Here is a 115015-nt window from a genome sequence, read left to right on the forward strand (position 1 = left end):
ATTTTGCAGGTTTGCACCCCTTCCTTCACGTCCTCGCTTCAAAACGTCAACAGCCCCTAGCTCGATATTCTGCAAGAAGCGCCCGTCACGCTGCAGCGCGGCAAGGATGCGTCGATCTGTTGCGTCCAGTTTCATTGGTATCCGGTTCCATTGATTGTTTTGTTTTCTAATTCTGCTGCCAATTTCAAGACGAATAATAGCAACTACGCAACCCAATTTCAGCGGGATTGGCAGAAAATAATAAAAAAAGGAGATCACATGAACACCCTGTCAACAACCGAGGCCACCGATGTGGCATCCGCTACCAAATCCGAAGCCATTCGTGGCGTGCGTGCCGCGATTCCGGTCATGCTGGGCTTCGTCTCGTTTGCGCTGGTACTGGGGGGCGCAAGCCACGCAGAAGGGGCTGGGCGTGTTTGAGGTCCCGCTGATGACCGGACTGAATTTTGGCGGCGGTTCCGAGTTTGCCGCCATCCGGCTGTGGACCTCGCCGCCGCACGTGCTGCTGATCGTGGCGATGTCGTTCCTGGTGAACTGCCGCCATATCCTGATGGGGGCGGCACTGGCACCCTATCTGCAGCACTTGCCGGCCCGGAAGGCATTGCCGGCGCTGTTCTTCATGTGCAACGAGAGCTGGGCGATGGCGTTGGCCGACGCGCGCAAGCGTGCGGCATCCCGTATCAGCCTGGCTTACTATCTCGGCGTTTCCTCCGCCTTGTACCTTACCTGGGTGCTGTTTACCGCACTCGGAGCGGCCCTTGGTCCGGCGATTGGCGATGTCGAACAGTACGGCTTCGACATGGCGTTTACCGCCGTGTTTCTGGTGCTGCTGCGCGGCATGTGGCGTGGGGCGCGCGCCTGCCGTCCCCGGCTGGTGAGCCTGGTCGTTGCCGCACTGACCTGCCTGCTGCTGCCGGGAGCCTGGTACGTCGCCGCCGGCGCGTCGGCAGGACTGTTGGTCGCCATCTTGTGGGAGGGCCAGCCATGAGCGATACGCTGACCCTGCTGACCATCGTGCTGACCATCGTGCTGACCATCGTGCTGATGGCCGGCACCACCTACCTGACCTAGGTGCTGGGCTATGTGGTGCTGAGAAAGCGGACACTGAGCCCGCGCATGATGGCCGTGATGGATAGTGTGCCCGGTTGCGTGCTGATTTCCGTCATCGCCCCGGCCTTCGTCTCGGACCGGCCTGCCGATCTGCTGGCGCTGGGCATAATGTTGGCCGCAGCCAGTCGCTGCTCCGTGCTGCCGACCGTGATGACAGGCATCGCCTCAGCGGGCCTGCTTCGCCATTTTCTGGGGACGTGAACACCATGCACACCGCACTTTAAATCACCGAGCACTGGGTCGATACGGAACCGGGCCGCCTGTACGCACGCTGCTGACACCCGCACGGCACATGCCGCACCGGGAGCAGGAGGCGTGGGTCGTCGAGCGGATTGGCTGCTTCCTTTCTGCCGGCATTTGGCCTGCTCCGTCCGAAGGTGAGCCGCTTTGGGCCTGATCGGCATTGGTGCGGCGGCCGGCAGGCTGCCGGCGCTTATCACGTGGGCGGACTGGAACGTTGGCCGCAGTCACCGCAAGCAGCATTCCGGCCTGAATATCTGGATGCACGAGATTGCCGGGCCAGCCCTTCGGGGCCATACGCTGCCGGCGCATTGCGGCGTCGCGCGTTCCTTGCACTGCATCCAGCAGTGCGTGGCCGCAGCTGCAAAAAGACCTTGAGCAGGTTCTTACGGCGACCCGCAGGAAAGACCGCGAGTCCTGTTTACCGGTATGCCGTCGAACAACCCATGTGACCCCGTTGTAATTCGCCTCATCCCGGATACCCTCAGTACTTCGGCCCGAACACGGATTTCGGTACGCAGCCAAAAAACCGAGAGAAGGCTGCGCTAAAGTTGCTGGGATGCTCATAGCCGACCAGATACGCCGCCTCGGCCACCTGGCAGCCGGTTTCCAGTAGTTGCCAAGCCTTCTTCATCCTCATTTCCAGGAGCAGACGATGGGGGCTTTTGTTGAAGCGGTGACGGAAGCCTTCGCGCAGTTTGCTTTCATTGAGGCCGACGGCAGCGGCAAGTTCGGGAACCGTCAGACTCTGGTTCATTCGTGTTTCCAGAATCGCCCTGGCTTCATCAAGCTTATCGATATCCCGTTGGCAATGACGAGGCATGCGTTTGGGCAGTTGCAGGTCCAGGTGGCGCAGCTGCTCGGCCAGCAGGCTGAGGACATGAATGTGGGTCTGCAACTTGTCCTGTGATTCGTCCTCCATTTCCCTTGGCAGGGCATTGATGTGGGCCAGGCTGGCGCCAGTCGTCGGACGATGGGCCAACTGCTGTACGCCTCCTTTTCCACCCAACAGCAGTCTGCAGGCCATTTCGCTCCCCAGGTAGTAGGCCAGCATCTCCGCCCCGATCAGCAGCCGCAACTGCCTCACCCCGCAATCGTACCGGTAATGGCGTTCGCCCTGGATGCAACGGAAGGTCGATACGGTTGTGTGGCCTCTTCGGAAGTGCAGTTCCTTACCGCAGCGCCCCCGGAACAGCGATTCACCGGCCAACCCCAGCGTGATGGCGAGAACCGGCTGTTCCAGTTGTTTGAGGCTTTCCTCCGCAAGGTCCTGCTGCGGCCGGTAGCGTGTCTGGAGAAGGCTGATATCCGGGCCGATGCAAAGGCTGTCAGTCAGGCATTCACCTAGTTCATCCGGCAACTGTTGCCGCACCCAGCCTTGTTGTCGTGTTTCCTGGCGCCTCGGGATTTCGAGTGATATCCGGTATGGCATATGACCTCCTCGTGCGCGTGCCTCCAGTCGGATTGAATGGATTGCATACGGAATACATTGGTTTGGATATGAATAGCAATGAGAGTCATTACTGTTGTGAAATATCATTATTCATCAGACATCTGTCGTCAACCCAGGGGTGACATGGCTGTCAAGCGGTGAGGGCTTCTTTGTCGGACGAGAAGCGAATTGAGCAACAGCTATCTATCTGGAATCAAGAAAATGGAGTCAAGCCGTACAAACTTTCATGGCAAGCGACTTTGGCTGCCGGTTCTGCTGGCAAGCCTCGGCGCAGCGGCACATGCAGAGATTGAACTCCCGGCGGTGACCGTGACGGCCAATAAGCAGGCGCAGTCACTCGAGGCGGTGGCGGCCGGCGTTTCCGTGTTTGCCGGTGACGATCTGGAAGCTGCCGGAATCGACAGCCTTGAAGGCGTAGCCCGGATGACACCCGGCTTCACCTTTCAGGCGTCGGGGCAGTCGGGCCTGCAGCCGCCGGTGATGCGTGGTTTGACGGCCAACATCATGGGGTTTTCGTCTTCGGTTGCGCTGGTGGTCGACGGTGTGCCGACTCTGAGAGGACAGGGCTTCGACGACAACCTACTGGGCATCGAGCGGGTGGAGGTGCTGCGCGGGCCGCAGTCCACGCTGTACGGGCGCAACGCCGAGGCTGGTGTGGTCGGCATCGTCACTCGCAAGCCGGGGAACGATTCCTATGCCGTTGTTTCCGCCGAAGCCGGCAGTCGCGACAAGCGTGTGCTGCGCTTCGATGCGAGCCACGCGCTGGTGAAAGACTCGCTTTACCTGGGTGTGGCCGGCGAGTACTTCGAGCAGGACGGCTTCATCGACAACACCTTCAAGGGGCGCAAGGAGGATGGCCGCGAACGTCACAATGGCCGCCTGGCACTGCGCTGGACGCCTGATGAGCGAACCGATGCCACGCTCCGCTATGCCCGGCGGGATTATCGTGATGCCGGCTCGCTGTGGGGGGCGGTAATGGCGCCGCGCGGCACGGTTCGCTCCGGCACCGACAGTTGGAATGACTCGACCGCGCACACCGTGTCGCTTGACGTATCGCACGACTTGGCACCCGGCCTGCGCCTGCGTTCGATCACGGCCAGCAATGAATTCATCGACCGCATCCTGCAGGACATCGATTTCATGCCTGCGGACGTGCTGCATGTGAGTCGCGATCACCACTTTCGTACGCTGTCGCAGGAGTTCCGCCTGGATGGCAGGTTTGGCCAGACGCAATGGCTGGCGGGCTTCTACGCAGACCGTGATGATCACGATCTGAGCTTCGGGCAGAAGATTCCGCTGGGTTCGACAACGACCTCCGCCACGCAGAAAGGCAGCTCGACGGCATTTTTCACCCACTGGAACATCCCGCTGGCGGATCGCTGGACGGTCACGGCCGGTGGTCGCATCGAGCGGGACGAGGTGCGCTTCGCCCTGGCTGGAGGCCGCGAACAGTCGCGCGAGTGGACCCGCTTCTCGCCCAAGCTGGCCCTGCAATACCAATGGCAGCAGGATGCGCAAGTCTATGCCAGCGTTGCCGACGGCTTTCGTGCCGGCGGTTTCAATGCGTTTGCGCCCGAGGCCTACCGGCGCTACCAGCCGGAGCGGGTGCGCTCCTTTGAACTCGGCGCCAAGGGGCGGCTTCTGGACCGGCGGCTTCGCTACGGCGCTTCGGTCTACCTGATGGACGTGCAGGACATGCAGGTTCAGCAGATCGGCTTGCCCGGTCAAATGTTCCTCACCAATGCGGCATCGGCGCGTCCGGTGGGCGTCGAGGCGGAATTGCAGTACCTGCTTGGTTCGGGCTGGCAAATTCAGGCTGCCCTTGGACTGAATCGCACCCGCTTTCGCGAGTTCAGGGACGGCGCCAACGACTGGAAGGGCAACCACAACCCGCTTGCATCGGACGCCACCGGGCACCTCGGCGTGCGTTACGACGCACCGCAAGGCTGGTATGCCCAGGCTCACCTCAATGGCGCCAGCAAGATTTATCTTGATGCCGCAAACAAATACGGCCGTGCCGGGTACGGTGTTATCGACCTGATGGCAGGCCGCACCTTCGGACACACCGAGTTGTCCGCCTATGTTCATAACGCCGGGAACAGGAAGTACGACACCATCGGCTTTCTGAACGGTACAACCACAATCTACAGCCCGCCGCGCGAAGTAGGCCTTCGATTGACCCATCGCCTGTGAGAACCATCATGCAATTTCAACATCCCCATCCTCTGCAACCCTGCTGGGATCTCGCCCTTGCCTCTGTGCAGGCCGATGCGCTGGCTACCGCACTGAATGTCGGCCTGTTCGATGTACTGACCGAGCAATCCGGCGCCCCGGAAATCGCAGCGCGGCTCGGTCTCGACCCGGACAAGCTGGAACATATTCTGGAGCTGCTGTGGAGCATGGATCTGCTTGAGCTGATCCAGATCCATGCTGGCACAGCGTCGACGCCACGCTACTGCGCCAGCAGCGGTGCAAAGCGGTATTTCGCCAAGCACTCTCCCGACTACTGCGGTGATGCCTGGGCCTTTCGCCTTCGGTCGCTACGCGAGTTTGGCGCGCAGTTGTCGGACCATTTGCAATTACGGGCCAACAAGGAGGAACCGCCACCATCGGTGCCGACCGATCAATGCTGGGCCACGCTCGCCCGGACGAAAATCGTGCAGGAACAAGCGGCGGTTACGGCCGGGGCCGCGCTGGCGATAGTCGATCGCCTGCCGGAACTAAAGCGCGTCCGACATTTCCTGGATCTCGGTTGTGGTCCCGGTATGGTCGCCATTGCACTGGCGCACGCCCTTCCCGAGAGTCATGGCACCGTGTTTGACCTGCCCCCGACCGCCGCAGTGGCAAGGCAGAACATCGAAGCGGCGCAACTTGGTGCACGCCTGTCGGTGCTGGGAGGTGACCTGACCCGCGATGATATCGGCCACGGTTACGACCTCATCTGGTGCGCTTCGGTTCTGCACTTCGTGCCGGATCTGGCGCAGACGCTGCGCAAGATTCGTGCCGCGCTTGCGCCGGGCGGGCTGCTCATCAGCATCCATGCCGAGATTCCGCCCCTGGCACCGCAGGCCGCCACGGTACTGGCGTACTACCTGCCATTGCTGATGCGTGGCCATCATGTCGGACGCCAGGGCGAACTTGCCGGGGCGCTGCTTGCCGCAGGGTTCGACCATGTCGGTACCTTCGAGAGCGACCTGTTCCCGTTGGCGCCAGTGCAGGTGCAGGTGTGCCGATGAGCGCCGGGGATCGGAGTCCGGCGCTGGCCGTAATGAATGATGGTACCCAACACGGCGCGCGGCAGACCATGTTTGGTTTTCTGCATCTGGCCCTGATTGCACCCAGTACCTATCTGGTGCTGGGCCTGCCACTCGTGCTGCGCCAGCACGGCTGGTCGGGTACCGAAATCGGCCTGTTCCAGTTGGCGGGGCTGCCGGCAGTATTCAAGTTCATGCTGGCGGTACCCGTGGAGCGCATGCGTTGGGCGGCCGGTCACTACAAGATCTGGGCGATAGGGGTGTGCCTGGCCTATGCGGCGCTTCTGCTCACCATCGGGCAGCAAGACCTGGCAGCCGGTGGCGGGCGCCTGTTTCTCATAGCGTTGGGGGCGGGGCTGATGGCTACCTGGGCCGATATTCCAGTGAACGCACTTGCCATAAAGGTCCTGCCGCCTTCGGAACGGATGCGTGCTGGTGGTTTCCGCTCGGCGGCGATCTTCCTGGGGGCCATCATCGGCGGTGGCCTGATGCTTCTGGTGCACGAGCGCTGGGGGTGGCAAGCGCCTTTTGTTGCGATGACGATACCTGTCCTGATCGGGATCGGCCTGCTTGTCGTGTTCAAGGAACCTGCGACCGAGCCCTCTGCGGCAAGCACGCAAGGCATTACCGGTCAAACAGCCCTGCTGGCGGGATACTTCAGGCAACCGGGTGCCAATGCCTGGACCCTACTGCTGCTGTCCTACTTCCCGCTGGTGGGGGCGGCATGGATTTATCTCAAACCCTTGTTGCTGGACCACGGATTTGCGGCCAACCAGGTGGCATGGGTGGCCGGGGTGCTCGGCAGTACAGCCGGTGCGCTTGCCAGTATCGGGGCGGCAAGGTTGATCAAAGCCATCGGCGTGGCTCATGCCCTTGCTCTGTTCGCGGGTCTGAACATTCTGGCCCTGGGAGGGCTGACGCTGCTGGCATGTATCGAGGCGGGGCAGATCGCCTTCGCCGCCGGGGTGATGGTGCTGGCTTGCACCATGGGGGCGACATCGGCGCTCGCGTTCGGGCTGATGATGGGTTTCACCCGGCCGCAATACCAGGCAGCCGACTATGGGACGCAAGCCAGCCTGTTCACCCTCAGTCGCCTGCTCATGCTGCCACTGGCCGGAGTGATACTCGACCGCTTCGGGTATGCAGGCATGCTGTCGAGCCTGACTCTGGCCATGCTGGGCGTGTTTGTCTTGGCAATGCGACAGCGGCATCGGATTGACCGGGTGGTGCGCGGTTGCCAGGCGAGCCATGCCAATGCGTTCGCCGAGTGCAAGAACAATGGCTGCTGATATTCAGAGGCAGACCTGGTGCGCCTTGCCCTGCCGCGCCGCCTGCAGCCGCTCGCGCTCCTCGCGCGGGGTACAACCGTAGCGCTGCTTGAATACCCGTGAAAAATGCGACTGGTCGGTAAAGCCCCACTGGTAGGCCAGCTGCGCCAGCGTTTGCGGCTGCGGGCTGCCCAGCGCCTGGCGTGCGCCCGCCAGCCGCTGTTCGCGCAGCCACAGGCCGAAGGTCTGGCCGGTGTCGCGGAACAGGTCGTGCAGGTAACGCACCGAGATGCGGCAGGCGGCGGCGATCTGCTCCGGGGCCAGGCGGGTGTCGGCCAGATTGGCGCGCACATAGCGCTCGATGCGGCTCAGGTGCGCGGCGCGCACGCAGGAGGACTGCGAATCGAGCACCGCCGGATTGCCTTCGGTGGCGGCGACGAACAGCTCCAGCAGTTGCTGGCCGACGAGCGGGTGCAGGCAGTCGTCGCCCTGTTCCAGCCGCCGCCCGACCGCGCCTAGGTAGTCGGCAAACAGCGCGCCGATGCTGTGGCTGCCGTCAAAGGTCACCGCGCAGTAGCGTTCCGGATTGCGCAGCCGTGCGCGCAGCAGGTGGCCGGGGATCTTCAGCACCCACAGGTTGTTGGCGCGGGTGTGGTGGAATTCGTAGGGATCGTTGCTGCGTTCGAGGATGAAATGGCCGGCGCCGCAGTGCGCCTCGCGCCCCATCTGGCTGAAAAAGATGGCGCTCTGCCGCGGCAGCGACACCAGAAACTGCTCCTCGGCGGTGTCGTGCATCTCGCCGCGCACGCGGCGGTAGCTGAGCGGGCCGCTGCTGAGCCGCGACAGCGACTGCTGCCCCAGCTGCCAGCAGCTGAGGTCGCCCTCGAAGCGCGCCGGATCGAGAAAATCCAGCTGCAGGTTGAAATAGGTCTGGCCGATGATTTCCTGCCAGCGGCGATGGCGCTCCGCCGGCGCGGCGGCGGAAGTCGAGTAGTGCTGCATCATGTGTCGTCTCCTCTGGTGCCACCCCGGGATCGAGTCCGCCCGTCGTCGTTGCGACAGGATGCGCGGGTGTGGCGGCCGGCAGGCTGCCGGCGCTCATCACATGGGCCGACTGCAACGTTGGCCGCAGTCGACATTGCATCATTGCCTATTCCGTCCAGCGTGTCAGGCGATAGCTGCCGGAGGCGTGCAATTCCGCCTGCCAGCCGGGGCGAATCACCACAGTGGTGGTGGGTTCCTCGATGGCGGCGGGGCCGACGATGCGGCTGCCGGCCAGCAGCTTGTCGCCGCGGTACACCGGGGTTTCTACCCAGCGGCCGCTGTCGTCGAACAGCATCGGGCGGAAGCCGTCGTGCGCCTCGCGGATGCTGTCGGCGTCCTGCGCCAGGCTGGGCAAGGCCGGCTTGTCCACCAGACCGGTGATGGTGCATTCCAGATTGACCAGTTCCACCGGATTGTGGGGCTCACTGTAGGTGAACAGCGCCTCGTGGCGGGCATGGAAGGCGGCCAGGATGGCGTCCACGCTGGTGGCGGTCAGCTCGCCGCCGGCAATGTCCACCGTGCATTCGTGGATCTGCCCCATGTAGCGCATTTCCACGCTGCGGTGCACGCGGATGTCGGCGGCGTCGAAGCCGTCGTCCAGCAGCAGCTGGCGGCCGCGCTGTTCCATGTCCGCGAACAGCCGGTTCAGCTCGGCCAGGTCCGCTTCGCGGTGCAGGCGCATCGGTGCGCTGGCCAGGAAGTTGTACTTCACGTCCGAGATCACCTGGCCGAAGGCGCACAGGCAGGAGGCGGACTTGGGCACCAGCACGGTTTCCACGCCCAGCTCCTCGGCCAGCGCGGTGATGTGCATGCCGGTGGCGCCGCCGGCGCAGATCAGCGCGAAGTCGCGCGGGTCGTAGCCCTGCTCGATGGAGATGCGGCGGATGCCGTTGGCCATGTTCATGTTCACCAGCGTGTTGATGCCGAATGCGGCTTTTTCCACGCTGATGCCCAGCGGCTCGGCCACGTTGGCCGCAATCGCGCCGCGCGCCTTGTCCTGGTCCAGGCGGATGGTGCCGCCCAGCACCGCGTTCGGCCGCAGATAGCCCAGCGCCAGGTTGCCGTCGGTCACGGTGGCCTGCTCGCCGCCCTTGCCGTAGCAGGCCGGGCCAGGGGTGGCGCCGGCACTGTGCGGGCCCACTTCCAGCATGCCGAAGGTGTTGATATGGGCGATGGAGCCGCCGCCGGCGCCCAGCGTTTCCACGTGGATCATCGGCACGCCGATGCGGTGGCGCAGGAAGTCGAAATTGCGGTTCAGCTGCGTCTGCCCGCCCTTGGCCAGGGTGATGTCGAACGAGGTGCCGCCCATGTCCACGGTGATCACGTTGTCGATGCCGAACGGTTTGGCGATGTACAGCCCGGCCTGCGGCGCCGAGGCCGGGCCGGAGTTGATGGCGTTCACCGCGCGTTCGCGCATTACCGTGCCCAGCGCCAGGCCGCCGTTGCTCTGGTAGTAGCGCACCGGGGCGCGGGCGCCGTGCTCGGCAAAGAACTGGTCGATGCGCTGCACATAGCGGCCCATCACCGGGCTGAGGTAGGCGTTCACCACCGTGGTGGAGGTGCGGGTGTACTCGCGTACCTGCGGGTAGACCTCGCTGCCGCAGCACACGAACACGCCGGGCAGGTGCTGCTCCACCAGCTCGCGGGCGCGGCGTTCGTGCGCCTGGTTGCGCACCGACCACACGAAGCTGATCGCCACGCTCTGCACCTGCTCGGCGCGGAACACCTCGATGGCGGCCAGGATGTCGTCTTCGTTCAGCGGCTCATGCACGCTGCCATCGGACAGCACGCGGCCACGCACCGCGCGGCGCAGCTGGCGCGGCACCAGCTGCGGTGCCGGCGGGTAGCTGGCGTCGTAGCGGTAGCCTTCTTCCTTGTGGCCGAGGCGGATCTCGATGCTGTCTTCGTGGCCGGCGGTGCACAGCAGGCCCACTTTCACGCCCTTGAGCTCGATCAGCGCGTTCAGCGCCACAGTGGTGCCGTTGATGCACAGGTCGCAGTTCTGCACGATCTGGCTGGCGGACATGTCCAGTGCCTCGGCCATCTGCTGCAGGCCGGCGGCAATGGCGCGGGTGCCGTCGTCCGGGGTGGACGGGCTCTTGAACAGGCGCAGCGGGCCGTCTTTTTCTGCCAGTACGAAGTCGGTGAAGGTGCCGCCGGCGTCTACGCCCAGTCGGAATCGCTGTTTCATGCCTGTACTCCTTGTTGGTTCATGCGCTGGCGGGCAGCGGCGGTGGCTGCGGCATCCACATGTTGGCCGCAGCTATCGAGAATCACGCCGTATTCGGTGGCGGCGGCGTCGATGGACACCAGACCGCCCCGCACGTCGCGCAGCACTTCCTCGGCCGGGCGCTGCCACGGCAGGCCGTAGCCGCCGCCGCCCGGGTTGACGTTGCGGGCGCGCTCGCCCGGCTGGATGGTGGTGATCACGTTGTGGCGGTGCACGATGTGCTCGCCCGGCTTGTCGATTTCCAGCCGGCCCAGCTTGCGTTCCGGCAGCGCGTCCACCGCGCCGGCGGCACCCATGGTGCCGATCTGGCGGCCTTCGCCGAAGGCGATGATGGTCATCTCGTGGCCGATCGGTTCCACCTCCCACACCGTGCCGCTGCCGCCGCGGTAGCGCCCGGCGCCGCCGCTGTCCTGCAGCAGGCCGTAGCGGTGGATGATGATGGGGTAGGCGTATTCCAGCAGCTCGATGTCACCGGAGCTGAGCGCGCCGAAGCAGCACAGCGGGCCGCAGGCGTGCCAGCCGTCCATGTAGCGGGTGGCGCCGGCGCCGGAGATGATGGAGGCCAGCACCATGGTCACGTATTGCTCGCCGGTGGCCGGGTTGATGCCGGCGATGTTGATGCCGCTGGCGTGGCCCCAGGAGGCGGTGACACGCTCCGGCGCGGCGGCCTCGAACGCCATGCGCACCGCGTCGGTCAGCGTTTCCATCGGCGTGGTGGTGCAGTTCACGTGCGGCGCCGGTTCTACCGCATTGCACAGTGTGCCCTTGGCGCCCAGGTCCACGCTTACGCAGCGGTACAGGCCCTCGTTATACGGCGGCGGCACCTGCGCGAACATCATCAGCCCGAGGTAGATGCCGGACATCGAGTTGCCGGCGTAGGAGTTGATGAAGTAGGGCACTTGCGGCGGGCTGTCCACGCGGATGTGCACGCTGTCGTCCTTCACCGTGGCGGTGGCGCGGATGGTCAGCGCGCCCAGGCCGTGGCCGGCGTCTTCCAGCACCGCCTCGCCGTGGTAAGTGCCATCGGGAATGGAGCGGATCAGCGAACGCATGTGGCGGTCGGCCATGTCCTTCAGCTCGGCGATGGCGGCGCGCACGGTGGCAAGGCCGTACTTGTCCAGCAGTGCCAGCAGGTTGCGCTCGCCGACGCGGCAGGCGCCGAACTGGGCGTTGAGGTCGCCTTCCTGATCGCGGCGGGCGCGCATATTGCACAGCAGCAGGTTGACCACGTCGTCGCGGCGGCGGCCCTTGTCCCACAGCTTCACCGGCGGGATGCGCAGGCCCTCGGCGTAGATCTCTTTCGCGTCCGGGTTGTAGCCGGCCGGCACCGGGCCGCCGATGTCGGTGAGGTGGCCCTTGCACACCGCCCAGAACACCAGTTCACCCCGGTAAAACACCGGCTTGTACATGCAGCAGTCGAGGATGTGGCTGCCCTGGTAGGCCGGGTCGTTGTGGTAGATCACGTCGCCTTCGTGGATGTCGTCGCCAAAATAGCCGGCCACGGCTTTCATTGCCGGAATCAGCGAACCCAGGTGGATGGGGATGTCCTGGCCCTGCAGGATCATCTCCGGCAGGTGGTCGAACAGCGCATTGCTGTAGTCGTGCGCCAGGTTGAACACGCTGGAGCGGCCGGTTTTTTCCAGCGTCAGCGTCATTTCCCGCTGCGTGGTTTCCAGCGCGCCGCGTATCACGGCCAGCGTGATCGGGTCTACCCGGCCGGCGTGGTGAGGGGCTTGCGTCATGGTGTGTCTCCGTTTATCCGTCGGCCTGCAAGGTTGGCCGCAAGGGGCTGGTCCGGCGCTGCTGCACCGGCCTGTGTCTGTACCTTATGCCCTTGCCGCGCACGGCTCTTGCACCACAGTGCAGGATGCTTGGCCTGTGGGTGCACAGCCATGGCAGACAAAAAAATGCCCCGCACGAGACGGGGCCAATGAGGAGTGAGCGAAACGTTATGGTGCCCGGTTGAACGCTGTCTCACCGGCAGGGGCACCGCGCTGCAGGTAGCGGTACAGCAGCAATGACACGATGAAGGTCGCCGGAGCGGAGAAGCCGGCCAGCGTGCCGCTGACTTCCATCAGTGCAATGCCGGCACCGGTGGCCACGAACCAGCTGGTAATGCCCTCGCGGCGGATGGCCGGTGTGTTGTCGTCCACGCTGGCGCCCAGCCCCAGCAGGATGTGCGCCAGCGCGATGCCCACCCAGGCCACCACGAAAATGCCCTGGTAGGCCAGCGCCTGCAGGATCACGCTGAACACATTGCCCAGCATCAGCAGGTAGACGATGGCGCCCACCACCACGCCCCAGGCTGCCTTGGGCAGGCGGATGCCGAAGGCGCGGTCGAAGAAGCTCTGCATGTTTACCGTGGCCAGGTAGAAGTTGGCGGTGTTGATGCGCGTCTGGCTGACCCACACGAAAGCCAGGCCGGCAAAGCCCATCAGCTTGAGTAGCGCCAGCACCACCGACACCTCGCTCACGCCGCCGGTGGTGGGGATGCTGCTGGCCAGGAAGATGCCGGCCATGCCGTTGATCAGGAAGGTGAACAGATAGAACGGCAGGCCGAAGTTGAGCCGGGCATGGTAGTCGCTGTCTTCCGGCTTGCCGAAGCGGGCGTAGTCCCAGGTGTACATCATCAGGATCCACACCCCCATGAAGTAGCTGAAGCAGCTCCACCAGCCGTCGGCCGGTGCGCCGCCGGCCGGTGCCAGCTGCAGCCAGGCGTTGCTGTAGCCGAATTCGCTGATGGTGAGGATCACCGCTGCGGCCAACCCCAGCAGGTAGAACGGCAGCAGCACGCCGTTGAGCTTGTCCAGCCAGCGCTGCACCGAGCCGAATACCAGCGGCACGCTGTATACCACCACCAGCAGGTAGGCCTGTTCGATGCTGAGCGAGGGGAAATAGTCCTGGATCGCCACCGCGATCACCGAGCCTTCGAACACCGCGTAGTAGATGGCGGTGGCGAAGAAGATCAGCGTGGCTAGCGCCGAGCCGGACTGGCCGAACAGCGTGCGCGAGAACAGCGCTACCGACAGCCCGCTGTGAATCGCGTAGCGGCTGATCACCGCATTGATCACGCTGTAGCACACTGCCGACAGCGCCAGGCCGATCAGCGTGTTCACCGTGCCGTAGTTCAGCGCCAGGGTGGCGGAAACCACCAGCCAGAACATGGCGCTGCACACCGACCACCACGCCATGCTCAGGCCCAGCCGCCCCATGCGGGCCTCGGCCGGAACCGGCCCGCGGGTAAAGTCCGGGTCGCCGTGCGCCCCGCTTTCATTGATGATGCTTGCCACGATGTCTCTCCCTTATGGTTGTAAGCCTTCTGGCTGTCACCATCGTAGGAAGCGGCAGGGTGGCCAGATAGCACGCCAGCGCAGGATTTATCGCACGGCAGTGCAGGTGTGCCACGGTCATGCTCAATGCCGGCTCTGGCGCGGCGGCCGGCCTTGCCCGGAGGCAGGCCTGCCATCCGGGCCGGAGCCAAAAAAATCCCGGCCGGGGCCGGGTGAAGGGGAAGCGGGGCAAGGTTGGCCGCAGCGTTGCGGCCAAGCTTGTGTCTTACTCGATGGCGGCGATGGCGTTGGTCTGCTGTCGCAGCAGGAATTTCTGGATCTTGCCGGTGGAGGTGCGCGCGATCGGGCCGAAGATGATGCGCTTGGGTACCTTGAAGCGGGCGAGGTGGGCGCGGCAGTGTTCGATCACCGCCGTCTCGTCGCCGCTGACGCCCTCGCGCAGCTCGATGAAGGCGCACGGCACCTCGCCCCATTTCGGGTCCGGCAGCGCCACCACCGCTGCCGCGATCACGTCCGGGAAGCGGCACAGCACGTCTTCCACTTCCAGCGACGAAATGTTTTCGCCGCCGGAGATGATCACGTCCTTGGAGCGGTCCTTGATCTTGACGTAGCCGTCGGGCTGGATCACCGCCAGGTCGCCGCTGTGGAACCAGTCGCCGGCCAGCGCCTCGGCGGTGGCGGCCTCGTTCTTCAGGTAGCCCTTCATCACCAGGTTGCCGCGGAACATGATCTCGCCCATGGTCTCGCCGTCGTGCGGCACTTCCTGCATCGTCTCCGGATCCAGCACCGTCATGCCGTGCTGCATGGTGTAGCGCACGCCCTGGCGGCCGTTGCGCTCGGTGCGGCTGGACAGGTCCAGCTCTTGCCACGCCGGCTGCTTGGCGCAGACTGCGGCCGGGCCGTAGGTTTCGGTGAGGCCGTAGACGTGGGTGATGTTGAAGCCGAGCTTCTCCATGCCCTCGATCACCGCTGACGGCGGCGCAGCGCCGGCCACCAGGCAGTTGACGGTATGCGCTATGCCCTGTTTGCACTCCGCCGGCGCGTTGATCAGCATGGTGTGCACGATGGGTGCGCCGCAGTAGTGGCTGACCTTGTGCTGCTTGATCAGCTCGAAAATCAGGCGCGGGTCGACGCGGCGCAGGCAGACGTTGGTGCCGACGTTGGCCGCAACAGTCCACGGGAAGCACCAGCCGTTGCAGTGGAACATCGGCAGCGTCCACAGGTAGATGGCGTGGTGCGGCATGCCCCAGTCGACGATGTTGCTGATGGCGTTGAGGTAGGCGCCGCGATGGTGGTAGACCACGCCTTTCGGGTTGCCGGTGGTGCCGGAGGTGTAGTTCAGCGCGATGGCGTCCCACTCGTCGGCCGGCAGCTGCCAGGCGAATTCCGGGTCGCCGCCGGCGAGGAAGTCCTCGTATTCCATCTGCCCCAGGCGTTCGCCGGGGCCGTCGTATTCCGCGTCGTCGACATCGATCACCAGCGGCGGCGCCGCCAGCAGCGCCAGCGCCGGCGCGATGGTGAAGCTGAACTCGCGGTCGGTGATCAGCACCCGCGCCTCGCCGTGCTGCAGCATGAAGGCGATCGCCTCCGGGTCCAGCCGGGTGTTGAGGGTGTTCAGCACCGCGCCCGACATCGGCACGCCGAAGTGGCACTCCACCATCGCCGGGATGTTGGGCAGCATCACCGCCACGGTGTCGCCGGCGGTGACGCCGTGGCGTTGCAGCGCCGAGGCCAGGCGCCGGCTGCGGCTGTAGGTGTCGCGCCAGTTGCGCTGCAGGCTGCCGTGGATGACGGCGATGTGCTCCGGGTAGACGCTGGCGGTGCGCTCGATGAAACCCAGCGGCGACAGCGCGGTAAAGTTGGCGGCGGTCTTGCAAAGACCGCTCTGGTAGGGCTTGCTTGCTTGTGACATCCGGCTCTCCTGTGTTGCTGCTTTATATCGTGCCTCCCGGCCCGGGGCAGGAAGGCGTCAACTGTTATCCGGGTGATGGTTACGGCAAAACCTTGCGCAACTTTGTGTCAAATGTAACGAATCGTTGCCACAGGGCATTTTGTGGTGGTGCTGCTCTAAAATGGGGCTTTTACCCGCTATGCCAGTGTTTTCTGGCCAAGGAGCGTCGTGATGATGCAACACCCGTCGCCAGACACCGCACTCGGCGCCACGCTGCTGTCCGGGCTGGAGCTGCTGGAGCAGGGCATCACCGTGTTCGATGCCGGGCTGAGGCTGGTGGCCTGCAACCAGCGCTTTCTGACGCTGCTGGATTTTCCGCCGCAGCTGGCGGCGGTGGGCACGCCGTTCGAGGCCTTTATCCGTTATAACGCCTGCCGCGGCGAGTACGGCCCCGGCGACGCGGAACTGCAGGTGGCGGAGCGGGTGGTGCGCGCGCAGCGCTTCGAGCGCCACGAGTTCGAACGCAGGCGCCCGGATGGCTCGCTGCTGCGCGTGCGCGGCGCGCCCTTGCCGCAGGGTGGTTTCATCACGCTGTATAGCGCACTGGACGCAGGGCAGGCCGCCGCGCGCCATCGGCAGGCACCGGCGCCCGATCCGGCGGGGCATGCCGCCGGGCTGCAACAGGCGCGCCAGCAACTGTATGCCGTGCAGCTGGCCAACGAGCAGCTTGCCGCCGCCTTGCAGCGCAGCGAACAGCGGCTGCGGCTGATCACCGACACCATCCCGGCGCTGATCGCCTATTTCGACCACGGCCAGATCTACCGCTACGCCAACAAGGGCTACGCCGACTGGTTCGGCCGCGACAGTGCGCAGATGAGCGGACGCCACATCTCGCAGGCGCTGGGCAGCAAGTTCTACGCCGCGGTGCAGCGCTACGTCGAGGAGGCTCTGACCGGCAAGCAGCTCAGCTACGAGTACTCGATGGAAAAGGACGACGGCAGCACCATCTTCGCGCGCAGCACGCTGGTGCCGGAGATCGCTGCCGGCGGCGAGGTGCTGGGCTGCTTCGTGTTGTCCTTCGACATCACCGAGCAGAAACAGACCCGGGCGGCGCTGGTGCAGGCGCAGAAGATGGAAGCCATCGGCCAGCTGTCCGGCGGCATGGCACACGACTTCAACAATATGCTGACCGTGGTGCTGGGCAATCTCGGCGAATTGCGCCGCCGCCTGCCGCCGCAGCCGGCGCTGCTGGATTATCTCGACCCGGCGCTGCACGCCGCCGGACGCGGCGTGGAGCTGGTGCGGCGCCTGCTGGGCTTTGCCCGCCAGCAGCCGCTATTGGCGCAGCCGGTGCAGATCGGCGGGCTGATCCGCGGCATGATGCAGCTGTTGCAGCGCTCGCTGCCGGAAAACATCGTGCCGGATTGCCAGCTGGCGGCGGAGCACGACTACGTGATGGCCGACGCCAACCAGCTGGAAAGCGCCATCCTCAACCTGGTGCTGAACGCGCGCGACGCGATGCCGGACGGCGGCAGGCTGCAGATTGCGGCCAACGTCGAGACGCTGGATGCACGCACCGCCGCCGAGTGGCAGCTGGCCGCCGGCGACTATATCCGCATCGACGTGACGGACAATGGCTGCGGCATGACGCCGGAGGTGCAGCTGCGCGTGTTCGAGCCCTTCTTCACCACCAAGCAGTTCGGCAGCGGCAGCGGCCTGGGGCTTGCGATGGTGTACGGCTTTGCGCGCCAGTCCGGCGGCCAGGTCAGCGTCAGCAGCCAGCCGGGGTGCGGCAGCGTATTCAGCCTGCGCCTGCCGCGTACCACGCCGACGGCGCAGCCGCACGGCCGGCTCGATTTCAGCGGCCGGGCCGGCGGCCGCGAGCGGCCGCTGGTGCTGCTGGTGGAGGACGATCCGGAGGTGCGGCGCGTGGTGCAGCGGCAGCTGAGCGCGCTCAGCTATCCGGTGGTGGAGGCGGAAAACGGTGACGAGGCGGCGACGCTGCTGGCCAGCATCGCCGACATCGGCCTGCTGCTGAGCGACATCGTGATGCCGGGCCGGCTCGGCGGCCGCTGTCTGGCGGCGCTGGCGCGGCAGCAGCGGCCGGAGATCCGCATCCTGCTGATGAGTGGCTACGCCGCGCCGGCGGAGGCGGAGGATGACCGCACCCGCGACATTCCGCTGCTGGCCAAACCCTTTACCGAGGCCCAACTGGGCCGGATGCTCGACGAGGTGATGCTGTGTCCCAGAACGAACTGACGGCGGCGGTGCCGCCCGAAAAACTGATCTACGTGGTGGAAGACGACCTGGCGGTGGCGCGGCTAATCAGCGGCGTGCTGGCGGAGTACCAGTTCCGTCACGAGTCGTTCCGCACCGGGCAGGCCTTCCTGCAACGGCTGCGGCAGCAGGCGCCAGACCTGTGCATCGTCGACCTCGGCCTGCCGGACATGGACGGCATGGCGCTGCTGCGGCAGATCCGCGAACGCCATCGCTGCGGCGTGATCATCCTCACCGGCCGCGGCCATGTCGGCGACCGCGTGATGGGGCTGGAAAGCGGCGCCGACGACTACATCATGAAGCCGTTCGAGCCGCGCGAGCTGGTGGCGCGGGTGCGCAGCATCCTGCGCCGCTGCGAGGCGCCGGGTGAGACCGGCGATGCGGCGCGGCAGCGGGTGGCGCATTTTTCCGGCTGGCGTTTCGACGTGGCGCGGCTGTCGCTGTACGCGCCGGACGGCGGCGAGCGCCCGCTCAGCGCCGGCGAGGGGCTGATGCTGCTGCGCTTCCTGGAGCGGCCCAACCGCGTGCTGCCGCGCGAACAGCTGCTGGGACAGCACGACATCTCGCCGTTCGACCGCAGCATCGACGTGCGCATCTCGCGGCTGCGGCGCAAGCTGGAGGACGATTCCTGCAACCCGCGTCTGATCAAGACCGTGTACGGTGCCGGCTACCTGTTCGTCAGCAGCGTGGTGTGGGAATAGCGCGTTCGCGCCAGGGGAAAACGCTTGCGGCCAACCTTGATGCCAAGGTTGGCCGCAGTATTTTGACATTGGCCGTTATACCGGCAGCTCACAGCCGCTGCGGGCGCTGTCCAGCCCCAGCTCGATCAGCTGCATCACCGCGATCGCGTCGTCCGCCGGCACCGGGTTGGCGCCTTCGCCGCGGATCGCCGCCGCCACCGCGGCGTAGTAGTGGCGGTAGTCGCCGCTCAGGGTCGGCACCACGTCGCCGTGTTCCTCGCCATCCTGCTGCCAGTAGTGCAGGCCGTGCAGCGGGTCCTCGCCCCAGCCGGGACCGCCTGGCGCCTCGCCGCGTTTCAGCGCCGCTTCCTGGGTGTCCAGCCCGTATTTCACGTAGCTGCCCAGCGTGCCGTGCACCGCGAAGCGCGGCACGCCGCCGCTGATCAGGCTGCTGGCCGACAGCCGCACCCGCAGCCGGCCGTAGTGCAGCTGCACGTGGAAGTAGTCGGTGGCAACGGCGCCGCAGCGCTGCGCGGCGAAGTCGGCGTGGATGGTGCGCGGCCGGCCGAACAGCTGCAGTGTCTGGTCCAGCAGGTGCGGGCCGAGGTCGAACCACAGCCCGCCGCCGGCGCCGGCGGATTCGCGCCAGCGCGCCTGTACCTGCGGCCGGTAGCGCTCGAAGCGCGACTCGAACAGTACGATGTCGCCCAGCGTGCCATCCTGCAGCAGCTGGCGCACGGTGAGGAAGTCGGCATCCCAGCGCCGGTTGTGGAAGGCCGACAACAGACGTTGGTAAATGCCGGCCAGTACCTGCAGCTCCTGCGCCTCGGCCGTGCTCAGCGTGAACGGCTTGTCCACCACCACGTGCTTGCCGGCGGCCAGCGCCGCGGCGGCCAGCGGGAAGTGGCTGTCGTTGGGGCTGGCGATCACCATCAGGTCGATGTCCGGATCGGCCAGCGCCAGCGCCACGTCGCTGAGTACGCGGCTGTCCGGGTGCTCGTGCAGCAGCTGTTCGCCCTTGCTGCTGACGATGGTGTGCAGGCGCAGATCCGGGCAGGCATGCAGCAGCGGGGCGTGGATGGTACGACCGGCGTAGCCGTAGCCGATCAGGGCGACATTCAGGGGCATGCTCATGGTGGGTCTTCCGGTGGGTCTCTGCTTTCAGCCTAGTCCAAGGGTGGCAGGCGGCTGGATTCATTGCGTGCTCGCTACCGCTTTAATGGCCTGGCATGGCGGGGCAGGGGACAAGAAAAAGGCCCCGTGTCGTGATACGGGGCCGCTGGCCTTAGAACCTGTTCAATGTCTGCTGCGCTTCGGCGATACCGCGTTAAAAGCGCCTTCGGAATGCTCATTTACGACTTGTAAACTCCGCTTCCTCAGGCGCTTTCGCCTTGTCTCGCTCTAGCTCGCGAGACTTTGAACAGGCTCTTACTGGGCGGCCGAGGCGGCCGGCGGCGCCGGATCTTCCTCTTCTTCCCACGGCAAGGCGACGCGGGTGCTGTTGACCAGCAGCGTGCCGTTCTTGAAGTCGATCCTGGTGGCCAGCTGGCCGTTCTGCTGCGTGATCAGCTTCTGGCTTTCCCATTCGCTGAGCTGGGCGTCGAGCAGGCTCTTGGCCAGGTTGTCGATTTCGCCGAGATCCGGCTGCTCTTCGGCGCTGGCGTCGACGGTGAACAGGTTGCGCGCCTGCGCCACCACCAGGTTTTCCAGCGTCTGGCGCGGCAGCTCGATATTGAGCAGCGCGATGAAGCGCTTGATGAATTCCAGCGGCGTCTTCAGCTCGCTTTCCTGCAGCCCCTGCAGCGCGATCTGGCCGTCAAGCTTGGCCTCGCCGGTCGGCATGCGCAGCGAGAAGGTGTTGATCATGATCTTCGGATCGTTGATCAGCAGTGGCAGGCCCTGCTTGGTGATCGCCTCGATGTAGCGCTTGCGCAGCTGCGTCGGGTCCTTCTCCTCGAACGGGATGCGGGTGAAGGCCTGGTCCAGCTTCACCAGCGTCGGGCCGTGCAGGTGGTTGGCGGAGATGTCCAGCTTCAGCGGGCCGTACACGCTGTCGTTGTAGCTGAAGGTGTCGAAATCCAGCTTGCCGCGGGTGTTGATGAATTCTTCCTGCTCGCTGGTGACGATCTGGTACTTCAGGTTTTTCAGCTCGACATTCGACGGCCGGAATTCGCCGCTCGGGTTGATGAACTCGCCGACGCGCACGCGGCTGACCAGGTGGATCAGCTCGTTGAGCTTGATGCTGTACGGAATGCTCTCGTTCCACTTCAGGCTGACATTGGCCACCGACAGCTCGCCGGTGCCGAGCTTGACGCCGGTGTTGCCGGGGCGCACGTCGGACAGGTAGCGGATATTGTCGAAGCTGAAGCGGCCCTTGGGGCCGGCTTCCAGCACGAAGCCGGGCGATACCGACTCCGCTTGGTATTCCTTGTAGCCGGCGGCGTAGTTCAGGTGCAGGTTGAAGCCGCGCCACTTCATTTTTACGCCGGCAAGGGTTTCCTCGTAGTCGAATTGCGGTACCGCCACGCTCAGTTCGCCGCCACCGGCGAGGCCGAGGCGGTTGACGATGGTGATCGGCTCGGCGTCGCCAAAGAAGCGTTGCAGCGTCTTGCGCGTGCCCTCGCTCATGTCGAAGGTGGTCTCGACGCGGGCGCGTCCGGGGCTGAAGTGGCCGCTGAGCAGGCCTGGCAGCGGGCCGTGCGCCACGTCGTGGTGGTAGCGGATGCTGCCCTGGAACAGCGGGCGCACGTTTTCCGGCAGCAGGCCGATGTAGGGGCCGAGCAGTTCCTGGTTGAATTCCAGCTCGGTGCTTTCCTGCGACGAGAACCAGCCGCGCTGGTACTGGTGCGACTTGACCTTGAATACCGACATCGCCGCAATCATCTGGTGTTGCTCCGCCAGTGTTTCCTCGGCTTTGATGCCGGCCCAGTAGGAAAAGGCACCATAGAAGGCAAAAGTGCCGGCGACAGCGGCGGCAGTGAGTTTGATAGCGTGCTTGTTGGCGTTCACGATCCGGCCTGGGTGACGAAATGACTGCATATCTTACAATAGCCGCGCCGGTGTGACGAATCGGCACGCTGGCGATTGTCGATTCTTTTGCGGGCTACGGCGGTCAATTGTGTAAAATAGAGTGTTATTTCTGCTGAAACCAAGAGGCTTGAACTGCGAATGGAATGGCTTAACGGTCTGATCGACCTGCCCTGGTGGGGGTATATCGTGGTGGCATTGGCCCTGACCCACATCACCATCGTGTCGGTAACCATCTTCCTGCATCGGCACCAGGCGCACCGCGCCCTGGACCTGCATCCGATTCCGAGCCACTTCTTCCGTTTCTGGCTGTGGCTGACCACCGGCCAGATTACCAAGGAATGGGCGGCGATCCACCGCAAGCACCACGCGCGCTGCGAAACGGCGGAAGACCCGCACAGCCCGCAAGTGCTGGGCATCAGGAAGGTCATGTGGGAAGGCGCCGAACTGTACCGCGCCGCCTGCAAGGACCGTGGCATCATGGAAAAATTCGGCCACGGCACGCCTGACGACTGGCTGGAGCACAATCTGTACACCAGGCACACCGGCAAGGGCATCCTGCTGATGCTGGCCATCGATGTGGTGCTGTTCGGTGCCGCCGGTCTGTCGATCTGGGCGGTGCAGATGGCGTGGATCCCGTTCTTCGCCGCCGGCGTAATCAACGGCATCGGCCACTTCTGGGGCTATCGCAACTTCGAGAACGAGGATGCCGCCACCAATGTGCTGCCGTGGGGCATCCTGATCGGCGGCGAAGAGCTGCACAACAACCATCACACCTTCGGTGCCTCGGCCAAGCTGTCGTACAAGTGGTTCGAGTTCGACATCGGCTGGATGTATATCCGCATGCTGGAAATCGCCGGCCTGGCCTCGGTGCGCAAGGTGGCGCCGCGGCTGGTGGAGGCGCCGCGCGCCCGGCAGCTGGATCCTGAGCACCTGCAGGCGATCATCGCCAACCGTTATGCGGTGGCGGCGCGCTATGCCCGTGAGCTGAAGGACGTGTACCGCACCGAGGTGGAAAAGCTGCACCTGCCGGAACTGAAGGCGCCGCAGCTGCTGCGCAAGATGAAGGTGTGGCTGAAGCAGGATGCCAAGGACACCCCGGCGCAGGAACGCGAGCAGCTGGCGGTGGTACTGGAAAAGAGCCAGGTGCTGCATACCGTGTACTCGATGCGTCAGGAGCTGTCGCGCCTGTGGGAGCGTTCGTCGCTGACCCGTGACGAACTGCTGAAGGAACTGCAGGACTGGTGCGCCCGCGCCGAGACCAGCGGTATCGAATCGCTGCAGCGTTTCTCGCAGAGTCTGCGTCGTGCCTCGGTGGCCTGAGAACCCTGTTGTCTGACCCAACGCCGGAGCGACCCTCCGGCGTTTTGTTTGGTGCTGCCGCGCAGTACCAGTACCCATCATCCATTTATTCGGGAGTCGCAATGAGTCTGTATCGTCACAAACCGGGCAAGCGCATGTCGGAAGCCGTGGTCGTCAACGGCCTGATCTACACCGTGCAGGTGCCGGAAAGCGGTCAGGGTGATGCCCGCGCGCAGACCGCGGAGACCCTGGGCCTGATCGACACCGTGCTGGCCGAGCTGGACAGCGACAAGAGCAAGATCGTGGAAGCCACCATCTTCCTGACCGACCTCGCCGATTTCGACGCCATGAACGAGGCGTGGGACGCCTGGGTGGCGGAAGGCAATGCGCCGGTGCGCTGCACGGTGCAGGCGAAACTGGCCCATCCGGACTGGAAGATCGAGATCCGCATCGTCGCCAGCCGCTAAGACAGGCACGGCGCCGGCAGTCCGATCGCCGCGCAAAAAGGCCGCCGCACCGATAGGTGCCGGCGGCCTTTTGCATGCTGTCAGCCGGCCTTGTCCGGTCTCCGCGCAGGGGCGCGAGGCCAGAACAAGGCAAGGTTGGCCGCAAGGCGTTGCGGCCAACCTTGGTGCGGCTTATTCGCTCAGCGACTCCAGCTTCCACTCGCCGCCGCTGCGCAGCGTCAGCGCGAACTGGTGGTGGATCAGCAGCGTGCTGCGGTGGCCGACGCTGACCAGCGTGGCGTGTGGCAGGCGGCTGCGCAGCAGGCGGTACAGCGCTTCTTCCAGCCCTTCGTCCATCGCCGAGGTCGCCTCGTCGAGGAAGACCACCTTCGGCGCCGCCAGCAGCAGGCGACCGAAGGCCAGGCGCTGCTGCTCGCCCAGCGACAGGATGCGGCCCCAGTCGGCCTCCTCGTCCAGCTTGTCGACCAGGTGGCCCAGCTGCACCGAGCGCAGCACTTCCGCCGCGTGCTCGTTCTTGGCCGTGGCCGGATGCGGGTAGTGCAGCGCCGCGCGCAGGCTGCCCAGCGGCAGGTAGGGGCGTTGCGACAGGAACAGCACCTCGCTCTGCGGCGGGCGCTGGATATGGCCGTCGCAGTGCGGCCACAGCCCGGCGATGGCGCGCAGCAGCGTGGTCTTGCCGCTGCCGGACGGGCCACGGATCAGCAGCGCCTGGCCGGCGCCGAGGCTGAAGCCGAGCTGCGCCAGCAGCGTCTGGCCGTCGGGAGTGCGGATCGTCAGCTGCCGCACGCTGAGGCCCTCGTTCTGCGGTGTCAGCTCCGGCGTCGGCAGCTGGTCGGCGCTGTGGATGGCGTCGATGAAGCCGGTCAGACGATCCAGCACCGCCTTGAAGCCGGCGAATTCGTCGTAGGCGCTGCGGAAGAAGGACAGGTTGCTTTGCAGCTGGCCGAAGGCCTGCGAGGTCTGCACCATGTCGCCGAGCGTGATCTGCTTGGAGAAGAAGCGCGGCGCCTGCAGGATGAACGGGAAGATCACCCCGGTCTGGCTGACGATCAGGTTGAAGCCGGACAGCTTCAGCGTCCGGTGCACGATGTCCCAGGCGTTGCCGATCACCTGGCGGAAGCGATGGCGCAGGGTGGTACCCTCGACCTTCTCGCCGCGGTAGAAGGCGATGTTCTCGCCGTACTCGCGCAGCCGTACCAGCGCGTAGCGGTAGTCGGCGCCGAATTTCTCGTTGAGGAAGTTGAGCCGGATCAGCGGCTTGCCGATGCGGAACGCGAGCACGGTGGCGACGATCACGTAGATGTAGACCATGAACACCAGCCCGCGCGGGATCTCGACGCCGAACAGCGCGAACATGCCGGACAGCCCCCACAGGATCAGCGTGAACTCGAAGGTGGACACCAGCGCGTCGATCACCCCCATCGCCAGCGACAGCGAGGAGCCGACGAAGCTGCTGATGTCCTGCTGGATACGCTGGTCCGGGTTATCCGCCGGCCTGGCCAGGTGCTGGCTGCGGTAGTAGCCCTGCTTGTCCAGCCACTTACCGAGGAAGTATTCGTTGAGCGACTCCCGCCAGTGAATGGTAAACACCTGGCGCAGGTAATACTCCAGCAGTGAGCGGCCGACGTGCACCGCCGCCAGCACCCCGAAAATCAGCATCGAGGCCCAGAATAGCTTCACGTTCAGCTGTTGCAGCGCGCTGTACATATCGTTGTACCAGCGCGAGAACAGCACGTTGACGCGCACCCCGGCCAGCGTGATCAGCAGGATGGCGCCCAGGCTCAGCAGCGGTCTCCAGCCGCTGAAGCGCGGGGTGAAAAACGGTGCCGCCAGCCGCCAGAACTGGCGTCCCCATACCGTGGTGCGTGCCAGCATGACCCCCAGCAGCAGTGATGCCACCAGCGTGATGGCGGTGGCTTCGCCCAGCCAGATCGCGCTCAACAGCAGTTCCTGACTCCAGTTCATCGGTTCTCCTTATGGTGCGGTAATGCAAATCCCGGTTAGATATGGCCGCCAGCATAGCGTCTTTTGTATGGGCGGGGCAGCGGCAAACTCCGCTGCGGGGGGATTGACAGCTTTGCTACAATGGCGGTTCACCGATAACCAACTGCACAGGCTCATCCAGTCATGCTTAGTCTTTACAACACACTGACCCGCCAGAAAGAAGCATTCCACCCGATCGAACCCGGCAAGGTAAAGATGTACGTGTGTGGCATGACCGTTTACGACCTGTGCCACATCGGCCACGCGCGGATGCTGACCGCGTTCGACGTGATTTACCGCTGGTTCGCCGCTTCCGGTTATGACGTCACCTATGTGCGCAACATCACCGACATCGACGACAAGATCATCAAGCGCGCCGCCGAGCGCGGCATCAGCGCCGAGGCGCTGGTGGAAGAAACCATTGCCGACATGCACGCCGATACCGGGGCGCTGGGCCTGTTGCGGCCAACCTTCGAGCCGCGCGCCACCGCCCACATCGGCGGCATGCAGGACATCATCAGCAAGCTGATCTCCCGCGGCAAGGCCTACCCGGCGGCCAACGGCGACGTGTACTACGCGGTGCGCGAGTTCGACGGCTACGGCAAGCTGTCCGGCAAGACGCTGGCCAGCCTGCGTGCCGGCGAGCGCATCGAGGTCGATCCCAACAAGCGCGACGCGCACGACTTCGTGCTGTGGAAAGCCGCCAAGCCGGGCGAGCCGCAGTGGCAAAGCCCGTGGGGCGCCGGCCGTCCGGGCTGGCACATCGAGTGCTCGGCGATGAGCTGCCACCACCTGGGCGAGCATTTCGACATCCACGGCGGCGGCGAGGACCTGCAGTTCCCGCACCACGAGAACGAAATCGCGCAGAGCGAAGGCGCGCACGGCCACCAGTACGTGAACTACTGGCTGCACAACGGCTTTATCAACGTTGACGGCGAAAAGATGTCCAAGAGCCTGGGCAACTTCTTCACCATCCGCGACGTGCTGGGCCATTTCGACGGCGAGGTGATCCGCTTCTTCATCGTGCGCAGCCACTACCGCAGCCCGGTCAACTTTACCGACGGCATCCTGAATGACGCCAAGCAGGGCCTGACCCGGCTGTACACCGCGCTGCGTGGCCTGGAGCTGCCGGCCTCCGCCGGCATCGACTGGAACAACCCTTACGCGGCGCGTTTCAAGGCGGCGATGGACGACGACTTCGGCACCTCCGAGGCGATCTCCGTGCTGTTCGAGCTGGCCGGCGAAGTCAACAAGAGCCGCGACGTGCAGCAGGCGCGCCTGCTGAAAGACCTGGCCGGCGTACTGGGCCTGTTGCAGCGCGATCCTGAAGCCTTCCTGCAGGGCGAGGCGGGCGACGGCCTGTCGGCAGCGCAGATCGAGGCGCTGATCCAGGCACGCAAGGATGCACGTGCCGCCAAGAACTGGGCCGAGTCCGATCGCATCCGCGACGAGCTGACCGCCGCCGGCATCGTACTGGAAGACAGCGCCGGCACCACCAGCTGGCGCCGAGCCTGATTGTCTCGGAACGGGGAAAGGTTGGCCGCAGCCAGCTTTCCCTTGCCAAACCATGACCAGATGCGGATAATGACGCGTTTTAGATGAAGCGCAGGCAAAACCCCTGCGCCCGATTGAAAAGGAAAAAACCATGCAAGCTGACATCCAGCCGAACTACAAAGAAGTTAACGTGACTTGCTCTTGCGGCAACACCTTTGCCACCAAGTCCACCATGGCCAAAGACGCCTTCCACATCGAAGTGTGCTCCGAGTGCCACCCGTTCTACACTGGCAAGCAGAAGATCGTTGACACCGCCGGCCGTGTTGACCGCTTCAACCAGAAGTTCGGCAGCTTCTTCAAGCGCTGATCACGCTTGCAGCAGTCCGGAAAAAGGCAGCCACGGCTGCCTTTTTTGTTGTTCCGGTTTATCCTGAGGCCCATTGTCCGAGTACGGCTGTCCCATGCTGACCTATAGCGACTCCTCCCCGTCCCGCCTGCCTGCCGCCACCGAAAAGCCGTGGCTGTTGTTATTGCTGACCTTTGCCTGGCTGTGGCCGGGCATCCTGGGGCACACGCCGTGGAAGCCGGACGAGCCCTACGTCACCGCCGTGGTGCAGCACATGCTGGCCGGCGGGCCGTGGTGGCTGCCGGCGATCGACGGCCAGGCGTATCTCGACAGCGCGCCGCTGTACTACTGGGTGGCTACACTGTTCGCGCGGCTGCTGTCGCCGTGGCTGCTGTCGCTGCACGACGCCGCGCGGCTGGCGACGCCGCTGTTCATGGCCATCGGCCTCGCCTTTGCCGGCGGCGTTGGTCGCGAGCTGATCGGGGGGCGGCATGGCCGCAGCGTGGTGCTGATCCTGATCGGCTGCCTGGGGCTGATCGTCACCGGCCACGAGATGAACCCGGTGGTGGCCGGCTTTGCCGGTTATGCCGCGGCGCTGTACGCACTGGTGCTGACACGGCGGGCGCCGGCGCTCTCCGGCGCCATCCTCGGCGCGGCGACGGTGGTGCTGTTTCTGGCTACCAGCCTGTTGCCGGTGCTGCTGGTGTGGAGCGTGGCGCTGATGCTGCCGGCCTTCGCCAGCTGGCGCAACAAGGGTTACGCCATCACGCTCATGATGGCGCTGCTGTTCGCCTTGCCGCTGGCGGCACTGTGGCCGCTGGCGCTGTATCGTGGCGCGCCCGAGGTGTTTTACGCGTGGTGGCAGTTCCACGCGCTGGGGCCGCTGGACGGCTTCGGCGGCCTGGGCCTGTTCCACGAGTTCGGCTACTACCCGAAGCTGGTGCTGTGGTACGGCTGGCCAGCGTGGCCGCTGGCGGCATGGACGCTGTGGAAAAACCGCCGCTACGAGTTGCCGCTGCTGCAGCTGCCGCTGCTGTTCTTCGCGGTGATCCTGCTGCTGCTGACCTTCTCCAATCGCAGCCATACCGAGGACGCGATGCCGCTGCTGCTGCCGCTGGCGGTGTTGGCGGCGGTGGAGCTGGACAGCCTGCGCCGTGGCGCTGCTGCCTTCCTCAACTGGTTCGGCCTGATGGCGTTCGGCCTGTTCTCGCTGCTGGTGTGGCTGGGCTGGGCGGCGATGAACTTCGGCTGGCCGGCCAAGCTGGCGCAGCGCGCCAGCTATTTCAGCCCCTACTATGAGCCGCAGGTATCGTGGCTGGCGCTGCTGCTGGCGCTGGTCGCCACCGCGCTGTGGGGCTGGGCGGTGACGCGGCGCCATCTGCGCGGCCGCCAGGCAGTGACCAACTGGGCCGCCGGCCTGGCGCTGCTGTGGGGGTTGCTGATGACGCTGTGGCTGCCGTTCCTCGATGCCGCCAAGAGTTACCAGCCGGTGGTGCAGAGCATGATGCGGGCGATGCCGGCCGGCGAGCACTGCGTGTCGGTATCGGCCAGCCAGCAGCTGGCGCGCATCAGCTGGGCGTATTACGCCGGCCTGCGCCTGCAGCCGGTGGCCGACGGTGCCGCACCGGCCTGCAAGCTGTTGCTGGTGGTGCGCGACCGCCGCGCCGAGGCACCGCTGCCGGGCTGGCAGGAGCGCTGGCGCGGCAACCGCGCCCGCGACAAGCGTGAACTGTTCGTGCTGTGGCAGAAGCCGGATTGACCCACGGCAGCGTAGCCGCCGAACAGTGGCGGTACGACCTCCGGCCTGCGTCACGACAAGGCAAGTGATGAACTCACCCCGAGCCCACCGCCGCCAGAGAAAAAAGTCGATGCCCAGCTACGGTATCGTTGACTCGCAAAGCGTCAAGACCGTGGTAGCCGGTGAGGGAATCGGCATCGATGGCGGGAAGAAGGTCAACGGGTGGAAACGCCACATCGTCATCGATACACTGGGCAATTTGCTCCATGTAATGGTGCATGCGGCCAATGTCCACGACACCAAGGCCGCACCGGAACTGCTGGCATGTACGACTGCCAAGAGGTGGACGATAAAGGCTTTTTCAGCGGATGCCGGCTATCGAGGCACGACCGTCCAGTTTGTCCGGCAAGTGCTGAAACGGCAGTGCCATATCTCCACATGGATCATGGATTTGCGGTTCTGCCCAAACGCTGGGTAGTCGAATGTGCTTTTGCCTGGCTGGGGGGCTTTCGCCGGTTGGCCAACGATGTCGAAATCTTGACGGCGACTGCGGAGAGTTTCATCCGCGTCGCCATGCTCAAGATAACGCTTGCCAAACTGCGATAGCCGACTGGACTGGATCCGCTTCAGGTAGACTGTAGCCTTGGTGCTGGTCCGGTTCCCGTCCAGGACTTACCTGGTAAAGCGACCGCCAACGAAAGGAGTGGTTGCGCAGGTGCCGCTTGATCAATGACTCCGGTATCGACCTCGGTCTGTCGGGGGCACAGGAAGGATATGAGAATGACCGATCACATGCCTGACGACCTGTCTGCCGCCGGCAGGGACATGAGGGCCTACACCGATGAGCTCCGTCCCCGCCACGGCGTGGTGCGCAACGTCGATGGCGAGTGGGTGCTGCTGAGGCATGAACTGGTCGTGCAGGCGGCGCTGAACGATGAGCTGTTTTCCAGCGCGGTGTCGAGCCATCTCCATATCCCGAACGGCCTTGACTCGGTCGAGCACACGGCATACCGGGAGGCCTTGGATCGCTTCCTCACCCCGGAGGCACTCGCTCCCTTCCACGACAAATTCCGTCGGGTGGCGGCCGATCTGGTCACATCGCTGCCCAAGGGTGTTGCCGTCGACGCGGTGTCCCAAATGGGCGTCCGGTTTGCCGTCCGGGCGCAAAGCGCGTGGCTGGGCTGGCCGGCCGATCTCGAAGATCGCCTCGTGGACTGGGTTGCCGAGAATCATGCTGCCACGCGCTCGGGCGACAAGTCCTGGACACGGCAGGTGGCGGAGTCATTCGACGACCTGATCCGGTCCGTGCTCGAGCCGCGCCGTGCGGCGCGCGATGGCGACTGCGACGATGTCACCGCCCGGCTCATGCGGACCGAAGTGAACGGCCGTCCCCTGAGCGATGCGGAGATCGTGTCGGTTCTGCGGAACTGGACGGGCGGCGACCTGGGTTCCATCGCACAGTGCGTCGGCGTGCTGGTCCACTATCTGGCGACGCACCCCGCCGTGCAGGAGCACCTGCGCTCCGGTGTACCCGACGCCGAAATCGATGCCATCATCGATGAAATCCTGCGGATCGACGACCCGTTCCTGTCCAACCGCCGCGTGACGACGTGTCCGGTCACGCTCGGGGGCGTGCAACTGCCGCAAGGCGCACGCGTGAAGCTGAGCTGGACGTCCGCAAACCGGGACGAGGCGGCCTTCGGTGATCCGGACGCCTTGGACCCCGAGCGCAACGGCGACCGAAACCTGGTGTACGGCATCGGAAAGCACGCCTGCCCCGGGCGCTGGCTGGCAACACTGGAAATGCGCATCGCGTTACAGGAACTTCTCGCTACGACATCGTCGATTGCACTTGAGCCGCGGCACCCGGCCGAACGTGCTGTCTCTCCGGTCGGAGGGTGGGCCAAGGTGGCGGTCGTGCTGATGTAGGTCGTTTGCCTTGCCGTATCGGTTGGCTGCCGTCAACAATCCGGAGATTCTTCCCCGTTGGAGTGCCCCTGCAATGACTCATCTGCGTACTCGTGCCGTTCATGCCGGCCAGAAACCTGACCCGGTAAGCGGTGCGATTGCCACACCAATCAACCAGACCTCCGCCTTTGCGTACGGCACGCTCGACAACGGTGCCGCAATCTTTGCCGGCGAGGCGGACGGCTATCGCTACAGCCGCTTCGCCAATCCGACGGTCAAATCGCTTGAAGACAAGGTCGCGGACCTGGAAGGTGCGGAGGCGGCGGTCGCCTTCAGCAGCGGCACGGCCGCGGTATCGTCGACCGTGCTTGCGCTGCTCGCTCCCGGCGACGAGATCGTGTTCCTCGGGCCGCTATACGGCGGGACGGAAAGCCTGCTCAACGCGTTCGGCACCCGCTTCGGCATCCGTGTCGTCGATGCTGCGGAGCGCGGGCTAGAAGCAAGCCTTTCCCCGGCCACGCGCCTGATCTGGGTCGAGACGCTGACGAACCCCACGCTCCACCTGCATGATCTGGCGACAGTGGCCGCACTCGCACGGTCCCGCGGCATCACGACCGTCGCCGACAACACCTTCTGCTCGCCCTGTCTGACCCGTCCGCTCGAACATGGTATCGATCTCGTGATGCATTCGATGACGAAATACCTCGGCGGCCACGGCGACAGCACCGGCGGCGTCCTGGCCGGGGCAAAACGCCTGATCGCACCGGTACGGGCGACCGGCCTCGGGCACGTCGGCGGCAATCTGGCACCGCACGAGGCTTTCCTGCTCCTGCGCGGCATGAAGACCCTGCCCCTGCGCATGGCAGCGCACTGCGAAGGCGCAGCCGAGGTCGCCGCCTTCCTGGCCACGCACCCTGCGGTCGTCGCAACGCACTATCCCGGGCTGCCAAGCCATCCTCAGTACACGCTGGCCCGCCGGCAGATGGAGGGTGGATACGGCGGCATCGTTTCCTTTGAGCTGGCACAGGGGACTCGCCGCGCGGCGGCCGCCCTGCTGGATAACCTGAAGCTTTTCACACAGGCCGTGTCGCTGGGCGATGTGGACAGCCTTGCCTGCCATCCCGCCAGTACCACGCACAGTTTCATCTCGCCCGAAGCAAGGGCGCGAAGCGGAATCGGCGAGGGGCTGATCCGGCTCAGTGTGGGGATCGAACACCCGCAGGATCTGATTGCCGACCTGCGCGAGGCCCTCGCTGCAAGTGTTGCGGCGGCTTGACGGAGCCGCGCGGAGCTACTCCTGGGCGCTCGGGTCTGCGGCCCACTCAGCCGCCCGGCAGGCATGCCATTGTTTTCGATGTCTCGAAATCTTTCTCCGGCCGGGCCTGGGCCCGTCTGGGCTATTTCCGCAATGAGTTCGTGACGCGGCAGCAGTGGCTGGTCGTGCCCGGTAGTGGAGTCGTGCCCGGCAGTGGAGTCGTGGGCGGGTTGGCGGGCATGCCCGGGTTTCTGCGGGCCGGCAAGTCTCGGTCCCGCCGTGCCCGGCATGCTTGCGGCCAACCTTTGTGTGCCGGCCAGGGCCAGCCGGCGCCGCGGTGAAAAACGGATGGTTCCGTCACCGGAAGCAGCCGGTTGCCCTTNCCGCTTATGCCAGATCGAAACGGTCCAGGTTCATCACCTTGCTCCACGCCGCCACAAAGTCGTTGACGAACTTCGGCTGCGCGTCGCTGCAGGCGTACACCTCCGCCAGTGCCCGCAGCTGCGAGTTGGAACCGAACACCAGGTCCACGGTGGTGGCGGTCCATTTCAGCGCGCCGCTGGCGCGGTCATGGCCTTCCAGTACGCCGTCGGTGGCGGATTTCTGCCATTTGGTGGCCATGTCGAGCAGGTTGACGAAGAAGTCGTTGCTCAGGGTTCCGGGGCGCTGGGTGAATACGCCGTGCTGCGCCTGGCCGGCGTTGGCGCCCAGTACGCGCAGGCCACCGATCAGGACTGTCATTTCCGGTGCGCTCAGCGTCAGCAGCTGCGCCTTGTCGATCAGCAGCTCGGCCGCCGCGCTTTCCAGCCCCGGCTGCACGTAGTTGCGGAAGCCGTCCGCGCGTGGCTCCAGCACCGCGAACGAGGCCACGTCGGTCTGCTCCTGCGTGGCGTCGGTGCGTCCCGGTGCAAACGGCACGGTCACCTGCTGGCCGGCTTGCTTGGCCGCGGCTTCGATGGCGGCACCACCTGCGAGCACGATCAGGTCGGCCAGCGAAATCTGCTTGCCGCCGGCGGCGCTGGCGTTGAAATCCTGCTGGATTGCGGCCAACGTTTGCAGCACCTGCGCCAGTTGCGCCGGCTGGTTGACGGCCCAGTCCTTCTGCGGGGCCAGGCGGATGCGGGCGCCGTTGGCGCCGCCGCGCTTGTCGCTGCCGCGGAAGGTGGCGGCGGAGGCCCAGGCGGTGCCGACCAGTTGCGCTGTGCTCAGGCCGGAGGCGAGCACCTTGGCCTTCAGTGCGACGATGTCCTGCGCGTCGACCAGCGGGTGGTCCACGGCGGGCACCGGGTCCTGCCAGATCAGTTCTTCTGCCGGCACCAGCTTGCCGAGGTAGCGGGCGCGCGGGCCCATGTCGCGGTGGGTGAGCTTGAACCAGGCGCGGGCGAAGGCGTCGGCAAACGCCTGCGGGTCCCGGTGGAATCGGCGGGCGATCGGTTCGTAGATCGGGTCGAAGCGCAGCGACAGGTCGGCGGTGGTCATCATCGGCGGGTGCTTCTTGCTCGGGTCGTGCGCGTCCGGAATCATGTCTTCCGGCTTCACGTCCTTGGCCACCCACTGGAACGCGCCGGCCGGGCTCTTGGTCAGCTCCCACTCGTAGCCGAACAGGGTGTCGAGGTAGCCGTGGTCCCAGGTGGTGGGGTGGGGTTTCCACGCGCCCTCGATGCCGCTGGTGATGGCGTGCTCGCCCTTGCCGCTGCCGAACTGGTTGACCCAGCCCAGGCCCATTTCCTCGATCGGCGCGCCTTCCGGTGCCGGGCCGACCAGGGCCGGGTCGCCGGCGCCGTGCGCCTTGCCGAAGGTGTGGCCGCCGGCGATCAGCGCCACGGTTTCCTCGTCGTTCATCGCCATGCGGGCGAAGGTCTCGCGCACGTCACGGCCGGAGGCGACCGGGTCCGGGTTACCGTTGGGTCCTTCCGGGTTCACGTAGATCAGGCCCATCTGCACCGCAGCCAGCGGGTTTTCCAGCTCGCGGTCGCCGCTGTAGCGCTTGTCGCCCAGCCAGGTGCTCTCCGGTCCCCAGTAGATGTCTTCTTCCGGCGCCCAGATGTCCTCGCGGCCGCCGCCGAAGCCGAAGGTCTTGAAGCCCATCGATTCCAGCGCCACGTTGCCGGCGAGGATGAACAGGTCGGCCCACGACAGCTTGCGGCCGTATTTCTGCTTGACCGGCCACAGCAGGCGGCGCGCCTTGTCGAGGTTGCCGTTGTCCGGCCAGCTGTTGAGCGGGGCGAAGCGCTGGTTGCCGGTGCCGGCGCCGCCGCGGCCGTCGGCGATGCGGTAGGTGCCGGCGGCGTGCCACGCCATGCGGATCATCAGGCCGCCGTAGTGGCCCCAGTCCGCCGGCCACCAGTCTTGCGAATCGGTCATCAGCGCGTGCAGGTCACGGATCACGACGTCCAGATCCAGGGTCTTGAATTCGGCGGCGTAGTCGAAGTCCGCGCCCATCGGGTCGGACTCGGCGCCGTGCTGGTGCAGGATGCCGAGCTTGAGCTGGTTCGGCCACCAGTCCGCGTTGGAGGGGCCGCCGGCTACGGTGTGCGGGGCGGCGCTGCCCGAGAACGGGCACTTGGCTTCTGTCGACATGGTTTTCTCCTGTTGCTTTTGATGGCCGGCGGATCACGCCAGGTGGCGTGTCCGTTGCGGCTTGTCCGGATTAATTTGAGTGTTCGGGATGAGCGGTGTGGCCGGCGGCGGCCCGGTACGGGCCATGCCGCGCGCTGCGGCCAACGTTGCGGTTTGCTGCATCCACACCAGATTGGCCCACATCTCGTCGAGGGTGATGCGCTGGCGGAAGAAACGTTTCATGGTGTGGCTCCTTGCAGATCGGTGGATGAGCGGATTATGGATGCCGGCTGTTGATTTGTTAAATTGATTGTTGTTTTTGACTTGTTAGAATTTTGCTATCGATTGTGGCGGCCATGCCACAGTGGCTGCCGTGTCGGTGCCATGGCAAGGGTGATTTTTGTTATAGCGGCAAAGCAGCCGCTTGGCAGTACCGACCGTGGGCGGTGATTTTTTTTGCGCTGCCCGTGCCGCGCAACGCGCTATACTCGCCGCTTCGACCACCGGGGGTGTCTGCCGAGGCAGACTGAGAGAGACCCCAGAACCTGATCTGGGTCATGCCAGCGGAGGGAGCGTGATGCGCGGCCAGTCCGCGTCCCGCTTCTTCTTTTGGTGCGCGCCACTACCAAAAGAGGATGTCTGCAATGTTCAAGAAGTCCGTACTGCTGCTGGCGCTGGCCGGCGTGTCCCTGACCACCCTGGCCGCCGAACTGCGGGTGATGACGCACAGCTCGTTCAGCCTGCCGAAAGAGCGCATCGCCGAGTTCGAGAAGCAGAGCGGCGCCAAGCTGGCCATCATCAAGGGCGGCGATGCCGGCGAGATGCTCAACAAGCTGATCCTGACCCGCGCCAATCCGGTGGCCGACGTGGTGTACGGCATCGACAACACCCTGATCGGCAAGGCCAACGCCGCCGGCGTGCTGGAGCCAACCAGCAGCAAGGTTGGCCGCAACGTGGCGGTGGCCAGCCTGCCGGGCGCGGTGGCCATCGACTACGGCTACGTCACCCTCAACATCGACAAGGCCTGGTTCGCGGGCAGCAAGCTGCCGCTGCCGGCGACGCTGGACGACCTGACCCGCCCCGCCTACAAGGACCTGCTGGTAGTGGAAAACCCGGCTACCTCCAGCCCCGGTCTCGCCTTCCTGCTGGCGACCATCGCCGGCAAGGGCGAGGAGGGCGCCTTCCAGTGGTGGGGCAAGCTGCGCGACAACGGCCTGAAAGTGGCCAAGGGCTGGAGCGAGGCCTACTACACCGACTTCACCCGCAACGGCGGCGCGCGGCCTATCGTGGTCAGCTACGCCACCAGCCCGGCGGCGGAAGTGTTCTACAGCAAGGAAAAACTGGCCGAATCGCCGACCGCCAACCTGTTGCTGAAAGGCGGCGTGTTCATGCAGGTGGAGGGCGTGGCCCGGGTCAAGGGCGGGCTGCAGCCTGCGCTCGCGCAGCAGTTCGTCGACTTCCTGCGCGGCGAGGCGGTACAGAAGGAGCTGCAGACCAGCATGTGGATGTATCCGGCGGTGGCCGGCGTGGCCTTGGCGCCGGTGTTCAAGCACGCCGCGCAGCCGGCCAGCTTCAGCAACCCGGACCTGAAGGCGATGCAGCACAAGACCGCCGCCTGGGTCAGCCGCTGGACGCGACTGGTGATCAAGAACGCACCGTGATACGGCGGGCTGCCGGCGCCGGCCGGCAGTGGCTATTACTAAATGACGGTAACGGCAGCAGCCGTTACCGTTTTCCATTGTCGTGATGCAGAAAGTGTTGCCGTTGTCTGATTACCGCTGGCTGGCCTTGCCGCCGCTGTCATTCCTGCTGCTGCTGGTCGGGCTGCCGCTGTCGCGCCTGCTGTACGAGGGTGGGCTGGCGTTCAGCCCGGCGCTGCTGGGCGACGCCTACCTGCAGTGGCGCCTCGGCTGGTCGCTGCTGCAGGCGGCGGCCACCTGCGCGCTGACGCTGCTGCTGGGGCTGCCGCTGGCGTGGGTGCTGGCGCACTTCGAATTTCGCGGCCGTACGCTGCTGTTGCGGGTGCTGATGCTGCCCTTCGTGATGCCGACGCTGGTCGCCGGCCTCGGCGTGCTGGCGCTGTTCGGCCCGCACGGCCTCAGCGGCTTGAACCTGCAGGACACGCCGTGGCTGCTCTTGTACGGCAACCTGTTCTACAACCTGCCGCTGTTGATCCGCGCCGCGGTGGACGGCTTCGACCACGTGCCGGCCAGCCGGCTGATGGTGGCGCGCACGCTGGGCGCCTCGCGCTGGCGCACGTTCTGGCGCGTGGAGTGGCCGGTGGTGCGGCCGTGGCTGGCGTCGGCGCTGTGCTTGATCTTCTTGTACTGCTTCTCCGGCTTCGGCCTCGCACTGCTGCTCGGCGGTCAGCGTTACGCCACGGTGGAAGTCGAGATTTACTCGCTGGTCGCCTACGAGCTGAACCTGGCCGACGCCGGCGCGCTGGCGCTGCTGATGCTGCTGCTCGGCGCCGTCATCGCGCTGCTGTACGCGCTGATCGAGCGTCGCCTGGCGCGGCCGGACAAGCGCAGCCCGCCGCTGCGCCAGCCGGTGCAAGGTTGGCCGCAACGGCTGCTGCTGCTGGCCAGCCTGCTGTTGTTGGCGCTGTTCGCCGCCGCGCCGCTGCTGGCGGTGCTCTTGCGCGCGCTGCTGGCCGATGCCGCCGCGTGGCGGGTGCTGCTGCAGGACGACACCCAGCTGGCGCTGGGCAACACGCTGCGCTTCTCGCTGCTGGCGCTGCTGCTGGCCACATTGCTGGGCCTGCTGCATGGGCTGGCGGCGCAGCGCAGCGCCGGCCTGCGCGCGCTGATGTTCCTGCCGTTCATGGTGTCGCCGGTGTGCGTCGCCTTCGGCCTGTTGCTGGCCTATCCCGCCTACAGCGCGACGCTGGCGCTGCTGGTGGCCGCCTATGCGCTGTTGGCCTATCCGTTTGTCGCCAAGGCGGTGGTCAGCGCCCGCGATGCCTTGCCGGCGGCGCTGCCCAATGCCGCGCGTACGCTGGGCGCGTCGCCGTGGCGCGTGTTCTGGCGTGTCAGCCTGCCGCTGATGCGCCCGGCGCTGCGGCGCGGCATGGCGTTTGCCGCCGCCACCGCCGTCGGTGAATTCGCGGTCAGCCTGTTCCTGTCGCGCCCGGAATGGCTGACGCTGACCACGCTGATCTACCAGCATCTGGGCCGCCCGGGTGCGGCCAACCTTGAGGCGGCGCTGGTGTTGTCCAGCGTGCTGCTGCTGCTGGCGCTGCTGGCATTCATGGCCATCGAGTGGCCGGAGAAGACCCATGCTCGAACTTCGTGACCTGGCGCTGGCCTTTGCCGGCCGCCGCGTGCTGGACGGCCTGTCGCTGCAGGTGGCCGCCGGCGAAACCGTGGCCCTGCTCGGCCCCTCCGGCGAGGGCAAATCCAGCCTGCTGGCGGTGATCGCCGGCCTGTTACGGCCGCAGCACGGCCAGGTGTGGCTGGGCGGGCGCGACATCAGCCGCCTGCCGCCGGAGCGGCGCCAGCTGGCGATGATGTTCCAGGACCACGCGCTGTTCCCGCACCTCGACGCCGCGGCCAACGTGGCCTTCGGCCTGCAGGAACGCGGCGTGCCGCGCGCGGCCGCACGGCTGCGTGCCGAGGCGGCGCTGGCGGCGGTGGGCCTGGCCGGCCGTGGCGCGGCGGCCTGCCACGAGCTGTCCGGCGGTCAGCAGCAGCGGGTGGCGCTGGCGCGGGCCTTGATCGGCGAGCCGGCGCTGTTCCTGCTCGACGAGCCGTTTTCCAGCCTCGACACCCACCTTAAGCAGCAGCTGATCGACGACCTGCGCCAGCGGCTGTCCGCGATGGCGGTGCCGACGCTGCTGGTGACGCACGACCGCCACGAGGCGTTCGCGCTGGCCGACCGCGTCGCTATCCTGCAGCACGGACGGCTGATCCAGGTCGGCACCCCGGGCGAGGTACTGGCGCGGCCGGCCAGCGCCTGGGTGGCGCGCTTCGTCGGTTTCGACAATGTCGCCGCCGATCACGCCATCCCGCCGGCGGCCTTCCTGCTCGGCGACGGCCAGCCGCTGCGCACGGTGAAGCTGGTCGAGCCGCGGGTGGAGGGCTGCCGCGTGGTGGTGGCCGGCGACGGCGGCGACTGGGTGCTGTCGCTGTCGGCGCGCGAGCTGGCCGCGCAGCCGTATCCGCAGCGCGGCGGCCGGCTGGCGGTGGGCGTCGATCGCGCGGCGCTGCTGCGCTGGTAGCGTTTTTGTGCGGCACGCGGCCGGTGCCGGGCTTGAGGCGGAACAGGTGCCGGGCGCGGCTTTTGGTGTAAACTGCCACGCCTGTTTCCGGATAATTGCAGAAAGAACGCACCATGAAGCCGCATATTCTCGACACCCTTCACCAAGCCCGCAACGCGCTGGACGCGCTGCTGGCCAATCCGGCGGCGCTGGCTGCCATCGGCGATGCCGGTGATGCGCTGGTGAACGCCTTCCGCCAGGGCAAACGGGTGTTCAGCTGCGGCAATGGTGGCTCGATGTGCGACGCGATGCACTTTGCCGAGGAGCTGTCCGGTCGCTACCGCCTGAACCGCAAGGCATTGCCGGCGGCGTCGATCAGCGACCCCAGCCACATCAGCTGCGTCGGCAACGACTACGGCTACGAGGCGATCTTCTCGCGTTATCTGGAGGCGCACGCCGGGCAGGGCGACGTGCTGCTGGCGATCAGCACCAGCGGCAGCAGCAAGAACATCCTCGCCGCGGTGAACGCGGCCAAGGCGCTGGGCGTCACCGTGGTGGCGCTGACCGGCCGCCCCGGCTCGGTGATCGGCGAGCTGGCCGACATCGACGTCTGCACCCCCGGCGGCCAGTACGCCGATCGCGTGCAGGAGCTGCACATCAAGGTGATCCACATCCTGATCGAGTCGGTGGAGCGCGCGCTGTTTCCGGAGAACTACGCCTGATTGTCATCGGCATGAAATATAAAGCCTGCCCGCGAGCAGGCTTTTTTTATTCAATTGCGACATGGTGTTACAGCTTTTTGCCATGGTTTTCTGCTTGGATCGCGGCTTTAATCGTTCCGGGTTGGCATGAAAGCCGGTTCGATGTGCTTTGGGCCGGGCAGGGCTTGTTGATTGTGCGCTGCAGCGATCGAATATCGTCATAAAATTGCTTATAGCCCATGTCTTTGGCAACTAGGTAGAAATACCGAGTGGGGCAGAATCACGTTGCGTTGCGGCCGGCTTGGCACTAGACATCAACAGTGATGTCATCAGGACCACCCCTGGTGCCGCGCTCAACCCACCGGAGCCACCCTCATGCTGCGCAATCCCACCATTGGTCAGCGTTTAAGTTTTCTGGTCGTCGTCCTGCTCGCCATCGCCGCCTTGCTCGGCGGCTACGGCATGTATACCCAATCCAAGATTCTTGCCGATTTTTCAACAACCTACCACGACCGCGTGGTGCCGCTGCAGCAGCTGAAGCTGGTGGCGGACGGCTACGCGGTGAGCATTGTCGACGCCGCGCACAAGGTCCGCGCCGGCGCGCTGAACCGCGACGCTTTCCTCGCCAGCCTGGACCAGGCCCGCACCCAGATCCGCCAGCAGTGGCAGGCTTACCACGCCACCGAGCTGACCGCGCAGGAGCTGCAGCTGGCGCAGGATGCCGAAACCAGCATGAAGCAGGCGGATCATACCGTCGACCGCCTGCGCGAACTGGTGGTGGCCGGCGATAACGCGGCATTGCAGATGTTTAATGACACACAGCTTTACCCTGGGCTGGACCCGGTGTCGGGGCGCATCTCCGCGCTGATCGACCTGCAGCTGAAGGTGGCGGCACAGGAATACGCCGCGGCCGAGGCCGACGCCGCCTTCTGCGCGCGGGTGTCGCTGGCGCTGATGCTGCTGGGCATGGTGCTGGGCGCGGCGCTGGGCTACACCATCATCCGCCGCCTGCTGTCGCAGCTGGGCGGCGAGCCGGACGACGTGGTGGCGCTGGCCGGACGCATTGCCAACGGCGACCTCAGCCAGCAGCTGCCGGTGCGCGCCGGTGACCGCCACAGCATCGTCGCCTCGATGGCGCAGATGCAGCAGGCACTGATCGCGCTGGTGCGCAACCTGGACGGCATCGTGGCGCGGCTGACGGTGAACGCGTCCGAACTGGCGGCCGCCTCGGAGCAGGTCGCGGTCAGCGCCGAGGAGCAGACCCGCTCCGCGGCGTCGATGTCCGCCGCAGTGGAGCAGCTGTCGGTGAGCATCGCGTCGGTCAGCGACAACGCCCGCGACGTCGCCGCCGACGCGCAGGCATCCGGCAGCCTGGCGCAGCAGGGCCAGGGCGTCATCGAGCGCACCGTGTACGCAATCCAGCAGGTGGCGCAGCAGGCGCGCGACGCCAGCCGCCAGGCGGACCTGCTCGGCAACAAGTCGCAGCAGATTGCCAACGTGGTGCAGGTGATCCGCGACGTGGCGGAGCAGACCAACCTGCTGGCGCTGAACGCGGCGATCGAGGCCGCCCGTGCCGGCGAGCAGGGCCGCGGCTTTGCCGTGGTCGCCGACGAGGTGCGCAAGCTGTCGGAGCGCACCGCGCACTCCACCGCCGAGATCAGCAGCATTATCGGTGAGATGCTGGACAACAGTCAGCGGGTGGTTGCCTGCGTACACGGCACGGTCGGGCAGATGGAGGACGGCCTGCAGCAGAGCCGGCAGGCGCAGGATGTGGTGGCCGGCATCGGTGACAACGTTGGCCGCATCAACCACGCCATTGCCGAAATCTCGGTGGCGCTTGTGCAGCAACAGGCGGCCGGCAGCGGCATCGCCGGCAACGTCGAGCAGGTGGCGCAGATGTCGGAGGAGACGTGCAGCGCCGCGGCGCAGACGGCGGCCTCGGCCGGCCAGCTGGAACAGATGGCGCACGAGCTGAAAGCCGCGATCGATTTCTTCTCGCTGCCCGCCGCCAGTGCGCCGGCGCGCGACACGGCGTTCGCGATGCCGCTGGCCAGCCGGCTGCAGCCGGCCTGAGATCGTGAACAGGTTCTGAGACCCATGACGTGGTAGCGCAACCGGCAAAGGTTGGCCGCAACGGGGGCTGCACAGGCAAACCGCCGCGAGGGCGGCGGTGTGTGCTGTCATCGGACGGTGTGCTTCAGTTGTGCCGGTCGCGGTCGCGTTGCCGTTGTCTTTCAAGTAGCAGCTCTTCGGATGGCGGCTTGCCCCGGGATGGTTGCCGTTGCTGCGGTGGCGGCCCGCCTTCCGGGTGCTGCCGTCGCGGTTCGGCGCGGGAGTAGTCGGCACCGTCCTGCGGTTGCCGCTGCGCGTCAGGGCGCTGTTGCTGCTCGATCCGTGGCGTTTTCGGGCCGCTGCGTTGCTGGAAATGCTGCCCTGTTACCGCTTCGCGTGGCTGGTAGCGGTAGAACTGCTCGCGGATGGTCTGCCGCTGTTCGGCGGCACGGGGATAGTCACGCTCCGGGAACTTTCGCTGGTAGTCGGGCAGGGGGGCGGGGGCCGGAGTGGTATGCCTGTCCCAGCGGTTCCAATCGCGATGCTGCCGGCTCCAGTCGTGTCCCCAGTGCTCGTCCCAGCGCGGCGCGCGGTCGGCACGCCAGTAGCGGAAGTGCATCGGCGGGCGGCGATAGTAGCGGATCGGCACGCGCAGCACGAACAGCGGCATGTAGGCCGGCTCCACCTCCCACCACGGGCCGTTGTACCAGTCGCTGGCATACCAGCGGTCGTCGGAGTAGACCCAGTACAGCCCGTCGTAGAAAAAGAAGTTCAGATTGAGGCGGGGCGCGTAGTAGACCGGATAACCCGGCACCCGCACCATCGCCGGGTGCGCCGGCAGGTTGATGCCCAGGCTGATGCCGGGCAGTTCGATGCCAATGCCGATACTGAGCTGGGCCTGGCTAGTGTAGTGCTGCGTTCTTGATGGAACTTGAAATCAGCTTGAAACCCGCATGGATATTGGTTTTCATATGTTTCAAATAGCGTGAAACACTACACTAGGGGCCGCCGGTAACAGCAGCAGGGATAAGGCAAGCAGGAGATAGCGCATGTCGGTTCTCCGGTCAGGATCAACAGGCCGCGTGGCCATGGACCCGGCGCGCCGTGCAAGCAGCGGACGCGTTCATCTCTCCATTCTAGGCCGGATGCGCAGCATTGCGAGGGCGGGCTGGCCGTGCCCGCCGTTTGCACGGATGTTGCTCCTGCCGAAACGGCCGGGGCGCCGGCCGGCACACTGTTGGCCGCATACCGGGCTACAGCCTGATCCGGTGCACGGTGGCCTTGTCCGCCAGCGCGGCGTCGTGGGTGACCAGCAGCAAGGCGCAGCCGATGCGTGCCAGTTCGTCCAGCAGGCAGTGCACGGTGTCGCGCTGGGTGACCGGATCCAGCCGCGAGGTGGGCTCGTCGGCAAATAGCAGCGCCGGGCGCAGCAGCAGGGTGCGGATCAGCGCCAGCCGTTGCAGCTCGCCGCCGGACACCTGCGAGGGCAGGCGTTGCAGCAGTGCCGGGCCGAGCTTCAGCCGGTGTAGCAGCGCCTCCAGGGCGGACCAAGGTTGGCCGCAACGCTTCAGCACGTCGTGCAGCGCGGTATGCAGCGGGACGTGTGGGGCGAAGGCCTGCACCGGGTCCTGATACAGCCTCTGCCAGGCGGTGCGCGACAGGCCGTCGCGGTAGCGCACGCTGCCGTGATCCGGCGCGGTCAGTCCCAGCAGCATATTGCCCAGCGTGCTCTTGCCGGCGCCGCTGGCTGCCAGCAGCGCCACGCGCTCGCCGGCGGCGAGGTCGATGTCCACGTCGCGGAACAGCTGCTGACTGCCGTAGGCCTTGGCCAGGCCACGGCCCTGCAGCAGCCAGTCGCCGGCGGCCGGATGGGCGATGGCTGGCCAGGCTTGCGGCTCGGCGGCCAACAGTGCCAGCGTATACGGATGATGCGGCTGGCTCAGGATGCGGCTGGCGGGGCCGTGCTCCACCACCTCGCCGCCCTGCATCACCAGCACCTGGCCGCCCAGCGCCCGTGCCAGCGCGATGTCGTGGGTGATGGTGAGCAGGCACTGACCGCTGTCCAGATGCTGTTGCAGCAAGCGGCGCAGCGTGTCGCAGGCGGCGCTGTCCAGCCCCTTGCTGGGCTCGTCGGCCAGCAGCAGGCGGGCGCCGCCTAGGGTGGCGGCGGCAAAGGCCACGCGCTGTGCCATGCCGCCGGATAGCTGGTGCGGGTAGTGGTGCTCCGCGGCCTGCAGCCCCAGGCGGTCCAGGCGCCGGCGGGCGGCGTCGCGGGCGAGGTGGCCGTCGCCGCGCCAGCCTTCGGCGACCTGCGGCAGCACGCGCATGGTCGGGTCCAGCGCGGTGACCGGCTCCTGCGGCAGGATGGCCAGCAGCTCGCCCCACAGGTGGCGGCGGTTGGCCGCATCGTGCAGCGGGTAGCGGCGGCCGTCGGTGCGCAGCTCGCCCTCGGCGCGCAGGCCGGCGGGCAGGGTGCCTATGATGGCGTGCGCCAGCAGCGATTTGCCGGAGCCGCTTTCGCCCAGCACGGTCAGCGCCTCGCCGGGGTGCAGGTCGAGGTCCAGCGGATTGAGCAGGCAGCGTTGCTGCTGGTACACGGCCAGGCCGTGCAGGTGGATCGTGCTCATGAGTTTACCTCCAGCGGGCGCAGCAGCACCAGTGCGGCCAAGGTCAGGGCCAGCACGGCGACCGGCGCCAGCAGCAGTTGCGGCGCCTCGCTGTAGTGCGGCAGCGCCTCGGTCATCATCAGGCCCAGCTCGGGCGTGGGCGGCTGGATGCCGACGCCGACAAAGCCCAGCGTCGACAGCGCCAGGATGGCGGTGGCGAGGCCGAAGCTCATCATGGTCAGCAGCATGGGCGCCAGCTCCGGCCACAGGTGGCGGCGCACGATATGGGCCGGACCAAAGCCCAGCAGGCGCGAGGCCTCCACGTGCGGGCTGGCCAGCAGCAGCCGGCTGCGCGCCCGCGTCATGCGGAAGTATTCCACCCACTGCGCCAGGGCCAGGCCGATATACAGGGTGAGGAAACCGCCCTGTGCCATGGCCGAGAAAATCAGCACGATCAAGAGGCCGGGCAGTGCCAGCACGCCGTCGGCGAGGCCGCGCAGCACGGTATCGGTCCAGCCGCCGCGCCACGCCGACAGCACGCCCAGCAGGCAGCCCAGCAGCGCGGCGCTGAGCACGCACAGGCCGGCCAGCCACAGCGACAGGCGGGCGGCGCTGGCCAGGCGGGCGATCACGCTGCGGCCCAGCTGGTCGCGGCCCAGCGGCTCGGCCAGGCTGGGGGTTTCCAGGAAGCGCATCAGCTGCTGGCCGGCGTAGTCCGGCCACAGCAGCGGGCCGGCCAGCGCAAACAGCAGCACGGCGGCCAGCAATAGATAACCCAGCCGTTGCGGCCAGGCGCGGGAAGTCAATGGTGTCATTCAGGACTCCGCCGGGCCACGCGGATCGATGGCCAGGCATAACAGGTCGGTTGCGGTATTCATCAGCACGAACAGCCAGGCCAGCAGCAGGGTGCAGCCCTGGATCATCGGCACGTCGCGCCAGAAGATGGCGTGCACCAGCGCGTGACCGACGCCGGGCCAGGCGAACAGGCTTTCCACCACCACCACGCCTTCGATCAGCAGGATCAGCTGCACCCCGGCGTAGGCCACCACGGTGACGCCGATATTGCGCAGGCCGTGGCGCAGGAAGACCCGCCACGGCGCCAGCCCCTTGCTGCGGGCAAAGCGGTAGTAGTCGGCCTGCACCACCGCCAGCACGCTGTCGCGCACGATGCGGGCGGTGAGGCCGGACAGGCCCAGCCCCAGCGTCAGCGCCGGCAGCAGCAGGTTGCCACCCTCGCCGTGGCCGGCGGCCGGTGCCCAGCCCAGCTGTACCGACAGCCCCAGCATCAGCATCAGGCCCAGCAGGAAGGGCGGCAGCGCGCGCAGCAGCACGCTGTAGCCCAGGGTCAGCCGGTCGGCCCAGCCGCCGGGAGCGAGGCCGCTGGCCAGGCCCAGCGGCAGGCCCACGCCCAGCGCCAGCGCCACGCTGGCGGCGGCCAGCTGGACGGTGGCGCCCAGGTGGTGGGCGATTTCGGCCAGCACCGCACCGCCGGTGACCAGCGACTGCCCCAGCTGCAGCTGCGCCAGCTGGCCCAGCCAGCCGGCAAACTGCTGCCACGACGGGCGCGCCAGTCCCAGCTCCTGCCGTACCGCGTCGGCGGCGGCGGCATCGACGTAGTCATAGCCGTAGCGGCCGGCAGCGATGCGGAAGGCCATGTCGCCCGGCAATTGCTGCACCAGCAGGAAGCAGAGCGCGGCGACCAGCAGCGAGACGATGGCGGCCTGCAGCAAACGTTGGCCGCAGATGCGCGCCAGCGCGCGTTGACGTGCGCTGTCCATTTAGCGCCCCCAGCTCATGCTGCTCAGGCGGTAGCTGCGCTCCTGCGGGTCCAGGCTGACACCGCGCAGCGCCTTGCTCACCGCCGCGCTCTGGCGATACCAGGCCACCGGCAGCACCGGCAACTGCTGCTGCAGGACGGCGGCCACCTTCAGCCGCGCCGCCGCGGCCTGTGGCGCGCTCAGCCCGCCCCGGCCCAGTGCGGCCAACTGCTGCGACAGCGCGGCGTTCTGCCACTTCATCACCCCCCAGTCGGCGCCGTCGTCGGTGAAATCGCCCAGCAGCGTCACCAGCGGGTCCGGCACCAGCGCGTAGTTGCGCGCGTACAGCGCCAGCTCCAGCGTGCCGTCCTTGTGTGCAGCCGGGATGTCGCTGGAGTTGCCGACCTTCACCTGCACCGCGATGCCGGCCTGGCGCAGCTGGTCTTGCAGCGCGGTGGCCAGCAGCGGCAGCTCCGGGCGGTCGGGGTAGGTGCGCAGCGTCAGCGCCAGACGCTCGCCGTTGCGCACCAGCTGGCCGTCGGCGCCGGGTTTCCAGCCCAGCGCGGCAAAGCTGCGGCGGGCCTGCTCGGGCTGGTAGGCCAGCGCCGGCAGCGTGGCCTGGTGCCAGGCCTGCATGGTCGGCGGGAACAGCTGGCTGGCCGCCATCTCCGGATCGCGCAGCAGCGCGGTGGCGATGGCCTGGCGGTTGATGCTCTGGCTGATGGCCAGACGCATGGCCGGGCTGTTCAGCCATTTGTGGCCGGCGTTGAACTTGATCTGGATCGCGCGCGGCAGCGTGGCGGACACGATGCTCACGCGCGGGCTGCTTTTCAGGCGCGCAATGCTGACCGGGTCCAGGCCGAAGGCGATGTCGGCCTGGCCGCTTTCGGCCATCAGGCTGCGGCTTTCGGCGCGGCCGATGGCCTGGTAGCTGGCATCCGTGATGGCCGGTTTCCTGCCCTGCCAGCCGGCAAAGGCCTGCACCGTCACCCGCTGCGGCAGCTGCAGCCGGGTAACGCGGTAGGGGCCGCTGCCGATGATGCCCGTCACGCTGCCGTCGGCGGCGTAGGACGCGGGCGCCAGCACCTGGGTATGGCTGTGGGCGAATACCGCCGGCAGCGGCGCGAACGGCTTGCCCAGCACCACCACCACGTCCTTGCCGTCGGCGAGGATGGCGCTGATGGGTGCGTTCTCCAGCATGCCGGGCTTCTTGCGCGCGCGTTCCAGCGCCACCACCACGTTGGCCGCGGTTACCGCGCTGCCGTCGTGGAAGCGCGCGCCGTCGCGCAGCGTGAAGCGCCAGCTCAGCTGGTCGCTGCTGGCTTGCCAGCGGCTGGCCAGACCAGGCTTGAGCGTGCCCAGGTTATCGGCATCGACCAGGGTTTCGGCAATCTGCAGGCGGCTGAACAGGATGCCGCTGCTGGAGGACGGGTCGAGGCTGTGGATTTCCCACGGCCCGATCAGGTTCAGCGGTTTGGCCTGGGCAGACAGGCCGATGGCCAGCAGCAGGCTGCCGGTAAGCAGAGGGGATCGCAGAGGGTGCATGGCTGATTTCTGGTCTTATCGAGAATTGTTTGTGATGGCAATGATATACAGTAACATTTTATTTGGCAAGAGTGGTTTGACGCACTGCAACAGGGACGCAAAGTCGCAGCAAAGACAGCCGCCCGGCGCACAAGCTGTGGCCGGGCAGGGCATCAAACGGGGGGTGGTGGCGATATCAGCCGGTGTGCGGGCATAGCACGCTGTGTCCGGTGGCGGTGTGTGCCTGATGGATGGTCACACCGAACACCGGTGCCAGCGTGGCGGGGGTGAGGATGTCGACGGTATTGCCGGTGGCCACCAGCCGGCCCTGTCGCAGCAACAGTACGCAGTCGGCATAGGCCAGCGCGGCATTGAGGTCGTGCAGCACCACCACGCTGGTAAGGCCGCGTTCGCGGGTCTGTTCGCGCACGGTGCACATCACCTGCACCTGATGTTGCAGGTCCAGTGCGCTGATCGGCTCGTCCAGCAGCAGCAGGCTGGGTTCGCGCAGCAGTACCTGCGCCAGGAACACCATCTGGCGCTGGCCGCCGCTCAGTTCGCACAGGCGACGCCCGGCCAGTGCTGCCAGGCCCAGTGTGGCCAACTGCTGCCGCACCGCCTCGCGTTGTTCGGTGCTGACGCGCCAGCCCAGCGTGCCCAGACGGCCCAGCAGCACCGCGTCTTCCACCGTCAGCCGGCTGCGCGTGCTGCAGTCCTGCGGCAGGTAGCCGCAGGACGGGTGCAGCTGGCCGCCGTGTTGCAGGTTTCGCGGCCGGCCCTGCCACTGCAGTTGGCCGCGCGCCGGCAGCAGGCCGGCCAGGGTTTTCAGCAGTGTGGTCTTGCCGCTGCCGTTGGGGCCGAGCAGGGCGGTGACTTCGCCCGGACGGGCCTCGAAGGAGATGTCTTGCAGCACCGTCTGACGGCCCAGACTGACATGCAGGTGTTGAGCGTGCAGCATTACCAGGCTCCCGGTTTGCTGCGCATCACCAGCAGCAGGAAGAAAGGCACTCCGACGGTGGCGGTAACGATGCCGATGGGGATCAGCTCACCCGGCGACAGCCACTTGCCCAGCAGCGACGATAACGACAGCAGCAGCGCGCCGCACAGCGCGGCACCGGGCAGCAGCAGGCGCTGGTCTTCGCCCAGCAGGAAGCGCGCGATGTGCGGGGCGATCAGCCCGACAAAACCGATGGTACCGACAAAGGCTACTGCCGCACCGGTAAGCAGTGACACGATGGCCAGCGCGCGCCAGCGCAGTACCGGCACGTTGACGCCCAGGCTCAGCGCGCGCTCGTCGGACAGGCCCAGCGCGGTAAAGCGCCAGGCATCGCGCAGCAGCAGCGGCAGGCACAGCGCCAGTACTGCCGCCACCAGTGCCAGCTTGGGCCAGCTGGCCTTGTACAGGCTGCCGAACAGCCAGAACACGATGGCCTGCAGCGCCTCGGGCGAGGCCAGGTACTGCAGCAGCGACAGCAGCGCCTGGAACAGGAACAGCAGCGCGATACCGCCCAGCACATAGCTGTCGGCCTGGCCGCCCTTGGCGTAGCCGATGCCCAGCACTGCGCTGCAGGCAATGCCGGCAAACAGGAAGGCCGCCAGCGGCACCGCCACTGTTTCCGGCAGCGGCAAGGTGCTGCCCAGCACGATCACCAGCGCAGCGCCGAAGCCGGCGCCGGCCGACACCCCCAGCGTGTAGCTGCTGGCCAGCGGGTTGTGCAGCACGGTCTGCATCACCAGGCCGGACAGGCCCAGCGCGGCGCCGACCAGCAGCGCCATCAGCGCCACCGGCAACCGGATGTCCCACACGATGACGGCAGTGCCGCGCTCGACCGTGCTGCCTGTCAGCGCCGCAACCACCTCGCGCAGCGGCAGCATGGACGGGCCGCTGGCCACGTCCAGCAGCAGCGACAGCAACAGCAGGCCGGTCATCAGCAGCAGGCCGGTCACCGCCGGGGCCAGGCGGCGCCCGGCGGCGGGCAGGGCGAGGCTCAGGGTACTCATGGTTTCAGCGTCACCATCCAGCTACCGCTGTACTTCACCGGCAGGTAGCGTTCGTGGAACTGGCGCAGTTCGGCCACCGGGTTGACGTCGGCAAACTGCGCCGGGTACAGCTGCTTGGCGATGAACTGCATGGCGGTGTAGTCGGTGAGGGTACGGGCCAGGCCGTGGTCCAGCGTGTACACATGCTGTTGCTGCACGGCTTTCAGCGTGTCCCAGCCGGCGCGCCTGGTGTACGGCAGCAGCGTGGCGCGGGCGGTGGCGTCGTCCGAGGCGTAGCCCAGCTTTACCGCCTTGGGGCGGTTCTGCCACGAGGAGCCGGCGATGATGACATGCTCCGGCTTGGCCGCCAGCACGGCTTCCGGGTTCAGCGGGCCCCAGTTGGCGGTGATGCGGCCGTTGGCGAGGTTGTCGGCACCCAGGTTGTCCAGCATCTGGCCCCACATGGTGTCGCGGTAGGTATTGCCGATGGCGTCGGCACCGTCACGGCCCAGCTCCACGTAGACCCTGGGTTTGACGCTGGCCTTGGCGCGGGCGATGCGGGCCATCACGTCCTGGTATTTCTGCTGGTACAGGCGGGCCAGCTCTTCGGCGCGCTGGTCGGCGCCCATCACCTTGCCCAGCACGCGAGTGCTGGCCAGATGGCGTTCCAGCGTCTGCGCGTTGTAATCCACCACCACCACCGGGATGCCGGCGGCGCTCAATTGCTGCGCAGCCGGGCCCAGTGTCTTGTAGCCCCATTCCGGCAGGATCAGCACGTCGGGCTTCAGCGCGATCACTTTTTCGGCGCTGAAGCTGTTGTCGTCGGTAAAGCCCACATCCGGCATGTTCTTCAACTGCGGAATCGCTTCCGCATAGCGCGTCCAGTTGCCGGTGCGCCAGCCGGCCCAGCCGGTCTTGCTGATGCCCACCACGTTCTGCCACGCCTTGGCGCCGGCGATGGCGGTGAACTCCTCGAAATGGAAGCCCAGCACCACGCGCTTGGCCGGGGCGTCGACGGTGACTTCGCGGCCGGTGACATCGGTGAACATGACCGGTTTGGCCAGCAGGGTGGTGGCAGGCAGCAGGCACAGGGTGGCCAGCAGGATGCGGGGGATGGGGCTAAGCATGGGGTGCTCCGGATGGCGGCAAAGCGCGCATTATCGGCAAAGGTTGGCCGCAATGCCTGCGACATGGTGTCGCACCCACCGGCGGTGCAGCTTTTTGTACGGCATGCCTGTCGTGTGCGTGCTCTGAGAATGCCGGCCATACCGGCCCGGCATTGAAGTCTGCAGATATCCGCTCAGGGCTTGTCGCTGCCGTTGATGCCCAGCATGAAGGTGCCCTGCGGGCGGATCGGCAGGTAGCGCTGGTAGAAGCCCAGGTAGGTGGCCGTCGGGTCCAGGTCCTTGAACAGGTCGGGGTAGAGCGTCTTGGCCAGGTACTGCAGCAGCGCCGCATCCATGATGCTGCGGGTGGCACCGTGGTACACGGCATGGACGCGGCCGTTTTTCACGGCCGGCAGTCCGGCCCAGCCCGCGCGCTGGGTGAAGCCTTTCAGGCGCTGCTGCACGTTGCCGGCCGGGATGGCCTGGCCGATCTGCATCGCGGTCGGGCTGCTCACGTTCTCATAACCGGCAATCAGGATCACCTCCGGCTTGCTGGCCATCAGCTGCTCGGGGTGGATGGCGCCCCACGACTCCACGAACGGCGCCGCGACATTGTTGCCGCCGGCCAGCTGCACCATGGCGCCCCACATGTTCTTGCCGTAGGTGTAGCTGTACTCCGCCGGGCCCTTGTCGCCCAGCTCGATGTACACGCGCGGTTGCGGCCGTTTGGCTTTGGCAACGCGCTGGGTGATGGTGTCCACCACCTGGCGGTAGTCGGCGGCGATGCGCTGCGCCCGCGCCGTCTCGCCGGTGACCTCGCCCAGCACGCGGGTGCTGGCCAGGTGCCGCTCCAGCGTCTGCGCGTTGTAGTCGATCACCACCACGGGGATGCCGGCGCTTTCCAGTCGCGCGAGGTCCGCCCCCAGTGCCTTGTACTGCCAGTCCGCCAGAATCGCCACGTCGGGCTTGGTGGCGAGGGCTTTTTCCACCGAGAAGGTCTGGTCCTGCACATTGCCTACATCGGGTACGCGTGCCAGTTGCGGCTTGCTGGCCACGTACATGGCCAGCAAGCCGGGCGTGATTTCACGAACCAGCCGCGGGACATGCCGGCTACGCGGTCGAATGATTTGTCGCCGCCGACCGCAAAGAAATCCTCAATGTAAAAGCCAAGCAGGATGCGCTTGGCGGGGGCGTCAATCTTTACTTTGCGACCGAGTACGTCTTCGACCACCACGGGTTTGGCCATGGCCAGGGTTGCGGTGGTGCACAAGGCGAGTGCCATCGACGTACGGCTTAGCGTCTTTAACCAGGACATGCGTATCCTTGATGATTAATAAAAACAAAAATCATTACTAATCATGTTGGCAAAGTCAAGGCTTGCGCCGCTGCCGATGGCAGGCCGGACAGTCCCGGTCTTGTACTTCCGGGCTGCCAATGCATCGACATGGATAAAGGAGCAGGGCTGGTGTTTGTCCGGTGGTCAGCTGTTCGGTGCTCCGGATCGTGCCGTGTATTCTGGAAATCGGGGCATGATTTTTTATGGATGGCACTGTGGCGTGGAAGAAAGCAGCTTTTTTTATGCTTTCTGATAATGATGATTGATTACCATTGAATAAACAAGAATAATTCGCATCTTTAGTTAATCGTACGTACAGGATGAAGCCATGAAATGCCTTCCCAAGCTCGGCCCTCTATTTTTTGCTCTGGCGCTGGTGCTGCCTGCCGCCGCCCACGCCGCACCGCAAACCGTAAAAGACGTGCTCGGACGCCAGGTGAAAGTGGATCTGCCGGCCAAGCGCGTGGTGCTGGCGTTCTACTTCGAGGACTACATGGCGATCGGCGGCGAGAAAGCCTTCGACAAGGTGGTGGGCATCTCGCGTGAAGCCTGGGAAGGCTGGCGCCCGGCGAACTGGTCGCTGTTTACCGCCAAACGTCCGTCACTGAAAACGGTGGCCGATGTGGGCGAGGTGGAGGTGCAGACCTTCTCGGTCGAAAAAGTGCTGGCACTGAAGCCGGATGTAGTGGTGCTGGCCGACTGGCAGTACAAGGGTCTGGGTCCGGATGTGAAACGCCTGGAAGACGCCGGTCTGCCGGTGGTTGTGGTGGATTACAACATGGAGCTGCCGGCCAACCATTACGCCAGCACCGTACTGCTGGGCAAGATTGCCGGCGAGGAAAAACGTGCGCGGCAGATCGCCGACGAATACAAGCACGCGGTCGAGCAGGTGCAAGGCCGCATCGCCAAGGCCAAGTTGCCCAAGCCGCGTTTCTATGTGGAGTTCGGCAACAAGGGCCCGGCCGAGTACAGCTTCAGCTATGGCAAAGGCATGTGGGGGCCGCTGGGCAGCCTGGCCGGTGGCGACAACATCGCCGCACCATTCGTGGAGTGGTACGGGCCGATGAACCCGGAAAAGGTACTGGCTGCGCAGCCGGAAGTAGTGTTCATCGCCGGTACCGAATCCACCAAGAACCCGACCTCCATGCTGCTGGGGCAGGGTGTGGATCGCACGGTGGCCAGCCAGCGCCTGCAAGGTTTTACACAGCGTAGCGGCTGGAGCAGCCTGCCTGCCGTCCGGAACAAGCGTGTGTACGGCGTGTACCAAGGCGCCTCGCGTACCGTGCTGGATTACACCATGGTGCAGTTCATGGCCAAGGCGCTATACCCCAGCCTGTTCAAGGATATGAATCCGGAGGCCAATTATCTGAACTTCTACAAGCGTTATCTGCCGGTTGCTGCCGGCGGTACTTTTACCGCTGGCATGTAAGCCCGGTTTTCCTGCCGGGCAGGTTGGCCGCAAGCCGCCTGCCCGTTTGCCATTGTTTCACGGACAGTTTTCATGACCGATACCACTGCGCTGCATACGGCGCTTACCCGCCAGCGGCAGCGTGAACACCGCCGCTGGCGTTTTTTATTGCTGTTCATTGTCCTGATCATGACCAGCCTGTTGCTGGATGTGGCCACCGGCCCGTCGCTGCTCTCGCTGCGCGAGGTCGCCGCCACGCTGCTGTCGCCCGGTGAGGCCGACGCGATGACCCGCGCCATTGTCATGGACATGCGCCTGCCGATTGCCCTGATGGCGCTGGTGGTCGGCGCGGCCCTGGGTCTTGGCGGCGCGCAGATGCAGACCCTGCTCGACAACCCGCTGGCCAGCCCGTTCACACTGGGCCTGGCCGCCGCTGCCGGTTTCGGCGCGGCACTGGCGCTGATCAGCGGCGGTTTCGGCCTGCCGCCGCTGATCGCCATCCCCGTTGGCGCCTTCGTATGCTGCATGTTGGCCGCCGGCCTGCTGTTCGGTCTGGCGCTGATGCAGCACGTGAGCAGCCAGACCATCATCCTGGCCGGGATCGCGCTGTTGTTCCTGTTCCAGTCGCTGCTGTCGCTGCTGCAGTTCCTGTCCTCGCCCGAACTCAACCAGCAGATCGTGTTCTGGTTGTTCGGCAGCCTGATGCGTAGTACCTGGGATTCACTACTGATTACCGCAGTGGTGACCGTGGTCTGTGCGCTGCTGCTGTACCGCGATGCGTGGAAGCTGACCTGCCTGCGGCTGGGCGAAGCCCGTGCCCGCAGCCTGGGCGTGGACGTTTCCCGGCTGCGGCTGAAGACGCTGGTACTGGTGGCGCTGATGACGGCAACCGCCATCAGCTTCGTCGGCATCATCGGCTTCATCGGGCTGGTGGCGCCGCATATCGCGCGCATGCTGATCGGCGAGGACCAGCGCTTCCTGATCCCGCTGTCGGCGCTGTGCGGCGCCTGCATGCTGTCGGTGTCGTCGGTGATGTCCAAATCCATCATCCCCGGGGCGCTGTTCCCCATCGGCATCGTCACCGCCATCATCGGCGTGCCGTTCTTTATCTGGCTGATCCTGGGGAAAGGGCGCAAACGTGCTTGAACTGGATAACCTGTCGCTCTCCATCGGCAAGCAGTCGCTGGTGCGTGAGCTGAACCTGCAACTGCAACCCGGCCAGCTGCACGTGATCATCGGCCCCAACGGCACCGGCAAGACCAGCCTGCTGCGCGCGCTGTTCGGCGAGCTGCCGCTGCAGCAGGGCGAGATCCGCTTCGGCGGCCACACGCTGTCGCGGCTGCACGGTGCCAGCTGGCGCCGCCAGTTCGGCTACATGCCGCAAAACATCCAGCTGGAGCTGGATCTCAGCGTACTGGAGGTGGTGGTGCTGGGCCGCCTCGACAGCCTGAGCATGCGCCTGTCCGATGATGACATCCTGGCCGCGCTGTCGGCGCTGCAGGCGCTGGGCATCGCCCATCTGGCTGACCGCGCCATGCACTCGCTCAGCGGCGGCCAGCGCCAGATGGTGCTGTTTGCACAGGTGCTGCTGCGCGATCCGCAAATCATGATGCTGGATGAGCCGGTCAGCGCGCTCGACCTGCAACACCAGTTGCAACTGATGGAGCATCTGCACCACCAGACCCGCGCCAAGAATTGGGTCAGTCTGGTGGTGCTGCACGACCTGAACCTGGCGGCGCAGTTTGCCGACCGGCTGATCGTGCTGGCCGGCGGCACGCTGCAGGCCTTCGGCCCGCCGTCCGAAGTGCTGGATGCGGCGCTGATCCACCGCCTGTACAGCGTGCCGGTGGACATCCACCAGGACCGCGACGGTAAACCCTATATCCGAACCCTACGACAAGCGAGCCTTACCGCATGACTTACCTCACCCGTACCCTGCTAACGTTGGCCGCAGGCCTCTGCCTGAGCCTGCCGGCCAGCGCCGCCGAACACGTGATCCGCATGCTCAATATCGGCAGCGACGGCGCCACCATGGTATTCGAGCCGGCCTTCGTCCACGCCCAGGCTGGCGACAGCGTACGCTTCGAGCCGACAAACAGCGGCCACTACGTACGCAGCCTGACCACGCCTGATGGCGTGACGCCGTGGAACAGCGCCGAAGACCAGCCGTTTACCGTGACCCTGCAGCAGCCCGGCCTGTACTTCTACATCTGCCCGCCACACCTGATGATGGGCATGATCGGGCTGATACAGGTGGGCGAGGCCGTCAACAAGCAGGCCGCCAGCGACAGGATGCTGGCGCAGAAGGGCCGCATGTACAGCAACAGCCAGCGCATCGACGAGCTGTTGGGCAAGGTACGCTAATTGGCGGCACTGAAGGCCAGCCTGCACGGCTGGCGCGAACTGAGCCCGGCCGCCCGCCTGCTGGTGGCCAACGGGCTGGCATTCAACCTCGGCTTTTACATGATGATGCCCTACCTGGCGCAGCACCTGGGCGGCACGCTGGGGCTGGCCGGCTGGGCCGCCGGGCTGGTGATGGGCATGCGCGTGTTCAGCCAGCAGGGCTTGTTTCTATTGGGTGGCACGCTGGGCGACCGCATCGGCTACCGTCCGGCCATCGTGTGGGGCTGCCTGATCCGCAGCCTGGGCTTTGCGCTGCTGGGCTGGGCCGAACACCTGCCGCTGCTGTTGCTGGCCGCCTTTCTTACCGGCTTTGCCGGCGCGCTGTTCACCCCCTGCGCCCAGGCCTACCTGGCCGCCGAATGCCGCAGCGCGGGCCAGCGCCAGCAGGCCTTTGCCCTGCACAACCTCGCCAGCGAGGCCGGCATGCTGCTGGGGCCGCTGCTCGGCATGCTGCTCACCCGCCTGGATTACGCCGTCACCGGCGTGGTGTCCGGCGGCGTGTTCCTGCTGCTGACCTGGCTGCAATGGCGCATGCTGCCACCGCAGCAGGCACGACATGGACAGGAACGGCAGGAGCCGGCCCGACCGGCGCCGGCCTCCGCGAGCGTCACCGCGCAGTGGCGCACCATCGTGCACAACCGGCCGTTCCTGCGCTTTTCGCTGTGCGCCAGCGCCTACTCGCTGCTGTTCCACCAGCTGTATCTGGCGGTGCCGGCCTTCATCCACAGCCAGCAGCACGCCACCGGCCTGCTGGGCAGCGTGTTTACCGTCACCGCGTTGATCGGCGTCACCCTGCAACTGCCGGCGACGCAACTGGTGCAGCGGCGGCTGGGCGTCGCACGCGCGATGGGGCTGGGACTGGGGCTGATGGGCTGCAGCTACCTGGCCATCCCGTGGTTGGCCGCATGGCCGGTACCGGCCACCTTGCTGCTGGCGGGCTGCCTGTCGCTGGGTTCCATCCTGTGCTACCCGCTGTTCTCGGCCCACCTGCCGCACTACGCCACGCCGGGCCGGCTGGGCAGCTACTACGGCTTCTACGCGAGCCTGGGCGGCGTGGTGGCGCTGCTGGGTAACGTGCTGATCGGCAGCCTGCTGGGGGCGGCGGGCAGCACACCGCCGGTCGTCATCTGGTACGCGCTGGCCGCCTGCGGCGCGGTGGCCGGCTGGCAGCTTTACCGCCAGCTGGCGCGCGCGCCGGCGCATCCGGACAGAGAGGGCGGAAGATGAAACTGGCTTTGGTAAACGGGCTGCTGTTGGGTGTGTGGCGGCAGGGGCGTGGCTGGGTAGGTAGTCATGGATAGAAATCATATTGCGGGCATTACACAAAATTTGAATCTGCCGCATGAATGGGCTTGGCCATGCCGCCATGCTTACCAAACTCTTGTACCCTGCTGATTTGTGCCACAGCGCCTTGAAAGCCATACGAAAGTAGTATCTAATATCAATAAAATGCAAAATGTGTTGCCAAATGCAATTTTGTGTCAATTCTTAAGTGAAGTTTGGTTTGATATTTCACTGCTCATATGCATGAGGTCTAATAATGCAACTGAAGAGTGTATTCCGCACCTCTGCCCTGTCTCTTGTCATCACCAGTTTGCTGGCTGGTTGTGCCTCACCGCAAGGAGGTAGAAGCAAAAACGGTATCGCCAATCCTTTTGTCAGTGACGATCCATGCGCCAATACCAGCCGTAATATCGGTATCGCCGTGGGCACGATCGGCGGGGCTCTCCTTGGTCACTATGCTGGCAACAACAAAAAGAATAGTGCACTAATTGGCAGTGTCTTAGGTGGTGCAGTTGGTGGCCTGATTGGCTATAGCATGGACAAGAAACGCTGCGAATTGGCTAAGTTGGCGCAAAGGCACCAGCTTGAATTGACAGTCAGCACCATCAATAATAACGGCGAACTGGTCGAAGCGGATAAAAGCAGCAAAATCGAAGATAGCATCCTCGGTGTTACCATCAGCATTACCGACAAAGAAAACCACGGTGGCCATTTTCAGCCCGGTTCGGACAAGCTGACCAGCCGAGCCGAACAGTATTTCGTTGAACTGGCCCGTATTTACAATCCTGAGCGGGTAGGCGAAGAGGAAATTGACACCAGCAAACGTGCTGATCTGAAAAAATTGGCACTGCAAAGAAAACTACTGCTGATCGGCCATACCGATGACACTGGCAGTTCGGCTTTCAATGCCGTGCTGTCTGAGCGCCGTGCACGAGCCGTGGCACGCTTTCTGTCACGTTACGGCATCCCGGAATACATGCTGTACTATCAGGGTGCCGGCGAAATTTTTCCAGTAGCAGACAACCGAGTGGATAGTGGCCGCGCGCAAAACCGTCGTGTTGAACTGGTAGAGTTGGGTGACGAAAACCGTTTCCGCACCTATCTCGAAACCCGCACGCCACGCTACGAGTTTTACCGCAACGAAAACCCAGAGCGGAATAATAGTAAGCAGCCGGATAATAGCCAGGCCACAGTTAAGCCATCTGATAACAAGAAGGCCGGCAATGAAACGCTGGCAAACACCGGCAAAATTCTTGGTACAAATGACCAGGCAAAGACAGACGGCAAAGCTGCCGGCAAGAACAAACCGGTAGCAGTGGTGGTTGGCAGAGAGGTCGAGAACACGCCTGCTATACCGCCAACCGGAAAAGCAGGGAAAGTGGCAATAGGCAAGGTGACTCAGCCCGTAACCATAGTGACACTACCCGCCAGTAATAGTGAAAACGTTAGTCAGACCAGTGGCAAGACCGGATTGGATTTTGGGGGTAACCCGGTGAGTGGCAAAAGTGTCGAGCTGGATTTTGGCCGTATGACAGTTACCAATACCGGTGGTTTTATCAGTAAAGCGTGGGCCGATGATGTGCCACTGGCTGGTAACTGTGCGGGTGACCGGCCACGCGTTAGCGGTCAGGTAAAAGTGCTCATCACAGGCAAGACCTACGCTACCAGCGACTATATGCCCGGTCTCTACAACACCTCTTGGGTTGAAAAGGTCAATGGTCATCTGGTGGCACTGAACAAGTTGGCTGTGCTACGCCAGGATGCTCAGATTGCCCGCCTGCCCGAGCTGTTGGTTTACCCAAACTACCAGAATAACGCGAACGCCAAAGCGGCAGTACGGCTGACGCCGCGGGTCAATACCTACCGTGGCAGCAAGGGTCTGCTGTACCGCGTGTTTGTCAATCATGGCTCCGGCCTGCAGTGTATTGATCTTGTACTGCCATACAGTCCGCCCTTTGCCGCACGCGGCGGCTATGTCTACCAGAAAAAGCCGGATGGTCTGTACCGTGCCTCTTATGTCCCGAAGATCGTTGGCTCCTGATTACAACCTGCATATCGGTTTCCCGCCGCCCGCCCCAGGGCGGCGCACACTTTAAGTCAAAACAAACTAGGGAGTTAATATGAGCGAACTGATTGCAGCCAATCTGCAACTGATTCTCTACGGCATTGGTACCGCCATCATGATTGCGGTGTACTTCGCCTACCGCCAGCAAATCGACTTCTGGTGGATGAATTTCTGGTACGGCATACCCATTATTGGCAAGGCCCACCGCCTGAGCAAAGACCACTCACAAGCCTCGCAATCTGGCTGGTTCAATGCCGAACGTACCCTATGCAAGGACTACAAAAGGTTCATCCACTTTAAATCGCGTGAAGAGTTCGAGAAATACCAGATATATCTGCGCAAGGCCGAAGACAACGGCCGCACGCCGACCCCGTTGATCATCATGCTGATCATGGTGGTACTGGTCGCGGCAGAGGGCCTAGGGTTCTCCTACATGCTCGCCAAGATACTGAATAGTGAAGGTAGTGCCAATACGCATAACCTGCTGATGTGGGCCATCGTATTCGTGCTGGCCACCATTCTTGCCTTCATCACCCATGCCGCAGGCCATCAGCTCTACCGCACCAGTCTGGTCAAGCGCAGCCTGATCGGCTGGGCGCAGGCCAACCCTAAGCCTGACCTGTCGCGTATCGGCCTCGGTCTGCAGGACGACCAGTACAAGGACGACGAGCTACCGGACTACGTACAGGTTCTGGCCAGAGTCGGCCGCAATTACAGCTATGCAATGGTCATTATTGCTGTGATAGCTATTACCGGTATTGCCGTTCTTTCCACTGGGCAGCGCTACTTTGATTTCGTAGAGCATCAAACCGAGCAAACCATGGGTGTAAGCGAACAGGGTGCCGCTAATGGCAATCCGTTTGCCACAGGTGCTGCCGGCAGTGAAGGGCTGGTGATTCCGAACGAAGTTGCCGACTCGCAGAAAGCAGCGCAACAACAAGGTATTGCCGATAGCCAGGATGCAATGAAGAGCGGAAGCATAGCTGGCTTCCTCACCCTTGCCATCATCTTTGTCGTGACCCAGATCGTCGGTATGTTTGCCGGTTACAAGTGGGGCTTTGCTGGCAAGGAAAGCAAGAGTGCTTTCGAAGCCACTCGCGGCTTTGCCACCTATGAAGAGTTCATTGCTTACTACGACCCGCGCATCGACGCCGCCCAGGCCATGCTGCAAAGCATGCAGCAGAAGATGGCGGCCAACGCCATCAACGGCGATCGCAAAACCGAAAAGACCTTCCGCGATTACCTGCTGGAAGATCGCCAGAGCAAGGCTGAATTCCACCAGCCTGTGCCGAAAGCTGATGCCAGCCCGGCCACTGCTGCGGCACTGCAAGTCACCAGCATAGCCGTTGCACCCACTGCCGCTGCACCAGCTACAGCAGCCCCTGTGGCCACACCGGCAGTTGCACCGGTAAGCTCGGCCACGGCGCAAGCAGACAGTCAGACTGTCTGCGCTGATGAAGCCTTGCAAATACTGGACAGCATCAGCGACAAACAAGCGAAAAAAGCATGGCTAGACAGCCTGCCGGGAGGGGTCACCGATGAAGTTATCGCCCGCATCAAGCAGCGTAAGGCCGCTGAAGCCGCCGAAAAGGCAAAACGCGACGCCGAACTGGACTCCCTGCTGGACTAGCCATGAAACTAACACACAAGCCCCTGCTCATTGCTGCGATGGGTGTCGCTCTGAATGCCAGTGCCGGAGTCATCAACGACATTCCGAGCTGCTACCAGGCCAACAATCTGGCTAATCCGTCGCCAGCTCCCGCGTTGGAACTGTTTGTCGCCATTGACCAGACGACACCACTGGATGACAACCTCAAACGGCAAGTGATTGAGATCATTGGCGCACAGATGAAGCCCGGCAGCGCCTATAGCCTGTTTACCTTTTCGGCCTACAGTCAGGGTAACTACCTGAACATGCTCAGTCGCGGTGAACTGGAGAAGAACTTGCCTGCTACAGTTCGCGATGACACTGGCAATAAGACACTCAGCCAGTTCGACGCCTGCATGGCCGGTCAGCAACGTTATGCTGGTCAGCTGCTGGGTAAGCATCTGCAGCGGGCGCTGGGCAACAGCTCGGACAGTTTTGTCAAATCTGACGTGCTGGCCAGCCTGAAGGAAATTTCTGGTCGTATCGCCCAGTCCGGTGCGAAAAATCGTGTACTACTGCTGGTTTCAGATATGTTGGAGAATTCCAGTGTGTCGAGTTTTTATGCCAAACGCACTGTGCGCAAACTTGACCCGACCGCAGAGCTGGCCAAGGCCGAGCGTGAAAAACTGCTCGGCAATTTTGCCGGTACGCGGGTCTACGTTATTGGTGCCGGCATGATTATCGAAGACAAGAAACAGATAAAAGGAGTCTATCGCGACCCCATCACCATGCAATCACTAGAAACTTTTTGGCGTAGCTACTTCGAGAAGTCGGGGGGCAAACTGGCAGAATTCGGTAAGCCGGCACTGCTTAACCCTATCCGCTAAAGTAGCACCTCTTGTGGATGTGGAAAATGAAAAAAGGGAGCCCTGCTCCCTTTTATGTATTCAAGCCCGACAGATTTAATTGTTTCCTATCACTATCACCTACCAGTTGCTCTCCCGCTCCGGGGTGGCGGTGATGTTGTGGATGGACAGGTCGGCGCCGTTGAATTCCTCCTCGTCGCTGAGGCGGATGCCGACCACTTTTTTCAGCACGCCGTACACCAGATAGCCGCCGCCAAAACCGATGCCGACGCCGGCCGCGGTGCCGATCAGTTGCGAGGTCAGGCTGACGCCGCCGGCGCCGCCCAGCCAGTGCTGGCCGAACAGGCCGGCGGCGATGCCGCCCCAGGCGCCGCACAGGCCGTGCAGCGGCCACACGCCGAGCACGTCGTCGATCTTCCAGCGGTTTTGCGTGAGGGTGAACAGGTACACGAACATGGCGCCGGCGACGCCGCCGGTGACCAGCGCGCCCAGCGGATGCATCACGTCGGAGCCGGCGCACACCGCCACCAGTCCGGCCAGCGGGCCGTTGTGGATGAAGCCGGGGTCGTCGCGGCCGGCCCACATCGCGGTCAGCGTGCCGCCGACCATCGCCATCAGCGAGTTGACCGCCACCAGGCCGGAGATGCCGCCGACCTTCTGCGCGCTCATCACGTTGAAGCCGAACCAGCCGACGATCAGGATCCAGGCGCCCAGCGCCAGGAACGGGATGGACGACGGCGGGTGGGCGCTGACGCGGCCTTCCTTGGTGTAGCGGCCGCGGCGGGCGCCGAGCAGCAGCACTGCCGCCAGCGCGATCCAGCCGCCGACGGCGTGCACCACCACCGAGCCGGCAAAGTCGTGGAAGGGCGCGCCGAAGTTGGCCGCCAGCCAGTCCTGGATGCCGAAGTGGCCGTTCCACACGATGCCCTCGAAAAACGGGTACACCAGGCCGACCAGCAGGAAGGTGGCCGCCGATTGCGGGTGCAGGCGCGCGCGCTCGGCGATGCCGCCGGAGACGATGGCGGGGATGGCGGCGGCAAAGGTCAGCAGGAAGAAGAACTTCACCAGCTCATAGCCGTTGGCCTGGCTGATGTGGCTGACATCGCTGAAGAAGTGCACGCCGTAGGCGACACCGTAGCCGACAAAGAAGTAGGCCAGCGCCGAGATGGCGAAGTCGGTCAGGATCTTGACCAGGGCGTTGACCTGGTTTTTCTTGCGCACGGTGCCCAGCTCCAGAAAGGCGAAGCCGGCGTGCATCGCCAGCACCAGAATGGCCCCGATCAGTAAGAACAGTACGTCGTTTGCACTTGTTTGCGTCATGCCTGCGCTCCAATGGTGCGTATCCGTGGTGCAGCACGGCGCGCTGCGGATACGAATGCCTGTGATTGGGGCGCTTTCTTGCAAAAAGGGTGCCAGCGGGCGCCAGCCTTGTGCATCAAGGCGTCATGACGATGCCTTGCGCCGGCTGCTGGTGTGGAGGGCGGCGTTTGCCTTGATTTGGTGCGGACTGATGTGCGCTATTGGTGCGTGCTGCGCTGCGGCCAACGTTGGCCGCAATGTCCGCCGCAATATCAGGCCGGCAGTAGGGTCTCGACGCGGTCGTCGCGCTGCAGGATCTGCCGCAGGAATTGCTGCATGCTGTGATCGTCGCCGGTGGTAACGAAGCGGTACTGCGGCGGAGTCTGCGGGCCGCTGCGGCACTGGTGGTGCTGCAGCAGGCGCAGCGTCTGGCGCACCACGGCGTCGGTGGGGTCGATGATGTCGATGTGCGGCGGCAGCTGCTCACGGATCAGCGGCGCCAGGAACGGATAGTGGGTGCAGCCGAGCACCACGTGGTCGACGTTGTGCGCCAGCAGCGGCGCCAGCGCCGCGCCGACGGTGCGCCGGGCGTTGTCGCTGTCCAGCTCGCCGCTTTCCACCAGCTCGACAAAGCCGGTGCCGGCCTGGCTGTAGATCTCGGCGTGGTCGTGCAGCTGCGCCGCCAGCTGGCGGAATTTCTCGCCGCGCAGCGTGGCCTGCGTCGCCAGCACGCCGATCTTGCCGCTCTGCGTCGATAGCGCCGCCGGCTTGATCGCCGGCTCCATGCCGACGATGGGCAGCGTCGGATACTTCAGCCGCAGGTGCCGCGCCGCGGCGCTGGTGGCGGTGTTGCAGGCGATCAGCAGCAGGGTGGCGCTCTGTGCCAGCAGGTAGTCGGCGATCAGCTCGGCGCGGGCGATCAGCTCGTCGTCGCTGCGCCCGCCGTAGGGACAGTAGCCCTGATCGGCCAGGTAGATCACCGGTTCGTCGGGAAGCTGGGCGGTGAGCTCGCGCCACACCGAAAGGCCGCCTAGGCCGGAATCAAACATGCCGATCATGAGGGATTAACTGTTCTGGATGACGATTTTCGGGAATTTACCAGAGAAGTCGCGTGCCTTGTCGCCGACCTTGACCGCCACCTTGCGCGCGATCTGCTGGTAGCGTGCCGCCAGCGCGCTGTCCGGCGCTGCCGCCACCGTCGGGCAGCCGTCGTCGGTGGCCAGGCGGATGGAGAGATCCAGCGGCAGCGAGCCGAGCACGTCGACGCCGTACTGCGCGCTCATCCGCTCGGCGCCGCCGTGGCCGAAGATGTGCTCTTCGTGGCCGCAGTTGCTGCACACGTGCATGGCCATGTTCTCGACGATGCCGAGGATGGGCACGCCGACCTTCTCGAACATCTTCAGCCCCTTCTTGGCATCCAGCAGCGCGATGTCCTGCGGCGTGGTGACGATGATGGCGCCGGTGACCGGCACCTTCTGCGACAGCGTCAGCTGGATGTCGCCGGTGCCCGGCGGCATGTCGATCACCAGATAGTCCAGCTCGTTCCACAGCGTGTCGTTGAGCAGCTGCTGCAGCGCCTGGCTCACCATCGGGCCGCGCCATACCATCGCCTGGTCCTCGTCGACCAGGTAGCCGATCGACATCGTCTGCACGCCGTGCGCCGGCAGCGGTACCAGCTTGCCGTCGATCACCTCCGGCTTCTGGCCCTGCAGGCCCATCATCAAGGGCTGCGACGGGCCGTAGATGTCGGCGTCCAGAATGCCGACCGAGGCGCCTTCCGCCGCCAGCGCCAGTGCCAGGTTGGCCGCAGTGGTGGATTTGCCGACGCCGCCCTTGCCGGACGACACCGCGATGATGTTCTTCACCCCCGGCAGCAGCGGCACGCCGCGCTGTACCGAGTGGCTGGTGATCTCGCTGACCACGTCGATGCTCAGCTTGCGCTCGCCGGCCAGCGGCGCCAGCCGCTCGCGGAACAGCTCGGCGATGGCGGCGAAGCGGCTTTTGGCCGGGTAGGGCAGGGCCACACGCACATTGAGGTGGGCGGCATCGTTTTGCTGCACGCTGACGCCTTTGCGGTAGGGCTTGTGGGTGTCCTCGTCGATCAGGTCGGCGATGGCATCGAGAATGTCGGTGTCGGTCAGGGCCATGTCAGTAGTCCAGGAAGCGGCGTCGCCTTGGACGCCAAACAGTTTGCCGAGTCGGGAAAGCATGATGGTGATCTTGAGCGGGATGAATAGCCGACTATTTTAATCGGGTTTGCCGCGGGCGAACAGGCTTGCCCGCCGTTTTGGCCGCAGCCGCCATGATAAGCGCTGCGCCGGCGTCGTGCATGCCGCCGTCGGCCGTGCTTGCGGCCAACCTTGGACGCAGCGTGGCGCCTACTTTTTTGTCATGGCGGCGGTGTGGGCAGATTGGCTGGTGCAAGTGACTGATTCGGCGTAGAATCGACGCCTTTTTTCTGAACCGGCGCAGGGTGGCAGACTGCGCCGCTGTGGTTTTTCCGAGGTTACGTTTTGTCTGAATTCACCAAGATTTCCCGTTTGACCCCGGCGCGGATGTTGTTCCCGCTGGCGCTGGTGCTGTTTGAATTTGCGGTCTACATCGCCAACGACATGGCGCAGCCGGCGATGCTGCGCGTGGTGCAGGAGTTCGGCGTCGGCATCGAGTGGGTGCCGATGGCGATGACCGCCTTCCTGCTCGGCGGCGCGCTGATGCCGTGGCTGACCGGGCCGCTGTCCGACCGCATCGGCCGCCGCCCGGTGCTGCTGGGCGGGGTGGTGTATTTCATCATCGCCTGCCTCGCCACCTATCTGGTGAGCTCGATCGAGGCCTTCATGGCGCTGCGCGTGCTGCAGGGCGTCGGGCTGTGCTTCATCAATGCCGTCGGCTACGCCGCGGTGCAGGAGGCGTTCGAGGAAAAGACCGCGGTCAAGGTCACCGCGCTGATGGCCAACGTGGCGCTGATCGCGCCGATGGTCGGCCCGCTGGCCGGCGCCGCGCTGATCGAGTTCGCGCCGTGGCGCAGCTGCTTCCTGTTCATCGCCGGCGTGTCGCTGCTGGCGCTGCTCGGGCTGTGGTGGAAGATGCCGGAAACGGTCAACGTTGGCCGCACGCGCGCACCGTTGCGCCGCATGGGCGGCGATTACCTGGCGCTGCTGGCCGACCGCCGCTTCGTGCTGTCGCTGCTGTGCATCCCGCTGCTGGCGATGCCGCTGATGGGCTGGATCGCGCTGTCGCCGGTGCTGCTGGTGGAAGACCTGGGCATGAGCACCGTCGAGTACGGCCTGTGGCAGCTGCCGGTGTTCGGCGGCCTGATCGCCGGCAATTTCGCGCTGGTGCTGCTCACCGAGCGCCTGGCGCTGGGGCGCTCGGTGCTGCTGGGCATGTGGCCCATCGTCGGCGGCCTGGTGCTGATGCTGTGCGGCATCCAGTTCAGCTCTGTGCCGCACATCTATATGGTGGCCGGCATGAGCCTGATGGCGTTCGGCGAGGGGCTGTCGTTTGCGGTGCTGTACCGCTTCGCGCTGATGGCCAGCACGGTGAGCAAGGGCACGGTGTCGGCGGCGATGAGCATGCTGTCGATGGCCGGCTACGCGCTCGGCATCGAGCTGTTCCGCCACGCCTATATCGCCGGCGGCATGATCGGCTTCGCGCTGATGTCGCTCTTGACCTCGCTGCTGTTCGTGCTGGTGGCGCGGCCGCGGGTGCGCCACGCGATGAAGCTGCGCGCGGCGCCGGTGGTGCAGGCAGCCTGATGTTTCGCGCACACGGCTTATAAAGGTTGGCCGCAACGCTGTTGCGGCCAACCTTTGTCGTTATAATCGACGGTTTCGTATTGCTTATCGGGATGCATTTCATGACTAAACGCCAGATTCTGGTTACCAGCGCACTGCCGTACGCCAACGGCGCCATCCACTTGGGGCACATGGTTGAACACATCCAGACCGATGTCTGGGTGCGCTTCCAGAAGATGCGTGGCCACGAGTGCTACTACGTCTGTGCCGACGATACCCACGGCACCCCGATCATGCTGGCCGCGGAAAAGCAGGGCATCACCCCGGAGCAGCTGATCGAGCGCGTGAATACCGAGCATCTGGCCGATTTCAGCGGCTTCCACATCGGCTACGACAACTACTACAGCACCAACAGCCCGGAAAACAAGGCGTTCTCCGAGCAGGTCTACCTGGCGCTGAAGGCCAACGACAAGATCGCCAGCCGCACCATCGAGCAACTGTACGACCCGGAAAAGAACATGTTCCTGCCGGACCGCTTCGTGAAGGGCGAATGCCCGAAGTGCGGCGCGGCCGACCAGTACGGCGACAACTGCGAGAAGTGCGGCGCCACCTACAGCCCGACCGAACTGAAAAACCCGTACTCGGCGGTGTCCGGCGCCAAGCCGGTATTGAAGACCTCCGAGCACTACTTCTTCCGCCTCGGCGAGTGCACCGGCTTCCTCGAAGACTGGACCGGCGGCAGCAGCCTGCGCGGTGACGGCGGCAGCCAGGCCCACCTGCAGGCCGAGTCGCTGAACAAGATGAACGAGTGGATCGAAGGCGGGCTGCAGGACTGGGACATCAGCCGCGATGCGCCGTACTTCGGTTTCGAGATCCCCGGCGCGCCAGGCAAGTACTTCTACGTGTGGCTGGACGCGCCGATCGGTTACATGGCCAGCTTCAAGAACCTGTGCGACCGCACCGGCATCGATTTCGACGAGTGGTTCAAGCCGGACAGCAAGACCGAGATGTACCACTTCATTGGCAAGGACATCCTGTACTTCCATGCGCTGTTCTGGCCGGCGATGCTGCACTTCGCCGGCTACCGCGCGCCGACCGGCGTGTTCGCGCACGGCTTCCTGACCGTGGACGGCCACAAGATGTCCAAGTCGCGCGGCACCTTCATCACCGCCAAGAGCTACCTCGACTGCGGCCTCAATCCGGAATGGATGCGCTACTACATCGCCGGCAAGCTCAACGGCCGCATCGAGGACATCGACCTCAACCTGGGTGACTTCGTCGCCCGCGTGAACTCGGACGTGGTCGGCAAGTTCGTCAACATCGCCAGCCGCGCCGCCGGCTTCATCAGCAAGCGCTTCGGCGGCCAGCTGACGGCCAAGCTTGAGGACGAAACCCGCCTGCTGGGCAATATCGCCCACGAGGCGGAGAACATCGCCGCCGCCTTCGAGGCGCGCGAGTACGCCAAGGCGCTGCGCGAGATCATGGCCATCGCCGACATCGTCAACGGCTACGTCGATGCCAACAAGCCGTGGGAGCTGGCCAAACAGGAAGGGCAGGACGCGCGCCTGCACGAAGTGTGCAGCGTGCTGATCAACGCCTTCCGCCTGCTGACCATTTATCTCAAGCCGGTGCTGCCGAAGCTGGCCGAAGGCGTGGAAGCCTTCCTCGACGTGGCGCCGCTGCAGTGGGCGGACGCGCAGCAGCTGCTGCTGGGCCACACCATCAAACCGTACCAGCACCTGATGCAGCGCATCGACCCGCTGCTGGTGGAAAAACTCATCGAAGCGAACAAGCAAAGCATGGAAACCCAAGCCCCGGCCGCTGCGGCCAACTACGAGCCGCTGGCCGACACCATCAAGATCGACGACTTTGCCAGGCTCGACCTGCGCGTCGGCAAGGTGCTGGCCTGCAACTTTGTCGACGGTTCCGACAAGCTGCTGCAGTTCACCGTCGACCTCGGCTTCGAGACGCGCAACATCTTCTCCGGCATCCGCGCGGCGTATCAGCAGCCGGAAGCGCTGGTTGGCCGCAAGGTGATCGTGGTCGCCAACCTGGCCGAGCGCAAGATGCGCTTCGGCGTGTCGCAGGGCATGATCGTGTGCGCCTCCGGCATGGAGGACAACGGAGGCCTGTTCCTGCTGGATGCCGACGACGGCGCCCAGCCGGGCATGCGCATCGGCTGATCGCCCCGCCCGTCGCCGGCGCTGCCAATGCCCTGTTCCTTGCAGGGCATTTTTCATGGTGCACCCGGGTTGGTGTCGTGGCCAGTCACGGAAAGCTGCTACCATGCCAGCCAATTTTTCCCACTTATTGACGACCGCCCGCCAGTGCGAGGCGACAGGAGCCGATGATGGCAGGAGCAAGCCTGTTAACCCTGATTGACGATATCGCCACCGTGCTGGATGACGTGGCGGTGATGACCAAGGTCGCCGCCAAGAAGACCGCCGGCGTGCTGGGCGACGATCTGGCGCTCAACGCGCAGCAGGTGGCCGGCGTCCATGCCGAGCGCGAGTTGCCAGTGGTGTGGGCGGTGGCGCTGGGCTCGCTGCGCAACAAGCTGATCCTGGTACCGGCGGCGCTGTTGATCAGCCTGGTGGCGCCGTGGCTGATCACGCCGCTGCTGATGCTGGGCGGTGCCTACCTCTGCTTCGAGGGCTTCGAGAAACTGGCGCACCCGCTGCTGCACAGCGCGGCGGAGGACGAGGCGCACCACCAGGCGCTGACGGCGGCGCTGAGCGACCCGGCCACCGACATGCTGGCGTTCGAACGCGACAAGATCAAGGGCGCGATCCGCACCGACTTCATCCTGTCGGCGGAGATCATCGCCATCACGCTGGGCACGGTGGCGACAGCGCCGTTCCTGTCGCAGCTGACGGTGCTCTCCGGCATTGCGCTGATCATGACGGCCGGTGTCTACGGTCTGGTAGCCGCCATCGTCAAGCTCGATGACGGCGGCCTGTACCTCAGCGGCAAGGACAATACCGCGCTGCAATGGCTGGGCGCGCTGATGCTCAATGCCGCTCCCTACCTGATGAAGACGCTGGCCATCGTCGGCACCGCCGCGATGTTCATGGTCGGCGGCGGCATCCTCACCCACGGCCTGCCCTTCCTGCACCACGCCATCGAGCAGACCACCGCCATCGCCGGCAACCTGCCGCTGGTGGGTCGCATGCTGGCGCTGTTGACGCCGACGCTGCTGGATGCGTTGCTGGGCATTGTCGCCGGGGCGCTGGTGCTGCTGCTGGTGACGGCAGGGCAGCGCGGCTGGCGCCTGCTGCGCGGCTGAGCGGCCATTGCGGCCGGGTGCGGGGCGCAGGCCGCCATGCCCGGCCGCGAAAAAGTTGAATCCGGCACGCCCTGATGTAGAATCGGGGCTTCCTTGTTTCCGGGGTGACCCCACAGTCCAATGGACATATTCATAATTTTCGTGCTGTTTTTCCTGAACGGCATCTTTGCGATGGCGGAAATCGCCATCGTCTCCTCGCGCAAAGTACGCCTGCAGCAGTGGGCGGAAGAAGGACACCGCGGCGCCATTGCCGCACTCAAGCTGGCCGATGAGCCGACCCGCTTCCTGTCCACCATCCAGATCGGCATTACCCTGATCGGCATCCTGTCCGGTGCCTTCGGCGAGGCCGCCATCGCCGATCGCCTGATTCCTTATTTCGCCGCCGTGCCGCTGCTGGCCGAATTTGCCCGTCCGCTGGCGCTGGGCATTACCGTGCTGCTGATTACCTATTTTTCGCTGATCATCGGCGAGCTGGTGCCCAAGCGCATCGGCATGCAGAACCCGGAAGTGCTGGCCACGGTGCTGGCGCCGCCGATGCTGTTGCTGGCCAGGGCGACGCGACCGCTGGTGCGTTTCCTCAGCCTGTCCACCGAGACGGTGCTGCGCGTGCTGGGCGTCAAGAAGCCGAAAGAGCCGTCGATCACCGAGGAAGAGATCAAGGTGCTGATGGAGCAGGGCGCGGAAGAGGGCATCTTCGAGCGCGCCGAGCAGGAGCTGGTGGAAAACATCTTCAGCCTGGATGAGAAAAAGGTGGTCTCGATCATGACCCAGCGCAAGGACATCATCGCGCTGGACATTGACGACCCGCTGGAAGACAACCTGCGCATCATCAAGCAGAGTGTGTTCACCCGCTACCCGGTGTGCAAGGGCGGCTTCGAGAACGTGCTGGGCATGATCCAGGCCAAGGACCTGCTGCACCGCCTGCTGGACGACAAGTCGGTGACGCTGGAAGGCCTAGTGCGCCCGCCGCTGTACGTGCCGGAGGCGATCAGCCCGATGCAGCTGCTGGAGCAGTTCAAGCGCACCCGCAACCACACCGCGCTGGTGGTGGACGAGTACGGCGAGATCGAGGGCCTGGTCAGCATCAACGACGTGATGGAGGCGATTGTCGGCGACCTGCCGACCGAGGCCGCCGACAGCGACGAGGAAATCGTGCAGCGCGACGACGGCAGCTGGCTGGTGGACGGCATGATGTCGCTGGATGATTTCAAGGAGCACTTCGACCTCGACATGATCGAGGGCGAGGAAACCGGCGACTTCCAGACCGTGGCCGGCTTCGTCATCTTCATGCTCGGCCGCGTGCCGGCCACCGCCGACCGTGTGGAGTGGGGCGGTTTCACCTTCGAGGTGGTGGACATGGACCGCACCCGTGTCGACAAGCTGCTGGTGACGGCGCCGCCGCCGGAAATGCCGCCGGAAGCGTGAGCCGTGGCCAACAACCCCGCCTGGTGCGGGGTTGTTGGCGGTAATCCTGCTTTGCGGCGGCAAAAAATGACGATAAAGTTAAACGGTTTTGCAACCATAAACACAGGATGGAGAGCAATGAAACTGGAAACCCTCGCCGTACACGCCGGCTACAGCCCGGACCCGACCACCAAGGCGGTGGCGGTGCCGCTGTACCAGACCACCAGCTACGCCTTCGACAGCACCCAGCACGGTGCCGACCTGTTCGATCTCAAGGTGCAGGGCAATATCTACACCCGCATCATGAACCCGACCACCGATGTGCTGGAAAAGCGCGTCGCGGCGCTGGAAGGCGGCATCGGCGCGCTGGCGGTGGCCTCCGGCATGGCGGCGATCAGCTACGCGATCCAGACCATTGCCGAAGCCGGCGACAACATCATCGCCACCAGCACCCTGTATGGCGGCACCTACAATCTGTTCGCGCACACTTTCCCGCAGCTGGGCATCACCGTGCGCTTCATCGATCCGGCCCGGCCGCAGGACATTGCGGCCAACGTTGACGACAAGACCAAGGCGGTGTTCTGCGAGTCGATCGGCAACCCGCTGGGCAACGTGGTCGATTTCGGCGCCTTTGCCGCCGAGGCGCACCGCCACGGCCTGCCGCTGATCGTCGACAACACCGTGCCGTCGCCCTACCTGTGCCGCCCGTTCGAACACGGCGCCGATATCGTGGTGCACAGCCTGACCAAATACCTCGGCGGCCACGGCGGCAGCATCGGCGGCATCATCGTCGACTCCGGCAAGTTCCCGTGGGGCGAGCACGCAGAGCGCTTCGTGCGCCTGAACACGCCGGACGTCAGCTACCACGGCGTCAACTATGTCGAGGTGCTGGGCGCCGCCGCCTACATCGCGCGTGCTCGCGTGGTGCCACTGCGCAATATGGGCGCCGCCATCTCGCCGTTCAACGCGCACCAGATCCTGCTCGGCATCGAGACACTGGCGCTGCGCATGGACCGCATCTGCGACAACACGCTGGCGGTGGCCAATGCGCTGGCCGCGCACCCGGCGGTGGCGTGGGTGGAGTACGCCGGCCGCGCCGAGCATCCGCAAAAACCGCTGGTGGACAAATACATGGGCGGCCGCGCCTCCGGCATCCTGTCCTTCGGCATCAAGGGCGGGGTGGAAGCCGGAGGCCGTTTCATCGACGCGCTGCAGCTGGTGACGCGGCTGGTCAATATCGGCGACGCCAAGTCGCTGGCTTGCCACCCGGCGTCCACCACCCACCGCCAGCTGTCGCCGGAAGAACAACTCCGTGCCGGCGTGCGCCCGGAGATGATCCGCCTGTCGATCGGCATCGAGCACGTCGACGACATCCTCGCCGACATCCACCAGGCGCTGCAGGCGGCCGCCTGAGCGCGTAACGCTGTCTGGGCGACGCTGCGGCCAACCTTGGTGACAAGGTTGGCCGCAATGTTTTTATGCGTGGATGTTGTTGCGATGCGCGCTCAGCGCAGCGACGCCAGCCACCCCAGCACGCCCTGCGCGGCGGCGCGGCCGCTGGCAAAGCAGGCGGTAAGCAGGTAGCCGCCGGTCGGCGCCTCCCAGTCCAGCATCTCGCCGGCGACAAACACGCCGGGCAGCGCGCGCAGCATCAGCCGGCTGTCGACGGCGTCGAAGCGCACGCCGCCGGCGCTGCTGATCGCCTCGTCCAGCGGCCGCGCCGCGTGCAGCGTCAGCGGCAGCGCCTTGATCGCGGCGGCGAGGCGCGCCATGCCGGTAAAGCCGTCCTTGTCCAGCAGCTCACGCAGCAGGCCGGCGCGCACGCCGTCGATGCCGCACTGCTTGCGCAGGTGGTTGGCCAGCGATGCCGCACCGCGGCCGCGTTCCAGCTCGGCGCGCAGCCGCGCCGGATCGCGGTCCGGTGCCAGGTCGAGCAGGATGGTGGCGTTGCCGTGGGTGTTGATCTCGTCGCGGATGGCGGCGCTGAACGCGTACACCAGATTGCCCTCGATGCCGTGGGCGGACACCACGCACTCGCCGCGGCGGGTCAAAGCTTGGCCGCAGGTGTCGCGGAAGGTGATGGCGACGTTCTTCAGCGCGCTGCCGGCAAATTTTTCCTGGAAATGGGCGCTCCACTGCGCGTCGAAGCCGCAGTTGGACGGCTGTAGCTCAGCGACCGCCACACCCTTGTCCTGCAGCAGCGGCAGCCACTTGCCGTCCGAACCCAGTTTCGCCCAGCTGCCGCCGCCCAGCGCCAGCAGCACCGCATCGGCGTGGCGCACGGCCTCGCCGTCCGGGGTGGCGAAGCGCAGCCCACCGTCGGCATCCCAGCCCAGCCAGCGGTGGCGCACGTGGATGCGCAGCCCGGCGTCGCGCAGCCGCGTCAGCCACGCGCGCAGCAGCGGCGCCGCCTTCATCCCGGTGGGGAACACCTTGCCGGAGCTGCCGACGAAGGTGGCGATGCCGAGGCCGTGCACCCAGTCGCGCAGCGCGGCGGCGTCAAAGGCATTGATGATCGGGGTCAGCTCAGCCTCGCGCTGGCCGTAGCGCGCCAGGAATGGCGCGCGCGGTTCGCTGTGGGTGATGTTCATGCCGCCGACCCCGGCGAGCAGGAACTTGCGCCCGACCGAGGGCATGGCATCGAACAGCTCGACGTGGAGGCCGTGCGCGAGCAGGGTTTCGGCGGCAATCAGGCCGGCCGGGCCACCGCCGATGATGGCAACGCGCGGGCGGGTAGGGTTGGAATCAGGCATGGTCGGAACGTCTGCAAAGGTTGGCCGCAACGAAAGAGCGGCATTGTACCGAAATGGCGGCCGCCACAGCAGCCGCATTGCAGCGGACGCGGGTGGCCGGGCAGTGGCGGCCAACCTTGGACGTCGTGAGGGGCATTGGCCGTGTGGCGGGCCGGCGCGGCCTTTTTTTATTTTGACATTTCATGCATACGGCGTTTGCAGATATTCCAAGTGGCTGTTTAAAATTGCCGATTGCTCGCCACGCCGGCGAAAGTATTGATTTTTAATTGTTTTGTTGAATTTTTCGAGAATTGAATTTTAAAAATATGCAGATTGTTTCAGAACGGAATCCGCGTGACACCCGCTTGTGCCCCACCTTGCCGCGCCGCGCCACCGCCATCATCGAGTTGCCCGATGGCGTGCTGATGACGGCCTCGGCCAACAGCCGTTTTTGCCTGCCCGGCGGCGTGTCGCAACGCGGCGAGTTGCGCTCGCAGGCGCTGATCCGCCAGATCCGCGACCAGACCGGCTTGCGCATCAACTCCATGCTCTACCTGTTCGACCACATCACCCAGCACAACGCGCACAAGGTGTACCTGGTGATCGCGCAGGGCCAGCCGCGGTTGCAGGAGGGTGGTAGCCGCCTGACGCTGGTGACGTCGCCGGATGCCGACATGGACATCCACATCGAGTCGCGCGCCATCCTGCGGCGCTACGCCAAGCTGCGCGGCGAGGAGGGGGCCAAGAGCGAGGCGGTGCGCGCCATGCTCAAGCTGGCACGCTATATCGCCAAGGTGGATTGATGGCCGGCAGCCATGGCGCGGCCGCCGTTTCATGCCGATATCGCCCGCATGCGGGGCTGGCCAGCCGTTCCGGGGCGCACCGGCATGGCAAAAGGCCGGGTGCGTTTACCGCGCCTGTGTACTGCCGGTGGCCGGCTTGGCGTCGGCCTGTCGTTCCGCCTGCTGCAGCGCGCGTTGCAGCTCCTCCGGCATCGTCACCAGGCCGAGGCCGGTGGCGCCGTTCATCAGCACGAAGGACAGGAACAGCGCCACCGGTGCGAACAGCAGGGTGCCGAGCAGGATGCGCAGCTTGGTGAGGCCGCTGCCGAAGGACAGCGCCGACACCAGCAGCCACAGCCCGATCATGCCGATGGTCATGCTGGCCACACTGGCGACGTCGTCCGGCAGCCAGCTGCTGAGCGGGTCCAGCAGCTGAATGGCGCTGGCGGCGACGATGGTGCCGGTCAGCGACGGCACGTCGGCAACACTGGCGCGGTGCAGCCACCATTGCATGAAGCGGCCGTAGAGCAGGGTTTCCAGCGTGACGTAGGCGGTGAAGAACAGGATCACGTTCAGCGGCTCGCCCATGCCGGCCGGTGCGCCGGCGGCGGCGACCACGCCCAGCAGCAGCAAGGCAGCGGCCAGGTGCCGGGCCGGGTACTGGTAGTGCGACAGCGGCTGGAACTGCAGGCGCAGCATGGCCAGCGCATCGTTGATGAGGGGCAGGTTCATGGTTCAGTCAAAAATGACGGTCTTGTTGTTGTAGGCCAGGATGCGGTTCTCCAGATGCCAGCGCACCGCACGCGACAGCACCACGCGCTCCAGGTCGCGGCCTTTCTGGATCAGGTCGTCGACATCGTCGCGGTGCGAGATGCGCATTACCTCCTGTTCGATGATCGGGCCGTCGTCGAGGATTTCGGTCACGTAGTGGCTGGTGGCGCCGATCAGCTTCACGCCGCGGGCAAAGGCACGGTGGTAGGGCTTGGCGCCGTCAAACGCCGGCAGGAAGCTGTGGTGAATGTTGATGACGCGGTGCGGGTAGCGCTCGACGAACTTGTGCGACAGTACCTGCATGTAGCGCGCCAGCACGATCAGGTCCACCTCGGCGGCTTCCAGCAGCGCCCACTGCGCGGCTTCGGCCTGCTCCTTGTTGTCCTTGTTCACGCTGATCACGTGGTAGGGAATGCCGTGGAACTCGGCCAGACCGCGGCAGTCGTCGTGGTTGGACACGATCAGCGGAATGTCGCAGTCCAGCTCGCCGATGCGCCAGCGGTGCAGCAGGTCGACCAGGCAGTGCTCGTACTTCGACACGAAGATCGCCATCCGCGGCTTGCGCGACGACAGCGACACTTCCCAGCTCATATTGTGCTTTTCCGCGATCGGGGCAAAGGCGGCGGCGAAGCTTGCCATCGGCAGGCTGAAGCCGTGCAGATCCCACTGGATCCGCATCAGGAACAGGTTTTCCACCGGATCCTGGTGCTGGTCGGCGTGCAGGATGTTGGCGTTGTAGGTCAGCAGGAAGTTGGCGATGGCCGCCACCAGCCCCTGACTGTCGGGACAGCTGACCAGCAGGGTGGCCGAATGCTTGTTGCTCATGGTTCGCTCTTTGTTATTGGTTTTCGGAAAACAAACGCCACAGTCGGCAGGCAGACTGTGGCGTCGAAAGGGATGCAGTCTGCGATCAAGCGTTGAGGTTGGCCGCATCCAGCGTGTTTTGCAACAGCGTGGCCACGGTCATCGGGCCGACGCCGCCCGGCACCGGGGTGATGAAGCTGGCCACTTCGCGCGCTACGGCAAAATCGACGTCGCCGCAGATGCTGCCGTCGTCCAGGCGGTTGATGCCGACGTCGATCACCACCGCGCCCGGCTTCAGCCATTCGCCCTTCACGAATTTCGGGATGCCGACGCCGGCGACCACGATATCGGCGCGGCCAACCTCGGTCGCCAGATCGGCGGTGGCGCTATGGCACACGGTCACCGTGGCGCGCGCCAGCAGCATTTCCAGCGCCTGCGGGCGGCCGACGATGTTGGAGGCGCCGACGATCACCACGTTCTTGCCCTTCGGGTCGATGCCGTACTCTTCCAGCAGCGTCATCACGCCGCGCGGGGTGCACGGGCGCAGCAGCGGCATCTTGGTGGCCAGGCGGCCGACGTTGTACGGGTGGAAGCCGTCCACGTCCTTTTTCGGGTTGATGCGCTCGATCACCTGCTGCGGGTCGATCTGCCTGGGCAGCGGCAACTGCACCAGGATGCCGTCCACGCTGTCATCGGCATTGAGGGTGTCGATGATGGACAGCAGCTCTTCCTGGCTGGTGCTGCCGGGCAGGTCGTAGGCTACCGAGCGCACGCCGGCCTTTTCGCAGGAACGTTTCTTGTTCTTGACGTAGATGCCGGAGGCCGGATCGTCGCCCACCAGAATCACGGCCAGCGCCGGAGCGCGCTTGCCTGCGGCCGCGCGGGCGTCCACGCCTTCGCGCACACGGTTGATCAGGGTTTCGGCGACGGCTTTGCCGTCGATAAGTTGTGCCGCCATGCTGCTATCCACCGTTAAGGTCTGATGTAAACGAAAGCGGGATTTTCTCATTTTTCCGGGGTGGTGCTCAATCTTTTAGCGCGTCGGGCGGGTTTTTTTGTGCGGTGCGGTATCGGTGACGGCTGCCGGTGTGTGGCGGCCGGAGCGGGGGGGTGTGTACCCGTTCCGGATTTATTGCATGTCGGGCGTTGACAGGCGGGTTTGGGTCACGTATAGTTCGCCTCCTGTCGTCGGGGCGTAGCGCAGTCTGGTAGCGCATCTGCTTTGGGAGCAGAGGGTCGTGAGTTCGAATCCCACCGCCCCGACCACAGACAACCCGGCATAACGTGCCCGTAGCTCAATTGGATAGAGCACCAACCTTCTAAGTTGGGGGTTACAGGTTCGAACCCTGTCGGGTGCGCCAAGCATGTTTTATCTGTGGTGGATGTAGCTCAGTTGGTAGAGTCCAGGATTGTGATTCCTGTTGTCGTGGGTTCGAGCCCCATCATCCACCCCACCACTATTTGCCTTGTCGCAGCAATGCGGCAAGGCGCACCGCTCAGCGGTGGATGTAGCTCAGTTGGTAGAGTCCAGGATTGTGATTCCTGTTGTCGTGGGTTCGAGCCCCATCATCCACCCCAGTTAAAAACCCGGCTTTGTGCCGGGTTTTTCCATTTCTTCCCTGTTTGCCGCTTGTGGCCGGTGAAATTCACCGTATAATCGAATACATTTGCATGTATCCGATAGCCAGAGCGTGACCATGACCACCTTGCAGCCGATCAAACGCCAGACCCTGACCAGTGCGGTTACAGAATCCTTGCGCCAGCGCATCCTGTCCGGCGAATTTGCCGACGGGCAGCAGTTGCGCCAGGAGGCCCTCTCCAACGAATACGGCGTCAGCCGCGTGCCGGTGCGCGAAGCCCTGCGCCAGCTGGAGGCCGAGGGGCTGATCCAGATCATCGACCACAAGGGCGCGCTGGTGTCCAAGCTGTCGCTGGATGACGTGCTGGAATTGCTGGATATCCGCGCCACGCTGGAGAGCGAGCTGCTGCGGGCGGCCATTCCCTGTCAGAACGAGGCGGATCACGCCGCCGCCGAGGCCACGCTGAAGGAATTCGAGCAGGCGCTGGTCAGCAACGATATCCGCCACTGGGGCGAGCTGAACGCACGCTTCCACCTGGCGCTGTATCGTGCCGCCAAGCGTCCGAACACGCTGGCGCTGATCGAGCAGCTGCACAACAAGACCGACCGCTACACGCGGATGCAGATCCTGTTCACCCGTACCATGGAGCTGGCGCACCAGGAACACAGCAAGCTGCTGCAGCTGTGCCGCGAGGGCAAGGCGGACGAGGCGGCGGAGTTCATCCGCTTCCACATCCAGTCTGCCGGTCATGCGCTGGAGTCGTACATGAACTCCGCCGAGCGCCGCTAACCGTCATTTTTGTATGCAAAACGCCGTTCCCGGCCTGCGCTAGGGACGGCGTTTTTGCGTGCGCTCGTTGCTGTAGGCGTGGACGACTTCGCCGCGCTGCAGTTTGCCGATCACCGGCACTGCCAGGTCGATGGCGTCGTGGTCGCTGGCGGAGAACGGCCTATGGTAGGTGGTGATCACGCCCTTGACCGGGGCGGGCAGGTTTTCCAGCGCACGGACGATGGCCTTGCCGTCGGTGCTGGCGCTGTGGCGCAGCGCCGCCGCCAGCAGCAGCAGGCTGTCGTAGCCCTGCGCTGCCGACACCGCCGATGGAATGCGCCGGCCGCCGAAGGTGCGCAGATAGCGCGCGACAAAGTCCTGCCGCAGCGGGTCGGAGCTGTCGCTGATGAAGGTCTGCACCATGCGTGCGCCTTCGGCATTGGGGCCGGCGTCGTCGATGAAGTTGGACATCGACAGCGTCCAGCTGCCGATCAGCTGCGGGCGCCAGTCCAGCTGCGCCAGCGAATTGGCGATCTGCGCCAGCTCCGGGCCGATGGCATAGGTGAGGATTGCCTGCGCCCCGAGATCACGCGCCCGGCGCAGTTGCGCGATCATGTCGCGCTCGCCGAGGCGAAACTGGCCGGTATAGACCGGGCTTAGCCCCTGCTGGCGCAGCGCCTTGAGCAGCTCGTCCTTGCCGGTGCGGCCGTAATTGGTCTTGTCGTGGAAAATCGCCAGCCGGGTGAGGCCGCTGCGTTTCGCCTCGCGCACGATCAGCGGCGCCTGTTGCGCGTCGGAGGCCGAGACGCGGAACACGTAGTTGAGCGGGTATTTCGGCGGCGCGAACTGCTCGGTGACCCTGGGTGCGGTGGCGACCGCGGTGATCGCAGGGATGCCGGCCTGCTGGTAGTGCCCCTGCGAGGCCAGCGCCACGCCGCTGTTGACGAAGCCGACGCTGGCGATCACGCGCTGGTGCAGCGTCAGCTCGCGGGCGATGCGGATGCCGATATCGGAGCGGCCCATATCGTCGCGCTCGATCAGCAGCAGCGGCCGGCCGTGGATGCCGCCCTGGCGGTTGATCTCTGCCGCCGCCAGGCGGATGCCGTTGCGCATGCTGATGCCCATTGGCGACGAGCCGCCGGTGAACGGGCCGGGAACGCCGATGCGCAGCGCTTCGGCGGCGGCAGCGGCCAGCGGCAGGCACAGCAACAGCAGGCGGAGGGTGCGATACACGGGGGATTCCTGATGCTAGGCGGTGACAATCCCCGTTATTATCACACTTTGGCCCCGCTTGCGGCCAACCTTTGCCCGTAGCCGCCATGCGAACCCAACGTTTTTACCAGTCCCTCAGGCGCAGCCGCTTTTACCGGCTGATGCCCAACAGCACCATCGTGCTGTTCTTTCTGACCATGGCAGTGATGCTGTGGACGCTGGATGCGCGCGAGACCGAGCAGCTGCGCCTTGATCTGGCCAAGGACACGCTGTGGGCGGAGCAGACGCTGCGCCTGCGCCTGGACGAGCACAAGGACGAGCTGTCGCGTCTGGCGCGCGACATCGGCCGTGAGGCGATCGACGAAGACCAGTTCCTGGTACAGGCCTCGGAGTTTCTCGCCAATACCCCGGAGATGGCGGCGGTGGTGTGGGCCGACAACAGCTTTACCCTGCGCTGGATCGCGCCGTACGAGGAAAGCCGGCTCACCGTCGGCTCCGGCCTCAGCGGCGTGTCCGCCTCGGCCTACCTGCAGGCGCGCACCGACGGCCGCTCGGTGATGAGCCAGCCCTACCAGCTGGAATCCGGCGAGTGGCGCTTCGACCTGATGGTGCCGGTGTTCCGCGACACCCAGTTCCGCGGCATGGTGATCGGCATCTACAAGGCCAATGTCTTCATCCGCCGCGTGCCGCCGAGCTGGTTTGCCGAGAAATACTATCTGGAGCTGAACAACGGCGAGCAATCGCTGGTGCGCAACAGCCACGGCGCGCCGTCGTCGCGCCTGTCGCAGACCATCGTGCTGGGCGGTACGCCGCTGCGGCTGGTGGCGCGGCCAGTGCGCGGCGATCATAACAAGAGCCGCGTGATCCAGCTCGGGCTGATCGTCGGCCTGTCGTTGCTGACCCTGCTCAGCCTGATGAGCCTGTCGCGCCACATCCGCCGCCGCGTTGACGCCGAGCGCGAGCGCGACCGTGTCTACGGCCTGTCGCGCGAATGGCTAGGCGTGATGCGCGAGGACGGCTACCTGCTGCACGTCAACCCGGCCTTTGTCGGCGGCCTCGGCTATCCGGCGGAGCAGCTGCTGGGCACCTCCATCCTCAATTACCTGCACCCGGACGAGCGCGAATCGACGCAGCAGCTGCTGCGGCAGGTGATCGAGGCCGGCAGTGTCGACCGCTACGTCGAGACGCGGGTGATCAACCGCGCGCAGGAGGTGCGCGCCATCGCCTGGGCGATGAGCCCGCTGCCGGATGCCGGCGTGGTGTACCTGTCCGGCCGCGACATCACCGCCGAAAAGCAGGCGGAGCAGGCGCTGCGCCACGAGTACATGTTCCGCAAGGCGATGGAGGATTCGCTGGTGGTCGGCATCCGCGCCATCGCGCTGGACGGCCGCATCACCTACGTCAATCCGGCGTTCTGCCGCATCACCGGCTTTAGCGAGGCGGAGCTGATTGGGCTGTTGCCGCCGTACCCGTACTGGTCGCCGGATATCGCCCACCACAACTATGACGCGTTGCGCCAGACGCTGTCCGGCGAGCAGTCGCAGCAGCTGTTCGAATCGGTGATGCAGCGCAAGAATGGCGAGCGTTTCTATGCGCAGATGCTGATTTCGCCGCTGATCGACGCCGACGGCCACCAGACCGGCTGGATGGCGGCGCTGACCGACATGACCGAGAAGCGCCACGCGCAGCAGATGCTGGAGGCGGCCAACGAGCGCTTCATCGCGGTGATCGAGGGCCTGGACGCGGCGGTGGCGGTGGTGCGCGGCGAAAGCCAGCAGCTGCTGTTCTGCAACCACCGCTACCGCGAATGGTTGGCCGCACCGGCCACGGAGGACAGCTCGGAGTGCTGCGACCTGCGCCTGTACCGCCTGCTGCAACAGGCCAGCGCCGACCAGGAAATCTGGCTGGACGACCTGCAGTGCTGGTTCCTGCTGCGCTCGCGCCCGGTGCGCTGGGTCGACAGCGAGATGGCGCAGATGCTGATCCTCACCGACATCACCGAGCAGCACGACGCCGAGCAGCGCTACCAGGAACAGATGGCCAAGCTGCAGGCCACCTCGCGCCTGATCACCATGGGCGAGATGGCATCGACGCTGGCGCACGAGCTGAACCAGCCGCTGTCGGCGATCGCCAACTACCAGGCCGGCTGCGTCGAGCGCCTGCGGCAGGGCCGCGCCACGCCGGAATCGCTGATCCCGGTGATGGAAAAGATCACCGCACAGGCGGAGCGCGCCGGCAAGATCGTGCGCCGGGTGCGCGAATTCGTGAAGCAGAGCGAGCCGGTGTGCAAGCCGTGCCAGGTGTCCGACATCATCGACGCCGCGCTGGCGATCGCCGAGATCGAGGCGCGCCGCCTCGGCTCGGTGATCAACGTGCACCTTGCGGCCAACCTTCCCGCCGTCAACGTCGACCCGATCCTGATCGAGCAGGTGCTGCTCAACCTGATCAAGAACGGCATGGAGGCAATGCAGCAGCTGCCGCCGGCGCAGCGCGAACTGCAGGTCAGCGTGCAGCGTAGCAGCAGCAAGCGGGTGGAGGTGGCGATCGTCGATTGCGGCCACGGCGTGCCGGACGACATCAAGTCGCAGCTGTTCGACGCCTTCTTCACCACCAAGAGCGAAGGCATGGGCATGGGACTGAACATCTGCCGCTCGATCGTCGAATTCCATCAGGGTCAACTCTCGGTGGAAGACCATCCGCTGGGTGGTACCATTTTCCGATTCACTTTGCCGGTATACGAGCCATGACTGCGAGCAAATCCATCACCATCCATATCGTTGACGACGACGAGGCGTTCCGCGACTCGCTGGTCTGGCTGCTGGAAAGCCACGACTACCGCGTGATTTGCCACGACCATGCCGAGGCCTTTCTCGCCGGCTTCCGCCCGGAGTCGAGCGTCGGCTGCCTGATCCTCGACATCCGCATGCCGGGCATGAGCGGGCTGGAGCTGTACGAAGAGCTGCAGGCGCGCGGCAACCGCTGGCCGGTGATCTTCATTACCGGCCACGGCGACGTGCCGATGGCGGTGCAGGCGGTGAAGCGCGGCGCCTATGACTTCCTGGAAAAACCGTTCAACCAGGAGGCGCTGCTGCTGGCGGTGAACAGCGCACTGGAGGCGGCGGCCAGCCTGCAGCAGAGCACCACGCTGGCGCAGCAGTGCGAGGCGCGGCTGCAGACGCTGACCACGCGCGAGCGCGAGGTGCTGGAGCGGGTGCTCGAGGGCAAGATGAACAAGGTGATCGCCGACGACCTCGGCATCAGCATCAAGACCGTCGAGGCGCATCGCGGCAAGATGATGGACAAGATGGGGGTGCGCTCGATCGCCGATCTGGTGCAGACCGTGGTCGCCTACCGCCAGCAAAAAGGCGGCGCCTGACGCGGCCGCATTTCCGGCGGCGGTACCGGACTTTATCCGCCATGCTTGGCTCTGCGGCCGGCGGGCGATGCGGCGGGCAAAACCGGCCCTGAAGGGTACGGACAAGCCGCTAACTGCGGTGTTGCCGGGTTTGCGCCTGGAATTATCAGGCGTGGCCCCTCCGCCTTGCCTTTGTGCCTTCTCCAGCCTGTGCCGCGACAAAACATGGGTTAACAGGCCCTGAAAACATTGCGGCCAACCTTGCAAGGTTGGCCGCAGTGTTTCTGGCGGAGCGGCTGATCAGGCGCTGCTGCTGTCGCTCTTGGGCTGCAGCTTGCCGGCGAGGAAGTCGTCGTAGCCCTGCTGCACCAGTTCAAAGGTCTGCTGGATGCCGCTGGCGATGTCGCCGCCCAGCACCTTCAGTCCTTCCAGAATATCCCTGGCCTCGTTGAAGCCCTGCTCGAAGCCGCCGCGCACCAGCGCGACGAAACTGGTGGCCCGCTCTTCCTCGCTCATTTCCGGATGCTGCTGCGCGTAGGCGTCGTAAAAACCGAGCGACAGCGACAGGATGCGCTCGGCGGTGGCCGCCGCGCTGTTGTCCTGCTTGTCGGCGGCCGTCTGCAACGCATCGGGGCCGAAATCCGGCGCCAGCAGCTCGTTGATCTTGTCGATGGCGCTGCGGTACAGCAGTTGCTGCGACTTGTTGCCGGCGCCGATCGAGACGTTGAGGCTGTCGATCACCTGGGCGTTCATCTCGTCGCGCGCACTGCGCTCCAGCGCCGACGGCTTGTTGAGGCGGCCGGGCGCGTTGCTGGCCTGGCTGTTCTGGGCGGCGGGTGTCAGCGACGACATCCCCGGGGTGGGAAACAAGGACATGGCAAACTCCCGCAGGTTGGCTGGGCGTGGCTATCTCCTTGACGTTATAGTGCTTTTTTACGTGGCTGCCGCCGTTTGCCGTGAGCCACACGCAAAAAAGGCAGCCCGCAGGCTGCCTTTTGTCGTGACCGCCTGTGCGCGATCAGAAGGCGAAATGCTCGTCCGCCAGCGTCATCAGCGGCTTGGAACCACCCTTGATGGTGGCTTTCAGCGCCTCAACTTCCGGCAGCAGCTTGGCGAAGTAGAAGCGGGCGGTGGCGATCTTGGCCTTGTAGAAATCGTCGCTGCCGGTTTCCAGCTTGGCGTAGGCCACTTCCGCCATCCGCGCCCACAGCCAGGCGTAGGTCAGGTGACCGAGCAGGCGCAGGTAGTCGCTGGCGGCGGCGCCGGCTTCGTCACGGTCCTTCATCGACGCCATGCCGATGCCCATGGTGATGTCGCCGATGTCCTTCAGTAGCTTGGCCAGCGGGGCCACGAATTCGGCCAGTTGCGCGTTGCTCTCGTTGGCCTGGCAGAACTTGTGGATCTGCTTGGTGAACTTGCGCAGCTTCTGGCCCTGATCCAGCAGTACCTTGCGGCCGAGCAGGTCGAGGGCCTGGATGCCGTTGGTGCCTTCGTAGATCTGCGAGATGCGGCAGTCGCGCACCAGCTGTTCCATGCCCCACTCGCGGATGAAGCCGTGGCCGCCGAATACCTGCATGCCAAGGTTGGCCGCAGTGTAGCCGTTGTCGGTCATGAAGGCCTTGGCCACCGGGGTCAGCAGCGCCACCAGGTCGGCGGCATCGGTGCGCGCGTCGGCGTCCGGATGCTTTTCTTCGATGTCCAGCTGCAGCGCCAGCAGTGCGGCCAGTGCACGGCCGGCTTCGGTGTAGGCCTTCTGCGTCAGCAGCATGCGGCGCACGTCGGGGTGCACGATGATCGGGTCGGCGGCTTTTTCCGGGAATTTGGCGCCGGCCATGGCGCGCATCTGCAGACGCTCGCGGGCATAGGTCAGTGCACCCTGGAACGCGGCCTCACCCAGGCCCAGGCCCTGCATGCCGCAGCCGAGGCGCGCGGCGTTCATCATGGTGAACATGCAAGCCAGGCCCTTGTTGGCCTCGCCGATCAGGTAGCCGCGGGCGCCGTCGAGGTTGATGACGGCAGTGGCGTTGGCCTTGATGCCCATCTTGTGTTCCAGGCTGCCGCAGTACACGCTGTTGCGGCTGCCGTCGGCGTGGAATTTCGGCACGATGAACAGCGAAATGCCTTTCACGTCCTTCGGTGCGTCCGGCAGGCGCGCCAGCACCAGATGGATGATGTTGTCGGCCATGTCGTGCTCGCCGGCAGAGATGAAGATCTTGGTGCCGGTGATGCTGTAGCTGCCGTCGCCGTTGGGTTCGGCGCGGGTTTTCAGCAGGCCGAGGTCGGTGCCGCAGTGCGGCTCGGTCAGGCACATGGTGCCGGTCCAGCTGCCATCGACCAGGTGCGGCAGGTAGGTGGCCTTCTGTTCATCGCTGCCGTGGGCGTGGATGGCGGAGTAGGCGCCGTGGCTCAGGCCGGGGTACATCGACCAGGCGACGTTGGCCGAGCACTGCATCTCGATGATCGGGAAGGACAGTGTCTTGGGCATGCCCTGGCCGCCGTAGGCCGGATCGCAGTCCAGCGCGGTGAAGCCCAGCTCGCAGAACTGCTTGTACGCTTCCTTGAAGCCGACCGGGGTGGTGACCGACTTGGTGGCGGCGTCGAAGGTGCAGCCTTCTTCGTCGGCCGGGCGGTTCAGCGGTGCCAGCTCGTTTTCGCAGAATTGGGCCGCCGCCTCCAGATAAGACGAGAAAATGTCCTGTGTGGCTTCTTCATAACCCGGCAGCGAGGGCAGGGTATCCTGAACTTTGATCAGTTCGTGCAGGACAAAGTCGAAATCGCGCAGCGGTGCTTGATAAGCGGGCATGATGGTCTCCGTATTAATGCACGGCCCGGATGCAACGGGTCGTTTCTCGTATCGTGTTGGGGTGGCGGCACAAAACCGTGTGCTGGGGCCTAGTGTGCACAGTGATATGCGTTTAAGTCAAACGCTTGTTTTATTTTTTGACAGGCATGGCAGTGCCGGCCGCGGAAAGGACGCAAGTAAGCAATGAGTATCAAGCGCTGGTTATTGCGACATATGCCGCATCCGGGGGTACGGTTGGCCAGTTCGCCCCTGCTGCGGCCGTTGGCGCCGTATCTGGGCCATGCCGCGCTGTGGAGCCTGCAGCGACGCAAGGTGGCACTGGCGGTCGCGGTCGGCCTGTTTTCCGGGTTGATGCCGGGGCCGACACAGATGCTGACGGCGGCGCTGCTGGCGTTGCTTTTTCGCATCAACCTGCCGGTGGCGCTGGCCTGCACCCTGTATACCAATCCGCTGACCTATCTGCCGCTGTACTACCTGGCCTTCGAGCTGGGCAAGCTGCTGCTGGGGATGAATGGCGAACTGGTGATGCCGCCGTTCCCGGTGTTCGATGGTGAACACCTGTGGCAATGGCAGCATGCGGTAATGGAATGGACCCTGCACATGGGGTGGCCGCTGCTGGTGGGGGTGCCGGCACTGGGGCTGACCTTCGGCCTTGCCGGATATGTTATCGTGATGCTGTTATGGCAATGCGTGGTGTTGCGGCAGTGGCGCAGACGAAAGGAAGTCCGTGGATCTGACTGAAAAGAAACTGGCTGGCGAGCAGGTGTTCAACGGCGGTTTCATCAAGGTGCAGCGCGATAGCGTGTCCTTGCCGGACGGCAGCACGGCATGGCGTGAGTACATCCGCCACCCCGGCGCGGTGGCGGTGCTGGCGCTGTCCGACGATGGCAAGCTGCTGCTGGAGCGCCAGTTCCGCTATCCGCTGGCGCGCACTTTTCTGGAAATCCCGGCCGGCAAGATCGATCCGCAAGAGGCGCCGTTGGCTACCGCCAGGCGCGAACTGCTGGAAGAAACCGGCTACCGGGCAGCAAACTGGTTTTATCTTGGCAAGGCGTATCCGTGCATCGGCTATTCTGACGAGGTGATTCACTATTATCTGGCAACCGCGCTGACCGCCGGCGAGCGGCAGCTGGACGAGGGTGAATTCCTGGAAGTGCTGACTGTGCCACTGGCCGAGGTAATGACGATGACACTGGATGGCCGCATCTGCGACAGCAAGAGCCTGGTCGGCCTGCACTGGTTGGCCGCATGGCAACGCGGGGAGCTGCGTTGTGAAGCCCTTTGACGCGCATCACGAGCGTCGCGGCGGCAAACGCCTGCGCATGGGCTGCCGTGCCAAGGTGAAATCGCGCCATACCGGCGAAACCTACTATGGCGAATGCGTGGATCTGTCGGTGGATGGCCTCGCCATCCGCTCTGCGTTTGTACCGCAATTCGGCGAGATCCTGGAGGTCACCATCATCGTGCCGCCGGTCGGCGCGGTGTACAGCAAGCCGTTCGAGGCGGTGGTGGAAGTGCGGCGCTGCAATGAGGTGGAGCGCGGCAAGCTATATGAAATCGGCGCAAAAATTATCAAACGCTAGTTAATTCATTTGCATGAATTGCTTGTCCTGAAAAAGTCGCTGGAATGGCGGCTTTTTTCATTTGCAGTAGCGCTACTGTGCTATACCCAAAAAAACAGATGCAGCTTGTTAGTCCACTGATAACTTGGCAAGGGGGAAGAACGGTGCGATTGGCACCGTTCCCGCTCCGCTTGCCTCCAGCAGGAGGGTTAAGCCATGAGCCCCGACATCTTCAGCAGTTTCGCTTCCCGTTTCGATCGCACTCGCGAAGAAGAATTGACCATTCAGGAGTACCTGGAACTGTGCAAGCAGGATCGCACAGCCTATGCGTCTGCGGCCGAACGCATGCTGATGGCGGTGGGCGAGCCGGAAGTGGTCGATACCCGCCATGATCCCCGCCTGTCACGCATCTTCAGCAACAAGATCATCCGTGTTTACCCGGCATTCCGTGACTTTTACGGCATGGAAGAAGTGGTGGAGCAGGTAGTGTCCTACTTCCGCCATGCCGCGCAGGGGCTGGAAGAGAAGAAACAGATACTCTACCTGCTGGGGCCGGTCGGCGGCGGCAAGTCCTCCATCGCCGAGAAACTGAAAGAGCTGATGGAGCGGGTGCCGTTCTATGCCATCAAGGGCAGCCCGGTCAACGAATCGCCGCTGGGGTTGTTCAACTACGACGAGGACGGCCCGATCCTGGAAGAGCAGTACGGCATTCCGCGCCGCTACCTGCGCGGCATTCCCAGCCCGTGGGCGGTGAAGCGGCTGCACGAGTTCAACGGCGACATCAGCCAGTTCCGCGTGGTGCGGCGTTATCCCTCGGTGCTGAAACAGATCGCGGTGGCCAAGACCGAGCCGGGCGACGAAAACAACCAGGACATCAGCTCGCTGGTGGGCAAGGTCGACATCCGCAAGCTGGAAAGCTACGCCCAGGACGACCCGGATGCCTACAGCTACTCCGGCGGCCTGTGCCTGGCCAACCAGGGGCTGCTGGAATTCGTGGAAATGTTCAAGGCGCCGATCAAGGTGCTGCACCCGCTGCTGACCGCCACCCAGGAGGGCAACTTCAAGGGCACCGAAGGCTTTGGCGCCATCCCGTTCGACGGCATCATCCTCGCCCACTCCAACGAGAGTGAATGGAAGCAGTTCCGCAACAACAAGAACAACGAAGCCTTCCTCGACCGTATCTATATCGTCAAGGTGCCGTACTGCCTGCGCGTCACCGACGAAACCCGCATCTACGACAAGCTGATCCGCAACTCGTCGCTGGGCGGCGCACCGTGCGCACCGGGTACCCTGAAGATGATGGCGCAGTTCTCGGTGCTGTCGCGGCTGAAGGATCCGGAAAACTCCAGCCTGTTCAGCAAGATGCAGGTCTACGACGGCGAAAACCTGAAGGACACCGATCCGAAGGCCAAGTCACAGCAGGAGTACCGCGATTTCGCCGGCGTCGACGAAGGCATGAGCGGGCTGTCGACCCGTTTCGCCTACAAGATCCTGTCCAAGGTGTTCAACTTCGACCACACCGAGGTGGCGGCCAACCCGGTACACCTGCTCTACGTGCTGGAACAGCAGGTCGAGCGCGAGCAGTTCCCGCCGGAACTGGAGCAGAAATATCTCACCTTCATCAAGGAGTTTCTGGCACCGAAGTATGTCGAATTTATTGGCAAGGAAATCCAGACCGCCTATCTGGAAAGCTACTCCGAGTACGGCCAGAACATTTTTGACCGTTATGTGACCTTTGCCGACTACTGGATTCAGGATCAGGAGTATCGCGATCAGGATACCGGCGAAAGCTTTGACCGCAACTCGCTCAATGCCGAACTGGAGAAGATCGAGAAACCGGCCGGCATCTCCAACCCGAAAGACTTCCGCAACGAGATCGTCAACTTCGTGTTGCGGGCACGGGCCAACAATGCCGGCAAGAACCCGACCTGGACCAGTTACGAGAAGCTGCGCACGGTCATCGAGAAGAAAATGTTCTCCAATACCGAGGAGCTGCTGCCGGTGATCAGCTTCAATGCCAAGGCCAGTGCCGACGAGGCCAAAAAGCACGAAGACTTTGTCAACCGCATGGTGACCAAAGGCTACACCCCGAAACAGGTCCGTTTACTGTGCGAATGGTATCTGCGGGTGCGCAAGTCGTCCTGAGCAATAGCGGCGCCAACGTTGGCCGCGGGGCCTGCGGCCAACGTCCGTGCCGCACACAAGGCTAGGAGACAATCATGTCGAATATCATCGACAGAAGACTCAACGGCAAGAACAAGTCGGCGGTTAACCGCGAGCGTTTTTTGCGCCGCTTCAAGGCCCAGATCAAGGAGGCCGTCGGCAAGGCCATCAAGGGGCGCAGCATCACCGATATCGACAGCGGCGAGAGCGTGTCCATCCCGGTAAAGGACATCTCCGAGCCGACTTTTCACCATGGCCGCGGTGGCCGCAGCGACCAGATTCACCCCGGTAACGAGGAGTTCATCCGCGGTGACCGCATCAACCGTCCGCAGGGCGGCGGCGGCGGCGGGGGCGGGGGCGGCGGCAAGGCCAGCAACGAAGGCGAGGGCGAGGATGACTTTGCCTTCCAGCTGTCGCGCGAAGAATTTATGAACGTGTTTTTCGAGGACCTGGCACTCCCCAACCTGATCAAGACCCAGCTGATGGGCATCGAGGAGATGAAATCGGTGCGCGCCGGCTATACCAATGACGGTACCCCGGCCAATATCAGCATCGTGCGCTCGCTGCGCGGCGCGCTGGCGCGGCGGGTGGCGATGGCGGCACCGACGCTGCGCCAGCTGCGCGAGGCGGAGGAAGACCTCGACACGCTGCTGGAGTCCGATGCGGACAACGGCCCGGAGGTGCGCGAGCGGCGCAAGCGCATCCACGCGCTGCGCGAGAAGGTCAACCGCATCCCGTTCATCGACCCCTACGACCTGCGCTACAACAACCGTGTCAAGCAGCCCAAGCCGACCAGCCAGGCGGTGATGTTCTGCATTATGGACGTGTCCGGCTCGATGGATGAGTCAAAAAAGGACATGGCCAAGCGCTTTTTCATCCTGCTGTACCTGTTTTTGCAGCGCAATTACGAAAAAATCGAGGTGGTGTTCATCCGCCATCACACCAGTGCGGTGGAGGTCAGCGAGGAGGACTTCTTCCACTCCCGCGAATCCGGCGGTACCGTGGTGTCGTCGGCGCTGAACCTGATGCACGACATCGTGCAGAAGCGCTACGCCAACCGCGACTGGAACATCTACGCGGCACAGGCCTCCGATGGCGACAACTGGGACAGCGACTCGGCCAACTGCGGCCGCATCATGCAGGAAAGCCTGCTGCCGTGGTGCCAGTACTTCGCCTACATCGAGATCACCCAGGGCGAGCCGCAAAACCTGTGGTACGAGTACCTGAAAGTGGCAGAGCACTACAAGCACTTTGCGATGCAGAAGATCGGCTCGCCGGCGGACATTTACCCGGTGTTCCGCGAGCTGTTCAAGCGCCAGCCAGCCACCCGCTAGCCCCCGGCAGCACACACTATGGAGAGCGAGGCATCATGAAACCGATCTCTACCGGCTCCGAATGGACCTTTGACCTGATTGAACGCTACGACGCCGCTATCCGCGAGATCGCGCACGGCGAGTTTCACCTCGACACCTACCCGGTGCAGCTGGAGATCATCACCGCCGAGCAGATGATGGACGCCTATTCCTCGGTCGGCATGCCGGTCAACTACCAGCACTGGAGCTTCGGCAAGCACTTCGTGCAGACCGAGAAGGGCTACAAGCGCGGCCAGATGGGGCTGGCCTATGAAATCGTGATCAATTCCAATCCCTGCATCGCCTACCTGATGGAAGAGAACACCATGACCATGCAGGCGCTGGTAATCGCCCACGCCGCCTATGGTCATAACAGCTTCTTCAAGGGCAATTACCTGTTCCGCACCTGGACCGATGCCTCGGCCATCGTCGATTATCTGGTGTTCGCCAAACAGTACATCAGCCGCTGCGAGGAGCGCTACGGCATCGATGCGGTGGAAGAGCTGCTGGATTCCTGCCACGCGCTGATGAACTACGGTGTCGACCGCTACAAGCGGCCGCAGAAGCTGTCGCTGGCTGAGGAGCAGGCACGGCAGGTCGAGCGTGAAAACTACCTGCAGCTGCAGGTCAACGACCTGTGGCGCACCATTCCGCGCCGGGAAAAGGACGGTGCCAGCCGGGCGGCGCCGCGCTTCCCGTCGGAGCCGCAGGAAAACATCCTTTATTTCATCGAAAAATCGGCGCCGCTACTGGAGCCGTGGCAGCGCGAGATCGTGCGCATCGTGCGCAAGGTGGCGCAGTATTTCTATCCGCAACGCCAGACCCAGGTGATGAACGAGGGCTGGGCCACCTTCTGGCACTACACGCTGATGAACCGGTTGTACGACAAGGAGATGCTGACCGATGGCGCGATGATGGAATTCTTGCAGAGTCACACCAATGTGGTGTACCAGCCACCGGTGACCGCACGCTGGTACAACGGCATCAACCCGTACGCGCTGGGTTTCTCCATGTACCAGGACATCAAGCGCATCTGCGAAGCCCCCTCCGACGAGGACAGGCAGTGGTTCCCGGATATCGCCGGCACGCCGTGGCGGCCGGTGCTGGAATTCGCGATGAAGAACTTCAAGGACGAGAGCTTCATCTCGCAATACCTGTCGCCCAAGCTGATCCGCGATTTCCGCTTTTTTGCCATCCGCGACGACGACCGCGACGACAAGCTGGAGGTGTCTGCCATTCACGACGAACAGGGCTACCAGGCGATTCGCGCCACCTTGTCGGAGCAGTACAACCTCGGCTCGCGCGAGCCGAACATCCAGGTGTGGTCGGTGAACGTGCGCGGCGACCGCGGCCTGACGCTGCGCCATACCCGCCACAACCGCAAGCCGCTGGACGAGGCCAGCGCACAGGAGGTGCTGAAGCATGTCGCCAAACTGTGGGGCTTTGGTGTCAAGCTGGAAAGTGTCGACGGCGACGGCGCGGTGCAACAGCGTTTCGACTGCCATCCGGAGGCGGCACAGGCCAGTCTCTGACTTGCCCGCCGATGTGAAAAACTTGCGGCCAACGTTGGCCGCAAGTCATATGCGCCGTTCGGGTTGCATGGCGATATCAGAACCTGTTCAAGGTCTTTTCGCGGCTGCGGCCACGCGCTGCAAGGATTACCGGCCTGCCGGCACCGTGCACCCCGGCAGCAGGCATGTCTGGTTGCGGCCCCGGTGCTTGGCAAGATACAGCGCCCTGTCGGCGTGTTCGATCAGCTGGTGTTCCTCGGGTAATGCCGTTGCCGGCTGGCAATACAGCCCGATGCTGACGGTCACTACCGCGCGCTGTGCCGGATTGTCGCTGGCTGCCGGAATGGCCAGCTGCTCCACCGCGCTGCGGATGCGCTCGGCAATCTGCATCGCATCCGGCTCGTTGCAGCCGTCCAGGATCGCAATGAATTCCTCACCGCCGTAGCGTGCCAGAGTATCGCCATCGCGCAGCTGCTGCGTAATGCAGGCCGCAACCTGGCGCAGGCAGTTGTCGCCCTGTACATGGCCGAAGTTGTCGTTAAAACGCTTGAAATGATCGATATCGGCCATCAGTACGGTAAACGGGCGCGCCAGCTCCGGCGGGCGATGGCGGATGGCGTCCAGCACGTTGTCGAAATGGCGGCGTGAAAACAGGCCGGTCAGGCTATCGCGGATCGAGGTCTCGTACGCCTGGCTGTAGGAATTTTGCAGCCGCTTTTGCAGACGGAACACCTCGAACAGTAGCGCGCCCAGCATGACGGTAGCTGCAAACTGCTCGAAAAACCTCGAAGCATACCAACCAACAGTCAGGCGGTGGCTGGATGAAAAGATCAGCACCAGATACAGCACATAGCCATAGCAGCACAGCGCCAGCCAGCAGTGAAAGGCACTGCGCAGCCGGGTCGCCAGCAACACGCTGGCCAGCGCCCCGGTCCAGCACAGCAGCAGGACCAGGAGCAGGCCGCTGCTGTGTAGTGCATGGTAGTCGCCCTGGTCACTGATCAGCCGGCCCAAGTCCGGCAGGTATGGCGGCAGGATTTGTATGGCAAGCCATATCAGAGTGATGGTCAGCAGCAGGCAGCAAAGCAGGAAGCTGCCGCTCTGATGCAAGGATAATGGCCGCTTCGACTGTCGTGCCAGGCACAGCATTGCCAGCATGATCAGCAAGGCAAAGCCGGCAAGACGGGCAAACCACAGCCAGACGCTCAGGTGCGAGCCGGGAGTTATGCCATATGGTTTCGGCAGCAGCCCCGGCAGTATCAGCAGCCGATACATCGCCATCAGTGCCGAAAAGGCAAAGGCGGTACCGAGCAGGCCGGTGGCGGGGCGGCGCTTGACATAAAAATGCAGCAGGATCAGGTAGGCAATGATGCTGTTGTTGAGTGCCTGTGCGGTGATCATTACCGGGCGCAGATTGCTGCTGATAACCGGCTGGTTGGCATGGGGCAGCAATAAGGCGGCTGCTATCGTCATCAGCAGCATCAGCACACCGGCCAGAATCATGGCAGGGCGGCTGGATGTGACGGAGAAGTTGTCTTTCATGCGGTAACTGTAGATACACGCAACGCGTAGGGGATAAGACGCTGCGGTACGCAGGAGCTGTTGGCAACGATAAATAATTTGCCGATTGTAGCCTGCAGGCGCATTACTGCGGCAGTATTTTATGACATTTTCAATTGTGTGCAAGCAATGCCGATGGTCTTCGATAAGCTTTTCTTGTGTTGTCGGTATGTTACTTCGGTGCCTGGGGTAAGGCGGTTTGGCCGACGTTGGCATGGCCATCGGGTGGCGTGATCATGTCGCCACGACAGAGCGACCGGCCGGGTGCCGGCATGCGGCCATGAAACGACAAGGCCAGCCGGTGAGGCTGGCCTGCGGGCGGGGCATGGGCCGGCGGTCGTGTGTAGCGGTCAGTGCAGGCCCAGCACGTCCTGCATGTCGAAGACGCCGCGCGGCTTGGCGGCCAGCCACTTGGCGGCGCGCACGGCACCGTTGGCGAAAGTGGCGCGGCTGGAAGCCTTGTGGGTGATCTCCACGCGCTCGCCCAGCGCGGCAAACAACACGGTATGATCGCCGACCACGTCGCCGGCGCGCACGGTGGCAAAGCCGATAGTGCCCGGATCACGCTCGCCGGTGACGCCTTCGCGGCCGTAGACGGCACACTGTTTCAGGTCGCGGCCCAGCGCATTGGCCACCACTTCGCCCATGCGCAGCGCAGTGCCGGACGGGGCATCGACCTTGAAGCGGTGGTGCGCTTCGGTGATCTCGACATCGTAGCCTTCGTTCAGCACGTGGGCGGCCATGTCCAGCAGCTTGAAGGTAAGGTTCACCCCCACGCTGAAGTTGGCCGCAAACACGATGCCGATCTGCTCGCCGGCAGCGGCGATGGCGGCCTTGCCGGCGTCGTCAAAACCGGTGGTGCCGATGATCATCTGCACCTTTTTCTCGACGCAGGCGGCCAGATGCGCGAGCGTGCCTTCCGGGCGGGTGAAGTCGATCACCACGTGTGCGCCATCCAGTGCCGCGTTGAAGTCGGTACTGATCCTGACGCCGGTGTCGCGGCCCATGAACAGGCCGGCGTCCTGGCCGACAAACGGCGACCCTTCGCGTTCCAGCGCTGCGTGCAGGCGGGTTTCAGGGGTGTCGAGTACGGATTCGATCAGCGTGCGGCCCATGCGGCCAGCGGCGCCGACGATGACAATGTTCAGGCTCATCAATTCTGTCCGGCAGGTGGTGGGTTGTCGATGGCGGGGCGGGCGGCAGGGAAGGCGTTGCCTTCCACCCGGGTGACGGTGTCCTTGTCAAAGAATACGGTCAGGCGTTTTTCTTCCGCCGGCTGGCTCTGGCGTTCGATGCGGTAAGGGTAATCCCAGCGGTCGGCATGGAAGATGTCGTTCAGCAGCGGTGTACCCAGCAGGAAGCGCACTTGCGAGCGGGTCATGCCCGGTTTGACGCGGGCGACCGCATCCTCGGTCACGTAATTGCCTTGCTGGATCACCATGCGGTGAGGCGAAAACCAGGTCATCGGATTGACCGAGGAGCAGGCCGACAACAGCAGGCTGGTTATGAAAAACGTAGAAATTGTCTTGAACATCTTGACCACACCACCGTACGGGTTGGGGAATCCTGGAAAAGGTTTTATCATACTGTAAGACTACTAACCAAAGATACCCACCCTGCCATGATGAACAAAGCCAGCCATCTCAAAGACATCGGCCTGAAAGCAACCGGCCCGCGCCTGCGTATCATGGAACTGTTCGAGAGCAGCAAGGATCGCCATCTGTCGGCTGAGGATGTTTACAAGAAGCTGATTGCCGAGGATGCCGACATCGGTCTGGCCACCATCTATCGCGTGCTGACGCAGTTCGAACAGGCCGGCATCCTGATTCGCCATCACTTCGAATCCGGCAAGGCTGTCTATGAGCTGAACGAGGGCGGTCATCATGACCACATGGTGTGCTACCGCTGCGGCAAGGTAACCGAGTTCTACGACCCGAAAATCGAGGAACTGCAAAACCAGATTGCCGCACAGCACGGTTTCAGCATCCAGGATCACTCGCTCTATATGTACGGTGAATGCGAAGACTGCAGCAAGAGTGAGCGCAAGCCTTTCCGTCGATGATCCCCTGGCTGGGGCGGAGTCTGCAATTCCCGCCCGTATCGCAGGCAATGGCCGAGCCGGATGGCCTGCTGGCCGCCGGCGGCGACCTGTCCGTTGCCCGCCTGCTTGCCGGTTATTCTCACGGCATTTTCCCCTGGTTTTCTGTGGATGATCCCATCCTGTGGTGGTCGCCGTCGCAGCGCATGGTGCTGGAGCCGGGTGCCCTCAAGGTCTCGCGCTCGATGTCCAAGGTATTGCGCAACCGCCGCTACCGCGTGACCACCGATCACGCCTTCGGTGCCGTGATGCGGTCCTGTGCCGTGCTGCGCGACGAGCAGGGCGGCACCTGGATCACCGCGGAGATGATCGCCGCCTATACTGAATTGCATCGGCAGGGTTATGCCCATTCCTTTGAAGTGTGGATGGATGACGAGCTGGCCGGCGGGCTGTACGGGGTTGCCATCGGCGGCATGTTTTATGGCGAGTCGATGTTCCATTGCCGGCGTGACGCCTCCAAGATCGCCTTCATCCACATGGCGCGGCATCTGTTCGCCTGCGGTATCGGGCTGATCGACTGCCAGATGCCGACCGCGCATCTTGCCAGCCTTGGCGCACACCTGATCGGGCGGGAGCCGTTTGTCGCCCGGGTGCAGCAATTGCTGCGTTGTTCACTGCCGGATACCGTGTGGGATTACGTCTACGATCATGAGCCATCGCGATAACGACGCCATTGCCGTCATCCATTTTTATACCACGGCACCATATGCCTGCAGCTATCTGGATAACCGCCAGGCGCGCTCCCAGGTTGCGGTGCCGGCAGATGCGATCGACAGCACGGTCTACAGCCAGCTGGTGGGGCTGGGCTTCCGGCGCAGCGGCCATTTTACCTACCGGCCGTACTGTGACAGCTGCCATGCCTGTGTGCCGGTGCGCATCCCGGTGGCGCGCTTCGTGCCGGACCGCAGCCAGCGCCGTGCACTGCGCCGTCATGGCGAGCTGAGTACGCAGATCCTGCCGCTCAGCTTTGTCGACGAGCATTTCCAGCTGTACCGCCGCTACCAGCAGGCGCGCCACGACGGTGGCGGCATGTCGGAGGACGATCCGGGCCAGTACGCGGAGTTCATCCTGAAGAGCCGGGTCGAGAGCTGGCTGGTAGAATTTCGCGAGCAGGGCGTGCTGCGCATGATCAGCCTGATCGACCGGCTGGATGACGGCCTGTCGGCGGTGTACACCTTTTTCGATCCGGACCAGCCGCGTACCGCATACGGCGTTTACAACGTGCTGTGGCAGGTCGATCTTGCCCGCCGGCTGCAACTGTCCTATCTCTATCTCGGCTACTGGATCGCTGAATCTCCAAAGATGGCGTACAAGACGCGCTACCGGCCGCTGGAGCGGCTGGATGATGGCCGCTGGCACATGTTCGAGCCCTGATTGCGGCCAACCTTGCGGCGCCGGCGGCAGTGACCGTGTGCGTGCCGGTCAGGACTGGTGTTGCAGTAGCGGTGCGCCGTCCCGGAACAGGATCATTTCGCCGGCCTGCATCGCCGTCCACTGTTCGTTGTCGGTCAGCGGCACGGTGGCGATCACCGCGACACGGTCGTCGGGGGTGGTCACGGTGGCAAAGTCGACGGTGACGTCCTCGTCGACCAGGTGCGCGGCCGGAAACGGCGCCTGGCGCACGATGTAGTGCAGCTTGGTGCTGCAGTGGGTGATCAGCCAGTCGCCGTTGGACAGCATGAAGTTGAAGACGCCGTGGCCGTGCAGCTCTGCGGCCAGGCGCGCGATCTCGGCAAACAGCGTGGCGGTGTCCGGCGGCGTGCACCACTTGGCGCGCAGCGCTTCCATGATGTAGCAGAACGCGGCCTCGGAATCGGTGCTGCCTACCGCGTTGTAGTAGCAGCCGGGGCGGGCGTGGAAATCCTTCAGGTCGCCGTTGTGGGCAAAGATCCAGTACTGGCCCCAGATCTCGCGCTGGAACGGGTGGCAATTGGCGAGGTTGATCACGCCCTGCGTCGCCTTGCGGATGTGCGCGATCACGTTTTGCGACTTGATCGGGTACTGCCGCACCAGCGCCGACACCGGTGAATCGGCCGACGGCTTGTCGTCGATGAACAGGCGCACGCCCTTGCCCTCGAAAAAGGCGATGCCCCAGCCATCGGCGTGATGGTCGGTCAGCCCGCCGCGGCGGTGGAAGCCCTCGAAGGAAAACAGGATGTCGGTCGGGGTATTGCAGTTCATGCCGAGCAGCTGGCACATGGCGAGTCCGTTTCTGCGGTGTTGCCGGGGGATGGACAAGATCCCATTGTTTCATGCAGCGGCGTGCGCGCCAAGCCCGTTGCCACCCCGGGTGCGGGCAGGGCTTGCAATTTGCAGTAACATCACCACCTTTGCTTTCTTTTCCGGGGGAGATGGCGATGACCACCATCGTGGTAGTACGCAAGAACGGGCAGATCGCCATCGCGGCGGACAGTCAGACCACGTTTGGCGACGACCAGCGTTTGCCGGCGGCCTATGACGTGTTTCACGACAAGATATTCCGCCTGGGCGACAGCTACCTGGCCATTGCCGGCTCGGCGGCGCACGACCTGGTGCTGCAGGGTGCGCTGAAGGGAACGAAATCGCGCGACCTGTCCAGCCGCAGCGGCCTGTTCGAGACCTTTCGCAAGATCCATCCCAAGCTGAAAGACCACTTTTTCCTGCGCCCGGAAGAAGACGAGGAAGACCCGTACGAGTCCAGCCAGATGATGGTGCTGGTCGCCAATGGCCACGGCATCTTCGGTGTCTATCCGATGCGCGAGGTGTACGAATTTTCCCGTTTCTGGGCCATCGGCTCCGGCCGCAAGTTCGCGATGGGTGCGATGCACGCGCTGTACGACAGCGCGCTGGACGCCAGGGCGATCGCCGAGGCGGCGGTGCATGCCGGTACCGAGTTCGACGCCAGCAGCGCGTTGCCGATGTCGCTCTACACTGTTTCGATTGATAAGGATTTTGACAAATGAACCAAGCCGATACCCTGCAGCGCTTCCTGTTCGACGGTGTGCCGGTCCGCGGCGCGCTGGTGCGCCTGGACGGTGCCTGGCAACAGGTGGTGAGCCGCCACAATTACCCGGCGGCGGTGCGCCACGTGCTGGGGCAGATGATCGCCGCCAGCAGCCTGCTGGCGGCCAACCTCAAGTTCGACGGCACGCTGATCATGCAGCTGCACGGCAAGGGCGCGCTGCGCCTGGCGGTGGCCGAGTGCACCAACGAGCGCACCGTGCGCGCCACCGCGCGCTTCGACGCGGCCATCACCGACGCGCCGCTGGCCGAGCTGCTGGGCGAGGGCGGCACCTTCGTGGTGACGCTGGAGCCGAAAGAGGGCGAGCCGTGGCAGGGCATCGTGGCGCTGGAGGGCGACAGCATCGCGCAGATGCTGGAGAACTACATGCAGCGCTCCGAGCAGCTGGACACCCGCCTGATCCTGGCCTGCAACGACGACACCGCCGCCGGCCTCTTGCTGCAGCGCCTGCCGGACGGCCACGGCGACGTCGAAGGTTGGCCGCACGTGGTGGCGCTGGCCGACACCCTGCAGCAGGACGAGCTGCTGGCGCTGGGCGCCGACGACATCCTGTACCGGCTGTATCACCAGGAAACGGTGCGCGTGTTCGATCCGGAGGCGGTCAGCTTTGCCTGCAACTGCAGCGAGGAGCGCGTCGGCGAGATGCTGAAGCTGCTCGGCGGCCAGGAGGCGGCCGACGTGGTGCTGGAGCAGGGCAGCATCGAGATCGGCTGCGAGTATTGCGGCCAACGTTATGTGTTCGACGAAGACGACGTCAACCGCCTGTTCAACTTCGACGTGATGGCGGCGGTGCGCGAAGCGCGCCACTGAACAGGGCACCGCACAAACAAAAACCGGACGCGGTCGTCCGGTTTTTCATCGGGGCCGCAAGCCGCCGGGCTCAGTGGTGCAGCTGGTGGTGCATGCCGTCGACCCAGTCCTCGAATTCGGTCATGTGCATGCCCAGATAGCCGACGATCTCGTCGGCACGCTCGCGCCAGGCGCCGTCGCCGTTGTGGTCGGTACTGGTGCGCCACACATACTGCGCCGCGCGCGCCACCGCCACCATCATCTTGTGTTCGTGGTCTAGCAGCGGCGTGCTGCCTATCTGGAACAGCTCCGGCTGGTGTTGCAGCAGGATGGCCTGGCAGAACGGCTCCGGCATGTTCCAGGTGCGTGCCACCAGATAGCCGACGATGTCATGGCTGGTATTGTGGAATTCCTGCTCGATCTTGCTGATCTGGCGGTCGCGCGCCTGGCCGATCAGGCGCAGCGTGCGTTCGTAGCGTGCATCGCGCATCAGCATTACCGCGATGCCGCAGCTGCGGAACAGCGCGAAGCTCTGGCACTCCTCCGCCGGCCGTCCCAGCCGTTCGCACAGCGCGGCGGCGGTGGCCGCCTCCTGCATGCTGCGTTCCCAGAACTGTTCGATTGCCGGCGGCGATTCCGCGGTCAGCGCCAGGCGCAGCAGCAGGCCGCTGACCAGGGTGATGGTGTTGCGGATACCGAGCAGGCTGACCGCCTGCTGCACCGAGGTGATGTTGCGCTGGGTGCCGAACAGCGGGCTGTTGGCGGCCTTGAGAATGGCCGCCGACAGGCCGACGTCGGTGGCGATCAGCCCGGCGACATCCAGCAGGCTCATCTCCGGATTGTTGCGCAGCGCGCTGAGCTGGTCCAGCAATGCCGGACGTGGCGGGATCACCAGATTGCGTACCAGCGTGGCAGTGGTGTCTTGGTCGAAATGGGGAACCTTCATATGGTGGGCAACTTTTATGAGGGGCAAAGAATGATGCCGTGTAGTGTACCCGTTTTAGGCCCGTGCCAGCATGGCAATAACCGTATCGCGGCATGCGTCAGGATGGGCGGTGACGCGCAGGATGTGCTGCATCGCCGGATGCGGCGGACGATGCACCGCGATGCCCTGCTGCAACAGCGCCTTTTGCCGCTGCAGCGCGCTGTCGGCGTCCGGGTACACGATGCAGACAAAGTTGGTGTGCGACGGCAGCACCGTCAGCCCGCCGTCACGCAGCGCGCCGTCCAGCCGTTCGCGCAGCAGGCAGGTGTCGCGGATGATGGTGTCGGCGCAGTGCGGCGCATCCAGCACCGCCGCTGCCGCCGCCTGCGCGAAGCTTGAGACGGCGAACTGGGTGCGGATCTGGTCGGCCTTGGCGATCCACTCCTCTGGCGCGATGGCGTAGCCGACACGCAGTCCGGCAAGGCCGTGCGCCTTCGACAGCGTGCGCAGGCGCACGGTGTTGGCCAGCACGCCCTGGCGCTCGGCGGCGGCGCAGAAGTCGATGTAGGCCTCGTCCAGCAGCAGCAGGGTGTCGTCGGCCAGCGCGGCGCGCAGGCTGGCGATGGCGTCACGCGCATGGAAGCTGCCGGTCGGGTTGTCCGGGTTGGCGAGGTAGACCAGCGCCGCCTGGTGCGCGTTGGCGGCGGCGGCCAGCGCCGGCAGGTCGTTGACCGGCACGCCGTCGTGCTCGGCGTACGGTACCTCGACGATCTCGGCGCCGACGCCCTCGGCAAAGTAGCGGAAGGTGGGATAGGTGCCGGCGGTGCACACCACCACATCGCCGGGCGATACCCGTGCACGCAGGAACAGCGCGATCAGGCTGTCGGCGCCGGCATCGACCACCACGTTGGCCGCATCTACGCCGTTCAGCGTCGCGGCGCGCTCGCGGATGGCGCCGGCGTACGGGTCCGGATACAGCCGCGCCAGCTCGTACAGCGCCTCGCCCCACTGCGTCGCCAGCGGGTGGCCGGCGATCGGCATGCTCTCGTTGGAGCCGATGCGCGACACGATGCGGCGGCCGATGGCGGCCTCCAGCCGTGGCAGGCCCTGGAACGGGTTGACGATGGTGCGCTGTTGCAGATGGCGGGCGTAGCGGGTCATGGCGGGCTCCGGTAAAAACAACAATGGCGTTTACCTTACGTTAAGGGCAGCCCGAAATCCAGCACCGGCTTAGACGGATTGTTCCTGAGCAAAGAACGATTGCAGCGTTGCGGCCAACCCTGCCGGCTGCTCCCACTGCACCATGTGGCCGGCGTCGGCGATGACGGCTTCGCGCAGGTCGGCAAAACAGGCGCGGCGCTCGTCCAGGGTGTCGAACACGCCCTTGGCCATCGGGTGATCCCACATCTCGCCGCCGATCACCCACTGCACCGGGCAAGCGATGCGGCGCCAGCAGGCCTTGGCCTCTTCCAGCCGGTACAGCACCGGGTTGACCATCTTGTGGCGCGGATCGGCGCGGTAGCTCAGCACGCCGTCGCGCTGCGTGGTCAGCGCCTGCGCCATGAAGGCGGCCCGCTCGGCGCCCAGGTGCGGGTTGCGCTCCTGCAGCCGGCGTGCCACCGCCGCCAGTGACGCTAGCGGCTGGTAGGCCGGTGGCTGCTGCTTCTCGCGCAGCCAGCGCGCGTAGCGCCCCGGCGCCTCGGCCGCCCGGCTGTCGGCAAGGCCGAAGCCCTCCACCAGCGCAAGCTTCGCCACCCGCTCCGGACGGATGCCGGCGTACAGGCCGCCGACCATCGCGCCCATGCTGTGGCCGGCCACGTTGGCCGCGGCATGTGGGCTGTAGTGCTGCAGCAGCGCGTCGAGATCGGCGAGGTAGTCGGCGCTGTAGTAGCTGCCGCTGTTCCAGCCGCTGTCGCCGAAGCCGCGCCAGTCCGGGGCGATGATCTGCCACTGTGGCAACAGGTCGGCGACGAACTGGAAGGTGTGCGCGCAATCCATCCAGCCGTGCAGCATGAACAGCGCCGGCGCGTCGGCCTCGCCCCAGCGCAGCACGTGGCAGGGATGGCCGTTGAGGGGGTGATGCTCGCTGCGCGGCAGGCGCAACGGCTGGTAGCAGTCGGGCATGATGGCGATCCGGCACAATCCGGTGTGTTGGGGGCTGTAGTGTAGCGGCTGACATGATGGCTGCCGAGGGGTATGGCGGATGATAAGCAGGCCTGGTGGCGGGAGCGCCGGGCCAACAGCATGGCCCGTGTGCGAAGCAGGGCGCCGGGGGTGCTGCGCTGGCAGAGTTGCCACCGCGACCTGTAAATGCGAATGTTATATTTTATGCCGGCATTACCATGACCATGGACACAATCCCGTCTTCCGATCTCAAAACCATCCTGCACTCCAAGCGTGCCAATCTGTACTACCTCGAACACTGCCGCGTACTGGTCAACGGCGGGCGCGTCGAGTACGTCACCGAGCAAGGCAAGCAATCGCTGTACTGGAACATCCCCATCGCCAACACCACCACGCTGCTGCTGGGCACCGGCACCTCGGTCACGCAAGCGGCGATGCGCGAGCTGGCCCGTGCCGGGGTGATGGTCGGCTTTTGCGGCGGCGGCGGCACGCCGCTGTTTGCGGCGGGCGAGCGCGAAATCGACATCGCCTGGCAATCGCCGCAGTCCGAATATCGCCCCACCGAATACCTGCAATGGTGGGTGCAGTTCTGGTTTGACGAAGCCAAAAGGTTGGCCGCAGCCAAGTTGCTGCAACAGGCACGGCTGCAGCGCATCCGCCAGCACTGGCTGGATGACCGCGGCCTGCGCGATGCCGGCTTCGGCGTGGATGCGGCCAACCTTGACGCCGTGCTGGCCGCTTCCAGCCACGCCATCGGCCACGCGCCCGATCACACCAGCCTGCTGACCGCAGAGGCGCGGCTGTCCAGGCAGCTGTTCCGCCTCGCGGCGCAGGCCACGCGTTACGGCGAGTTCACCCGTGCCAAACGCGGCAGCGGCGCCGACCCGGCCAACCGCTTCCTCGACCACGGCAACTATCTGGCTTACGGCCTGGGCGCGACGGCGACCTGGGTGCTCGGCCTGCCGCACGGCCTCGCCATCCTGCACGGCAAGACGCGGCGCGGCGGGCTGGTGTTCGACGCGGCCGATCTGGTCAAAGACGCCATCATCCTGCCGCAGGCCTTTGTCAGCGCCATGAACGGCGACGACGAACAGACCTTCCGCCAGCAGTGCATTAGCCAGCTCACCCGCAGCGAGGCGCTGGATTTCATGATCGACCAGCTCAAGGCCATTGCCGAGCAGCAGGGGAGGGCGGCATGAACATCCTGCTGGTTTCGCAGTGCGATAAACGGGCGCTGACCGAGACGCGCCGCATCCTCGACCAGTTTGCCGAGCGCCGCGGCGACCGCGTGTGGCAGACGCCCATCACCCAGGCCGGGCTGGACACCCTGCGCAAACTGCTGCGCAAGACCGCGCGCAAGAACACCGCCGTCGCCTGCCACTGGCTGCGCGGGCGCGACCATAGCGAGTTGCTGTGGATCGTCGGTGATGCGCGCCGTTTCAATGCCGAAGGCGCGGCACCGACCAACCGCACCGAAAACGACATCTTGCGCGATCACGACGAAAACGACTGGCTGACGGGCGAGGACATCCGCCTCATCGCCACCCTCGCCGCGCTGTTTCATGACCTCGGCAAGGCTTGTGACGCATTCCAGACGCGCTTGCGCAGCAAAGAAAAACTGGCGGCCAACCTTTACCGTCACGAATGGGTATCGCTGCGGCTGATCCAGGCCTTTGTCGGTAGCGATGACGACGCCGGCTGGCTGGCGCGGCTGCAAGCCCCGCAACAGATGACGACGGCGCATTGGGAAACATGCCTGAAACAAGCCGGTCTGCGCGATGGCGAAGACGCGGCAGCCAAAGGTAACAAGCCGTTTGCCGACGGCGTGCTGCCACCGTTGGCCGCAGCGGTGTGCTGGCTGGTGCTCAGCCACCATCGCCTGCCGGTGAGTAACGATCAAACCCTGACCGCCAGCCGCATCGCAACCGGCCTGAGCGACTTGAACAGCCAATGGAACCAGCCCTTCGACGGCGTCAGCGCCAAAGAGGCCGAGCCGTACTGGCGCTTTCCGTATGGCCTGCCCTGTGGCGACCGGCTGTGGCGCGAGCGCGTGGCTGCTATCGCCAGGCAGTTGGCCGCACGGCAAGGTGCGGCGACCGCGTGGCTGGATCAGCCTTACCCGCTGCATCTGGCGCGGCTGACGCTGATGCTGGCCGATCACCATTTCTCCAGCCAGGCCGTCAAGCCAGGCTGGCAGCCGGGCAAGGAGCATGAAACCGCCTTCGCCAACACGCTTAAAGACGACCTGAAACATCAAGGCCGCCACTTCAACCAGACCTTGCCCGAACACCTGATCGGCGTCGCGCGTCACGCGCTGCTGACCGCCCGCGCCTTGCCGGATATCGCGCGGGCGCTGCCGCCGCTTGGCCGCCACCCGCTGCTGCAAAAACGCAGCGCCGACCCGCGCTTCGCCTGGCAGGACAAGGCTTACGATCTGGCCGCCAGCGTGCGCGAACGGGCGGTGCAACACGGTGCCTTTATCGTCAATATGGCATCCACCGGCTGCGGCAAGACGCTGGCCAACGCCCGCATCATGTACGCGCTGGCACGGCCGGATACCGGCTTGCGCTGCGCCTTTGCGCTGGGCCTGCGCACGCTGACGCTGCAAACCGGCCACGCCTTTCGCGCCAGACTGAAGCTGGATGACGACCAACTCGCCATCCGTGTCGGCGGCGCGGCCAGTCGTGAGCTGTTCGAGCATCAGGCCGCGCAGGCCGAAGCCAGCGGCTCGGCCTCCAGCGAGGCGCTGCTGGATGAAGACTGCGCAGTCCACTTCGAAGGCAACCCGGATCACCCGCTGTTGCAGCAGCTCAGCCACGATCCACGCTTCAACGCGCTGCTGGCCGCGCCGCTGCTGGTCTGCACCATCGACTACCTGACGCCGGCGACCGAAGGCACGCGCGGCGGGCGGCAGATCGCGCCGATGCTGCGGCTGATGAGTTCCGACCTGGTGCTGGACGAGCCGGACGATTTCTCGGTGGAAGACCTGCCGGCGCTGACCCGCCTCGTGCACTGGGCGGGGCTGCTCGGCAGCCGCGTGTTGCTGTCCTCGGCCACCTTGCCGCCGGCGCTGGTGCAATGCCTGTTCGACGCTTACCTCGCCGGCCGCGCCCAGTACCAGCAACATCGCGGCCAGGTCGGCTTGCCGCTGCAGGTGTGCTGCCTGTGGCTGGATGAGCACGACCGCCACGTCGCCGATTGCGCCGACGGCGCCAGTTTTCAGACAGCCCATCGGGCGTTTGCCGAGCAACGCAGCGCCTGGCTGGCTACGCAGCCACCGCGCCGCACGGCGGCCTTGCTGCCGCTGACCGGCGTGCCGCGCAGCGAACGGCAGATGTTCGCGCCGCTGGCCAGCCTGCTGCGCGAGCATGCGCTGCGACTGCACGCGGCCAACCACGACATCGACCCGGGGAGCGGCAAGCGCGTCAGCATCGGCCTGATCCGCCTCGCCCATATCGACATGATCTACCCGCTGGCCCGCGCCTTGTACTCGCAAGACGTGCCGGATGGCGTGCAGGTACACCTCTGCGTCTACCACTCGCAATACCCGCTGCTGCTGCGCTCCGCCATCGAGCGGCGGCTGGACGCCGCGCTCACCCGCCACGACCCGCAGGCGCTGTTCAGCCTGTCCGACATCCGCGACAAGCTGGACGGCAGCGCGGAAGATGATCACCTGTTCATCGTGCTGTCCTCGCCGGTCAGCGAGGTTGGCCGCGACCATTCCTATAACTGGGCGATCGCCGAGCCGTCTTCCATGCGCTCGCTGATCCAGCTCGCCGGCCGCGTGCGTCGCCACTGGCCGGCACCTTACGCTGCGCAGAACCTGCTGATCCTGCAGCACAGCCTCGCCGCCTGGCTGGGCGGCAAGCCGGCCTATTGCCGCCCCGGTTTCGAGAGTGGCGATTTTCCGCTAGCCAAGCATGATCTGGCCGACATCCTGCCGGAGGGCGACTACCGCCACCCCGACGCCCGCCCGCGGCTGCTGGCCCGGCCAGATTTGCAGGCCGGCAGCAATCTGGTGGATCTCGAACACGCGCGCCTGCAGGCCGACCTCAACCAGACGCACACGCCCGCCGAATACGACGACGAGCCGCCCGTGCCGCGCCTGTGCGCCGCCAGCTGCTGGGCCATGCCCCGCGCCAGCCTGCACGGCGCGCTACAAAGAAAACAGCCGTTCCGGCTAAGCCACGGCGAGGAGTGGGACATGGTGCTGCTGCCCGGCGAGGACGGCGGCATCAGCCTGAAAAGACGGGAGCAGGGCGACAGTAAGGGCGAAACCCGTGAGCGGGACAACAATCAGTTGATCCACCCCATCGGCGATACCGAGCTACTGCAAGGCCGGGGCATCCGCCCGTGGGGCAACGAAGACTATCTGGTCGAACTGGCGACGCTGGCCGCCAGCCTGGATATGAGCGACAGCGACTGCGCCCGCCGCTACGGCACCTTCACCCTGCGCGTGGACAGCAACAATCTGCAAGGCTGGCACTTTCACCCGGCGCTGGGCTTTTGTCGCAAGCGCGACTGAGGGCGGGAAAAGACTTGCGGCCAACCTTGAAAGGTTGGCCGCAGTGGGGCTGGGGCGCCCTGTTTAAGCCAGATCAGACATGCAGAGGTCGCAGCAGTTCTGCATTTGTCATTACCCATTTGGGATGATAAGGTTGCCATCACTCTTGGCAGCTGGCGCTGTCCTGGATTTCCCAACCCTTTGCAGGTGGAGGATATGAGCGAACACACATCCCGCAGCAAGGCTATCACGGCCTTGATTGCCGAATTCATCAACGGCCGCCTCGCCGACAAGCTGGACAAGCTTGCCGCGGACGACCCCAAGCGCGACGCGCTGCTTGCCCAGTTCCAGCCGGCAGCATGGCTGGAAGACGCCGCCCGCCGCGTGTCGCAACTGCAGCTGGTCACCCACCCGCTGAAAGCCAGCCACCCCGACGCGCGTGGCAGCAGCCTGTTTGTCACGCCCGCTAGCCTGCCGGCGCGGCAGGAGGTCGGCAGCCATGCGCTGGCCGGTTTTGCCAGCGATGTGGTCGGCAATGCCGCCGCGCTGGATGTCTACAAATTCCTCAAGCTGGAGTACCAAGGGCACAGCCTGCTGCAGCTGCTGCAAGCGGGCGATGCCGACGCCGTGGCGGCGCTCAGTGACGATGCCGCACAGGCCGAAGCCTGGCGCGAGGCATTTTGCAGCATTACCGAGCCGGCCGGCGGCCCGGCCAGCCATGCGCTGGCCAAGCAGGTCTACTGGCCGGTGACGCCCGCCGGCAAGCGCCCGAACGTGCATGTGAATGACCACTTTCACCTGCTGTCGGTGTTGCATTCCAGCGCGCTGTCGCACTGGCTGTATGGCCGCATCCAGGCGCACCGCTTCGGCGACGACGCCAAGGCCGCGCGGCAGGCGCGGCGCGAGGGCGTGCAGCATCCGCACGGTTATCACGACTACCCCTTGCTGGCGATGGAAAGGAAAGGTGGCGAGTCCTTAAACGGCTGGAAAAATATCTCATGGCTTAACCATGTACGAAGGGGGCACAACTACCTGCTCGCCTCGTTGCCGCCGCAGTGGGACAGCAGCGCCACCCGCCCGCTGTATGGCGTGGATAGCCTGTTCGTGCGTTTTGGCAGCCTGCCGCAGGTGCGCCGCCTGCTGCGCGAGCTGCGCGACTATCTGGGCAAGCAAAAGCCGGAAGCCAACAATATCCACATCCGCAACCGTCGCGATGCCTGGCTGGAGGACATCTTCACCGAGCTGTTGCAGTTCGGCGCGGCGTTCAGCAACGGCTTGCCCAAGGGCTGGACGGCCGATAGCGACTGCCGGCTGCCGCTGGACGAGCAATGCTGGCTAGACCCCTATCGCGCCGAAGACGACGCAGACTTCAACAAGGCTTTCCAGTGGCAGGACTGGCCGTACCAGCTGGCCGAGCGTTTTGCGCGCTGGCTGAACGGCAGCCTGGGCGTGGAGCGCCTCAGCAAACACCAGTTGTCGCTGAACGAGGCCGAGTTCGACTACTGGCGGCGCGAACTGGCGCACGACCTGGCCTGGCAGCGCGATCTGGACAGCAAACGCCGCGACCTTGACCACCGCCTGCTGCCCGCGGCCGGTACTTCGGAGGTGCAGCATGCGCCAGCCTAAGCTACCCACACTCGACGCGCTGCTGCACATCCCGCAGCTGTCGGTACAAAACGCCAACGCCATCAGCGGCCCGCACAGCTGGGGCCACCCCGGCCCCACTCATTTCACCGGGCTGATGACGGCGCTGGAACGCAAGCTAGGCAGCGATAGCGGCCTGCATTTTGCCGCCGTCGGCATCGTCAGCCACGGCTATCAGGCGCAGACCAATGGCGACTATGTGCAGCGCTTCAATCTGACGCGCAACCCGGTCGGCAAGGATGGCAGCACCGCCGCCATCGTCGAGGAAGGCCGCATCCACCTGCAGCTGTCGCTGCTGTTCGGTCTGAAACTGGATCAACAGCGCGCAGCCGCCAGCGATGAGGAACTGAACGCGCTGGCGCAACAGATTGGCAGCACGCTGGCAACCCTGCGCATTGCTGGTGGCAGCGTGCTGCCCGGCCGCTCCGCGCTCAAGCCCAGGCTGACGCGACTGGCTGAGGGTGAAGACGAACGGGCGCGGCAATTCCGCCTGCTGCGCCGTTACCTGATGCCCGGCTATGCGCTGGTGGCGCGCGACGACTTGCTGCACGCCCATCACGCCACGCTGCGTGCACAGGCGCCGGACGCCACGCTGCTGGACGCCTGGCTCGACCAGTCGCGTATCAACCACTTCCCGGTCACCGACGACAACGGCGATACCGCATGGCAACACTCGCGCCAGCAGGGTAGGGGCTGGATCGTGCCGCTGCCGGTGGGCTACGGCGCGCTCTCGCCGCTGTACGAGGCGGGGACGGTGGCCGGCGCCCGCGACGACAGCACGCCGCTGCGCTTTGTCGAGAGCCTGTATACGCTGGGCGAATGGCTCAGCCCGCACCGCCTCCACGACTACCGCCAGCTGCTGTGGTACCCGACGCACGACGCAGACAGCGGCGTCTACCGCTGCCGCAACGATTACCAAGCAGCCAACCAGACCGAACACCATACTTTGGGAGTAGAAGCATGAGCAAACTGGATAAACGAGCAAAAGTGCTTGCTTTCGAACGCAAGCTGGACCCGTCCGACGCGCTGTTCTACGCCGGCAACTGGGCCGAGCGTGGCAACAGCCAAGCTTGGCCGCACGTCGCAGTGCGCGAAAAATCGGTGCGCGGCACAATCTCAAACGATTTGGTAGCCACGGATCAAGACCCGCTTAAGATTAATGCCAATATTGCCAACCCTAATCCGCAAACCGTGGACGTCGCCACCCTGCCGCACGACGCCGATACCCTGAAAATCAGCTTCACCCTGCGCGTGCTGGCCGGCGTCGGCGAACCCTCCGCCTGCAACAAGGCCGACTACCGCGCCAAGCTGCTGGACACCGTCGCCGCCTACCGCGAGGCGCACGGCTTTGGCGAGCTGGCGTGCCGCTACGCGGCCAATCTGGCCAATGGCCGCTTCCTGTGGCGCAACCGTGTCGGCGCCGAACAGGTGGAAGTGCGCGTCACCCAGCTGCAGGACGGTCAGGCGGTGCAGGGCTGGACTTTCGACGCGCTGGCGCTGGGCCTGCGCCAGCTGCCCACTGGCGGCAATATTGCCGAGCTGGGTTCGCTGATTGCCGATGGCCTGTCCGGCCGCCAGCACGTGCTGCTGCAGATTACCGCTTACGTGCGTGTGGGCGCCGGGCAGGAGGTGTTCCCCAGCCAGGAGCTGATTCTGGACCGTGGCCGTGGCGACAAGAGCAAGACGCTGTACTTCGTGCAGCAGCGCGAGCAGCGCATCGCCGCCATTCACTCGCAAAAAATCGGCAACGCGCTGCGCACCATCGACACCTGGTACGACGGCGCCGCCGACAATGGCCCCATCGCCATCGAGCCGTACGGCTCGGTCACCACCCAGGGCCGCGCCTACCGCCAGCCCAGGCAAAAGCAGGATTTCTACACCCTGCTCGACAACTGGGTGCTGAAAGACGTCGCCCCGGCGCCGGAGCAGCAGCACTTCGTCATCGCCACCCTGATTCGCGGCGGCGTGTTCGGCGAGGCGGGCTAAGCCATGGACCACTATCTGGATATCCGCATCCATCCGGACCCGGAATTCGCGCTGCCGCTCTTGCTCGGTGCGCTGTACGCCAAGTTGCACCGCGCACTGGCCGCACAGCAGTGCCGCGACATCGGCACAAGCTTCCCCGGCTACGCGCTGGCGGTGAAAAGCGACAAAGGCAAAATCGCGCCACCCACGCTGGGCGACACGCTGCGCCTGCACGGCAGCGCCGCCGCGCTGGATAGCCTGATGGCGGCAAACTGGCTGGCCGGCATGCGCGACCATGTCACGCCGGGCCACATCCTGCCGGTACCGGCTGCGGCCAACCTTGTCCGCGTACAGCGCAAACAGGCCAAAAGCAACCCGGCCCGTGAGCGTGAACGGCTGATGCGGCGCAAAGGCGTGAGCGAAGCCGAGGCGCTCAGGCTGATCCCCGACGACAAGGCCAAATGGCTGGACTTGCCATACCTGACGCTGACGAGCCATAGCACCGGCCAGCGCTTCTTGCTGTTCATCGTGCAGCAAACGGCAACGCAAGCGGCCAGCGGCGAATTCAACGCCTACGGCCTGAGCCAGACCGCTACCCTGCCGGCGTGGTAAGCCAGAGCCTTGCGGCCAACCTTCAACGTTGGCCGCAACCCTTTTTCTGGCGGGTATGGCTAGTTCTTTAAAAATCAGATGCTTAGGGGGTTGCCCCAAAAAAGGGTTTTTAGCTGTAAAATCGCTGCACACCTTGCCAGCCAAGGCAAACAGCCGGAAGGCCTCTAGTTCACTGCCGGACAGGCAGCTCAGAAAACCGAGGGCGACCGGCTGCGCATCAACGGCGCGTTCACTGCCGGACAGGCAGCTCAGAAATGCGAGCTGGCAGAGAAGGTTGGCCGCGAAATGTTCACTGCCGGACAGGCAGCTCAGAAATACTACTTCGCCCACGAAGCCTTCATTGATGCGTTCACTGCCGGACAGGCAGCTCAGAAATTGGAATGCACGCGCCAGTACAACGTGGGGTCGTTCACTGCCGGACAGGCAGCTCAGAAAATCTTCCAGCAGGCGCAAGCGCCAGCCGCCGCGTTCACTGCCGGACAGGCAGCTCAGAAAACCGGCGCCAAGCGATGGGAAAAGTCGAAGACGTTCACTGCCGGACAGGCAGCTCAGAAACTCGAGAGCCGGCCACGGTGGTGCCTTCCATTGTTCACTGCCGGACAGGCAGCTCAGAAAGTGCTTCGCGCCCCAAATGTCCGGGGCGGCTGGTTCACTGCCGGACAGGCAGCTCAGAAAACGGTACGCCCACAAGATCGCCACCCATCGGCGTTCACTGCCGGACAGGCAGCTCAGAAAGCTGAGGTTGTGCGCGTCATCCAGAAACACCACGTTCACTGCCGGACAGGCAGCTCAGAAAATTCGGCTTAACTCGCTCCCGCCAGTCCTCAAGTTCACTGCCGGACAGGCAGCTCAGAAATCTTTGGCCCCCATCATCGCCGCCCATGCCGCGTTCACTGCCGGACAGGCAGCTCAGAAATTCACGGATTTCCCGCAAAACGCAGAGGACTGGTTCACTGCCGGACAGGCAGCTCAGAAAAGACCGAAATCCCGGAACAGCCGACGCTGCAATGTTCACTGCCGGACAGGCAGCTCAGAAAAGCAGCGCGCGCACGCCGGCGGGCCGTTGCATGTTCACTGCCGGACAGGCAGCTCAGAAAGATCGACGTCGACCTGGGCGACGGGCTGGTAAGTTCACTGCCGGACAGGCAGCTCAGAAAGCCTGCTGGACAAGATCGACCCCGGTCATTGCGTTCACTGCCGGACAGGCAGCTCAGAAATTTACCAACGCCATGGTCAACTTTGGCGAGGCGTTCACTGCCGGACAGGCAGCTCAGAAAAACTGCCGTCAAGCCGGTTGCTGTCGTAAAAAGTTCACTGCCGGACAGGCAGCTCAGAAATTTTGCATTTTCCAAGGATGCCAGGTTCAATCGTTCACTGCCGGACAGGCAGCTCAGAAATTGCCGGAGCTGCGTCTTGCCTTCGCAATCTCATTCACTGCCGGACAGGCAGCTCAGAAATTAACGAACGTCACGACGGTACGCCACAAGATGTTCACTGCCGGACAGGCAGCTCAGAAATCGCCCACCAGATGCGCCCCGACCTGGAGCTAAGTTCACTGCCGGACAGGCAGCTCAGAAATGCTGGCCAAGGGTCATGAGGTAGAGGCGGATGTTCACTGCCGGACAGGCAGCTCAGAAAGGCTGGTCAAGACCGAAGCCCAGCCAGGCAAGGTTCACTGCCGGACAGGCAGCTCAGAAAATGCTGGAAGATGCTGCCTACCGGCGCTTGATGTTCACTGCCGGACAGGCAGCTCAGAAAAATGAAGCACTTCACTGTGACAGTAACGGAAAGTTCACTGCCGGACAGGCAGCTCAGAAAACATCCATGCGTTCCGCTACGCTGCAGTTCCTGTTCACTGCCGGACAGGCAGCTCAGAAACCGTTACTCGCCACGGTAGGCTTGGCGATTCCGTTCACTGCCGGACAGGCAGCTCAGAAATACTGCGGATGAAATGGAAGGCCGCGACGTGAGTTCACTGCCGGACAGGCAGCTCAGAAATGCCCGACATGACCTACCAGTCGCGCGGCGCGGTTCACTGCCGGACAGGCAGCTCAGAAAATCGAGCAACTGGAAACCGGCGCCGCGAACATGTTCACTGCCGGACAGGCAGCTCAGAAAATTTCTGATTGGGTCAAATTCAGCCGCCGCCGGTTCACTGCCGGACAGGCAGCTCAGAAATCGTCCGCGATGCCGGAGAAGGTCTTCTTGATGTTCACTGCCGGACAGGCAGCTCAGAAATACGGCGGCATGGCTGGCCGCCGGCTGCTGCGGTTCACTGCCGGACAGGCAGCTCAGAAATGGTACAGCACCAGCTGGAAGGCGTGCTGTTTGTTCACTGCCGGACAGGCAGCTCAGAAATCAACAGCTACTTCGGACTACTCAGAAATGTTGTTCACTGCCGGACAGGCAGCTCAGAAATGCCAGCGCAGTGGCCGGATGGTCGGCTGGTCGTTCACTGCCGGACAGGCAGCTCAGAAAAATGGCCGGCCCCGACCCACGCACACCGAGACGTTCACTGCCGGACAGGCAGCTCAGAAATGGAGGAAGTCGCCGATGAGTCGATGGGCGTGGTTCACTGCCGGACAGGCAGCTCAGAAAAACAACAATGCGGTACAGGAATACCTGTTCGTGTTCACTGCCGGACAGGCAGCTCAGAAACGCAATACGTCTTTGTAATCCCCACAGATGATGTTCACTGCCGGACAGGCAGCTCAGAAATGCACCGCATCCCGGTACGGCGTCCACATGTCGTTCACTGCCGGACAGGCAGCTCAGAAACAAGGCAGCGGGAACTTCTGGGTAAAGAAAACGTTCACTGCCGGACAGGCAGCTCAGAAATGTTCAGCGCGCTGCACGTCACCACCCAGCACGTTCACTGCCGGACAGGCAGCTCAGAAAGTCAGCGGAAGCGCCAGAAAGCTCGGCAAGCGATAGAGTCCACGGAAGTGGTGTAAATGCAGACAGATGGTAGGAGGCCATCGACGA

95 protein-coding genes, 4 tRNA genes, 1 CRISPR repeat array and 1 riboswitch are annotated in these 115015 nt (G+C 64.7%); of the genes, 60 read left to right on the forward strand and 39 right to left on the reverse strand.

What is annotated here, in order from left to right:
- Positions 1 to 258, reverse strand: a 258-nt coding sequence (locus tag IE083_RS15765; protein ID WP_229799572.1) for an AsnC family protein, incomplete at its 3' end; no start/stop codon positions are given.
- On the opposite strand from IE083_RS15765, the gene IE083_RS15985 reads away from it, so the two are divergent.
- From IE083_RS15985 to IE083_RS03160, 4 genes are all read left to right on the forward strand, one after another.
- Positions 259 to 420: a hypothetical protein gene (locus IE083_RS15985; protein WP_308426729.1), complete on the forward strand. Its 162-nt coding sequence runs from the start codon at positions 259 to 261 to the stop codon at positions 418 to 420.
- Between the two features lie 10 nt (positions 421 to 430).
- On the forward strand, positions 431 to 988 hold the full coding sequence (locus IE083_RS03150) for an AzlC family ABC transporter permease (protein WP_308426730.1): 558 nt from the start codon (positions 431 to 433) through the stop codon (positions 986 to 988).
- A 95-nt stretch (positions 989 to 1083) separates the two neighbouring features.
- A complete protein-coding gene (locus IE083_RS15770) occupies positions 1084 to 1311 on the forward strand; it encodes an AzlD family protein (protein WP_308426732.1) in 228 nt (75 codons plus the stop codon).
- 186 nt (positions 1312 to 1497) lie between these two features.
- Positions 1498 to 1728, forward strand: coding sequence for a hypothetical protein (locus IE083_RS03160; protein WP_189352183.1), 231 nt, complete (start codon positions 1498 to 1500; stop codon positions 1726 to 1728).
- 106 nt (positions 1729 to 1834) lie between these two features.
- On the opposite strand, the gene IE083_RS03165 is transcribed toward IE083_RS03160, so the two are convergent.
- Positions 1835 to 2782: a helix-turn-helix domain-containing protein gene (locus IE083_RS03165; protein ID WP_229799574.1), complete on the reverse strand. Its 948-nt coding sequence runs from the start codon at positions 2780 to 2782 to the stop codon at positions 1835 to 1837.
- A 189-nt stretch (positions 2783 to 2971) separates the two neighbouring features.
- Between IE083_RS03165 and IE083_RS03170 the strand changes: the two genes are divergently transcribed.
- From IE083_RS03170 to IE083_RS03180, 3 genes are read left to right on the forward strand one after another with little or no spacing between them, the layout of a single operon-like run.
- Positions 2972 to 4996, forward strand: a complete 2025-nt coding sequence (locus IE083_RS03170; RefSeq protein ID WP_229799575.1) for a TonB-dependent receptor — start codon at positions 2972 to 2974, stop codon at positions 4994 to 4996.
- Positions 4997 to 5004: 8 nt separating this feature from the next.
- Positions 5005 to 6039 carry a class I SAM-dependent methyltransferase gene (locus IE083_RS03175; RefSeq protein ID WP_189352184.1) on the forward strand — a complete coding sequence of 345 codons (1035 nt, stop codon included), beginning with the start codon at positions 5005 to 5007 and terminating at the stop codon, positions 6037 to 6039.
- Between the two features lie 32 nt (positions 6040 to 6071).
- Entirely contained in the window at positions 6072 to 7346 is a 1275-nt protein-coding gene (locus IE083_RS03180; RefSeq protein ID WP_189352185.1) for an MFS transporter, read from the forward strand.
- Between the two features lie 3 nt (positions 7347 to 7349).
- On the opposite strand, the gene IE083_RS03185 is transcribed toward IE083_RS03180, so the two are convergent.
- The 5 genes from IE083_RS03185 to IE083_RS03205 form a co-directional block, all read right to left on the reverse strand.
- A complete protein-coding gene (locus IE083_RS03185) occupies positions 7350 to 8330 on the reverse strand; it encodes an AraC-like ligand-binding domain-containing protein (RefSeq protein ID WP_189352186.1) in 981 nt (326 codons plus the stop codon).
- Between the two features lie 145 nt (positions 8331 to 8475).
- Positions 8476 to 10560 carry a caprolactamase subunit alpha gene (capA, locus tag IE083_RS03190; protein WP_189352187.1) on the reverse strand — a complete coding sequence of 695 codons (2085 nt, stop codon included), beginning with the start codon at positions 10558 to 10560 and terminating at the stop codon, positions 8476 to 8478.
- On the reverse strand, positions 10557 to 12341 hold the full coding sequence (gene capB / locus IE083_RS03195) for a caprolactamase subunit beta (RefSeq protein ID WP_189352188.1): 1785 nt from the start codon (positions 12339 to 12341) through the stop codon (positions 10557 to 10559). Before capB ends, capA begins: the two co-directional genes overlap by 4 nt.
- Before the next feature lie 207 nt (positions 12342 to 12548).
- Positions 12549 to 13889 carry a purine-cytosine permease family protein gene (locus IE083_RS03200; RefSeq protein ID WP_189352189.1) on the reverse strand — a complete coding sequence of 447 codons (1341 nt, stop codon included), beginning with the start codon at positions 13887 to 13889 and terminating at the stop codon, positions 12549 to 12551.
- 265 nt (positions 13890 to 14154) lie between these two features.
- Positions 14155 to 15801, reverse strand: a complete 1647-nt coding sequence (locus IE083_RS03205; RefSeq protein ID WP_189352190.1) for an acyl-CoA synthetase — start codon at positions 15799 to 15801, stop codon at positions 14155 to 14157.
- A 210-nt stretch (positions 15802 to 16011) separates the two neighbouring features.
- Between IE083_RS03205 and IE083_RS03210 the strand changes: the two genes are divergently transcribed.
- Both IE083_RS03210 and IE083_RS03215 read left to right on the forward strand, forming a co-directional pair.
- Complete coding sequence (locus IE083_RS03210; RefSeq protein ID WP_189352191.1) at positions 16012 to 18039, forward strand: PAS-domain containing protein; 2028 nt, start codon at positions 16012 to 16014, stop codon at positions 18037 to 18039.
- The gene (locus IE083_RS03215) at positions 18021 to 18758 is read left to right on the forward strand and encodes a response regulator transcription factor (RefSeq protein WP_229799576.1); all 738 of its coding nucleotides are present in this window, start codon (positions 18021 to 18023) and stop codon (positions 18756 to 18758) included. Before IE083_RS03210 ends, IE083_RS03215 begins: the two co-directional genes overlap by 19 nt.
- A 75-nt stretch (positions 18759 to 18833) precedes the next feature.
- Here IE083_RS03215 and IE083_RS03220 read toward each other — a convergent pair whose 3' ends face one another.
- Entirely contained in the window at positions 18834 to 19871 is a 1038-nt protein-coding gene (locus tag IE083_RS03220) for an oxidoreductase (protein WP_189352192.1), read from the reverse strand.
- A 294-nt stretch (positions 19872 to 20165) separates the two neighbouring features.
- A complete protein-coding gene (locus IE083_RS03225; RefSeq protein WP_229799577.1) occupies positions 20166 to 21746 on the reverse strand; it encodes a YdgA family protein in 1581 nt (526 codons plus the stop codon).
- 159 nt (positions 21747 to 21905) lie between these two features.
- Here IE083_RS03225 and IE083_RS03230 point away from each other — a divergent pair, with 159 nt between their 5' ends.
- Both IE083_RS03230 and IE083_RS03235 read left to right on the forward strand, forming a co-directional pair.
- Complete coding sequence (locus tag IE083_RS03230; protein WP_189352194.1) at positions 21906 to 23087, forward strand: DesA family fatty acid desaturase; 1182 nt, start codon at positions 21906 to 21908, stop codon at positions 23085 to 23087.
- A gap of 101 nt (positions 23088 to 23188) precedes the next feature.
- Entirely contained in the window at positions 23189 to 23533 is a 345-nt protein-coding gene (locus IE083_RS03235) for a RidA family protein (RefSeq protein WP_189352195.1), read from the forward strand.
- Between the two features lie 171 nt (positions 23534 to 23704).
- On the opposite strand, the gene IE083_RS03240 is transcribed toward IE083_RS03235, so the two are convergent.
- Positions 23705 to 25498: an ABC transporter ATP-binding protein/permease gene (locus IE083_RS03240; RefSeq protein WP_189352196.1), complete on the reverse strand. Its 1794-nt coding sequence runs from the start codon at positions 25496 to 25498 to the stop codon at positions 23705 to 23707.
- 162 nt (positions 25499 to 25660) lie between these two features.
- Between IE083_RS03240 and cysS the strand changes: the two genes are divergently transcribed.
- The 6 genes from cysS to IE083_RS03275 all read left to right on the forward strand — a co-directional run bounded on the left by cysS (position 25661) and on the right by IE083_RS03275 (position 32278).
- On the forward strand, positions 25661 to 27031 hold the full coding sequence (gene cysS / locus IE083_RS03245; RefSeq protein WP_189352197.1) for a cysteine--tRNA ligase: 1371 nt from the start codon (positions 25661 to 25663) through the stop codon (positions 27029 to 27031).
- 130 nt (positions 27032 to 27161) lie between these two features.
- Entirely contained in the window at positions 27162 to 27377 is a 216-nt protein-coding gene (gene rpmE, locus IE083_RS03250; protein WP_047967044.1) for a 50S ribosomal protein L31, read from the forward strand.
- Positions 27378 to 27471: 94 nt separating this feature from the next.
- The gene (locus IE083_RS03255; RefSeq protein ID WP_189352198.1) at positions 27472 to 29115 is read left to right on the forward strand and encodes an ArnT family glycosyltransferase; all 1644 of its coding nucleotides are present in this window, start codon (positions 27472 to 27474) and stop codon (positions 29113 to 29115) included.
- 109 nt (positions 29116 to 29224) lie between these two features.
- Positions 29225 to 29572, forward strand: coding sequence for a transposase (locus tag IE083_RS03260; protein ID WP_189352199.1), 348 nt, complete (start codon positions 29225 to 29227; stop codon positions 29570 to 29572).
- A 302-nt stretch (positions 29573 to 29874) separates the two neighbouring features.
- Positions 29875 to 31023 (forward strand): cytochrome P450, encoded by a 1149-nt coding sequence (locus IE083_RS03270; protein WP_189352201.1) that lies wholly within the window; start codon positions 29875 to 29877, stop codon positions 31021 to 31023.
- Between the two features lie 73 nt (positions 31024 to 31096).
- Positions 31097 to 32278 (forward strand): trans-sulfuration enzyme family protein, encoded by a 1182-nt coding sequence (locus IE083_RS03275; protein WP_189352202.1) that lies wholly within the window; start codon positions 31097 to 31099, stop codon positions 32276 to 32278.
- 366 nt (positions 32279 to 32644) lie between these two features.
- Here IE083_RS03275 and katG read toward each other — a convergent pair whose 3' ends face one another.
- Positions 32645 to 34837, reverse strand: coding sequence for a catalase/peroxidase HPI (gene katG / locus IE083_RS03280; RefSeq protein WP_189352203.1), 2193 nt, complete (start codon positions 34835 to 34837; stop codon positions 32645 to 32647).
- A gap of 33 nt (positions 34838 to 34870) precedes the next feature.
- The gene (locus tag IE083_RS03285) at positions 34871 to 35059 is read right to left on the reverse strand and encodes a hypothetical protein (protein ID WP_189352204.1); all 189 of its coding nucleotides are present in this window, start codon (positions 35057 to 35059) and stop codon (positions 34871 to 34873) included.
- 252 nt (positions 35060 to 35311) lie between these two features.
- Positions 35312 to 35406, forward strand: a riboswitch (TPP riboswitch).
- Between the two features lie 54 nt (positions 35407 to 35460).
- Between IE083_RS03285 and IE083_RS03290 the strand changes: the two genes are divergently transcribed.
- The 5 genes from IE083_RS03290 to IE083_RS03310 all read left to right on the forward strand — a co-directional run bounded on the left by IE083_RS03290 (position 35461) and on the right by IE083_RS03310 (position 41788).
- On the forward strand, positions 35461 to 36477 hold the full coding sequence (locus tag IE083_RS03290; RefSeq protein WP_189352205.1) for a thiamine ABC transporter substrate-binding protein: 1017 nt from the start codon (positions 35461 to 35463) through the stop codon (positions 36475 to 36477).
- An 85-nt stretch (positions 36478 to 36562) separates the two neighbouring features.
- Positions 36563 to 38110, forward strand: a complete 1548-nt coding sequence (locus IE083_RS03295; protein ID WP_189352206.1) for an ABC transporter permease — start codon at positions 36563 to 36565, stop codon at positions 38108 to 38110.
- Entirely contained in the window at positions 38094 to 39035 is a 942-nt protein-coding gene (locus tag IE083_RS03300) for an ABC transporter ATP-binding protein (RefSeq protein WP_189352207.1), read from the forward strand. Before IE083_RS03295 ends, IE083_RS03300 begins: the two co-directional genes overlap by 17 nt.
- Before the next feature lie 113 nt (positions 39036 to 39148).
- Positions 39149 to 39736 carry an SIS domain-containing protein gene (locus tag IE083_RS03305; protein WP_189352208.1) on the forward strand — a complete coding sequence of 196 codons (588 nt, stop codon included), beginning with the start codon at positions 39149 to 39151 and terminating at the stop codon, positions 39734 to 39736.
- A 354-nt stretch (positions 39737 to 40090) separates the two neighbouring features.
- Positions 40091 to 41788: a methyl-accepting chemotaxis protein gene (locus tag IE083_RS03310; protein WP_189352209.1), complete on the forward strand. Its 1698-nt coding sequence runs from the start codon at positions 40091 to 40093 to the stop codon at positions 41786 to 41788.
- A gap of 124 nt (positions 41789 to 41912) precedes the next feature.
- On the opposite strand, the gene IE083_RS03315 is transcribed toward IE083_RS03310, so the two are convergent.
- The 10 genes from IE083_RS03315 to IE083_RS15775 form a co-directional block, all read right to left on the reverse strand.
- Positions 41913 to 42581 carry a hypothetical protein gene (locus tag IE083_RS03315; protein ID WP_189352210.1) on the reverse strand — a complete coding sequence of 223 codons (669 nt, stop codon included), beginning with the start codon at positions 42579 to 42581 and terminating at the stop codon, positions 41913 to 41915.
- Between the two features lie 439 nt (positions 42582 to 43020).
- A complete protein-coding gene (locus tag IE083_RS03320) occupies positions 43021 to 44394 on the reverse strand; it encodes an ABC transporter ATP-binding protein (RefSeq protein ID WP_189352211.1) in 1374 nt (457 codons plus the stop codon).
- A complete protein-coding gene (locus IE083_RS03325; RefSeq protein WP_189352212.1) occupies positions 44391 to 45188 on the reverse strand; it encodes an ABC transporter permease in 798 nt (265 codons plus the stop codon). The genes IE083_RS03320 and IE083_RS03325 overlap by 4 nt, the downstream gene beginning before the upstream one ends.
- Positions 45189 to 46151: an ABC transporter permease gene (locus tag IE083_RS03330; RefSeq protein ID WP_189352213.1), complete on the reverse strand. Its 963-nt coding sequence runs from the start codon at positions 46149 to 46151 to the stop codon at positions 45189 to 45191.
- Positions 46152 to 47675, reverse strand: coding sequence for an ABC transporter substrate-binding protein (locus tag IE083_RS03335; RefSeq protein WP_189352214.1), 1524 nt, complete (start codon positions 47673 to 47675; stop codon positions 46152 to 46154). It lies immediately after the preceding gene.
- A 175-nt stretch (positions 47676 to 47850) separates the two neighbouring features.
- Positions 47851 to 48612 (reverse strand): ABC transporter ATP-binding protein, encoded by a 762-nt coding sequence (locus IE083_RS03340; RefSeq protein WP_189352215.1) that lies wholly within the window; start codon positions 48610 to 48612, stop codon positions 47851 to 47853.
- Complete coding sequence (locus IE083_RS03345; RefSeq protein ID WP_189352216.1) at positions 48612 to 49655, reverse strand: FecCD family ABC transporter permease; 1044 nt, start codon at positions 49653 to 49655, stop codon at positions 48612 to 48614. Before IE083_RS03345 ends, IE083_RS03340 begins: the two co-directional genes overlap by 1 nt.
- Positions 49652 to 50761 (reverse strand): ABC transporter substrate-binding protein, encoded by a 1110-nt coding sequence (locus IE083_RS03350; RefSeq protein ID WP_189352217.1) that lies wholly within the window; start codon positions 50759 to 50761, stop codon positions 49652 to 49654. The genes IE083_RS03345 and IE083_RS03350 overlap by 4 nt, the downstream gene beginning before the upstream one ends.
- A gap of 173 nt (positions 50762 to 50934) precedes the next feature.
- A complete protein-coding gene (locus IE083_RS03355; protein ID WP_229799579.1) occupies positions 50935 to 51801 on the reverse strand; it encodes an ABC transporter substrate-binding protein in 867 nt (288 codons plus the stop codon).
- Positions 51756 to 52055 (reverse strand): hypothetical protein, encoded by a 300-nt coding sequence (locus IE083_RS15775; RefSeq protein WP_229799580.1) that lies wholly within the window; start codon positions 52053 to 52055, stop codon positions 51756 to 51758. Before IE083_RS15775 ends, IE083_RS03355 begins: the two co-directional genes overlap by 46 nt.
- Before the next feature lie 349 nt (positions 52056 to 52404).
- Here IE083_RS15775 and IE083_RS03360 point away from each other — a divergent pair, with 349 nt between their 5' ends.
- From IE083_RS03360 to IE083_RS03395, 8 genes are all read left to right on the forward strand, one after another.
- The gene (locus IE083_RS03360; protein WP_189352218.1) at positions 52405 to 53505 is read left to right on the forward strand and encodes an ABC transporter substrate-binding protein; all 1101 of its coding nucleotides are present in this window, start codon (positions 52405 to 52407) and stop codon (positions 53503 to 53505) included.
- Positions 53506 to 53577: 72 nt separating this feature from the next.
- Entirely contained in the window at positions 53578 to 54630 is a 1053-nt protein-coding gene (locus tag IE083_RS03365) for a FecCD family ABC transporter permease (RefSeq protein WP_189352219.1), read from the forward strand.
- A complete protein-coding gene (locus tag IE083_RS03370) occupies positions 54623 to 55402 on the forward strand; it encodes an ABC transporter ATP-binding protein (RefSeq protein ID WP_189352220.1) in 780 nt (259 codons plus the stop codon). The genes IE083_RS03365 and IE083_RS03370 overlap by 8 nt, the downstream gene beginning before the upstream one ends.
- Positions 55399 to 55848: a plastocyanin/azurin family copper-binding protein gene (locus IE083_RS03375; protein ID WP_189352221.1), complete on the forward strand. Its 450-nt coding sequence runs from the start codon at positions 55399 to 55401 to the stop codon at positions 55846 to 55848. Before IE083_RS03370 ends, IE083_RS03375 begins: the two co-directional genes overlap by 4 nt.
- A complete protein-coding gene (locus tag IE083_RS03380; RefSeq protein ID WP_229799581.1) occupies positions 55849 to 57114 on the forward strand; it encodes an MFS transporter in 1266 nt (421 codons plus the stop codon).
- A 313-nt stretch (positions 57115 to 57427) separates the two neighbouring features.
- Positions 57428 to 59212: an OmpA family protein gene (locus IE083_RS03385; RefSeq protein ID WP_189352222.1), complete on the forward strand. Its 1785-nt coding sequence runs from the start codon at positions 57428 to 57430 to the stop codon at positions 59210 to 59212.
- Between the two features lie 79 nt (positions 59213 to 59291).
- A complete protein-coding gene (locus IE083_RS03390; protein WP_189352223.1) occupies positions 59292 to 60866 on the forward strand; it encodes a hypothetical protein in 1575 nt (524 codons plus the stop codon).
- A 2-nt stretch (positions 60867 to 60868) separates the two neighbouring features.
- Positions 60869 to 61711 (forward strand): hypothetical protein, encoded by an 843-nt coding sequence (locus IE083_RS03395; protein ID WP_189352224.1) that lies wholly within the window; start codon positions 60869 to 60871, stop codon positions 61709 to 61711.
- A gap of 99 nt (positions 61712 to 61810) precedes the next feature.
- On the opposite strand, the gene IE083_RS03400 is transcribed toward IE083_RS03395, so the two are convergent.
- The 3 genes from IE083_RS03400 to apbC all read right to left on the reverse strand — a co-directional run bounded on the left by IE083_RS03400 (position 61811) and on the right by apbC (position 65136).
- The gene (locus IE083_RS03400) at positions 61811 to 63010 is read right to left on the reverse strand and encodes an ammonium transporter (protein WP_189352225.1); all 1200 of its coding nucleotides are present in this window, start codon (positions 63008 to 63010) and stop codon (positions 61811 to 61813) included.
- A 251-nt stretch (positions 63011 to 63261) separates the two neighbouring features.
- Positions 63262 to 64038, reverse strand: coding sequence for a glutamate racemase (gene murI, locus IE083_RS03405; protein WP_229799582.1), 777 nt, complete (start codon positions 64036 to 64038; stop codon positions 63262 to 63264).
- Between the two features lie 15 nt (positions 64039 to 64053).
- Positions 64054 to 65136: an iron-sulfur cluster carrier protein ApbC gene (apbC, locus tag IE083_RS03410; RefSeq protein WP_189352227.1), complete on the reverse strand. Its 1083-nt coding sequence runs from the start codon at positions 65134 to 65136 to the stop codon at positions 64054 to 64056.
- A gap of 366 nt (positions 65137 to 65502) precedes the next feature.
- On the opposite strand from apbC, the gene IE083_RS03415 reads away from it, so the two are divergent.
- From IE083_RS03415 to IE083_RS03435, 5 genes are all read left to right on the forward strand, one after another.
- Positions 65503 to 66744, forward strand: a complete 1242-nt coding sequence (locus IE083_RS03415) for an MFS transporter (protein WP_189352228.1) — start codon at positions 65503 to 65505, stop codon at positions 66742 to 66744.
- A gap of 101 nt (positions 66745 to 66845) precedes the next feature.
- Positions 66846 to 68906: a methionine--tRNA ligase gene (gene metG, locus IE083_RS03420; protein WP_189352229.1), complete on the forward strand. Its 2061-nt coding sequence runs from the start codon at positions 66846 to 66848 to the stop codon at positions 68904 to 68906.
- 167 nt (positions 68907 to 69073) lie between these two features.
- Entirely contained in the window at positions 69074 to 70009 is a 936-nt protein-coding gene (locus IE083_RS03425) for a DUF808 domain-containing protein (RefSeq protein ID WP_189352270.1), read from the forward strand.
- Positions 70010 to 70129: 120 nt separating this feature from the next.
- Complete coding sequence (locus IE083_RS03430; RefSeq protein WP_189352230.1) at positions 70130 to 71434, forward strand: hemolysin family protein; 1305 nt, start codon at positions 70130 to 70132, stop codon at positions 71432 to 71434.
- A gap of 117 nt (positions 71435 to 71551) precedes the next feature.
- Positions 71552 to 72826, forward strand: coding sequence for an O-acetylhomoserine aminocarboxypropyltransferase/cysteine synthase family protein (locus IE083_RS03435; RefSeq protein ID WP_189352231.1), 1275 nt, complete (start codon positions 71552 to 71554; stop codon positions 72824 to 72826).
- Positions 72827 to 72918: 92 nt separating this feature from the next.
- Here IE083_RS03435 and IE083_RS03440 read toward each other — a convergent pair whose 3' ends face one another.
- Positions 72919 to 74166 carry a TIGR03862 family flavoprotein gene (locus tag IE083_RS03440; protein ID WP_189352232.1) on the reverse strand — a complete coding sequence of 416 codons (1248 nt, stop codon included), beginning with the start codon at positions 74164 to 74166 and terminating at the stop codon, positions 72919 to 72921.
- A 305-nt stretch (positions 74167 to 74471) separates the two neighbouring features.
- Between IE083_RS03440 and IE083_RS03445 the strand changes: the two genes are divergently transcribed.
- A complete protein-coding gene (locus tag IE083_RS03445; protein WP_189352233.1) occupies positions 74472 to 74948 on the forward strand; it encodes an NUDIX domain-containing protein in 477 nt (158 codons plus the stop codon).
- A gap of 105 nt (positions 74949 to 75053) precedes the next feature.
- Here IE083_RS03445 and IE083_RS03450 read toward each other — a convergent pair whose 3' ends face one another.
- The 3 genes from IE083_RS03450 to folD all read right to left on the reverse strand — a co-directional run bounded on the left by IE083_RS03450 (position 75054) and on the right by folD (position 77460).
- On the reverse strand, positions 75054 to 75659 hold the full coding sequence (locus IE083_RS03450; protein WP_189352234.1) for a hypothetical protein: 606 nt from the start codon (positions 75657 to 75659) through the stop codon (positions 75054 to 75056).
- A gap of 3 nt (positions 75660 to 75662) precedes the next feature.
- Positions 75663 to 76523, reverse strand: a complete 861-nt coding sequence (gene purU / locus IE083_RS03455) for a formyltetrahydrofolate deformylase (protein WP_189352235.1) — start codon at positions 76521 to 76523, stop codon at positions 75663 to 75665.
- A gap of 85 nt (positions 76524 to 76608) precedes the next feature.
- The gene (gene folD / locus IE083_RS03460) at positions 76609 to 77460 is read right to left on the reverse strand and encodes a bifunctional methylenetetrahydrofolate dehydrogenase/methenyltetrahydrofolate cyclohydrolase FolD (protein ID WP_189352236.1); all 852 of its coding nucleotides are present in this window, start codon (positions 77458 to 77460) and stop codon (positions 76609 to 76611) included.
- Between the two features lie 231 nt (positions 77461 to 77691).
- On the opposite strand from folD, the gene IE083_RS03465 reads away from it, so the two are divergent.
- The 5 genes from IE083_RS03465 (at position 77692) to IE083_RS03485 (ending at position 78871) form a co-directional block, all read left to right on the forward strand.
- A tRNA-Pro gene (locus IE083_RS03465) sits at positions 77692 to 77768 on the forward strand.
- A gap of 18 nt (positions 77769 to 77786) precedes the next feature.
- Positions 77787 to 77863 (forward strand) — tRNA-Arg (locus IE083_RS03470).
- Positions 77864 to 77880: 17 nt separating this feature from the next.
- Positions 77881 to 77956: transfer RNA gene (locus IE083_RS03475), tRNA-His, on the forward strand.
- Between the two features lie 48 nt (positions 77957 to 78004).
- Positions 78005 to 78080: transfer RNA gene (locus IE083_RS03480), tRNA-His, on the forward strand.
- A 119-nt stretch (positions 78081 to 78199) separates the two neighbouring features.
- On the forward strand, positions 78200 to 78871 hold the full coding sequence (locus IE083_RS03485) for a GntR family transcriptional regulator (RefSeq protein ID WP_189352237.1): 672 nt from the start codon (positions 78200 to 78202) through the stop codon (positions 78869 to 78871).
- Positions 78872 to 78910: 39 nt separating this feature from the next.
- Here IE083_RS03485 and IE083_RS03490 read toward each other — a convergent pair whose 3' ends face one another.
- Complete coding sequence (locus tag IE083_RS03490) at positions 78911 to 80083, reverse strand: ABC transporter substrate-binding protein (RefSeq protein ID WP_189352238.1); 1173 nt, start codon at positions 80081 to 80083, stop codon at positions 78911 to 78913.
- An 86-nt stretch (positions 80084 to 80169) separates the two neighbouring features.
- Between IE083_RS03490 and IE083_RS03495 the strand changes: the two genes are divergently transcribed.
- On the forward strand, positions 80170 to 82809 hold the full coding sequence (locus tag IE083_RS03495) for a PAS domain-containing sensor histidine kinase (protein ID WP_189352239.1): 2640 nt from the start codon (positions 80170 to 80172) through the stop codon (positions 82807 to 82809).
- Positions 82806 to 83438: a response regulator transcription factor gene (locus IE083_RS03500; protein ID WP_189352240.1), complete on the forward strand. Its 633-nt coding sequence runs from the start codon at positions 82806 to 82808 to the stop codon at positions 83436 to 83438. Before IE083_RS03495 ends, IE083_RS03500 begins: the two co-directional genes overlap by 4 nt.
- Before the next feature lie 279 nt (positions 83439 to 83717).
- Here the strand turns inward: IE083_RS03500 and IE083_RS03505 are convergent, their stop codons facing one another.
- Both IE083_RS03505 and IE083_RS03510 read right to left on the reverse strand, forming a co-directional pair.
- The gene (locus tag IE083_RS03505) at positions 83718 to 84293 is read right to left on the reverse strand and encodes a DUF5610 domain-containing protein (RefSeq protein ID WP_189352241.1); all 576 of its coding nucleotides are present in this window, start codon (positions 84291 to 84293) and stop codon (positions 83718 to 83720) included.
- Positions 84294 to 84435: 142 nt separating this feature from the next.
- Positions 84436 to 86220: an acyl-CoA dehydrogenase C-terminal domain-containing protein gene (locus IE083_RS03510; protein WP_189352242.1), complete on the reverse strand. Its 1785-nt coding sequence runs from the start codon at positions 86218 to 86220 to the stop codon at positions 84436 to 84438.
- A 183-nt stretch (positions 86221 to 86403) separates the two neighbouring features.
- Here IE083_RS03510 and IE083_RS03515 point away from each other — a divergent pair, with 183 nt between their 5' ends.
- The 6 genes from IE083_RS03515 to IE083_RS03540 all read left to right on the forward strand — a co-directional run bounded on the left by IE083_RS03515 (position 86404) and on the right by IE083_RS03540 (position 92829).
- Complete coding sequence (locus tag IE083_RS03515) at positions 86404 to 86961, forward strand: DUF2062 domain-containing protein (RefSeq protein WP_189352243.1); 558 nt, start codon at positions 86404 to 86406, stop codon at positions 86959 to 86961.
- Complete coding sequence (locus IE083_RS03520) at positions 86948 to 87505, forward strand: NUDIX domain-containing protein (RefSeq protein WP_189352244.1); 558 nt, start codon at positions 86948 to 86950, stop codon at positions 87503 to 87505. Before IE083_RS03515 ends, IE083_RS03520 begins: the two co-directional genes overlap by 14 nt.
- Complete coding sequence (locus IE083_RS03525; RefSeq protein WP_229799583.1) at positions 87492 to 87803, forward strand: PilZ domain-containing protein; 312 nt, start codon at positions 87492 to 87494, stop codon at positions 87801 to 87803. Before IE083_RS03520 ends, IE083_RS03525 begins: the two co-directional genes overlap by 14 nt.
- 195 nt (positions 87804 to 87998) lie before the next feature.
- Entirely contained in the window at positions 87999 to 89927 is a 1929-nt protein-coding gene (locus IE083_RS03530; protein WP_189352246.1) for a PrkA family serine protein kinase, read from the forward strand.
- 74 nt (positions 89928 to 90001) lie between these two features.
- Positions 90002 to 91279, forward strand: a complete 1278-nt coding sequence (locus IE083_RS03535; protein ID WP_189352247.1) for a YeaH/YhbH family protein — start codon at positions 90002 to 90004, stop codon at positions 91277 to 91279.
- A gap of 35 nt (positions 91280 to 91314) precedes the next feature.
- The gene (locus IE083_RS03540) at positions 91315 to 92829 is read left to right on the forward strand and encodes a SpoVR family protein (protein ID WP_189352248.1); all 1515 of its coding nucleotides are present in this window, start codon (positions 91315 to 91317) and stop codon (positions 92827 to 92829) included.
- A 126-nt stretch (positions 92830 to 92955) separates the two neighbouring features.
- On the opposite strand, the gene IE083_RS03545 is transcribed toward IE083_RS03540, so the two are convergent.
- The 3 genes from IE083_RS03545 to IE083_RS03555 form a co-directional block, all read right to left on the reverse strand.
- Entirely contained in the window at positions 92956 to 94350 is a 1395-nt protein-coding gene (locus IE083_RS03545; RefSeq protein ID WP_189352249.1) for a GGDEF domain-containing protein, read from the reverse strand.
- A 368-nt stretch (positions 94351 to 94718) separates the two neighbouring features.
- Positions 94719 to 95522: a 4-hydroxy-tetrahydrodipicolinate reductase gene (gene dapB, locus IE083_RS03550; RefSeq protein ID WP_189352250.1), complete on the reverse strand. Its 804-nt coding sequence runs from the start codon at positions 95520 to 95522 to the stop codon at positions 94719 to 94721.
- Positions 95522 to 95833: an outer membrane protein assembly factor BamE gene (locus tag IE083_RS03555; protein WP_229799585.1), complete on the reverse strand. Its 312-nt coding sequence runs from the start codon at positions 95831 to 95833 to the stop codon at positions 95522 to 95524. The genes dapB and IE083_RS03555 overlap by 1 nt, the downstream gene beginning before the upstream one ends.
- A gap of 159 nt (positions 95834 to 95992) precedes the next feature.
- Here IE083_RS03555 and fur point away from each other — a divergent pair, with 159 nt between their 5' ends.
- From fur to IE083_RS03570, 3 genes are read left to right on the forward strand one after another with little or no spacing between them, the layout of a single operon-like run.
- Positions 95993 to 96430: a ferric iron uptake transcriptional regulator gene (gene fur, locus IE083_RS03560; protein ID WP_189352271.1), complete on the forward strand. Its 438-nt coding sequence runs from the start codon at positions 95993 to 95995 to the stop codon at positions 96428 to 96430.
- Positions 96427 to 97131: a leucyl/phenylalanyl-tRNA--protein transferase gene (gene aat, locus IE083_RS03565; RefSeq protein ID WP_189352252.1), complete on the forward strand. Its 705-nt coding sequence runs from the start codon at positions 96427 to 96429 to the stop codon at positions 97129 to 97131. Before fur ends, aat begins: the two co-directional genes overlap by 4 nt.
- Positions 97115 to 97840: an arginyltransferase gene (locus IE083_RS03570; protein WP_189352253.1), complete on the forward strand. Its 726-nt coding sequence runs from the start codon at positions 97115 to 97117 to the stop codon at positions 97838 to 97840. Before aat ends, IE083_RS03570 begins: the two co-directional genes overlap by 17 nt.
- A gap of 48 nt (positions 97841 to 97888) precedes the next feature.
- On the opposite strand, the gene IE083_RS03575 is transcribed toward IE083_RS03570, so the two are convergent.
- Positions 97889 to 98665 carry a class II glutamine amidotransferase gene (locus tag IE083_RS03575; protein WP_189352254.1) on the reverse strand — a complete coding sequence of 259 codons (777 nt, stop codon included), beginning with the start codon at positions 98663 to 98665 and terminating at the stop codon, positions 97889 to 97891.
- Positions 98666 to 98823: 158 nt separating this feature from the next.
- On the opposite strand from IE083_RS03575, the gene IE083_RS03580 reads away from it, so the two are divergent.
- Both IE083_RS03580 and hslO read left to right on the forward strand, forming a co-directional pair.
- Positions 98824 to 99408: an Ntn hydrolase family protein gene (locus IE083_RS03580; protein ID WP_189352255.1), complete on the forward strand. Its 585-nt coding sequence runs from the start codon at positions 98824 to 98826 to the stop codon at positions 99406 to 99408.
- Positions 99405 to 100277, forward strand: coding sequence for an Hsp33 family molecular chaperone HslO (hslO, locus tag IE083_RS03585; protein ID WP_189352256.1), 873 nt, complete (start codon positions 99405 to 99407; stop codon positions 100275 to 100277). Before IE083_RS03580 ends, hslO begins: the two co-directional genes overlap by 4 nt.
- Positions 100278 to 100347: 70 nt before the next feature.
- Here hslO and IE083_RS03590 read toward each other — a convergent pair whose 3' ends face one another.
- The 3 genes from IE083_RS03590 to IE083_RS03600 form a co-directional block, all read right to left on the reverse strand.
- Entirely contained in the window at positions 100348 to 101202 is an 855-nt protein-coding gene (locus IE083_RS03590; protein ID WP_189352257.1) for an HDOD domain-containing protein, read from the reverse strand.
- A 54-nt stretch (positions 101203 to 101256) separates the two neighbouring features.
- Positions 101257 to 102342 (reverse strand): aminotransferase class I/II-fold pyridoxal phosphate-dependent enzyme, encoded by a 1086-nt coding sequence (locus IE083_RS03595; RefSeq protein ID WP_189352258.1) that lies wholly within the window; start codon positions 102340 to 102342, stop codon positions 101257 to 101259.
- 69 nt (positions 102343 to 102411) lie between these two features.
- Positions 102412 to 103305: an alpha/beta fold hydrolase gene (locus IE083_RS03600; RefSeq protein WP_189352259.1), complete on the reverse strand. Its 894-nt coding sequence runs from the start codon at positions 103303 to 103305 to the stop codon at positions 102412 to 102414.
- 218 nt (positions 103306 to 103523) lie between these two features.
- Here IE083_RS03600 and cas1f point away from each other — a divergent pair, with 218 nt between their 5' ends.
- The 6 genes from cas1f to cas6f all read left to right on the forward strand — a co-directional run bounded on the left by cas1f (position 103524) and on the right by cas6f (position 112030).
- Positions 103524 to 104504 carry a type I-F CRISPR-associated endonuclease Cas1f gene (cas1f, locus tag IE083_RS03605; protein WP_229799586.1) on the forward strand — a complete coding sequence of 327 codons (981 nt, stop codon included), beginning with the start codon at positions 103524 to 103526 and terminating at the stop codon, positions 104502 to 104504.
- Positions 104501 to 107830, forward strand: a complete 3330-nt coding sequence (cas3f, locus tag IE083_RS03610) for a type I-F CRISPR-associated helicase Cas3f (protein WP_189352260.1) — start codon at positions 104501 to 104503, stop codon at positions 107828 to 107830. The genes cas1f and cas3f overlap by 4 nt, the downstream gene beginning before the upstream one ends.
- 195 nt (positions 107831 to 108025) lie before the next feature.
- Positions 108026 to 109435 (forward strand): type I-F CRISPR-associated protein Csy1, encoded by a 1410-nt coding sequence (gene csy1, locus IE083_RS03615; RefSeq protein ID WP_189352261.1) that lies wholly within the window; start codon positions 108026 to 108028, stop codon positions 109433 to 109435.
- Complete coding sequence (gene csy2, locus IE083_RS03620) at positions 109422 to 110417, forward strand: type I-F CRISPR-associated protein Csy2 (protein ID WP_189352262.1); 996 nt, start codon at positions 109422 to 109424, stop codon at positions 110415 to 110417. The genes csy1 and csy2 overlap by 14 nt, the downstream gene beginning before the upstream one ends.
- A complete protein-coding gene (gene csy3 / locus IE083_RS03625) occupies positions 110414 to 111439 on the forward strand; it encodes a type I-F CRISPR-associated protein Csy3 (RefSeq protein WP_189352263.1) in 1026 nt (341 codons plus the stop codon). The genes csy2 and csy3 overlap by 4 nt, the downstream gene beginning before the upstream one ends.
- A 3-nt stretch (positions 111440 to 111442) precedes the next feature.
- On the forward strand, positions 111443 to 112030 hold the full coding sequence (gene cas6f, locus IE083_RS03630) for a type I-F CRISPR-associated endoribonuclease Cas6/Csy4 (RefSeq protein WP_189352264.1): 588 nt from the start codon (positions 111443 to 111445) through the stop codon (positions 112028 to 112030).
- A gap of 167 nt (positions 112031 to 112197) precedes the next feature.
- Positions 112198 to 114928: direct repeats of the CRISPR family, unit length 28 nt; unit sequence GTTCACTGCCGGACAGGCAGCTCAGAAA.
- The last annotated feature ends 87 nt before the right edge of the window (positions 114929 to 115015 follow it).

The organism is Vogesella fluminis (genome assembly GCF_014652335.1).
Lineage (GTDB): Bacteria > Pseudomonadota > Gammaproteobacteria > Burkholderiales > Chromobacteriaceae > Vogesella > Vogesella fluminis.

Coding starts and splice junctions, on each gene's coding strand:
- IE083_RS03385 (WP_189352222.1), top strand. CDS start 57,428: ATGCAACTGAAGAGTGTATTCCGCACCTCTGCCCTGTCTCTTGTCATC.
- IE083_RS03595 (WP_189352258.1), bottom strand. CDS start 102,342: ATGACCCGCTACGCCCGCCATCTGCAACAGCGCACCATCGTCAACCCG.
- IE083_RS03580 (WP_189352255.1), top strand. CDS start 98,824: ATGACCACCATCGTGGTAGTACGCAAGAACGGGCAGATCGCCATCGCG.
- IE083_RS03590 (WP_189352257.1), bottom strand. CDS start 101,202: ATGAAGGTTCCCCATTTCGACCAAGACACCACTGCCACGCTGGTACGC.
- IE083_RS03440 (WP_189352232.1), bottom strand. CDS start 74,166: ATGCCTGATTCCAACCCTACCCGCCCGCGCGTTGCCATCATCGGCGGT.
- IE083_RS03395 (WP_189352224.1), top strand. CDS start 60,869: ATGAAACTAACACACAAGCCCCTGCTCATTGCTGCGATGGGTGTCGCT.
- csy2 (WP_189352262.1), top strand. CDS start 109,422: ATGCGCCAGCCTAAGCTACCCACACTCGACGCGCTGCTGCACATCCCG.
- IE083_RS03555 (WP_229799585.1), bottom strand. CDS start 95,833: ATGACCTGGTTTTCGCCTCACCGCATGGTGATCCAGCAAGGCAATTAC.
- IE083_RS15985 (WP_308426729.1), top strand. CDS start 259: ATGAACACCCTGTCAACAACCGAGGCCACCGATGTGGCATCCGCTACC.
- IE083_RS03335 (WP_189352214.1), bottom strand. CDS start 47,675: ATGCACCCTCTGCGATCCCCTCTGCTTACCGGCAGCCTGCTGCTGGCC.
- IE083_RS03220 (WP_189352192.1), bottom strand. CDS start 19,871: ATGAGCATGCCCCTGAATGTCGCCCTGATCGGCTACGGCTACGCCGGT.
- IE083_RS03270 (WP_189352201.1), top strand. CDS start 29,875: ATGACCGATCACATGCCTGACGACCTGTCTGCCGCCGGCAGGGACATG.
- IE083_RS03165 (WP_229799574.1), bottom strand. CDS start 2,782: ATGCCATACCGGATATCACTCGAAATCCCGAGGCGCCAGGAAACACGA.
- IE083_RS03290 (WP_189352205.1), top strand. CDS start 35,461: ATGTTCAAGAAGTCCGTACTGCTGCTGGCGCTGGCCGGCGTGTCCCTG.
- csy1 (WP_189352261.1), top strand. CDS start 108,026: ATGAGCGAACACACATCCCGCAGCAAGGCTATCACGGCCTTGATTGCC.
- rpmE (WP_047967044.1), top strand. CDS start 27,162: ATGCAAGCTGACATCCAGCCGAACTACAAAGAAGTTAACGTGACTTGC.
- murI (WP_229799582.1), bottom strand. CDS start 64,038: ATGTTTGATTCCGGCCTAGGCGGCCTTTCGGTGTGGCGCGAGCTCACC.
- IE083_RS03285 (WP_189352204.1), bottom strand. CDS start 35,059: ATGAAACGTTTCTTCCGCCAGCGCATCACCCTCGACGAGATGTGGGCC.
- IE083_RS03500 (WP_189352240.1), top strand. CDS start 82,806: ATGACTGCGAGCAAATCCATCACCATCCATATCGTTGACGACGACGAG.
- IE083_RS03355 (WP_229799579.1), bottom strand. CDS start 51,801: ATGTACGTGGCCAGCAAGCCGCAACTGGCACGCGTACCCGATGTAGGC.
- IE083_RS03210 (WP_189352191.1), top strand. CDS start 16,012: ATGATGCAACACCCGTCGCCAGACACCGCACTCGGCGCCACGCTGCTG.
- capA (WP_189352187.1), bottom strand. CDS start 10,560: ATGAAACAGCGATTCCGACTGGGCGTAGACGCCGGCGGCACCTTCACC.
- IE083_RS03425 (WP_189352270.1), top strand. CDS start 69,074: ATGGCAGGAGCAAGCCTGTTAACCCTGATTGACGATATCGCCACCGTG.
- IE083_RS03260 (WP_189352199.1), top strand. CDS start 29,225: ATGCCCAGCTACGGTATCGTTGACTCGCAAAGCGTCAAGACCGTGGTA.
- apbC (WP_189352227.1), bottom strand. CDS start 65,136: ATGGCCCTGACCGACACCGACATTCTCGATGCCATCGCCGACCTGATC.
- IE083_RS03575 (WP_189352254.1), bottom strand. CDS start 98,665: ATGTGCCAGCTGCTCGGCATGAACTGCAATACCCCGACCGACATCCTG.
- IE083_RS03240 (WP_189352196.1), bottom strand. CDS start 25,498: ATGAACTGGAGTCAGGAACTGCTGTTGAGCGCGATCTGGCTGGGCGAA.
- IE083_RS03330 (WP_189352213.1), bottom strand. CDS start 46,151: ATGGACAGCGCACGTCAACGCGCGCTGGCGCGCATCTGCGGCCAACGT.
- IE083_RS03350 (WP_189352217.1), bottom strand. CDS start 50,761: ATGCTTAGCCCCATCCCCCGCATCCTGCTGGCCACCCTGTGCCTGCTG.
- IE083_RS03255 (WP_189352198.1), top strand. CDS start 27,472: ATGCTGACCTATAGCGACTCCTCCCCGTCCCGCCTGCCTGCCGCCACC.
- IE083_RS03180 (WP_189352185.1), top strand. CDS start 6,072: ATGAATGATGGTACCCAACACGGCGCGCGGCAGACCATGTTTGGTTTT.
- IE083_RS03495 (WP_189352239.1), top strand. CDS start 80,170: ATGCGAACCCAACGTTTTTACCAGTCCCTCAGGCGCAGCCGCTTTTAC.
- IE083_RS03535 (WP_189352247.1), top strand. CDS start 90,002: ATGTCGAATATCATCGACAGAAGACTCAACGGCAAGAACAAGTCGGCG.
- IE083_RS03340 (WP_189352215.1), bottom strand. CDS start 48,612: ATGCTGCACGCTCAACACCTGCATGTCAGTCTGGGCCGTCAGACGGTG.
- metG (WP_189352229.1), top strand. CDS start 66,846: ATGACTAAACGCCAGATTCTGGTTACCAGCGCACTGCCGTACGCCAAC.
- IE083_RS03600 (WP_189352259.1), bottom strand. CDS start 103,305: ATGCCCGACTGCTACCAGCCGTTGCGCCTGCCGCGCAGCGAGCATCAC.
- IE083_RS03300 (WP_189352207.1), top strand. CDS start 38,094: ATGCTCGAACTTCGTGACCTGGCGCTGGCCTTTGCCGGCCGCCGCGTG.
- IE083_RS03390 (WP_189352223.1), top strand. CDS start 59,292: ATGAGCGAACTGATTGCAGCCAATCTGCAACTGATTCTCTACGGCATT.
- IE083_RS03150 (WP_308426730.1), top strand. CDS start 431: ATGACCGGACTGAATTTTGGCGGCGGTTCCGAGTTTGCCGCCATCCGG.
- cas3f (WP_189352260.1), top strand. CDS start 104,501: ATGAACATCCTGCTGGTTTCGCAGTGCGATAAACGGGCGCTGACCGAG.
- IE083_RS03505 (WP_189352241.1), bottom strand. CDS start 84,293: ATGTCCTTGTTTCCCACCCCGGGGATGTCGTCGCTGACACCCGCCGCC.
- cysS (WP_189352197.1), top strand. CDS start 25,661: ATGCTTAGTCTTTACAACACACTGACCCGCCAGAAAGAAGCATTCCAC.
- IE083_RS03540 (WP_189352248.1), top strand. CDS start 91,315: ATGAAACCGATCTCTACCGGCTCCGAATGGACCTTTGACCTGATTGAA.
- IE083_RS03345 (WP_189352216.1), bottom strand. CDS start 49,655: ATGAGTACCCTGAGCCTCGCCCTGCCCGCCGCCGGGCGCCGCCTGGCC.
- IE083_RS03360 (WP_189352218.1), top strand. CDS start 52,405: ATGAAATGCCTTCCCAAGCTCGGCCCTCTATTTTTTGCTCTGGCGCTG.
- folD (WP_189352236.1), bottom strand. CDS start 77,460: ATGGCGGCACAACTTATCGACGGCAAAGCCGTCGCCGAAACCCTGATC.
- IE083_RS03185 (WP_189352186.1), bottom strand. CDS start 8,330: ATGATGCAGCACTACTCGACTTCCGCCGCCGCGCCGGCGGAGCGCCAT.
- IE083_RS15775 (WP_229799580.1), bottom strand. CDS start 52,055: ATGTCCTGGTTAAAGACGCTAAGCCGTACGTCGATGGCACTCGCCTTG.
- cas1f (WP_229799586.1), top strand. CDS start 103,524: ATGACCATGGACACAATCCCGTCTTCCGATCTCAAAACCATCCTGCAC.
- IE083_RS03545 (WP_189352249.1), bottom strand. CDS start 94,350: ATGAAAGACAACTTCTCCGTCACATCCAGCCGCCCTGCCATGATTCTG.
- IE083_RS03235 (WP_189352195.1), top strand. CDS start 23,189: ATGAGTCTGTATCGTCACAAACCGGGCAAGCGCATGTCGGAAGCCGTG.
- IE083_RS03510 (WP_189352242.1), bottom strand. CDS start 86,220: ATGCCCGCTTATCAAGCACCGCTGCGCGATTTCGACTTTGTCCTGCAC.
- IE083_RS03430 (WP_189352230.1), top strand. CDS start 70,130: ATGGACATATTCATAATTTTCGTGCTGTTTTTCCTGAACGGCATCTTT.
- IE083_RS03230 (WP_189352194.1), top strand. CDS start 21,906: ATGGAATGGCTTAACGGTCTGATCGACCTGCCCTGGTGGGGGTATATC.
- IE083_RS03275 (WP_189352202.1), top strand. CDS start 31,097: ATGACTCATCTGCGTACTCGTGCCGTTCATGCCGGCCAGAAACCTGAC.
- IE083_RS03435 (WP_189352231.1), top strand. CDS start 71,552: ATGAAACTGGAAACCCTCGCCGTACACGCCGGCTACAGCCCGGACCCG.
- IE083_RS03310 (WP_189352209.1), top strand. CDS start 40,091: ATGCTGCGCAATCCCACCATTGGTCAGCGTTTAAGTTTTCTGGTCGTC.
- IE083_RS03515 (WP_189352243.1), top strand. CDS start 86,404: ATGAGTATCAAGCGCTGGTTATTGCGACATATGCCGCATCCGGGGGTA.
- IE083_RS03570 (WP_189352253.1), top strand. CDS start 97,115: ATGAGCCATCGCGATAACGACGCCATTGCCGTCATCCATTTTTATACC.
- IE083_RS03175 (WP_189352184.1), top strand. CDS start 5,005: ATGCAATTTCAACATCCCCATCCTCTGCAACCCTGCTGGGATCTCGCC.
- IE083_RS03365 (WP_189352219.1), top strand. CDS start 53,578: ATGACCGATACCACTGCGCTGCATACGGCGCTTACCCGCCAGCGGCAG.
- IE083_RS03445 (WP_189352233.1), top strand. CDS start 74,472: ATGCAGATTGTTTCAGAACGGAATCCGCGTGACACCCGCTTGTGCCCC.
- IE083_RS03485 (WP_189352237.1), top strand. CDS start 78,200: ATGACCACCTTGCAGCCGATCAAACGCCAGACCCTGACCAGTGCGGTT.
- IE083_RS03530 (WP_189352246.1), top strand. CDS start 87,999: ATGAGCCCCGACATCTTCAGCAGTTTCGCTTCCCGTTTCGATCGCACT.
- fur (WP_189352271.1), top strand. CDS start 95,993: ATGAACAAAGCCAGCCATCTCAAAGACATCGGCCTGAAAGCAACCGGC.
- IE083_RS03205 (WP_189352190.1), bottom strand. CDS start 15,801: ATGTCACAAGCAAGCAAGCCCTACCAGAGCGGTCTTTGCAAGACCGCC.
- csy3 (WP_189352263.1), top strand. CDS start 110,414: ATGAGCAAACTGGATAAACGAGCAAAAGTGCTTGCTTTCGAACGCAAG.
- IE083_RS03295 (WP_189352206.1), top strand. CDS start 36,563: ATGCAGAAAGTGTTGCCGTTGTCTGATTACCGCTGGCTGGCCTTGCCG.
- purU (WP_189352235.1), bottom strand. CDS start 76,523: ATGAGCAACAAGCATTCGGCCACCCTGCTGGTCAGCTGTCCCGACAGT.
- capB (WP_189352188.1), bottom strand. CDS start 12,341: ATGACGCAAGCCCCTCACCACGCCGGCCGGGTAGACCCGATCACGCTG.
- IE083_RS03375 (WP_189352221.1), top strand. CDS start 55,399: ATGACTTACCTCACCCGTACCCTGCTAACGTTGGCCGCAGGCCTCTGC.
- IE083_RS03320 (WP_189352211.1), bottom strand. CDS start 44,394: ATGAGCACGATCCACCTGCACGGCCTGGCCGTGTACCAGCAGCAACGC.
- hslO (WP_189352256.1), top strand. CDS start 99,405: ATGAACCAAGCCGATACCCTGCAGCGCTTCCTGTTCGACGGTGTGCCG.
- IE083_RS03305 (WP_189352208.1), top strand. CDS start 39,149: ATGAAGCCGCATATTCTCGACACCCTTCACCAAGCCCGCAACGCGCTG.
- dapB (WP_189352250.1), bottom strand. CDS start 95,522: ATGAGCCTGAACATTGTCATCGTCGGCGCCGCTGGCCGCATGGGCCGC.
- aat (WP_189352252.1), top strand. CDS start 96,427: ATGATCCCCTGGCTGGGGCGGAGTCTGCAATTCCCGCCCGTATCGCAG.
- katG (WP_189352203.1), bottom strand. CDS start 34,837: ATGTCGACAGAAGCCAAGTGCCCGTTCTCGGGCAGCGCCGCCCCGCAC.
- IE083_RS03400 (WP_189352225.1), bottom strand. CDS start 63,010: ATGACGCAAACAAGTGCAAACGACGTACTGTTCTTACTGATCGGGGCC.
- cas6f (WP_189352264.1), top strand. CDS start 111,443: ATGGACCACTATCTGGATATCCGCATCCATCCGGACCCGGAATTCGCG.
- IE083_RS03325 (WP_189352212.1), bottom strand. CDS start 45,188: ATGACACCATTGACTTCCCGCGCCTGGCCGCAACGGCTGGGTTATCTA.
- IE083_RS03450 (WP_189352234.1), bottom strand. CDS start 75,659: ATGAACCTGCCCCTCATCAACGATGCGCTGGCCATGCTGCGCCTGCAG.